The sequence below is a fragment of the Streptomyces luteolifulvus genome, from assembly GCF_008806595.1.
GTDB lineage: Bacteria > Actinomycetota > Actinomycetes > Streptomycetales > Streptomycetaceae > Streptomyces > Streptomyces luteolifulvus.
This window is the reverse complement of record NZ_VZRB01000005.1, coordinates 33584-147342: the sequence shown is the minus strand read 5'-3', so window position 1 is coordinate 147342 and position 113759 is coordinate 33584. Positions and strand designations below refer to the sequence as shown.

The window sequence follows — 113759 nt, the reverse complement described above, 5'->3', positions numbered from 1 at the left end:
GGCCTGGAGGAGGCCGAGCGCGGCTTCGAGCGGATGGCGGAGTTCTACGCCGCCCGGGCGCGCGGGGGAGTGGGCCTGATCGTCACCGGCGGCATCGCACCCAACGACGCCGGACGGCCGTACGAGGGCGGGGCGAAGCTCACCACCGACGCGGAGGCCGAACAGCACCGGGCCGTCACCGACGCCGTGCATCGCGAGGGCGGCCGGATCGCGATGCAGATCCTGCACTTCGGCCGGTACGCCTACCACCCGGACCTGGTCGCCCCGAGCCCCCTCCAGGCGCCGATCAGCCCGTTCCCGCCCCGCGAGCTCACCGACGCCGAGGTCGAGCAGACCATCGACGACTACGCCCGCGCCGCCCGCCTCGCCCGGCAGGCCGGCTACGACGGCGTCGAGATCATGGGCTCCGAGGGCTACCTGATCAACGAGTTCATCGCCGCGCAGACCAACCACCGCACCGACCGCTGGGGCGGCTCGTACGAGAACCGCATGCGCTTCCCGGTCGAGATCGTCCGCCGGGTGCGCGAGGCCGTCGGCGACGACTTCATCATCGTCTACCGCCTGTCCATGCTGGACCTCGTCCCGGGCGGCTCGACGCTGGACGAGGTGATCACGCTCGCCAAGGCCGTCGAGGCCGCCGGCGCGACGATCATCAACACCGGCATCGGCTGGCACGAGGCCCGCATTCCCACCATCGCCACCTCGGTGCCGCGCGGTGCCTACACCTGGGTCACCAAGCGGCTCATGGGCGAGGTGTCGGTCCCGCTCGTGACCACCAACCGCATCAACACCCCCGAACTCGCCGAGGAACTGCTCGCCGGGGGATACGCGGACATGGTGTCGATGGCCCGCCCGATGCTCGCCGACCCCGAGTTCGTCGCCAAGGCGGCGGCCGGCCGTCCCGAGGCCATCAATACCTGCATCGGCTGCAACCAGGCCTGCCTCGACCACACCTTCAGCGGGCAGATCACCTCCTGCCTGGTCAATCCGCGCGCCTGCCACGAGACCGAGCTCGTGCTGTCCCCGACCAGGCTGCGCAGGCGCGTCGCCGTCGTCGGCGCCGGACCCGCCGGGCTCGCCTGCGCCGTCTCGGTGGCCGGCCGCGGCCACGAGGTGACCCTGTTCGACGCCGCGAGCGAGATCGGCGGCCAGCTCAACGTCGCCCGCAAGGTCCCCGGCAAGCAGGAGTTCGACGAGACGCTGCGCTACTTCCGTCACCAGCTCGACGAGCACGGCGTGGACGTACGGCTGAACACCTGGGTGAGCGCCGAGGACCTCTCCGCCTACGACGAGGTCGTCGTCGCCACCGGCGTCACCCCGCGGACCCCCGAGATTCCGGGCGTCGACCACCCGAGCGTCGTGGGGTACCTCGACGTCCTGCGCGACCGTGCCCCCGTCGGCGACCGGGTCGCGATCCTCGGCGCGGGCGGCATCGGCTTCGACGTCGCCGAGTTCCTCACCGACGGCGGCGACAAGGCGAGCGAGGACCCGGCGACGTACTTCCGCAACTGGGGCGTCGACACCGACTACGCGGCAGCCGGCGGCCTCGCCGCCCCCGAGCGGCCCGCACCGCCGCGCACCGTCCACCTGCTCCAGCGCAAGACCACCAAGGTCGGCGCGGGCCTCGGCAAGACGACCGGCTGGATCCACCGCACCGAGCTCAAGCACCGCGGCGTCACCATGGTCCCGGGCGTGCGCTACGACCGGATCGACGACGCCGGGCTGCACGTCACCGTCGGTGAGGAGAGCACGGTCCTGGAAGTCGACACCATCGTGCTGTGCACCGGTCAGGAGCCGCGCCGCGATCTGTACGAGGCGCTGCTCGCCGCCGGTCGCAGCGTGCACCTCATCGGCGGCGCCGATGTCGCCGCCGAGCTGGACGCCAAGCGCGCCATCAAGCAGGGCACGGAGCTGGCGGCGGCACTGTGAGGCCGCTCCGAGGGCCGTCCCCGCGTCCCTAGGATGGCCCCCATGTCACTCCCGCACGCGATCCTCACCGCCCTGCTCGAAAAGCCGTCGTCGGGGCTGGAGCTGACCCGCCGGTTCGACAAGTCGATCGGCTACTTCTGGTCGGCGACGCATCAGCAGATCTATCGCGAGCTGGGAAAGCTGGAGGCCGAGGGCTACATCCGCACCCTCCCGGCCGAGCAGCCGGCCCGCGGGCAGAAGAAGAGCTACGAGGTCCTGCCCGCGGGCCGCGCCGAACTGGCCCGCTGGACCGGCGCGTCCCAGGACCCCAAGCCGCTGCGGGACGTGATGCTGCTGCGGCTGCGCGCGGCGGCCGTCGTGGGAACCGCGGGGATCGAGGCCGATCTGCGCCGCCATCTGGAGCTGCACCGGCGGCAGTTGGCCGAGTACCAGGAGATCGAGAGGCGCGACTTCCCGCCGGGCAAGGACACTCCCCAGGGCCGCCTGCATCACCTGGTGCTGCAGGCGGGCATCGACCTGGAGACGTTCTGGACGCAGTGGCTGACGCGCGCGGTGGACGAGCTCGCCGTCCTGCCGGAAGGTGACACCGCCTGACGGCGGCCGCGTTCAGAGCCGGTACGGCTTCGAGCGGCGCCGGAGGAACCACGCCGCGGCCAGGACACCGATTCCGGCCAGTGCCCCGCCCCCGACCAGCGTGAGGGTGCCGTAGTCCTTGGCGGCGCCGCCGAGACCGCCCATGACACCGCGGGACGGCGAGGCAGTGGCGGAGATCGTCGGGGTGGAGACGGGCGAGACGATGACCGACTGGGTGCCCGCGGTGCTGCCGTTGGAGCACACCACGACGACCGTGTACGTCCCGGGGCTCACGTTCGACCAGCCCGCGGACTGGAGGGAACTCGACCCCGTCAGTGCCGCCTGGCGTCCCTGCGAGAAGTTCACCTGGCTGCTGTTGAGGAGCGAGGCGTTGCCGAAGCTGCCGTTGATCAGGGTGCACGCGCTGGTCGTGACCGAGACCGTGGACCCGTTGGTGCTCACGGAGATGCCCGGGCCCGCGGACGCGTGCCCGGCCATCAGGGTGAGCGGCAGCGCGGCGGCGGCTGCCGCGGTCAGGCCGGTGCGGAGGAGTGGCTGAGATGTGCGCATGTGGACTGCCCTCCGGCGGCACGGTTGGCGGTACATCCCTTGCGCCGCCGAGGATCGGGGAACGCCCGTGCTGCCTCGGGGAAAGCCAATGTGCTCGCGGACCGGCCCGCATGCGGAGGACACCCGGGCAGGTGACGGATTCCTTCCTCCGGAGGAGTCCGGGCCGGATCCGGCCCTGTGACGGGGGTCAGCCGCCCGGCGTGCCCGTCGTCACCGTCCGTTCCGCCGAGAAGCCGCCCCAGGTGCCGTCCGGGAGCCTGGCGCGGATCCGCACCCGGTGGGTGACGCCGCTGTCCCCTCCCAGGTAGAAGCTGTACGCGGCCCGGTCACGCGGCGCGCTCCCGCCGTACACCAGCGAGGTGGCCGGACGGCCGTCGAGGTGGACCTGGTACTCCGTCACCACGCCGTCCGTACGCGGTGGAGCCCAGGCGAGGTCGATGTAGTACGCCCCGTCGGCGCGGTGGGTCGTGGCGCGGAACCGGGTGGGCGCGGTGCCCCGGCCGTCGTCGGAGCCGGGCGCGGTGGTCAGCCGGACGGTGTCACCGGGGGGTGAGACGTTGCCGGCCGCGTCCCTGGCCCGCACGCTGAAGGAGTAGCGGGTGCCCGGCCGCAGCCCCGTGACCACGGCCGCGGTCTGGTTCCCACCCACACTGTGGATCTTCGTGGCGCCCTGATGGATGTCGTACGACACCACGCCCCGGTCGTCCGTCGACGCCGACCAGGACAGCTGCACGGCCCGGCTGCCGATCACCCGGCCCCGCGATGTGCCCGGAGGTGTCGGTGCCGAGTGGTCCGCGGTCGCCGCCGCGGGGGTGGTGGCGCGGACCGCCCGGCTGCCCGGCCCCAGCCGGCCGTCTCCGTCCCGGGCCCGCACGGTGAAAACGTAGGTGGTGGACGGACTCAGCCTGGTGACGTCCACCATGTGCTGCGCAGCCGGTACGTCCTTCACCTTCGTGGTGCCGCGATACACCTCGTAGCCGCTGATGCCAGCGGACGAGGACACCGCGTTCCACATCACATGCACACTCGTCGCGCTCCCCGCCGCGGCGGTGACACCCCCGGGCGCGGCGGGAAGCCTGCCGCCCTCACCGTCGTCCGCGCCCTTCGACGCGCACGACGCGACCAGGGCGAGTGCCCCGCAGAGAAGAACGAAGCGGCGCGGACGGGCGGAACGGACCACGGCGGCGCGGCGCGGCAATGCGGCACGGAGAACGGGAATGCGTCGCACGGCTCAGCCTCCCGGGGGCGGCACGGCGGCAATGGTCCGGACCAATATGACGCGGTCCGGGCGATCGCATCAAGAGGGCGGTCGCGTGCCGGTCACCGGAGAAGTTACGTATGCTGAGGTTCCTGATGGCTGAACTCTCCCTGAGAGCTGGGGAGTTCATGCCGGGGGGCGCGGGCCCGCTGTCGTCGCTGTTCCCGCGCTGGACGTGGGCGGCCGGGCGGCCCGAGCTGACACGGGCTCAGGCCCCCGGCCCCTGCCGGAGGTTGGCGATGTGGGCCGTACGGCCCCCTGACCGTGGCCGGACGCCCGGAACGGGAACAGATGGGGCCGACATGTCCCCGAGGAGAGGGCCACCATCGTGCATCTCCCGTCGCTGACGCTGGCCGTGGCAGGCGCCGCCGCCCTGCTCGTGCCCCCGACGCCGCCCGTCGCAGGACCCCTTGTCCCCCAGGAGCCGGCGGCCCGGAACGAGAGCGACGTACGCGCCGCCGACCTGCTGGCCAGAGTCCGTGAGTGCACCCCCGTGTCCCGCGGCCGCTACCGGAGCGACGCGGGCGCGTCCGCGCGGATCCCGGTGTGCGGCACCCGTGACGCGGTCTTCTGGAAGGCCGACCTGGACATCGACTGCGACGGCCGGCCCGGCCCCCGCTGCAACCGCCGCACCGACCCGTCGTTCTCCGGCTCCACGGCCTACGAGCAGTCGGACGGCCGCCCGCTGAAGGCCGAACGCCTCCCGTATATCGTCGTGCCCGCCCCGAGTGACATCTGGAAGTACCACGACGACTCGGTCCGCGGCGGCTCCGTCGCGGCCGTGGTCCACGAGGACCGGGTGGTGTACGCGGTCGTCGGGGACGTCGGGCCGTACGACGTCATCGGCGAGGCGTCCTACGCCACCGCGAAGGCGCTCGGCATCCGCCCCGGCCCGCGCCGGGGCGGCACGGCCTCCGAGGTCACCTACATCGTCTTCAAGGACTCGCGGGTGACGCCGGTCGAGGACCGTGCGGCCGCCGTGGAGGCGGGGGAGCGGCTGGCGCGGCAGTTCGTGCGCAGCCGGTGAACCGTCCTCGCCCGCAAGGCCGCTGAAAGCGTGTCAGACCACTTGTGTAAGACCACCTGTGTCAGCCCATCTGTGTCCCATGGTGCCGCGACGGGGGCGGGGGCCGAGCGAATGGTCGAGGGGCACCCCTGTGGCGGGCGGCCTCACACCTTCCGGTACGTGTACGCCTCCACGGCCGCCGCCTCCACCGCCGCCAGGTCGGCTCCCGTCGCCGCCGTGACGACCGCCGCCACCGCCCCCTCGACGAAGGGGGCGTCCACCATGCGCGTGCGGTCGGGGAGTTCGCCGCCCTCGGTGAGCAAGGCCTTCACGGTGAGGATGGCGCTGCCGAGGTCGGTGAGGACGGCGACGCCGTTGCCCCGGTCCACGGACGCGGCCGCGGCGGCGACCAGCGCCGCGCTCGTACCGAAGCCGCCGCCCTCGGTGCCGCCCGCCGGAGCGACAGGCACCTGCGCACCGCCTCCCGCCAGTTTCTTCGCCAGCCTGGCGACGGACGCGGCGACCTCCGCGCTGTGCGACACCAGCACGATCCCGACCAGGTTCCGGTCACTCACCGTCGGCCTCCGCGGTGTCGGCGAGTGCCGCGACCAGCAGCGCCGAAGAGGTGGCGCCCGGGTCCTGGTGCCCGATGCTGCGCTCCCCGAGATAGCTGGCCCGGCCCTTGCGGGCCTGCAACGGCGTGGTCGCCACAGCTCCTTCCTCGGCGGCGGCCCGGGCCGCGGCGAAGCCGTCGCCGAGCGCGTCCACGGCCGGCACCAGCGCGTCGATCATCGTCTTGTCGCCCGGCGCCGCGCCCCCGAGCGCCATCACCGCGTCCACGCCTTCCCGCAGCGCCGCGGCAAGCTGCTCCTCGCTGACCTCGCCGGCGTCCCCGAGGGCCTTGCCGGTGCGGCGCAACAAGGTCCCGTACAGCGGACCCGAGGCACCTCCGACCTTCGAGATGAGCTGCCGCCCGGCGAGCACGAGGACGGCGCCCGGCGTCTGCGGCGCCTCCGTCTCCAGGGCGGAGGCCACGGCGGTGAAGCCGCGGTGGAGATTGGTGCCGTGGTCGGCGTCCCCGATGGGGGAGTCGAGGGCGGTGAGCCGTTCCGCCTCACGGTCGACGGACGCGGCGGCCGTCGTCATCCAACGGCGGAAGAAATCGGCGTCGAGCACTGGATCTCCTTGCCTGGTAGATACGTGGTGATCGCCTTCTCGCGCCGGATCACACACCCCATCGCAGCCCGGGAGTCTTCACCGGTGCGTCGTACAGCCGCAGCAGCTCCTCGTCGATCTGGCACAGCGTGACCGAGGCGCCGGCCATGTCGAGCGAGGTGACGTAGTTGCCGACGAGGGTGCGGGCGACGGCGACACCGCGCTCGGTGAGCACCCGCTGCACCTCGGCGTTGAAGCCGTACAGCTCCAGCAGCGGGGTCGCGCCCATGCCGTTGACCAGGGCGACCACCGGATTGCGCGGGGGCATGTCCTCCAGGATCGCATTGACCGCGAAGTCGGCGATCTCGCGCGAGGTCATCATCGCCCGGCGCTCGCGCCCCGGCTCGCCGTGGATGCCGATGCCCAGCTCCAGCTCGCCGGGCGGCAGGTCGAACGTGGGGCTGCCCTTGGCCGGGGTGGTGCAGGCGCTGAGCGCGACACCGAAGCTGCGGGAGTTCTCGTTGACCTGCCGGGCGACCGCCTGCACCCGCTCCAGCGGCTGTCCCTCGTCGGCCGCCGCCCCCGCGATCTTCTCCACGAACAGCGTCGCGCCCACCCCGCGCCGCCCCGCCGTGTAGAGACTGTCGGTGACCGCGACGTCGTCGTTGACGAGTACCTTCGCGACCTGGATGCCCTCGTCCTCGGCGAGTTCGGCCGCCATGTCGAAGTTGAGCACGTCTCCTGTGTAGTTCTTCACGATGAACAGCACGCCGGCCCCGCTGTCCACCGCGGCCGCCGCCCGCGCCATCTGGTCGGGCACCGGCGAGGTGAACACCTCACCCGGGCAGGCCGCCGAGAGCATCCCGGGGCCCACGAAGCCGCCGTGCAGCGGCTCGTGCCCGGAGCCGCCGCCGGAGACCAGGCCGACCTTCCCGGCAACAGGGGCGTCACGTCGTACGACCACCCGGTTCTCGACGTCGACGGTCAGCTCGGGATGAGCGGCCGCCAGGCCACGCAGTGCGTCCGTGACCACGGTCTCCGGGACGTTGATGAGCATCCTCATGGTTACCTCCGGTGAGCCTGGTGTTTCGCAACCCTGCTGTCAGCAGTATCGGTGCTGAGGCGAGCGCAGGTCACCTGTGACCATTGTCGTACCGGAGTCCGGACCGGGCGGCCCGGGAGAGCAGGCCGCTCCGTGAGAAAGGAAGCTTCGATGGCCGAGCAGGACGAGCGTTTCGATGTCGTCGTACTGGGCGCCGGCCCGGGCGGGTACGTGGCCGCGATCCGCGCCGCCCAGCTGGGCAAACGGGTCGCCGTCGTGGAGGAGAAGTACTGGGGCGGCGTGTGCCTGAACGTGGGCTGCATCCCGAGCAAGGCGCTGCTGCGCAACGCCGAGCTGGCGCACCTCATCACCCGAGAGGCGAAGACCTTCGGCATCAGGTTCGACGGGCAGGTCTCCTTCGACTACGGCGAGGCCTTCCGCCGCAGCCGCAAGGTCGCCGACGGGCGGGTCAAGGGCGTCCACTACCTGATGAAGAAGAACAAGATCACGGAGATCGACGGGCGGGGCACCTTCCTCGACCCGCACACCCTCCAGGTGGCCGGCTACGAGGGCGACACCCGCACCATCGGCTTCGACCACTGCATCATCGCCACCGGCGCCACACCGAAGCTGCTGCCCGGCACCCGCCGTACGTCGCGGGTGGTGACGTTCGAGGAGCAGATCCTCGCCGAGGACCTGCCACGGTCGATCGTGATCGCGGGTGCCGGCGCCATCGGTGTGGAGTTCGCCTATGTGCTGCACAACTACGGTGTGAAGGTCACGATCGTCGAGTTCCTGGACCGGATGACCCCGCTGGAGGACGCCGAGGTCTCCGCCGAGCTGGCCAGGCAGTACCGCAGGCTGGGCATCGACGTGCTCACCTCCACCCGGGTCGACACCGTCGACGAGAGCGGCACCCAGGTCCGCGTCACCGTCACCGGCAAGGACGGCTCCCAGCAGGTCCTGGAGGCCGACAAGGTGCTCCAGGCGATCGGCTTCGCCCCGAACGTCACCGGCTACGGCCTGGAGAACACCGGTGTGAAGGTCACCGAGCGCGGCGCGATCGACGTCGACGGCCGCTGCCGTACCTCCGTCCCGCACCTCTACGCCATCGGCGACGTCACCGCGAAGCTGATGCTCGCGCACGCCGCCGAAGCGATGGGCGTGATCGCCGCCGAGACGATCGCGGACGCGGAGACCATGGAGGTCGACCACGTGATGATCCCGCGCGCCACCTACTGCCAGCCGCAGATCGCCAGCTTCGGCTACACGGAGACGCAGGCCCGCGAGAACGGCTTCGACGTGAAGGTGGCGAAGTTCCCGTTCACCGCGAACGGCAAGTCGCACGGCCTGGGAGACACGACGGGCTTCGTGAAGCTGATCAGCGACGCGAAGTACGGCGAGCTGATCGGCGGGCACCTGATCGGCCCGGACGTCACCGAACTGCTGCCCGAGCTGACGCTGGCCCAGCAGTGGGACCTGACCGTCCACGAGGTGGCACGCAACGTCCACGCCCATCCGACCCTGGGCGAGGCGGTCAAGGAGGCGGTGCACGGCCTGGCCGGACACATGATCAATATGTGAGTGCACGAGCGGATGCGAGCACGGTACGGCCCTCCTAGGCTGAACGTGTGAAACGGGTCGTCGTCGATCACTTCGGCGGCCCCGAGGTCCTGAGGATCGTGGAGGACGACGATCCCCGGCCGGGGCCGGGCGAGGTGTGCGTCAGGGTGCTGGCCGCGGGCGTGTCGTTCACCGATGCCCAGCTGCGCGCCGGCACCTACCTCGGCGTACCGAAGCCGCCGTTCACCCCCGGCTACGAGCTCGTCGGTGTCGTCGAGGAACTCGGCCCGGGGTGCACGCGACTGCGCGTGGGAGACCGCGTCGGTGCGCTGACGGTGTGGGGCGCCGATGCGGAGCGGGTCTGCGTACCGGAGGCGGAGGCGGTCGAGGTGCCCGCGGACATCGACCCGGCGCAGGCGCTGAACCTCGCCTTCACCTACATGACCGCCTACCAGCTGCTGCACCGCGTGGCGAAGGTGAAGCGCGGCGAGGCGCTGCTCGTGCACGGCGCGGCCGGCCGGGTGGGCACCGCGGTCCTCGAACTCGGCGCGCAGGCCGGGCTCGACCTCTACGGCACCGCCTCGGCCCGGGACCGCGCCGCGGTCGAACGGCTCGGCGCGGTCGCGATCGACTACCGCACCGAGGACTTCCTGGCCCGGGTGCGCCAACTCCCCGGGATGGGTGTGGACGTCGTGCTCGACGGACTCGGCGGCGCGGTGTCGCTGCGCTCCTTCCGCGCGCTCAGGCCCGGCGGCCGGCTCGTCGTCTACGGCCACTACGCCACCCTCGAACACGGGCACAAGAACTGGCGGGCCTGGGCCGAGTGGTACGGGGCGACCGGGGCCGTGGGCCTGTGGAGCCTGCTCTCGCCCCGCCGGAAGACGCTCGCCTACCGGATCCAGAAGCTGCGCGACCATCACCACCAGGTCCTTCCCGTGGCCGGCGGCCACCCGGCCCTGTCCGTGGGCGGAGGCCCCCGCGACCCGGAGGGGTTCCGGGAGGACTTCGGGGCCTTGCTGGACCTGCTCCGCGAGGACAAGATCCACCCGGTCGTGGCCGAGCGCCTGCCGCTGTCCGACGCCCGCCGCGCGCACGAGATGCTCGAGCGCTCGGCGTCGAAGGGAAAGCTTGTGCTCGTGCCGTGAGCCGAGGACAGTCGTGTGCGGCGGAGCTGGGCGGTAGCCGACGGCCGCCTCACCGGATTCCGTGAGGCCGGATTCCGTGAGGCCGGTTCGGTCAGGCGGTGCTCTCGTTGCGTCCGGGCCCGACGAGGAGGAGGACAGTGATGCCGCACACCGTGGAATGGAAGGTTCGCCTCCACCTCTTCGAGGAAGAGGGATCGACCAAGGCACGCGTGGTTCTCGACACCGGAACGACGGTGCTGACCGGTCACGGGACCGCGCACCGCAATCCCGTCGACGCGGACGTGCCGGAGATCGGTGACGAACTGGCGGCGGGCCGGGCTCTGCATGACCTCGGCCGGCAGCTGGTGGAAGTGGCCGAGCGCGACATCGAGCACGCCGGCGCCCCCGCGACCGGGCGAAGGGCCCGTCCGGAGACCGGCTGGCCCCTGTGACGCCGTCTGCGCCCGCTCCCCCGATGGCGGCCGTGGCCTGCGGGACGTCGGAGAGGAGGACGGCCCGGACCGGGGTCCGCTCGACGCGCTGCCGGGCGGTGACCTCGTCGACGGCATGGGCCGTGAGCGTGCCGACAAGCATGCCGCCCACGGCGACGAGCGCCCAATGACAACGCCGGGACCCTCGTGACATGGGCCGACCAGGCGGCGGCGCCGGGCCGCACGGTGTCAACCTGCCGCGAACAGCGGCGCGTTGGAGCGGCAGGCGTGCCCCTCCGGACCGCGGGTGAGGACCATCGGCCCCTCACCCCCGCCCCCGCCGCGCGCCCACGCTCGAAGGACACCCGTACCTGTACGACGTCCGTGCGGAGGAAGGGCATCATGCGATCCGCGCCTGTCGACACCACGACTGTGGAAACCTGCATCGCGGCCGCCGTGGCCGCCCCCTCGATCTTCAACACCCAGCCGTGGCGCTACCGGCTGGACCCCGGCGCCATGGCCTTCGAGGTGCGAGCCGCCCAGGAGCGGGGCCTGCGCCACACGGATCCCGTCGGTCGGGCTCTCCATGTCTCGGCGGGCGCGTCCGTCTTCAACCTTCGCGTCGCGGTGGCGCACTTCGGCTGGTCACCCGTCGTGCGGCTGTTGCCGAGCCCCGAAGACCCCGGCCTGCTCGCCACCGTGCGGCTGACAGGAGGTCCCGACCGGCACCTCGCGGGGCATCGTGGCGATCTCTTCCCGGCGATCTGGCGCCGGCACAGCAGCCGCTTCCCCTTCTCGGGCAGACCGATCCGCCCGGACGTGCGCGCGGAGCTCGCGGAAGCGGCCCACATGGAGGGCGCGTCGCTCGCCTGGCCCACGAACCCCGAGACGGCACGCCTGCTGCGGGTGACCGCGGAGGCCGAGCACCGCAGCCGCACCGACCACGCTCGCGGAACGGAAAGCCGCCGCTGGGTGCACCACGACCCGGACGACACCTCCGACGCCGGGCTCCCGCAAGCCGCGCTCGGCCCGCAGGATGCGGGCGAACGCCTCCCCATGCGCGACTTCACGGCACAGCGGCACCCGGGGACGCTGCCCGCCCAGAACTTCGAAACCCATCCCGTCATCGGCCTGCTGACCACCGAGCACGACCGCCGTACCGACTGGCTGCGCGCCGGGCAGGCGCTGGAACACGTGCTGCTCGTGGCCACCGTCCACGGTCTGCGGACGTCCCTGATGCACCAGCCGATGGAGTGGCCCGACCTGCGGCGTTCGCTGAGTCCCTCGCCCGACCACACCGGGCACGCGCAGATGCTGGTCCGTCTCGGCCATGGACCCGAAGGTCCCGCCACCCCGCGGCGCGCCCCGGACACGGTGCTCGACACGGACCCGCCGGACCGGTAGCGGACCGACCCACCAGGTCCATCCGGCCCGCCGCGCGAAGACACCACCGGGACTGTCTCTGGCAGGACCAGGACCCACGGCCCTCTCCGCCGCCGGCCGCCCGGCGGACGATGGGGTGAAAGGCGGCATTACCAGGCGAAAGACGGTTGGCCATGTATCCCGAAGACGGTTTCCGTGAACTCGACCGCCACGAGTGCCTGCGCCTGCTGGCGAAGGCAGCTGTCGGCCGCGTCGTCTACACACGTCACGCACTCCCCGCGGTCCTGCCCGTGAACTTCGGCCTCGACGACGAAGGCGCGGTGCTGCTGCGGACCTCCGCGGCCTCGGAGCTGGCCCGGGCGATCGACGGTTCGGTCGTCGCCTTCGAGGTGGACGAGGTGGACGCCGTCGCCCACTCCGGCTGGAGCGTGGTCGTGACCGGCCGGGCCACCGTGGTGACCGACCCGGCGGCTCACGCGCGGCTGCGTCCCATCGTGCCGCGCTCCTGGGTGCCCTCGCCCGACGAGGTCTTCGTGCGCGTCGCGCCCGAACTGGTTTCCGGCCGTGAGCTCGTGGGCGGTCGCACGATGTACGGCCTGAACCTGTCGGCCTGAGAGCCTGTGTCACGTCCCCGGCCGGGCACCCGCCGCCCGGCCGGGGACGTGACACAGGCTCTGGGAGTCCACCACGCTTCCCGGACCTCCGGCGGCCGCCGGAGGCGGCTCTTGCGTGCCCCGGACCGAACGGCCCTGCGGCAAAGGGGCCTGACGGCGCCGGAACGGGGGCCTGACGGCGCCGAAACGGGTGCCTGGGGGCCCTGGCCCCCACCGAGGTGCGCGAGAAGCATCGTCACCGGAGCCGCCTCGAATCGAAAGCCCGGCGTCCCCACGTAATCCGCCCCGGCATCCCCTGTCCCAGCTGCGTGAGCTCTCGCGCCCGGCCCGGCCCCGACATCCAGCGCGTGCGTGAGCGCCTGCGGAACACGGACTGCGGGCGCGGCGCAAGGACGAGAACGCACAGCACTTCGGAAGCAGAAGGGAACACCGGCATGACCTCCCAGCACGTGGTCGTAGGAGTGGACGGCTCAGTGGCTGCCGTACGAGCGCTGGACCGGGCCGCCGAGGAAGCGGAGCGCCGCGGTGCCGCCCTGCACATCGTGTACGCCGTACCCGACCGCGGCGCTGCCGCACCGATCCTGGCATCGGCGGTCTCGCGCACAGGGACGCGGCACCCCGGTCTGCCGACCGTGACCGCCGCCGCCGAGGGCGGCGCCGTGCAGGCGCTGGCGCGCGCGAGCACGGCCGCGGCCCTCACGGTGGTCGGCAACCGCGGCTTCGGCGTCGTGGCCGGCACCCTGGCCGGTTCCGTGAGCATGCGCCTGGCCGCGCAGACGCATGGCCCGCTGCTGGTCGTGCGGGGCGACCACCGATGCGACAACGGCCATGGCGTGCTGCTCGGCCTCGGGAGCAAGGCCGACCCAGGAGCGGCCGCCTACGCCTTCGCGGAGGCGGAGCGACGCGGCGTGTGTCTGAGCGTCCTGCAATCCCGGGCACAGAAGGCTGTACTGCCCTTCCCCCTTGCCGAGTTGCAGCAGCAATATCCCGAAGTACGCACGGAATCCTGCACAGTTCACAACGACCCGGCACATGCTCTGCTTGAGGCCGGTCGCGAAGCCGCGGTCGTGGTCATCGGTGCGTATCACCGCAGCACCGGGCTCGGCCGGCGGACGGGCAGCGTCGTCCACACTTTGCTGTGCCGCTCCCACTGTCCCGTGGCCGTCGTACCGAACGGGTAGCGACCGAACGGGTAGTGGCACGAGGGCCGTTCGGTCTGCCGCGGGGGACTTGCAGCCCCCTGCGAACTCCCTTGCGAAGCGGGACATTGAAGGCGCAACAAAGAGTCATTCGAGAATCCTCACCGCTCCCCTGGAAGGGATGAGCACCATGGCAGTCCACGACCACCCCCACCGGCACCCGGGATTCCGCCTCCCCTCCCTGCGCAGGACCGGGACGGCTCCCGAATCGGCCGGAACGACCACCGCGGCGGTGGCGACGAACCGCGCATACGCCTTCGCCGTGCTCCGTGTCCTGACCGGGTTCGTCTTCCTGTGGGCCTTCCTGGACAAGACCTTCGGCTTCAGCTACGCGACCCCGTCCGGCAAGGGCTGGATCGACGGCGGCTCGCCCACCAAGGGCTTCCTCAGCGGTGTCGCCGCGGGCCCGATGGAATCCACCTTCCACGACTGGGCCGGACAGGGCTGGGCGGACTGGCTGTTCATGCTCGGCCTGCTGGGCATCGGCCTCGCGCTGATCGCGGGCATCGGTCTGCGGCTCGCGGCGATCGCCGGCACCCTCATGATGGCGCTCATGTGGATCGCGGAGTGGCCGCCCGCCCAGCACCTCTCCGACGGCTCGCCGAGCATGTCGACCAACCCGTTCGCCGACTACCACCTCATCTACGCCGTCGTCCTCATCGCCCTCGCGGCCGCGGGCGCCGGCGCCACCTGGGGACTGGGCAAGGCCTGGGCACGCCTGCCCTTCGTCAGCCGCAACCGCTGGCTGCTCTGAACTCCCCGTCCCGGACCGGGGCGCCGCCGCGGAGACGCGGCGACGCCCCGGCTTCCGTTCTCCGCGAAGGCGTCCGCCTCCTTCCGGCACCGGGCGGCCCCTGCGCGGGCGCGCCGTGTTCCTGTGCTCCGCGAGCTCATGGTGCCGGCTGCCCGTTCCGCTCGGGGCGGGGGTGCCGGACGCTCGGACACGCCCTTGCCTCTTGCGCGGCTGCTCGGTTCGGCGTTCGTTTGATGTGGCGCAGCAGGTACCAGCTGAGCGCGATCGCCGCCGCGGCCAGGGCGGCCCAGCACCAGGGGCCGGACGTCAGGGTGTGGCGCAGGCCGGGGCTGATCTGCCGGGCGAGGACGAAGACGCCCATGACGACCACGAACCAGCCGAAGGACTTGCGCAGCGCCTCGTGGGGGACGCGTCCGGCGAGCCGGCCGCCGACGAGGCTGCCGAAGACCGCCGCCGCCGAGATGAGTGAGGCCAGCCCCCAGTCGATGTGCGTGCCGGCGAGATAACCGGCCAGCCCCGCGAACGACTTCATGGCGATGACCAGCAGCGAGGTGCCGACCGCGACACCCATCGGAAGCCCGCCGAGCAGGACGAGCGCCGGGACGACCAGGAAGCCGCCGCCCGCCCCGACGAGCCCGGTGACCAGGCCCACCACCATGCCGTCCAACAGAACGTGCCCGACGGGGAGTTCGTGGTGGACCTTCTTCGGCTCGCGCCGAGGGCCGCGGATCATGGCGACAGCTGTGGCGATCATCATGAGGGCGAACCCGACGAGCAGGGCGGTGGCGGGCACGAACTGGGCCAGCCGCCCGCCCATGTAGGCGCCGGCCATGCCGGCGAGGCCGAACAGCAGCCCGGTGCGTCGGCGGACCCGTCCGGCGAGGGCGTGCGAGACGGCTCCGGCGGCGCTGGTCACGCCGACGACGAACAGTGAGGTGGCGATGGCCTCTTTCGTCTCCATCCCGGCCAGGTAGACCAGGACGGGCACGGTCAGGATGGACCCGCCGCCGCCGAGGACGCCCAGGCTGACACCGATGAGCAGGGACAGGGCGGTGATCACCGCGATCACGATGTGCTCCGCGGGGTGGCGCGATCGGGGCGTGCGGTGTGGGCACGGACGGTCATGAGCGCTCCTTGGTGCCTTTTGGGCGGGACGCTGCCTTTTGGGCGGGACGTGGGATGCGCCTGGCCCGGGGTGGAGGGGTTGCCTCCCCGGGCGGGGGTTCACGCGTCTGCGGACGCGGTCTCGGCAAGCCAGGCGCCGTAGCCGCCCATCAGGTCGGAGATCTCGGTGCGGCCTTCGTGCCGGAGCAGGCTGGCGGCGATGGAGGAGCGGTGGCCGCCCGCGCAGTGGACGACCAGTGGTCGGTCCGCAGGGATCTCGTCCGTGCGACGGGTGAGTTCGGCCAGCGGGATGTGCAACGAGCCGTCGATGAACCCCGTTTCACGCTCTGCTGGATTGCGTACGTCGAGAACCAGCGGGGGTTCCTCGCCGTCCAGTTCCCGGCGCAGCTCGTCCGCGGTGAGGCGGCGGGCCCGCTCCATGTGGTCGGCCAGGGCGGGGAAGGTGTCCTCGGACCGGCGCAGACATCCGCCCACCCGGTCGAATCCGATCCGGGCCAGCCGGGTGACGATCTCCTCCTCGCGGTCCTGCGGCGCGACGACGACGATCTCCTGCTCCGCGGATACGATCATGCCCGCCTGCTCGGCGAAGCGTCCGTCGGCGGGCACGTTGACCGAGCCACGCAGATGACCGGCGGCGAACTCCTGCGGAGAGCGGGCGTCCACGACGACTGCTCCAGAGGCCCGGCGGTCCATGAACTCCCCGGTGGACAGCGGACGGAGGGCATCGGCCGGGTCGAACAGGCCGTGTTCCTTGCGGTTGAGGATGGCGTCGTGGACGAAGTAGGCGGGTGCGGAGGGCTGTCCGGCCGTCACCAGCGCGACGAACTGCTCCACCTCCATGGGGCGGCAGGCGTAGTTGGTGGCGCGCTGCTCGCCGATGGTGGACTGCCGCTGGGCGGAGAGATTCCTGCCGCAGGCGGAGCCGGCGCCGTGTGCGGGGAACACCCGCACGGCGTCGGGCAAAGCCATCAGCTTGTTCTGGATGCTGTCATGGAGCATCCGGCCGAGTTCGTCGGCCGTTGCGCCGAGCGAGGCGAGCAGGTCCGGCCGGCCTACGTCACCGATGAACAGGGTGTCACCGGTCAGCACCCCGTAGGGGACGCTGTCGGCCGCGTGCTCGTACACCAGGACACTCATCGACTCCGGGGTGTGGCCGGGAGTTTCGAGGATCCGCAGCGTGACCTCGCCGAGGCTGATCCGCTCCCCGTCGGCCAGCCCCCGGATGGGGTATTCGGCCTCGGCGCGTCGCCCGTAGCCGATCCAGGCACCGGTGCGGTCGGCGAGTTCCAGGTGCCCGGCGAGGAAGTCGGCGTGGAAGTGGGTGTTGAGGACGGCCTCGATGATGAAACCGTGGGTCTCGGCGTCGGCGAGGTATTCGGAGACGTCGCGGCGCGGGTCGACGACCACGGCCCGGCCGGTGGTCTCGTCGGCGATCATGTACGACGCCTGGGAGAGGCAGTCGAGGTAGTACTGGGCGAAGAACATCTTCGGACGACCTCCGTGACTGACGGGGTGGAATGCCCGATGCGCTGTGGAGAGGGCCGGTCACAGGCGGCCGGTGAGCATGCCGTGCCAGTACACCGGTGGCAGCAGGTACCGCTTGAACACCCACATGTCGCGCCGCTCCTTGAAGGTGTTGATCAGCGGGAACGAGGGGCTGGGCCGCAGGTCGTAGTCGAACTCGGCGAGCAGCATCCGGTCGCGGGCGGTCACCAGCGGACAGGACGTGTAGCCGTCGTACCGGCGCGCCGGTGCCCTGCCGCTCATCACGTCGAGCAGGTTGGCGGCCACGACCGGCGCCTGCTTGCGGACGGCGGCCCCGGTCTTGGAGGTCGGCAGGTTGGCCACGTCGCCGAGGGCGAAGACGTTGTTGTAGGACGGGTGTTGGAGCGTGTACGGGTCCGCCGCGGCGAACCCCTGAGGGCTCGCCGGGTCGGTGAGCGCGCTGGTCTTCACCCAGTCGGGCGCGCTCTGCGGCGGCACGGCGTGCAGGAGGTCGTAGCCGAGGGTCTCCTCGGTTCCGCTCGCGTGGTCGGTGACGGTGATCTCGCGGCGGTCGCCGTCGACCGCGGTCATCTCCGAGCGCAGCCGTACCTCGATGCCGTACCGGGCCGCCACTCGTTCCAGCACCCGCGACCAGGCGGGCACCTTGAACAGTGCGGGATCGGGGACGACGAGGACGATACGGATCCGGTCCAGAACCTTCTCGCGACGCCAGTAGTCGGCGGCCAGATACGCGATCTTCTGCGGGGCCCCACCGCACTTCAGCGGTGTGGCCGGATGCGTGAAGACGGCGGTGCCGGAGCGCATGGCCCTGATCAGCTCCCAGGTGCGCGGGGCGTACTCGGGTGCGTAGTTGCTGCTCACCCGGTCCTGGCCGATCGCGGCGGCGAGCCCGGGCACGCCGTTCCAGTCGAGCTGGAGGCCGGGCGCCAGTACCAGGTGCTCGTAGGCGAGCTCGTCCCCGTCCGAGAGCGTCACCGTACGGGCGTCGGGGTCCATGGCCTGCGCGTGCCGGCGGATCCAGCGCACGCCGTCGGGGATGAGGGATGCCTCGGGGCGGCGGGAGAGGTTCAGGGGTGCCTGGCCGCCGCCGACCAGGGTCCACAGGGGCTGGTACCAGTGTGTGTCGGACGGTTCGACAAGGGTGATGCCGGTGACGCCGGCCCGGCGGAGGCGGGCCGCGACGCTGATTCCGGCGCTGCCACCACCGATGATCGCGACGCGGTGGCGACCGGCGGCCGGGTGGCCGGAGGGCGGGGGTGTGACGGCCAAGGCGGAGCTCCTTCCCGTACGGCCTTGGGTGCGGGTGCACTTCGTTGCCTGCTCAAATACCCCTGGGGGTATCGGGAGGTGAGCGTACGGCGACCTTCGAAACGTCGTCAAATACCTGCCCGGGCATTTGCCTCCCAGGCAAAGTCCCGCTCCGAGCCGGACGTCCACAGCCGGTCCGCCCGGCCCACGCGGGAGATCGGTACGCCGTTGCGTGTGGGTGCCGAAGCGGTCAGTCGGAAGGCTTCTCCCCGAAACTGGCGAAGTAGGCGGCGGCCATGTCCTCGTCGGCATGTCCCTGGGCGGCGGCACGCTCCAGCCGCTCGGCGCTCGCGGCCGCCACGTCGAGCAGCACACCGCTGCGTTCGCCGGCCTCGACGATGAGACGGGCGTCCTTGATGGCGGTCGTCACCGCGAACTGGGGCGGGGTGAGCCGGTCGTCGAGCACGAGCGCGGCCTTGGCCCGCAGATAGCCCATGTCGAGCGGCCCGCCCGCGACGAGGTCGAAGAAGCTCTGCGGATCCACGCCGAGCGCCTTCGCCAGGGCGAGGACCTCACCGGCCGCGCTGGTGGCGGCGATCACCCAGCTGTTGGCCACCAGCTTCAGCCGGGTGGCGCTGCCCGCCGACGCGTCCTCACCGATCCACATCGTGCGGGCGCCGATGGCGTCGAAGACCGGCGTCACCTTCTCCCGGCCGGAGACCGGACCGGCGGCGAGCACGGTGAGCTGTCCGGCCTCGGCGGGCTCTCGGGTGCCGAGCACGGGGGCGTCGTAGAACACCAGACCGTGCTCACGGGCGAAGGCTGCCATGTCGGAGGTGGACTCGACGCCCGTGGTGGAGGACTGCACCCAGGCGGTGCCGGGGCGCAGGGCGGGCGCCGCCTCACGCAGCACACCGAGAGCGGCGGCACCGTCGTACAGCATCGTCAGGACGACATCGGCGCCCTGGACCGCCTCGGCGGGGCTGTCGGTGACGTGGGCACCGTCGGCGGCGAGGGGTTCGGCCTTGGCGCGGGTGCGGTTCCAGGCGCGGACGGTGTGCCCGGCACGGAGGAGATTGCGGGCCATCGCGGCCCCCATGATCCCGGTGCCCAGGACGCTCACGGTGAGCTTGTCGGTCATGACGTCGACTTCCTTGTGTGCCGGTGCGAGTACGGTGGCGCGGCTGCTACCGACGATGCCATTGCGCGGGTGCGCGGGCAGGAAGGCGGGGCGGGGCGGGGTGTGGTGGCATCGGGTGGGCCTGCTCTTCGGTGCCAGGGAAGAGGACCCGGCCGCCGGGCAGTTCCTCAGGTCCTCCATCAGCCGGGCATGGGCAGTTTGAGCGGCGCCTCGACGCCACCGCGCCCAGTCGCGATCACGATGCCGTGTGCCCGTGTGCCCGTGTGCCCGTGTGCCCGTGTGCCCGCGCCTCGCGGACCCGCGCGCCTCCGCCCCGGGCGCCACACCGCGGGCGCAGCGCGCGGGGCCGCCCCGCCGACCGGCCGACCTGAGCGGGCTCTGCTCGGGTGGGTCGGCTGCGAGTCGTGCCGGGCCGAGCCGCGGGGCCGCGCCACCCCAGCCGTGCCGCGGGCGAGGCCGGGGGCGAGCCGTGCCGTGCCGCGCTGGTCGCCTACCTCAAGCCGGTCGGCGGCGGTCGGCTCGCCAGGCTGCGGTCCCGGCTGCGGTCCGTGTCGGCCGCGCCGCCGGAGGCGCGCCAAGTCGCGCGGCTCCCGAGCGCTCTCGGTATGTCCTCGCGTGTGCAGCAGGACGGCCCGCCCGGACCCTTACGTGCGGTCGCTCTTCGGCCTGCCCCGCTGGTCCGGGGTGCCGTGCGGGGGTGGGCCGAAGGGCAGTGGTGAGGTCGCCGGTGATACCGGGGAACCCCCGCTGCCGCGGCCCTGCTCGGGGCGCAGGGCGCCCGGATCACCGGACGTGGGCTCGGCGCCCGCCTTCAGCTGCCGCACGCGGGCGGTCAGCACCTCGGTCACCGGGAGGCGGTCGGCGTGCGTACGCTCGTATGCCAGCAGCTCTTCCACCTCCTCGGCGGACAGCGACCGTACGCGGCTCTCCAGACTGCCGATCGGCAAGTGGTCGTAGTCGGGCAGCGGCAGCGTGCCGCGGTCGGAGTCGGCCATGGGGTCTCACTTCCTTCTGGGCCTGTGCATGTGCCTGTGCTGGGCCTGTGCCTGTGCGACGACGTTGGTGGCTCGGGCGGTTCAACCGCCGTCCGGACCGCCGCTGCCGAACGAGCCGCCGCCGCCCCCGGTCCAGCGGGTCCGGCCCTGCGACCGGCTGGACCGGGTCCCGGCGTTGCCGGACCGGGGCAGCTGGTGCGGTGTGAGGCGGCGATCGCTTCTGGGCACTTCGTCGGGTTCCCGGTTCTCCAGGACCTCACGGACCGGTCCGTCCGCCGGCAGCCGCGACTGCTCCTCGGGCCGCGGCGGCGGCGGTTCGCGCCGCCTGACGCGTGCGCCCATCACGAAGGCGCCGATCAGCAGCGCCACGACCACCAGACCCGCCACGGCCAGCCCGAGTCCGAGAGTGCCCCGGCCCGCGGCCGTGTCCATCGACGCGATGTCCGTCCATTCCGTCCATTCCGTCCGTGCGGTACTCATGGCGCGGCGGGTACCCGTGGTCCTCTCCATGAACCAACCGGCCCGCCCCTGGTCCCGGACCCCGTGTCCCCCCGGGTTTGACGTGAGCGGACCCGGGCTACCCGCGAAGGGTGGCTTCGACGACATCCCAGCAGGAGCTCTTCCGGTTCCTGGAGGACCGTTTCGCATGCGCACAGGCGTGCACCGAGTGCGCGCGGGCGTGCGCGATGCGCGCGAGCCTCGTGGATCCGGACGCGACCGAGCGGCAGGAACTCGTACGACGCAAGGGCATCATGTGCGCGGAGGTGTGCGACGCGACCTGCCGTGTGCTGTCCGAGGAGGCCGGCCAGGACGAGGCCGGTATCCGCGCCCAGCTGGAGTGGTGCCGGACGGTGTGCCTGGAGTGCGCGCACGCCTTCGACGGGCAGCCGGGCGGTGAGGACGGCGCGAAAGCCTGCCGCGCATGTGCCCAGGCATGCACCGACTTCATCGCCACGCTCGGCCGACCACAGGCTCGGCCGACCACCGGTGACCGGGAGTCCCGGTGAGCCGAGTTCCTCCTCGGCATTCCCAATTTCTGGAACACGTTCTACGGTGTGCGCCGTCAGGACCGGCCTTGGGAGCCTGGAGGCGCCGTGCATGTCGACCACACGCCCGAGCAGCAACGCCTGCGCACCGAACTGCGCGCCTACTTCACCGACCTGGTCCCGGACCACGCCTCGACCCGGTACTCCGCCCGGTACGCGGACCCCGCCGCCCAGAAACGGTTCTACCGCGAGACGATCCGACGGCTCGGCACCGACGGCTGGCTCGGTGTCGGCTGGCCGAAGGAGTACGGCGGCCGCGGCCTGACCGCGATGGAGCAGTTCATCTTCTTCGACGAGGCCGCCCAGGCCGGTGTCCCGCTGCCGCTGATGGCACTCAACACCGTGGGCCCGACGATCATGCAGTTCGGCACGGACGAGCAGAAGGCGTACTTCCTGCCGAAGATCCTCTCCGGTGAGATCGACTTCGCGATCGGCTACAGCGAGCCCGAGGCGGGCACCGACCTGGCCTCCCTGAAGACGCGCGCGGTGCGCGAGGGCGACCAGTACGTCGTCAACGGGCAGAAGATCTGGACGACCAACGGCGATACCGCCGACTGGGTGTGGCTGGCCGTCCGTACCGACCCGGACGCCCCACCGCACAAGGGCATCACCATGCTCCTCGTGCCGACCGCCGACCCCGGCTACTCCTGCACCGTCATCAACACCCTCGCCTCGCACGACACCACGGCCAGTTACTACGAGAACATCCGCGTCCCCGTCTCCCGCCGGGTCGGCGAGGAGAACCAGGGCTGGCGGCTGATCACCAACCAGCTCAACCATGAACGCGTCACCCTCGCCGCCCACGGCACCATGGCGATCCGCGCCCTGCACGACACCCAGCGGTGGGCCATGGAGACCAAACTCGCCGACGGACGCCGGGTCGTCGACCTCCCCTGGGTGCGCCGCCTGCTCGCCCGCACGCACACCCGGCTCGACGCGCTGAAGCTCCTCAACTGGCAGATGGTGAGCGCCGTCCAGGAGGGCACCCTCACCCCGCAGGACGCCTCCGCCGTCAAGGTGTACGGCTCCGAGGCCCGCCGGGACGCGTACGCGTGGCTGATGGAGGTCGTCGGGGCGGCCGGTGCCCTCAAGGAGGGCTCGGCGGGCGCGGTGCTGCACGGTGAGCTGGAACGCGGCTACCGCTCCGCCGTGATCTTCACCTTCGGCGGCGGCAACAACGAGATCCAGCGGGAGATCATCTCCTGGATCGGTCTGGGGATGCCACGGGTCCGGCGTTAGTCACACCGCTGAGCTACTCCCGATATTCCGCTGAACGCTCAGCGGCCTGTGCTGATGCGCGGGTGACCGGACCGGACACTCCCGGGGGATCGCCGGTGATGCTGCGGTTGCGCTGGTACTGGGCGACGCCACGGGTTGTTGTGTCGTCGAAGACTCCGGTGACCGAGACGACCGACCGTCTCTGCCCTGCCAGGCGGCGGCGGTGCCGCCTGCACCTGACCTTCGGCTGCGGGCGCAGCGTCGGCCTTTCCAGAAGTGTCGGACCGGCCGTGCTCTCGGCCTCGGCCTTCTGCTCGTCGAAAAGCCGAGCCTGTGGCAGGTCCTCCACACGGTGCTGAAGCACTGGCCGCACGAATCGTGTATACGGCTTTTTCGGGACAGCGTAAGCAGGCCTTGACTGATTCATTCCAGCGATTGCTTCCCCGTACCGTCCAGGGACTCATCGGGCCATCCCTGTTCCTGCAGAGTTCGCCTGAGTCGCCGTAGCCCGTGGTATATCAGCGATTTCACCGTGTCGTGGGGGAGGTCGAGGGCCGCTGCGGTCTGCTGGGTGGTGCGGCCGGCCACGTAGGACTCGACGATGGCCTCACGGTAGGTGGGGGGAAGGCAGGCCAGAGCGTCCGCGATGACCACTGTTCTTTCCGGACTGCCGTTGCAAGCCGGTGGTTGAAGCCGCCGTGGACTGTGAAATGCGTTGTCACGCATACGGTTTGGGCTCCTTGAAGGGGGACGGCAAGCGCAGTGGTATAGGTGGGATCCGGCCATCAGCACGCTACCCGTGGAGCGCGCTGTAACCCTCGGTAGCATGAGATCGGGCGACCAGGTTTATGGCTTGCTTAAGGTTTGTTTGAGGTTGGCAAGCGGGCCCCATGCGGGGTTCCACCCGCATCAGCTGGAATCTCGAGGCGTTGCCCAGGCGGCGATCTGGGAGCGGGAGGTGAAGCCGAGTTTGGTGAGGATGCGTTCGACATGGCCCTCGGCAGTACGACGTGAGATCACCAGTTTCGCGGCGATCTCCTTGTTGCTCAGCGGGGGCTGGCAGGTCAGCCACCTCCTCGAAGCCCGCGCGCGCGGCTCTCCCTCGCGCACGATCACCTCGAAGACGCCCTGGCGGACCTCCTCGAATGCGGACGCCGTCAGGTGGCGTGGCAGCTGGACAACCCGGCGTGAACGCCTGATGGAGGAGTCCGCAGAGCTGCTGGACGAGGCCGGGGCCACCCTGGAACAGGCACGCTCGTGGTTCTGGCCGCTCGGGGTCTCACCAACCGTGAGATCGGCCAGTAACTGTTCATCACCCGGCGCACGGTGGAGAACCACCTCACCAGTTCGTTCCGCAAACTCAGTATCACTGGACGACGCCACCTGCCCGAAGCGGCCCGGAGCCTCGACGTTCGCCGCCTGGGCAGCCAGTAGCCGGTGGACGAGTACACTTTCGGGTGAAAGATCCACTGTCAACCTGGGCAGGGGCCGGTAGCAGAGCGGTGTTTCGAGGCGCGCGCTGCACCAAGAAGGCTCGGAGGTGACAACCGGTGACCGTGGGGACACCTGCTGCCATGGGGGCCTCCCAGGCAGGCGACCCGGGACTGTTCGGCCCGTCCTCGGTCACCTGGCAGATGCACGGCGATCCGATGATGTGGGTGGCCGGCGTACGCGCGCTCTACCTCCAGGCGCTGCACCCGCGCGTCGTGCGGGGGGTCATGCAGAACTCCGACTTCCGCCGCGACGCCTGGGGCCGGCTGATGCGCACCGCCAACTTCGTCGGCACCATGACCTACGGCACCACCGAGGCCGCCGAGAAGGCGGGCGCGAGGGTACGCAAGCTCCACAGCATGCTCACGGCCACCGACCCGGACACCGGCGAGCGCTACGCCGTCGACGAGCCCGAGCTGCTGCTGTGGGTGCACTGCGCCGAGATCGACTCCTACCTTCGCGTCCTGCGCCGCTCCGGCTTCCGGCTCACCGACGCCCAGGCCGATCGCTACGTCCGCGAACACCACGTCAGCGCCCGCCTGGTGGGCCTCGACCCCGACGCCGTACCGGCCGATCAGGCGGAGCTGGCCGCCTACTTCGAGAAGATGCTGCCCGTACTCGTCGCCGGACCCGAAGCACACGAAGTGGACGACTTCCTCGTACGCCCGCCGACGCACCCGCTGTTCGTCCCGGCGCGCGAGGTGCTGTGGCGGCGCGTGGCACATCTGGCGTACGCCGCCCTGCCGCCGTACGCCCATGAGCTGTACGGCAGACCGGCCCCCGAACCCGCCACCGTCACCCGTCAGTTGCGTGCCACGGGCGCCCTGCTGCGCTGCATTCCCGCACGTGTGCGATGGCAACTCCCGCCCAAACACATCATCCGGGCCATGGCCCGCCTCGGTCCGGACTCGCGTCCGGCACCGTACAAAGTCGGGCGATAACTCGCCATACTGGACGGGCCAGGGGTGGGCGGGGCGAGTCTTCGACGGGGGCGATCGCGAAGATGGGGGACACCAGGCCGATCCAGGGCGGTACCGGCTGCTCGATCTGATCGGGCGCGGCGGCATGGGCGAGGTGTGGCGTGCGCGGGACGAGTCCCTGGGCCGTCAGGTCGCCGTGAAGTGCCTCAAGCCGCCGGGCCCGCATCACGACCAGTCCTTCACCTGGGTCCTGCGTGAGCGGTTCCGCCGCGAGGCCTGCGTGGCCGCCGCGCTCCAGCACCGCGGGGTGACCGTCGTCCATGACTTCGGCGAGTCCGACGGTGTCCTGTACCTGGTGATGGAGCTGCTGGAGGGCCGCAACCTCAGTCAGCTGCTGGAGGACAACGAGCTGCGTCCGCTGCCGGTCCCCGACGTCGTCGAGATCGCCGACCAGGTCGCCGCGGCGCTCGCCTACACACACCGGCAGGGCATCGTGCACCGCGATCTGAAGCCGGCGAACATCGTGCGGCTCACCGACGGGGTGCGGAGGCGGTCGAGCTGTACCGCAGGGTCGCGGTGCTGCGCCAGGAGCGCGCGGCCGGCGGGGGCTGACCGGCCCACGTCTGGCCGACGTGGATCACCCCGTGTTACGAAGGACCATGCCTGCACACGAGGGACATCAGGGACACCGTACGTACGACGCCGTCATCGTCGGCGGAGGCCACAACGGCCTGGTCGCCGCCGCCTACCTGGCCCGCGCCGGCCGGTCCGTGCTGGTCCTGGAGCGGCTGGACCACACCGGGGGAGCGGCCGTCTCCACCCGTCCCTTCGCGGGCGTCGACGCCCGCCTGTCCCGGTACTCGTACCTGGTCAGCCTGCTGCCGCAGAAGATCGTGCGGGATCTCGGGCTGGACTTCCGTGTCCGTGCGCGCACCGTCTCGTCGTACACCCCCGTGGAACGGGACGGCCGGCCCACCGGACTCCTGGTCGGCGGCGGAGAACAACGCACTCGGGAGGCATTCGCCCGGCTCACCGGCGGCGAGCGCGAGTACGAGGCCTGGCAGCGCTTCTACGGCATGACCGGCCGCCTCGCCCAGCGGATCTTCCCCACCCTCACCGAGCCGCTGCCCACCCGCGACGAACTGCGCCGCCGCGTCGACGACGAGGAGGCCTGGCGGACCCTCTTCGAGGAACCGATCGGCGTCGCGATCGAGCGGAACTTCACCGACGACCTGGTCCGGGGTGTGGTCCTCACCGACGCCCTCATCGGGACCTTCGCCGACGCGCACGACCCCGCGCTGCCGCAGAACCGCTGCTTCCTCTACCACGTGATCGGCGGCGGCACGGGCGCCTGGGACGTCCCGGTCGGCGGCATGGGCGCCCTGACCGACGCGCTGGCCGCGGCGGCCCGGGCCGCGGGCGCCGTCATCGCCACCGGACACGAGGCGGTCCGGATCGACACGGACGGCAAGGCCGCCGAGGTCGCCTATCGCACCCCGGACGGGGAAGGCGTGGCCACCGCCCGGCACGTCCTGGTCAATGCCTCACCGCAGGAGCTGTCGGCCCTGACCGGGGAGGCGCCCCCCGTCCCCGCCGAGGGTGCCCAGCTCAAGGTGAACATGCTGCTCAAGCGGTTGCCGAGGCTGCGCTACAGCGGCGTCGAGGCGCGCGAGGCGTTCGCCGGCACCTTCCATATCGCCGAGGGCTACGAGCAGCTGGCCACCGCCCACGCCCAGGCCTCGGCCGGCCGTCTGCCCGCCGCCCCGCCCTCCGAGATCTACTGCCACTCGCTCACGGACCCGACGATCCTCGGCCCCGACCTCGTCGAACAGGGCTACCAGACCCTCACCCTCTTCGGCCTGCACACCCCCGCGCGTCTCTTCGACCGGGACAACGACGCCGTCCGCGACGCACTGCTGAAGCCGACGCTGGCGCAACTGGACGCCCACCTCGCCGAGCCGCTCGCCGACTGCCTGGCGACCGACGCGGACGGCCGCCCGTGCATCGAGGCGAAGACCCCCCTGGACCTGGAACGCGATCTGCGCCTGCCCGGCGGCAACATCTTCCACCGCGAACTGGCCTGGCCCTACGCCCAGCAGGACACCGGCCGCTGGGGCGTGGAGACCGGCCACGCGAACGTGCTGCTGTGCGGGGCGGGCGCGGTGCGCGGCGGAGGGGTGAGCGGGGTGCCGGGCCACAACGCGGCGATGGCCGTGCTGGAGGAGACGGGCTGAGCCGTGGCTCGGCCCCTCATCCGCCCTCCGACGCCGGGAGTGGAACATGACGGGAATCTGACAGAGCATCAGAATAGGCCTTCCGTCATCCGGAGGACTGCGGCATTCTGCGCCCATGCAGACGGAGCTGAGCAACCAACTGGGAGCCGAGCACGCCCTCTTCGGCTTCACGCCGTTCCCCGCCGTCGCCGCGGCCATCAGCCGGGCCGGCGGGTTCGGCGTGCTCGGCGCGGTCCGCTACACCGCCCCCGACGACCTCAAGCGCGACCTCGACTGGATCGAGGCGCACGTCGACGGCAGGCCCTACGGCCTGGACGTCGTCATGCCCGCGAAGAACGCCGAGGCCCCGGAACATCGGACACTGACCGAGGCCGATGCCGAGGCGATGATCCCCGAGGGGCACCGGCAGTTCGTCGCCGACACCCTCGCCAAGTACGGCGTGCCCGAGCTCGCCGAGGGCGAGGCGTCCGGCTGGCGCATCACCGGGTGGATGGAGCAGGTCGCCCGCACCCAGCTGGACGTCGCCTTCGACTACCCGATCAGGCTGCTCGCCAACGCGCTCGGCTCCCCGCCGGCCGATGTCGTCGCCCGCGCCCATGAGCGCGATGTGCTGGTCGCCGCGCTCGCCGGCAGCGCCCGGCACGCCCGCAAACACGCGGAGGCGGGCATCGACATCGTCGTCGCCCAGGGCTACGAGGCCGGCGGCCACACCGGCGAGATCGCCTCCATGGTGCTCACCCCCGAGGTCGTCGAGGCCGTGGATCCGCTGCCGGTGCTGGCCGCGGGCGGCATCGGCAGCGGGCAGCAGATGGCTGCCGCACTCAGTCTGGGCGCGCAGGGAGTGTGGCTCGGCTCCATCTGGCTGACCACCACAGAGGCCGATCTCCACTCGTCCGCCCTGACCCGCAAACTGCTCGCCGCCGGATCCGGCGACACCGTCCGCTCCCGCGCCCTGACCGGCAAGCCGGCGCGCCAGCTGCGCACCGAGTGGACCGACGCCTGGGACGACCCGGACGGACCCGGCCCCCTCCCCATGCCCCTGCAGGGACTGCTTGTCGCCGAGGCCGTCTCGCGCATTCAGAAGTACGAGGTCGAGCCGCTGCTCGGCACACCCGTCGGCCAGATCGTCGGACGCATGACGAGCGAACGCAGCGTCCAGGCCGTCTTCGACGACCTCACCCGGGGCTTCGAGCGGGCCGTCGACCGCATCAACCGCATCGCCGGAAGGAGCGGCCAGTCGTGAGCACTTCGGTGAACACACCCCCCGTCGGCTTCTGGGCCCAGGCCACCCGCGACCCCGACCGCACGGTCCTCGTCGCCCCCGACGGCGAGGAGTGGACCGCCGGCCGGCTGCACGCCGCCGCCAACCGCCTCGTCCACGGCCTGCGCGCCGCCGGACTGGAGCGCGGCGACGCCTTCGCGGTCGTCCTGCCCAACGGGCCCGAGTTCTTCGCCGCGTATCTGGCCGCCTCCCAGGCCGGCTTCTATCTCGTGCCCGTCAACCACCATTTCGTCGGCCCCGAGATCGGCTGGATCGTCGCCGACTCGGGTGCCAAGGTGCTCATCGCCCATGAGCGGTTCGCCGGGCCGGCATGCCACGCCGCCGACGAGGCCGGCCTCCCGGCCACGCACCGGTACGCCGTGGGCCGGGTGGCGGGATTCCGCCCGTACGCCGAACTCCTCGACGGACAGCCGGAGTCGGAGCCCGACGGCCGCACCCTCGGCTGGGTCATGAACTACACCTCGGGCACCACCGGCCGCCCCCGCGGCATCCGGCGCCCGCTGCCCGGCAAGCCTCCCGAGGAGGCCTATCTCGGTGGCTTCCTCGGCATCTTCGGCATCAAGCCGTTCGACGACAATGTGCACCTGGTCTGCTCGCCGCTCTACCACACCGCCGTACTCCAGTTCGCGGGCGCGTCCCTGCACCTAGGGCACCGGCTGGTGCTGATGGACAGGTGGACGCCCGAGGAGATGCTGCGCCTCATCGACACACACCGCTGCACGCACACCCATATGGTCCCGACCCAGTTCCACCGGCTGCTCGCCCTCCCGGAGGACACCCGGCGGTCGTACGACGTCTCGTCCATGCGGCACGCCATCCACGGCGCCGCCCCCTGCCCCGACCACGTCAAACGGGCCATGATCGACTGGTGGGGCCACTGTGTGGAGGAGTACTACGCGGCCAGCGAGGGCGGTGGAGCGTTCGCGACCGCCGAGGACTGGCTGAAGAAACCCGGCACGGTCGGCAAGGCCTGGCCCATCAGCGAACTCGCGATCTTCGACGACGACGGCAACCGGCTGCCGCCCGGTGAACTCGGCACCGTCTACCTCAAGATGAACACCGGCGGCTTCTCGTACCACAAGGACGAGACGAAGACGAGGAAGAACCGGATCGGCGACTTCTTCACCGTCGGCGACCTCGGCTGTCTGGACGACGACGGCTACCTCTTCCTCCGCGACCGCAAGATCGACCTGATCATCTCGGGCGGGGTCAACATCTACCCGGCCGAGATCGAGTCCGTCCTGCTCGCCCACCCCGCCGTCGCCGACGCGGCCGTCTTCGGCATCCCGCACGACGACTGGGGCGAGGAGGTCAAGGCCGTCGTTGAACCCGCGCCCGGCCACGAGCCCGGCCCGGCCCTCGCCGCCGCGATCCTCGACCACTGCTCCGGGCAGCTCGCCGGCTACAAGCGGCCGAGGAGCGTCGACTTCATGGCGGAGATGCCGCGCGATCCCAACGGCAAGCTGTACAAGCGGCGGCTGCGTGAGCCGTACTGGGAGGGCCGCACCCGGCCCGTGTGACCGCGCCCGCGCTCGCCCGGAACGGGATGCCTTGTTATGCCTTCTGGCGCGGCGGGTTCACCGGCGAGTTGACTGGTTCCCGCACCGCACGCCGAACACGCCGGAAGGACAGGCAAGTTGGAGACGGAATCGTTCGAGTCGTACCGCCCTTTACTGCTCGGGCTCGCCTATCGGCTGCTCGGCAGCATGTCGGACGCCGAGGACGTCGTCCAGGAGGCCGGCGCAGGGTGGCCGGCCGCCGATCGCGCCGGGACCCGCGAACCCCGGGCCTTCCTCTTCGCGGCCGTCACGCGCCTCGCCCTGGACCGGCTGGGGTCGGCGCGGGCGGCCCGCGAGGCGTACATCGGGCCCTGGCTCCCCGAACCGGTGGCCACCGACGCGCTGGGCCCGCTCGACACCGCCGGACTGCGTGACACCGTCGCATACCCGACGCTGCATCTGATGGAGCGTCTGTCACCGCCGGAGCGGGTGGTGTTCGTGCTGCGGGAGGCCTTCGACGTGCCGTACGGGGACGTCGCCCGCATTCTGGACACGACCGTGACGAGCTGCCGCCAGATGCATCTGCGCACCGTGCGCCGTGTCGCCGCCGGGCGCGACCGGTTCACCCTCTCCGAGGACGCCCACGCCAAGCTGCTGACCCAGTTCCTGGAGGCCGCGCAGAGCGGAGACCTGGCCGGACTGGCCGGGCTGCTCACGGACGACGCCGTCGCCTGGAGCGACGGCGGCGGCAGAGCGAGGGCGGCGCTGCGGCCGGTCGCGGGCTGGGAGCAGGTCGTCGCGTTCGTCAGGGGCCTGGTCGCCCGCTACCCGCAGGGCACCTCGCGCCTGGTGGACGTCAACGGCCGCCCCGCGCTCGCCGTCACCCTCGACGGCGCCGACCAGCTCGTCATCATCGACGTGTACGACGACTGTGTCGACGGCGTCTACGCGGTACTCAACCGGGACAAGCTGGCCCACATCCCGGCCTGATGGCCGCATATGGCCCCGCCCCAGGTGAGGACGTCACACGGGGCGGGGCCACAGTGCCGTTCATCGCGCTGCCGTCACCGGCGCTCGGCCACCCGGACCACCTTCAACGCGGGCGAGGACAGGATGTCCTTCTCGCAGAACCGGGACGTCACCCACTTCTCCCGGGAGAACAGCCGCGTCTGGTCACTGTGGTGCGGCGAGCCGACGTCGGAGGACTGGGAGTACGTCAGCAGCGTGCGGGCGACCGGGCAGCGGCCGCCGTCCCAGCCGACGGCCTGGATGTAGCTGGAGCCGGACGTCACCTCGGAGTAGCAGCCGCCCGCCGGGTTCCAGACGGGCTCGACCTTGTTCCACACGCCCAGGGACTCCGTACCGCCCGGAACCGGGATGCGCCGGCCGTCGCGTACGACGAACTGGTGCTCACCGAGCCGGGCGTCCAGCGGGATGCCCGCCGCCCGCAACTCCGCCGTCACGTCGGCGAGGGATGTGGCGAACCCCGGCGCGTCCGTGTTGAGGCCGTTCGGGGTGCGGACGGGGTCCGCCGCCGAGAACGGCACCTTCCACAACTGGGCGGCCGGCACGGCCGCCGTCAGCTTCCGCCAGAACCGGTCGAAGAGCAGGGCGCCCCGGCTGCCGGTGTAGCGGATGACGGCGGACAGCCCGCCGTGGGACGGATGGGCCCGGCGTTCCCCGGTCTCCGCGGCCGCCGGCAGAGCGGTGGCCGCGGTGAGCAGGGCGACGGCGGCGACGACGAGCCGTCTCAGGCGGGTGCGAGTGCGAGCGGGAATGCGAGTGTGGGTGCAGGTGCGCAAGGTGCCTCCCAACGTCATTGAGGGAAGGAGCGGTTGAGCGTACCAACGGGTCGGTCTCCCGCGGCCGGGCGTCTTGACCTCCCCCGGCCGCGGATGAAGGATCATGTGTCATGACGCCCGGACACGGCAGCACAGTTGACGGGGTGCTGCGCCGCAGCGCCCGACGCACCCCGGCGCGCGTCGCCGTCGAATACGGCGACCGCTCCTGGACGTACGGCGAACTCGACGAGGCCGTCTCCCGCGCGGCGAGCGTGCTGCTCGACCAGGGCCTCGCCCCCGGCGACCGGGTCGGCGCCTACGGCCACAACTCGGACGCGTACCTCATCGGCTTCCTCGCCTGCGCCCGTGCGGGCCTGGTGCACGTGCCGGTGAACCACCACCTCACCGGCGACGACCTCGCGTACATCGTCGGCCAGTCGGGCAGCTCCCTGGTCCTCACCGACCCGGCCCTGGCCGGGCGGCTCCCCGGCACCGTCCGTACGGTGCCCCTGCGCGACGCCGCCGGCTCGCTGCTGGCGCTGCAGGCCACGGCCCCCGCCCACGACGGTCCCGAACCGCGCACCGACCACCTCGTGCAGCTGCTGTACACCTCCGGTACGACGGCCCTGCCGAAGGGCGCGATGATGACCCACCGCGCCCTGGTGCACGAGTACCTGAGCGCGATCACCGCCCTCGACCTCGGCGCGGGCGACCGGCCCGTGCACGCGCTGCCGCTGTACCACTCCGCGCAGATGCATGTGTTCCTGCTGCCGTACCTGGCGGTCGGGGCCACCAACATCATCGTCGACGCGCCGGACGGCGATCTGCTCCTCGACCTGATCGAGGCCGACCGCGTGGACAGCGTCTTCGCCCCGCCCACCGTCTGGATCGGCCTGTCCCACCGCCCCGACTTCGCGACCCGCCGCCTCGACGGGCTGCGGAAGGCCTACTACGGGGCGTCGATCATGCCGGTGCCCGTTCTGGAGCGGCTGCGGGAGCGGCTGCCCGAGCTGGCCCTCTACAACTGCTTCGGGCAGAGCGAGATCGGCCCCCTGGCCACCGTCCTGGCACCCGAGGAGCACAAGGGCCGGATGGACTCCTGCGGCCGGACCGTCCTGTTCGTGGACGCGCGGGTCGTCGACGAGGACGGCAAGGACGTGCCCGACGGCACACCCGGCGAGATCGTCTACCGTTCTCCGCAGCTGTGCGAGGGCTACTGGGACAAGCCCGAGGAGACGGCCGCGGCCTTCCGCGACGGCTGGTTCCACTCCGGCGACCTCGCGGTCCGCGACGCGCACGGCTACTTCACGATCGTCGACCGGGTGAAGGACGTCATCAACTCCGGTGGTGTGCTGGTTGCTTCCCGTCAGGTCGAGGACGCGTTGTACACCCACGACGCCGTCGCCGAGGTGGCCGTGATCGGTCTGCCCGACGAGCGGTGGATCGAGGCCGTCACCGCGGTCGTCGTGCCGCGCGGCGAGGTCACCGAGGACGAACTCGTCGCGCACGCCCGCGAGAAGCTCGCCCGCTTCAAGGCGCCGAAACGGGTCGTGTTCGTGGACGAACTGCCGCGCAACGCCAGCGGAAAGATCCTCAAGCGGGAGCTGAGGGACCGGTTCGGGAGGAACGCGTGATCGAACTCTCCGAGGTGATCCGTGAGTTGAGGCAGCAGCTGACCGACTCGCTCGCGGACGGAGCCGGCGAGACCGTCCGGTTCGAGCTCGGCCCGGTGGAGATCGAGGCGACCGTCGCCGTCAGCCGTGAGGCAGGGGCCCACTCCAAGGTCCGGCTGTGGGTCGTGGACGCGGGGGCGGACGGTAAGTACGCGCACGCGCAGACGCAGCGCATCACCGTCACCCTGACGCCCAAGCTCGTCCCGCCGGACGGCGGCCCGCCGCGGACCGCGCTGATCACGGGCGACGAGACGTACGGCGAGCGCTGAGCCCCACCCGTCCGGCCGGCTCGCTCACTCCTGCCGCGGGCGAAGGTCCACGATGCGCCGGATCTTGCCCACCGAGCGTTCCAGCGACTCCGGTTCGACGATCTCCACCGTCACCGACACGCCGATGCCGTCCTTCACGGCCGCCGCGATCGCCCGCGCGGCCGCGTCCCGGACGTCGGGAGCGGCGCCGGGCCGGGCCTCCGCGCGTACGGTGAGGGCGTCGAGACGGCCCTCGCGGGTGAGCCGGAGCTGGAAGTGGGGCGCGACACCCGGCGTGCGGAGCACGATCTCCTCGATCTGCGTGGGGAAGAGGTTCACCCCGCGCACGATCACCATGTCGTCGCTGCGGCCCGTGACCTTCTCCATCCTCCGGAACACGCGTGCCGTGCCCGGCAGCAGCCTCGTCAGATCCCGGGTCCGGTACCGGACGACGGGCATCGCCTCCTTGGTGAGCGAGGTGAGGACCAGCTCGCCCTTCTCGCCGTCCGGCAGCACCTCCCCGGTGACCGGGTCGACGACCTCCGGGAAGAAGTGGTCCTCCCAGATGTGCAGACCGTCCTTGGTCTCCACACACTCCTGTGCGACCCCCGGGCCGATCACCTCCGACAGCCCGTATATGTCGACGGCGTCGATCGCGAACCGCTCCTCGATCTCCTCGCGCATCCGCTCGGTCCAGGGCTCCGCGCCGAAGACGCCCACGCGCAGCGAGGTGCCGCGCGGATCGACGCCCTGCCGTTCGAACTCGTCGAGGATCGTCAGCATGTAGGACGGCGTCACCATGATGATCCCGGGCTGGAGATCCTGGATCAGCTGGACCTGGCGGGCCGTCATACCGCCGGACGCGGGGACGACCGTACAGCCGAGGCGTTCGGCACCGTAGTGGGCGCCGAGGCCCCCGGTGAACAACCCATAGCCGTAGGCCACATGTACCGTGTCCCCGGGCCGTCCGCCCGCCGCCCGGATCGAACGGGCCACCATGTCGGACCACAGCGCGAGGTCGCTGTCCGTGTAGCCGACCACCGTGGGGCGTCCGGTGGTGCCGCTGGAGGCGTGGATACGGCGGATGCGGTCACGGGGCACGGCGAACATGCCGTACGGGTAGTTCTCCCGCAGGTCCGCCTTGGTGGTGAAGGGGAAGCGGGCCAGATCGGCGAGCGAGCGGCAGTCGTCGGGTCGTACCCCGGCCTGGTCGAAGGACTCCCGGTAGAAGGGCACATGGGCGTACGCGTGGCGCAGCGAGGCCCGCAGCCGCTCCAGCTGCACCGCCCGCAACGCCTCCGCGTCGAGCCGTTCCCCCGCGTCCAGCAGGTCCGTCGCATCCGCCATGGGGACTGCTCCCTCACCAGTGATGACCATCGGAGCGACCGATCATTCGGTCGCGGTGCCCGTGATCAGTAATCCAGGCGCACCGGACTCAGGCAAGAGACGCGCCCGCAGTTTCTCGGCAGTCGCCCCGGCACGCAACGGCTCATGGTCCCTTCGTCCGCCGCGCCGCGGGAAACTCCGTTGCGGTCCGCGGGGCCCGGCCGCGAGGATCGGCGCCATGCCGACCTTCACCGCGCCCGACGGGACCGTCCTCGCCTACCACGTCCGTGGCGAGGGCGACCCGCTCGTCGTCCTGCCCGGAGGACCCATGTGGGCCTCCGCCTATCTGGGCGACCTGGGCGGGCTCGACGCCCACCGTCGGCTCATCCTGCTCGACCTGCGCGGCACCGGGGACTCCGAGGTGCCGGCGGACCCGTCGTCGTACCGGTGCGACCGGCTCGTCGACGATGTGGAGGCGCTGCGGGTCCACCTGGGGCTGGAGCGGATGGACCTGCTCGCGCACTCCGCGGGCGGCAGTCTCGCCATGCTGTACACCGCCCGGTACCCCGATCGGGTGGCCCGGCTGGCACTGATCACCGCGATCCCGTGGGCGCTGGGCCGGCCGGTGCCGGTGGACGACCGGCTGGCCGCGGCGCGGTTGCGGGAGGGCGAGCCGTGGTTCGCGGAGGCGTTCCCGGTGTTCGAGGCGTGGCTGGTCGGCCAGGCCGACTTCGACCCCGTGATCGTCCCCTTCTTCTGGGGCCGCTGGGACGACGCGGCCCGGGACCTCAACGCCCGCGCCGACGAGCTGTGCAACGACGAGGCGGCCGATGTGTACGGCTCCGAGGGGGCCTACGACCCGCCCGCGACCCGAGCGGCCCTCTCCACGGTCACCGCGCCCGTCCTCGTCCTCGCCGGTGAACTCGACGGCGGCCCGCGCCCCGGACTCGCCCGCCATGCGGCCGACGTGTTCCCGCAGGCCGAGTTCGCCGTCCAGCCCGGTGCCGGCCACTACCCCTGGCTGGACGACCCGGAGTGGTTCGCAGGCCGCACCGCCGCGTTCTTCACCCGAAGCGCGGTGTCGGTGCCGTCGGCGGAGTAGGCGGGCGGTCAGTTTCGCGTACAGGTGGGCGGTCAGTTCGCGTACGCGGTCATGAACCGGTCGCGGAACGTGTCCATCCGCCACTCCGGTGCGTTCCCGGCAGGCTTGAGACCGTCCGTCCAGCCCCAGCCGGAGATCCTGTCCAGGACCTTCTTGTCGTGAGCGACGATCGTGACCGGCACGTCCTTGCTCGTGCTGCCGGCCGTGACGGTCGGGACCGGCTGGTGGTCGCCGAGGAAGACGAGGACCGTGTTCTTGTCGCCGTAGCGCTCGACCCATTCGGTCAGGCTGCGCAGGGAGTACTCGACGGCGTGCCGGTACTCGGTGCGGACGCTCTCGGGGTTCTTCCAGACCTCCTTGGGGTCCGTGCCCTCCTTCTTGATCTGGTGGAAGACCGAGCCGTCGCCGAGATCCTCCCAGTCGATCATGCGGGCGATCGGCGACCAGGGGTTGTGGCTGGAGGCCAGGATGATCTCCGCCATGATCGGCTCGCGGTCCTTCCTGCCGTGCTCCAGCCGCTCGAACGCCTCCAGGCTGAACTGGTCGGGCACGGGCGTCCAGCTGAAGTAGGGGCCCTGGTAGCCGAGGTGCTCGGAGTCGTAGATGTGATCCAGGCCGAAGAACTTGCCCTCCGGCCAGGCGCGCCGCACGCCCGGCACGACGCCGACCGTGCGCCAGGCGCCGGTCTTGCCGAAGTAGCTGGTGAGGGTGGCACGGTCGCTGGTGGTGAGACTGCGGTAGCGCTGCTGGTTCTTGATCCACAGACCGGACAGGAACGTGGAGTGGGCGAGCCAGCTGCCGGCGCCCGTCACCGGTGACCTGAGCCAGGCGCTGCGCGACTCGAACCCGGCCGCCTTGAGGTCGCTGGTGCCCTTGCTGAGGACGGCGTCGACCTGTGTGGCCATCGCCGGGTCGTCGATCGCCGTACGGCCGTAGCTCTCGATGAAGGTGAACAGGACGTCCTTGCCGCGCAGCCCGGTCAGCAGTTGGTCGGGCGGTGTGGCGGCGAACGCGTCCACGGAGGCCTGCTTCTCGAAGATGCGGCCGTCCCTCAGGCCCGCCCGCACCTGTTCCACGCGGTTGCCGAGGAACTCCGCGTTGCCCTTGGTGGCGACCGGGACGCCGCTGGTCAACTGCACGCCCAGTGTGACGCAGGTGATCCATGCGGTGCCGAGGATCAGCGTCGTGCGGGTGGCGGCGGAGCTGTGCCGGGCCATGAGGTTCGTGAGCCGGACCATCGCGAGGGTGGTCAGCACCAGGACGGCGACGAGCAGGACGATCACCCCGGCCACGGCGAGGATCTCACCGGTGCGGCCGAACGACTCCCTGACGAAGTCCGTCGCGTCGTCGAGCAGGATCCAGTCCAGGACCAGATCGAAGGGCCGGGCCAGGACCTGGTAGAAGCCCATGTCGACGAACTTCAGGACGGTGAGCAGCCCGAGGAACACCCCCGAGAACACTGCCGTGATCCGCCGTGCCCTCGACGGCAGCCAGAGCAGCAGGCCCGCGAGCAGGATTCCCTCGGCGGGGATACGCAGGAACGCGTCGGGGTTGAGGCGTTCGAGGCGGTTGGGCAGAAGCAGCGCGCAGTAGACGAGGGCGATGGACAGGACGCTGACGCCGACGGTCACGCCACGGGCGACCCGAGGGTACTTGCGCCGCCACCCGAACCAGCCGGCCCGGGCCGGGGTGGGATCCGGGTCGGTGGCGGGCTCGGGAGTTGCCTTTGGGGTGTCGGGTGACTCGGCGGTGGGTGTTTCCAGTGGTTCAGGTGTGTCGGGTGTGTCAGGTGTGTCGTTGGCGGTCGAGTCGGGTGCGCCAGGTGCGTCGGATGTGTCGCCCGTGGTCGAGTCAGGTTGCACGGGAGCATCATCGGGAGCCGTCTCGCCGTCGGCGTCCGGCAGTTGACGAGAGGGCGTGAGGTGCGGCACCCGATGGTCCTTCCGTGCGTCCCGGTGCTGACACGGCGAACCCGGCCCGGGTCACCAGGGCCGCCACCATCAGTACGGCCGCACGTCACATTCGTTTCAATCGTGCCCACCGCGGGTTCACCCTAGCGTTCCGTGGCGGTCACCGGTCCGCCGCGACCGCCACCTCCCGGGCCCAGCGGTAGTCCGCCTTCCCGCTGGGAGAGCGCCGTATGGACTCCGCCAGCACCAGCTGGCGCGGGATCTTGTAGCCCGCGAGGCGGGAACGGCAATGTGTCTGGATGTCCTCCAGCGAGGGCCGCGCCGCACCCTTCCGCAGCTGCACCACGGCCGCCACATGGTGGCCCCACTTCGCGTCCGGCACCCCGGCGACGAGCGCGTCGTACACATCCGGATGGGACTTGAGCGCCTGCTCGACCTCCTCGGGGTACACCTTCTCGCCACCCGTGTTGATGCACTGGGAACCACGGCCGAGGACGGTGACGACGCCCTCCTCGTCGACGGTGGCCATGTCGCCGAGCAGCACCCAGCGTGCGCCGTCCCGCTCGAAGAAGGTCTCGGCTGTCTTCTTCGGGTCGTTGTAGTAGCCGAGCGGTACGTGACCGCACTGGGCGACCCGCCCCACCTCGCCCACGGCCACCGGTTGATGCGTGGCCGGATCGACCACCTGGGTACGGGAGTTGACACGGATGCGGAAGCCCCGCTCGGGGCCCGAGTCCTCGGTCGCGGTGCCGTTGAAGCCGGACTCGGAGGAGCCGAAGTTGTTCAGCAGCACGGCGTTCGGGACGAGTGCCCGGAACTGGCCGCGCACCGTGTCCGACATGACCGCGCCCGACGACGACACGCTGAACACCGACGAGCAGTCGGTGCCCTTCATCGGCCCGTCGAGGGCGTCGATCAGCGGCCGCAGCATCGCGTCGCCCACCAGGGAGATGCTGGTGACCTTCTCCTTCTCGACGGTCCGCAGCACCTCCTCGGGCACGAACTTGCGGTGCAGCACGATCCGTTGCCCGAAGTTGAAGCCGATGAACGCGGTGAGCGTCGATGTACCGTGCATCAGCGGGGGAGCGGGGAAGAAGGTGATGCCCGCGCCGCCGGCCGCCACCCGCTCGGCGAGCTCCTCGGGCCTCTTGACCGGCTCGCCCGTCGGCGCGCCGCCGCCGAGGCCCGCGAAGAACAGGTCCTCCTGGCGCCACATGACGCCCTTGGGCATTCCGGTGGTGCCGCCGGTGTAGATGATGAACTGGTCGTCGCCCGAGCGCCGCGGGAAGCCGCGTTCCGGTGACGCGGCGGCCTCGGCGTCCGTGAAGGCGGTGGCGGGCACCTCGGGTGCCCCCGGGCCCGCGGTCCCCACACGCAGCAGATGGCGCAGCTTCGGCGTCTGCGGCAGAGCCGCCGCCACCCGGTCCGTGAACTCCGCGTCGAAGACCACGGCGGCGAGATCGGCGTCCCGATAGAGGTAGACCAACTCCTCTTCCACATAGCGGTAGTTGACATTGACCGGCACCACCCGGGCCTTGAGGCAGCCCAGTACGGTCTGGAGGTACTCGACACCGTTGTAGAGGTGGAGCCCGAGGTGCTCGCCGGGGCGCAGGCCGATGCCGGTCAGATGGTGGCCGATGCGGTTGGCCGCCGCGTCCAGCTCCGCGTACGTCAGCCGGCGTTCGGCCCCGGTGCCGGGGTGTTCGATGTACACGAGCGCCTCGCGGTCCGGGACCACGTCGACGACGGACTCGAACAGGTCGGCAAGGTTGTACTCCACCGCTCCTCCTGATCCCGGGCGACCGGCGGGTGTGCCGGTTCGCCCGTCATCAGAGCAAAGGGCCCGGCAACTGTGAAGGGTCTGCGTCCAAGAAATCTGACTGTCTGTCAGAAAACCCTTGAAGTGCCCACGCTGCTCCTGCAACCTGTTCTCGTTCTTCTCAGAGGGGAGATGGGCCATGGGTGGCACGGAACACCTCACCGCGCAGCGCGATGGCGCCACACTGGTGCTCACGCTCAACAGGCCGGAAGCCAAGAACGCGCTCTCGTTGCCGATGCTCGTCGGCCTGTACGACGGCTGGGTCGAGGCCGACGAGGACGATGCCGTCCGCTCGGTCGTGCTGACCGGCACGGGCGGTGTCTTCTGCGCCGGCATGGACCTCAAGGCCCTCGCGGGCAGGGGAATGGAAGGGGAGCACTACCGCGACCGGCTCAAGGCCGACCCGGACCTGCACTGGAAGGCGATGCTGCGCCACCACCGCCCCCGCAAGCCGGTGATCGCCGCCGTCGAGGGGTACTGCGTCGCCGGCGGCACGGAGATCCTCCAGGGCACCGACATCCGGGTCGCCGCCGACTCCGCGACCTTCGGACTGTTCGAGGTGAAACGCGGCCTGTTCCCGATCGGCGGCTCCACGGTCCGCCTGCAACGCCAGATCCCCCGCACCCATGCCCTGGAGATGCTGCTCACCGGCCGCCCCTACAGCGCCCGGGAGGCCGCGGACATCGGACTGGTCGGACATGTCGTCCCGGACGGCACCGCGCTCGCCAAGGCCCTGGAGATAGCCGAGCAGATCAACGCCTGCGGGCCGCTGGCCGTCGAAGCCGTCAAGGCGTCGGTGTACGAGACCGCCGAGATGACCGAGACCGACGGACTGGCGGCCGAACTCGAGCGCGGCTGGCCGGTCTTCGACACTGCCGACGCCAAGGAAGGCGCCCGCGCCTTCGCCGAGAAGCGGCCGCCCCTCTACAAGCGCGCCTGACCCGCGAAGGAGACCGTCCGCGATGCCCGAAGTCCTCAAAGCCCCGCTCGTCGTCGAGTTCCCCTTCACCCGCTCCGTGGGCCCCGTCCAGAGCGCGTTCCTCACGGGCCTGCGCGAACGCGTCGTCCTCGGCGTCAGGACCCGCGACGGCAGGACGCTCGTCCCGCCCGTCGAGTACGACCCCGTCACCGCCGAGGAGATACGCGACCTGGTCGAGGTCGCCCCGACCGGCGCGGTCACGACCTGGGCCTGGAACCACGAACCCCGTCGGGGCCAGCCCCTGGACACCCCGTTCGCCTGGGTACTGGTCCGCCTCGACGGCGCCGACACGGCCCTCCTGCACGCCCTCGACGCGCCCGGCCCCGACGCCGTGCGCACCGGCATGCGGGTGCGTGTCCGCTGGGCCGGCGAACGCCACGGCTCCATCACGGACATCGCCTGCTTCGAGCCGTACGACGATGCGGCCGACCACACGGCCGTGGACGAACCCACCGCCCACGACGGCCAGTTCGAGAACACGATCGACGGGATCGTCGCGCCGGCCCGCCTCGACTACACCTACTCACCCGGCCGTGCCCAGACCGCGTACATCGAAGCCCTCTCCGAACGGCGGACCGTCGGTGAGCGCTGCCCGTCCTGCCGCAAGGTGTACGTGCCGCCGAGGGGTGCGTGCCCCACATGTGGCGTGGCCACCTACGAACAGGTCGAGGTGGGTCCGCGCGGCACTGTCACCACGTACTGCATCGTCAACATCAAGGCGAAGAACCTGGACATCGAGGTGCCCTACGTCTACGCCCATATCGCCCTCGACGGTGCCGACCTCGCGCTGCACGGCCGTATCGCGGGCATCCCCTACGACCAGGTGCGCATGGGCCTGCGCGTCGAGCCGGTGTGGACCAAAGGCGCCCGCCACCCCGACCACTACCGGCCCACCGGCGAACCCGACGCGGAGTACGACACCTACAAGGAGCTGTTGTGACGCGTGAGATTGCCGTGGTCGCCTTCGCCCAGACCGACCACCGGCGTACGAGTGAGGAGCTCTCCGAGGTGGAGATGCTCATGCCGGTCCTGCACGACGTGCTCGACCAGACCGGCCTGAAGACCGCGGACATCGGCTTCACCTGCTCCGGCTCCAGCGACTACCTCGCCGGCCGTGCCTTCTCCTTCACCCTCGCCCTCGACGGGGTGGGCGCCTGGCCGCCGATCTCCGAGTCGCACGTCGAGATGGACGGCGCGTGGGCGCTGTACGAGGCATGGACCAAACTGCTCACCGGTGACGCGGACACCGCGCTCGTGTACTCCTACGGCAAGTCCTCGCCCGGCTCCGTACGCGACGTCCTGACCCGTCAGCTCGACCCGTACTACGTCGCCCCCCTGTGGCCCGACTCCATAGCCCTCGCCGCCCTCCAGGCGCAGGCACTCATCGACGAGGGCGCCACCGACGAACCCGCGCTGGCCGCCGTCGCGACCCGGAACCGGGCGGCTGCGGCCACCAACTCCCACGCCCAGCTGAGGGGTTCGGTACCGCAGGGGGAGTACGCCGTACGGCCCCTGCGCATCGGCGACTGCCCGCCCGTCGGCGACGGCGCCGCCGCGGTGATCCTCGCGGCGGGGGAGCGGGCCAGGGAGCTGTGCGCGCGGCCCGCCTGGATCCGTGGCATCGACCACCGCATCGAGGCCCATGGTCTGGGCGTCCGTGATCTGACCGACTCGCCCTCCGCCCGGCTGGCCGCCGAGAAGGCCGGCGCCTTCGACCGGCCCGTGGACACCGCCGAGCTGCACGCGCCCTTCACCCCGCAGGAGGTCGTTCTGCGCAGAGCGCTCAGGCTCGACGACTCCGTGCGCGTCAACCCGTCCGGCGGGGCGCTCGCCGCGAACCCGATGATGGCCGCCGGGCTGATCCGCATCGGTGAGGCGGCCGCCGGCATCCACCGGAGCGAGTCCGACCGCGCCCTCGCCCACGCGACCTCCGGCCCCTGTCTGCAACAGAACCTGATCGCCGTACTCGAAGGGGATCCGCGATGAGCAAGGAGTCCGTGGCCGTCGTGGGAATCGGCCAGACCAAGCACGTCGCGGCACGCCGGGACGTGTCGATCGCCGGGCTCGTGCGTGAGGCGGCCCGGTGCGCCCTCGACGACGCCGAGCTGACCTGGGCCGACATCGAGGCCGTCGTCATCGGCAAGGCGCCCGACTTCTTCGAGGGCGTCATGATGCCGGAGCTGTACCTCGCCGACGCGCTCGGCGCCGTCGGCAAGCCCCTGCTGCGGGTGCACACCGCGGGCTCCGTCGGCGGGTCCACCGCGCTGGTCGCCGCCAATCTGGTCGCCTCGCGGGTGCACGGCACCGTCCTGACGCTCGCCTTCGAGAAGCAGTCCGAGTCCAACGCCATGTGGGGCCTGTCCCTGCCGATCCCCTTCCAGCAGCCCCTGCTGGCCGGGGCGGGCGGCTTCTTCGCCCCGCACGTGCGCGCCTACATGCGGCGCAGCGGCGCCCCCGACACGGTCGGCTCGCTGGTCGCGTACAAGGACCGGCGCAATGCGCTGAAGAACCCCTGCGCGCACCTCCATGAGCACGACATCACCCTGGAGAAGGTCCAGGCGTCCCCCATGCTCTGGGACCCGATCCGCTACTCGGAGACCTGCCCGTCCTCGGACGGCGCCTGCGCGATGGTGCTCACCGACCGCGCCGGAGCCGCCCGCGCGCCCCGCCCGCCGGCCTGGATGCTCGGTGGCGCGATGCGCAGCGAACCGACCCTGTTCGCCGGCAAGGACTTCGTGTCGCCGCAGGCCGGCAAGGACTGCGCTGCCGATGTGTACCGGCAGGCAGGGATCGCCGACCCGCGCCGGGACATCGACGCCGTCGAGATGTACGTGCCCTTCTCCTGGTACGAGCCCATGTGGCTGGAGAATCTCGGCTTCGCCGACGAGGGCGAGGGCTGGAAGCTCACCGAGGCCGGGGTCACCGAGCTGGACGGTGATCTTCCCGTCAACATGTCGGGCGGCGTCCTGTCCGCCAATCCCATCGGCGCCTCCGGCATGATCCGCTTCGCGGAAGCGGCTCTCCAGGTGCGCGGACAGGCCGGAGAACACCAGGTGGAAGGGGTCAGGCGGGTGCTCGGGCACGCCTACGGCGGCGGTTCCCAGTTCTTCTCCATGTGGCTCGTGGGGGCGCAGCTCCCCGACTCCTGAAAGGTCCCCCTCACGTGCCCTGTTGGCCTCAGGAACCGATCGCTAGGCTGGCCGCGGACGACGCGAATCGGGAGGAGCACGGACGTGGCCGAGAGCACCATCCAGCAGCAGCCGCTCGCGGGCTGGGACAAGCCGGAGCTGGACCTCAGCAACGCCGACTGGCACTCGAGCAGCCGTGGCCTGGGGGATGTCCAGATCGCCTTTGTCGAGGGATTCATCGCGATGCGCAACAGCGGCCGCCCGGAAAGCCCCTCCCTGATCTTCACGCCCGCGGAGTGGGGCGCTTTTGTGTCGGGCGCGCGGGAAGGGGAGTTCGACCTGACATGAACCGGCCCCGGAGGGGGTGATCCGGCCGGCTGAACCACCGGAATCTCCGCCCGTTCCTCCGGATCCACGACTTCGAGGACACCTCCGGGGCCGATGCCTGACCGAGGCAGGCCCCGAGGGGAAGTCGTACTCCGGAGGCGAGTAACCCATGAGCATTCTGCCGGTCATCGCGGCCGTCGACGGTTCGGACGACAGCCTGCGCGCCCTGGACTGGGCGCTCGACGCCGCCCGGCGGCGGAAGGCGCCGCTGCGGGTGGTGCATGTGCGGCAGTACACCGCCTGGACCCGGTTCGAGGCCCTGGCCGCCGGGCCACCGGACCCGGACGACGACCCCGTGCTCGACCAGGTGCGGACCCATCTGCACGGGCGCACCGACCCGCCGGGGCCGGAGTACCTGGCGCTGGAGGGTGTGCCGAGCGCCGTGCTGCCCGAGCTGGGATCCAGCGCCGGGCTGCTCGTGCTCGGCTCCCGGGGCCGCGGCGGGTTCGCCGGTCTCCTCCTCGGCTCCAACGGCATGGCCGCCGCGCGTGACGCCGAGTGCCCCGTCGTCGTGGTGCCGCGCCCCGGACGCGAGGTCCTCGAGGAGGCGCCTGCGGAGCCCGGACCCCGCGTCGTGGTGGGACTGCACGTGGACGGCCCCGACGAGGCCACGCTCGCGTTCGCCTTCACCGAGGCCGAGCTGCGCGGCGCCCGCCTCCAGGTCGTCGCCGCCTACCCATGGCCGCTGCAGACCTGGGCGGCCCCCGGCGATCTCGTGGCACTGATGATCGACCAGGACGCCGTCGAGAGCGAGACCCGGACCCTCGCCGAGGGCTTCCTCGCCCCGCACCGCGCGCGGCACCCCGACGTCCGGGCCGAGCCGTACGTGACACCGGGCGACGCGGCCGGCCGGCTCGTCGCCGCCTCCCAGGACGCCGACCTCGTCGTCGTGGGCCGCCACCGCCGCCGTCTACTGGCGCCCGCCCGCATGATGGGCTCCGTCACCCAGGCGGTCCTGCTGCACGCGGCGAGCCCGGTCGCGGTCGTGCCACCGGCACCGCCCGAGGAGTGAGGCACCCCCACACCGACACTCACCAATTAGTGGGTGTGGCCGGACCCGCCACCTCCGCGAAGCGTACGCTGAGGTACTCATAGGTCACGGAGCGCGTCCGCTCCCCGCGCGGATGCGTCACCGTGGCAGGGGGTGCACCATGGCGCAGCGCAGCGCACTGAGCAGAAAGACGCTCCTCGAACGCGAGAGCGAACTCACCGCCGTCGACGAGGCGTTGGGAGAGCTCGCCTGCCTGCGGGCGGACGGCGCGGAACCGCGCGGCCGCGCGCGTGGCGCGCTGCTCGCCTTCGCCGGACGCGCCGGCATCGGCAAGACGACCCTGCTCGCCGAGGTCCGCCGCCGAGCCGCCGCCCGGGGCTGCACCGTACTGTCCGCCCGCGGCGGCGACCAGGAACAGCGCGTCGCCTTCCACGTCGCCCGCCAGCTCCTCCAGCCCCAGCTCGCCGGCGCCGCGGAGACCGAACTGCGCGACGCGCTGGGCAGTTGGTACGACATCGTCGGCCCCGCCCTCGGTCTGTGCGCCCCGACCGACGGTGCCCCGCCCGACCCGCAGGGCCTGCGCGACGGCCTCGACTGGGTGCTCACCCACCTCGCCGTGCGTCACTCCCCGATGGTCCTCGTCCTCGACGACGCCCACTGGGCCGATCCCGAATCACTGGGCTGGCTGGCCGCGTTCGTCCCCCGCGCCGAGCAACTCCCGCTGCTCGTCGCCGTCGCCTACCGGCCCGACGAACTCCCCGAGCACGCCGAGTCGTTCAGGGGACTTCCCGGCCGTGCGGGCGGACGCCCCCTGGATCTGGAGCCGCTCAGTGCCGTCGCCGTCGCCCGCCTCGTACGGGAATCGCTCGGCGCGCACGCCGACGACGCCTTCTGCCGCGAGTGCTGGGCCGTCACCGCCGGCAATCCGTTCGAGGCCGTCGAACTCACGGCCAAGGTCCGCGACCGCGGCCTCACCCCCACCGGAGCCGGCGCGCACCTGCTGCGCGACCTCGCCGCCGCGGTCAAGGGCAGCGGCCTCGTCGCCCGCCTGGAACGCCTCGGCACCTCCACCGTGCGCTTCGCCTGGGCCTGCGCGATCCTGGGCACCGAGATCCGTCCCACGCTCGCCGCCGCCGTCGCCGGCCTCGGCCGCGAGGAGGCCGCCGACGCGGCCGACGCCCTGCGCGGCGCACGCATCCTCACCGGCACCGAGACCCTGGAATTCGTCCACCCGCTGATCGCCACCGCCGTCTACCGGGCCATCCCGCCCGGATTCCGCGTCGCCCTGCACGGCCAGGCGGCCTGGTGCGTCATCGACGAGGGCCAGGGTCCCTCGGCAGCCGCCCGCCACCTGCTGGAAACCCACCCCGAAGGCGACGCCTGGGTCGTGCAGCAACTGCGCGCCGCCGCCGTCGAGACCCTCAGGGCAGGCGCCCCCGACGCCGCCCGCAGCTATCTCGCCCGCGCCCTGCGCGAACCCCCGCCCTCCGGGGACCGGGCCGCCGTCCTGTACGAACTGGGCTCGGCCTCCCTGCTCACCGAGCCGGCGACCACGGTCAACCATCTGCGGGCCGCCCTCGACGAACCCATCGCCGCACCGGAACTGCGGCACAACATCGTCTACCGGCTCTCCCAGGTGCTCGCCCACAGCGACCGCCTCGCCGAGGCCTCCGACACCCTGGCCCGCGAGATCCGGGTGACCGACGACGCCCGCATCCGACTGCGCATGGTCGCCGAACAGTTCATGTGGGACGCCTTCCGCGCCGACGAACCCGACCACCCCTCGCGCTCCCGCCGCCTCACCAGGCTCGCCGACCGACTGACCGGCCGCGATCTCACCGAGCGGTACATCATCGGGCTGCGCACCTGGGACGCCGTCCTGCGCGGCGAACCCGCCCCCGGCGCCCTCCACCACGCCGAACGCGCCCTCGCCGGCGGACTCGGCTGGGCCGAGTCCGACCGCGGCTTCGAGGTGCCCGTCCTCGTCGCGCTCGCCTTCCTGTACTGCGACCGGCCCGGCCGCACCGAGGAACTCTTCGCCGCCGGCATCGCCGACTTCGAACGGCAGGGCTGGCGCGGCGCCCACCTCTCCTTCGCCTACACCCTCCTGGCCTACGTCCGCTACCGCCGCGGCCGCCTCGCCGAGGCGGAGGACTTCGTCCGCGCCGGACTGCGCCTCGCCGAACGCGTCGGCCCCGGCACGCCCGCCCACTGGTACGCCGTCGGCATCCTCATCGAGGTACTGCTCGCCCGAGGTCGTCTCACCGAGGCCGCGCAGGCCGGCGACGACTTCTCCTTCTGCGCGCCCTACCCGGCCGCCGTCGTCTTCCCCGACGCCCAGACCGTGCACGGCGAACTCCTGATCGCCCGCGGCCGCACCCAGCAGGCGGCCGAGGAGCTCGCCGCCGCCGGCCGCCGTCTGGACCCGCGCGGCATGCGCAACCCCGCGTGGTGCCCCTGGCAGCTCCACCTCGCCCGCGCCCAGGCCCACGAAACCCCCGAACGGGCCCTCGACACCGCTTTCGAAGCGGTCGCCCGCGCCCGCCAGTTCGGCACTCCGTCCGCCGTCGGCCAGGCCCTGCGGATCGCCGCGGAGGTGGCCCCGGGTTCGGCGCGCGTGAAGTTCCTGGAGGAGTCCGTCGCCCAGCTGGAGTGCTCCCCGTCCGCCTACGAGCTGGCCTGCGCCCTGGTCGCCCTCGGCACCGAGCTGCGCCACGCGGCCCGCCCCAAGGAAGCCGCCGAACACCTCTACCGGGGACTCGACACGGCCGTGCAGTGCGGCGCCGACGGCCTGGTGGACACGGCCCGCACCGAACTCGCCGCCGCGGGCCTGCGGCCCCGCCGTCTGCACGGCCCCGAGACCGACACGCTCACCGCCCGTGAACGCACGGCCGCCGTCCGCGCCGCCGGGGGCCGCACCACGGGCGACATCGCGGCGGAACTCGGCACCGACGAGCAGTCCGTCGTCCACTTGCTCTCCGCGGTCTGCCGCAAACTGGGCACGGACCGCACGGGCCTGGCGGCGGCACTGGACCACTGACGGGCGGTGTTTCCCAGGGCAGCGCCGGACCTCTGACAACCGGCGCGAACCCGGCCGGCCCAGGGGTGCGGGGAACTGCGCGACCAGCCACCCGCGACCCGCACCCAGAACCGCGAACGGGGCCCTTACGGCCCCTGACCTCCCGCACATCGCCGAACGGCAACACGTACCATGGCCGCATGTCGTTCCTCCGCCGCCGCAGCGCCACTCCCGCCGGGCCCGACTTCGACGTCCTGGCCATGGACCCGGGCGACTGGCCCGGCAATCTGGGCGCGGGGCTGCTGCCCGCCCCGGACGGCAGCTGCCAGGGCGTGTTCCTGCGCTACGACCTGTTCGGCGGCCGCGGCCCCGCGATGATCATCGGCAATCTGCCGGAGGGTTCCCCGGCCCGCGACACGGCCGAGGAAGAGGTCCCCTTCGAGGTGGCCCAGCTGCTGCTGGCCCTCGAGAACGACGAGGAGGTCACCGTCGTAGGCACCGAGGACGTACCGGTGATGCAGGGCGACAACCTTCTGATCGTGCGCCGTCTCAAGCTCTCCGAGGGCCGGATCTCCTGCGTGCAGTTCGACCGCAGCGACAACGTCCTGGTGACCATCGCCGCCTGGGACCGCCCCATCACCGACGACCTGTACGCCCTGCTGAAGCCGCTCCCGGCGGAGCTGTTCCAGCAGGGCTGAGGCCGCCCGTCAGCCGGCCGACGGCACCACCCGCACATCCGCGGCCCGTACGAACGCCACACGGTGGCCGTACTGGATCTCGTAGTACAGGTCCTGGCCCATCACGACCCTGTGGGAGTCCGTGGTGAAGGTGACCGCGTAGTAGTACTCGCCCGGCACCGTGTCGCCGAGCACATACCGCTGGCCTTCGAGCAGCCGGTACGGCAGCGGGGACACCGACTGCGCGGGCACTCCCGCCGGATAGGCCGAGGCCTCGGGGTAGGCGCGGCCGTAGACCGGGACACTGGTCAGACCGTCCTTGGGTGTCACGACCAGGCCGGTCGCGCTCACCGCCGCCGGTTCCTTCGCCGGGTTGCGGAACCAGGCCTTCTGCCCGAGGTACCAGATCGCCGTCCAGTCGCCCTCGCGGCCGGCGACGGCGTACTGCTGACCGGTGGAGACCCGTGAGGAGAGGTCGTTCACGCCGGTGGTCGGGGTGGTGCCCAGGCCGATGTCCTTGATCAGGGGATACGTTTCACCCGGGCCCGAGTACAGCCGGACCGCGCTCGACCCGTGCGGTACGCACGGCCGGCCCGGCGTGACACAGCCCGTGTACTCCGGCTGATTCGCGGCGTAGTCGGGGCGGATCGTCACCAGCCCGCCTTTCGTGCCCGCGGTGGCCATGATCGGGTGGCCGAGCAGGTCGAAGTAGTGGCGCCAGTCCCAGTACGGGCCCGGGTCGGTGTGCATGCCGGGGACCGTCGAGGTGGTCGGGCCCGGCACGGTGTCGTGCCCGAGGATGTGCTGCCGGTCCAGCGGAACGCGGTACTTCGCGGCGAGGTACTTCACCAGCCGCGCCGACGACCGGTACATCGCCTCCGTGTACCAGGAGTCCGGCTGCGCCAGGAAGCCCTCGTGCTCCAGGCCGATCGACTTGGCGTTGACATACCAGTTCCCCGCGTGCCACGCCACGTCCTTCGCCTTCACATGCTGGGCGATGTGGCCGTCGGTGGAGCGCAGCGTGTAGTTCCACGACACATAGGCGGGGTCCTGCACCAGGTTGATGACCCCGTCCCAGGCGCCCTCGGTGTCATGGATGACGATGTACCGGATGCTCTGGGACGCCGGACGGTCCCCCAGGTCGTGGTTGCCGTAGTCGTTGTCCCCGAACTCCTCGTACGGTGCCGGGATCCACTCGCAGGACACCGACGCGGGGCACTCCGTGCCGCTCGCGTTCCCCTTCCGCAGCCCGGTCCACTTCAGCTGCGCGGTGTCGGCGGCCAGCCCCGGCTGCGCGGCGAGGGCGATCTGCTGGCCCGCGTCCGTGGTGCGCTCCTCGCCGGTGCGGAGCACGTCGTACACGTCGTTCGCGTACGCTGCCGCCGTCGCGGTGTCGTCCGCGCCCGAGAACCGGGCCACGGCGCCGTACCAGTTGGCCGGGTCCTCGCTCGGCGGCTCGCCCAGGTCCTTCTGCGCCGCCGCCAGGAGTGCGGCACCGCCGGCCACGTTGGCGGCGGGGTCGGTGCGCAGCTGTTCGGGGCTCAGCCCGGTCAGCTCGGCCGCTTTCGGCAGGGTGGTGAGACGGGCGGGCAGTTCGGAGGTCTCCGGGACCCGTACGTCCGCACGGCGGGGCGCACGGGCGCTGTCGCCGCGGGCGTCCTCCGTGTCCCCGCTGTGGTGCGGGGTCCGGGCCAGTGCGGTGCGGGCGTCGGTGAGATGCATCGGGCCGTAGCCGCCGGTGACGCTCGGCGCGCCGGCGTGCGCGTCCCAGCGGGACTGGAGATAGGAGACGCCGAGGAGCACGCTCTGCGGGACGTGGTACTCGGCGGCCGCGGCGGCGAAGGCCGACTGCAGTGCGCCGGCCGAGGCCCGGGCGTCGGCCGGGGCCGCGCCGAGCAGCGGCAGCAGCAGCGCCGCCGAAGCGAGGACACCGGCGGTGGTGCGGGTGCGTCTGTGGCCGGGCGTGCGCGTGGGGTCAGGGGCGGATCCTCGCAATGCAGCCTCCTGGGGCGATCGAGCGTGACGGGGCGTGCGGGGCCGGGCGTGGTCAGTGCTATCGGCTTGCCGACGATCCGTCAATCATGCCCAGAGGCAGGCGATTTCCCCGGTCAACCAGGAGGCGGAGGAACTTCGTGGCGGAGGCTTTCCGGCCTGCGAGGCGTCAGTGGCCCACACCAATGGCCCAATGCGCGCCTGACGCGCCACGCGCCAGGCCGGCCGCCACGTCCGGACGCCACGGCGCCCGGACACACGAAGGTCCGCGGTGCACCGCCTTCACGGTTGCACCGCGGACCGTCGCCCCCGTCAGCGAGTGCCGACCGCCGCACGTACGGCCCGGCGGGCCAACTGGCAGTCGTCGTGCAGCCGCCGCAGCAGCAGCCGCTGCTCCTCGCCGGACGGCGCAGCACCGGGATGGGCCACTCCCGGTGCCGCCGGGGTCGTGTCGTGCATCGAACGCTGCACGGCCGTCTCGTAGGTCCGGATCTCACGGGTCAGGACGAGCATCAGGTTCACCAGGAACGCATCACGCGAGGCCGGGCCGGCCGACTGCGCGATCTGGCTGATCTGACGGCGTGCCACCGGGGCGTCCCCGAGGACCGACCAGAGCGTCGCCAGGTCGTAGCCCGGCAGGTACCAGCCCGCGTGCTCCCAGTCCACCAGTACGGGACCGGCCGGCGAGAGCAGGATGTTGGACAGCAGCGCGTCGCCGTGGCAGAACTGGCCCATGCCCTGCCTGCCCGCCGACTGGGCGATGCCGTGCAGCAGCTTCTGCAGGTCACCCATGTCCCGGTCGGTGAGCAGGCCCAGCTCGTGGTAGCGGGAGATGCGGGCCGCGTAGTCCAGCGGGGCGTCGAAGGTGCCCGCCGGGGGCCGCCAGGCGTTCAGCCGGCAGATCGCGCCGAGTGCCGCCCGGATGTCCGCACGCGGCGGGGCCTCCGCCGGGTGCCGGTGCAGTGCCGCTACCCGCCCGGGCATGCGCTCGATCACGAGGGTGCAGTTGTCGGGATCCGCCGCGATCAGCCGGGGCACCCGCACGGGCGGGCGGTGCCGGACGAACGAGCGGTATGCCGCTATCTCGTGGCGGATCCGATCCGACCACACGGAGGACTGGTCCAATAAACACTTGGCGACGGCCGTGCTGCGTCCCGTCGTCCCGACCAGGAGCACGGAACGGCCGCTGCGGCGCAGCACCTGTACCGGAGCGAACTCCGGGCAGATGCGGTGCACCGAGGCGATCGCCGTACGCAGCTGGGCGCCCTGAGGGCCGGACAAGTCGAGTCTCCCGCTGAGCGGTGGGGTGCCGGGCCCCGGCACACGCCGCGTCCGGGGCGCACCGATCAGGGGGGCGGCCGCCGGACGTGCGGGGTCGAGGTAGGGGCCGCTGCCGCCCGGGCGGGCGTGCAGCGGCCGGGGCGGGGCGGACACGGAGGACGAGGCTGCGTACATGGGCGATACAGATCCCTTCCTGTGCCTGCGACGTCATCGCGCTGCCCGTCCCGGCCGCCCGGACACATCCTGGGGAATGTGCCTGTCATATGCGTGGCGACCGGGTCGGGGTGGCGCGTTCCTACCTGACACCCGATGTGCAGTGGCACACCATCTGGCGCACCCTGGCGAACCCTGGCGAATAGTCGCCCGGCAACCTGCACCGGGCTACTGTCAACTCAGCCGAGAACCTGGGGGCTTGACGTGAGCGGACAACCCAACACCCGCCTGTCGGACCTGTTCGGCCTGGCCGGCTGGTCCAAGGGCGAACTCGCGAGGCTGGTCAACAAGCAGGCGGGGGCCATGGGCCACCCCCAGCTGGCGACCGACACCTCCCGGGTGCGGCGTTGGATCGACATGGGAGAGATCCCGCGCGATCCGGTGCCGCGGGTACTGGCGGCCCTGTTCACCGAGCGTCTCGGCCGTGTCGTGACCATCGAGGACCTCGGTCTGGTCCGGCACGGGCGTACGGGGAAACGGCAGGGCGGCGGGAATGCGGAGCATCCCGACGGTGTGCCGTGGGCGCCCGAACGGACTGCCGCGGTCCTCACCGAATTCACGGGAATGGACCTCATGCTCAACCGACGCGGCTTGGTGGGCGCGGGCGTCGCGCTCACCGCAGGATCCGCACTCAGCAGCGCCATGCACGACTGGCTGCTCACCGATCCCACCCTGAAGGCCGACGCTCCCGCCGTCGACGATCCCCTGCACGCCGACCCCGCTGGGTTCGACCGCTATGAGGCAGCCCCCATCGGGTCGCAGGAGATCGAGGAACTGGAGCGCTCGGTCGAGGTGTTCCGAGCCTGGGACGCGGCCCGCGGCGGCGGGCTGCAGCGCAAGGCCGTGGTGGGCCAGCTCAACGAGGTGGGCGGCATGCTCGCCTACCGTCACCCCGACCATCTCCAGCGGCGCCTGTGGGGCGTCGCCGCCAACCTCGCCGTCCTCGCGGGCTGGATGTCGCACGACGTCGGCCTGGAGCCCACGGCCCAGAAGTACTTCGTCATCGCCGCGCACGCGGCCCGTGAGGGCGGCGACCGGCCCCGCGCCGGGGAGGCGCTCTCCCGGGCGGCTCGCCAGATGGTGCACCTGGGCCGGCCCGACGACGCACTCGACCTGATGAAGCTCGCCCAGTCCGGCTCCGGCGCCGAGGTGCTGCCGCGCACCCGGGCGATGCTGTTCACCATCGAGGCCTGGGCGCAGGCCTCCATGGGCAAGGGCCAGGCGATGCGCCGCACCCTCGGTCAGGCGGAGGATCTCTTCGTCTCCGACCGGGGTGACGTGCCGCCGCCGAGCTGGATGCAGACCTTCAAGGAGGAGGATCTGTACGGCATGCAGGCCCTGGCCTACCGCACGCTGGCGGAGCACGAGGCCGGCGCGGCCGCGCATGCCCAGCACTATGCGGAGAAGGCCCTGGCGCTGCGGATCGACGGGCGGCAGCGGTCGAAGATCTTCGACTTCCTGTCGATGGCCTCGGCCTGCTTCATCGCCGACGATCCCGAGCAGGCGGACCGTTACGCCCGGCTGGCCCTCGTGTCGATGGGGTCCAACTCCTCCCACCGCACCTGGGACCGGCTGCGCCAGATGTACCGGCTCACCGCCGAATACGCGAACTACCCGAGGATCAACGAGCTGCGGGAGGAGATCAGGCTGGCGCTGCCGAAGGCGAAGGGCGGCAGCACCGCACAGGCATAGCCGGGGTGTCCTTCCCCTGAGGGATCACCCCTGGCTCGTATCTGTCGCTCACGGGTTGCTTGACGAGTCTCTTTACGAGGCGACCCTGGCGACGAGCACGCACGCGTCGTCCTGACGGTCGGCCTCGCCGCACTCCTCCACGACCGCCCGTACGCAGTCCTGCGCTGTGCGCGCCTCGCCGAGGCGGGGTGCCAGGTCGAGGAGACGGTCCACGGCCTCGGTACCGCTGTGCCCGGACACCAGCCCATCGGTGTGCAGCAGCAGCAGGTCGCCCGGCTGGAGGGTTTCTTCGGCCTGCTCATAGGCGGCACCCGTGGTGGCGCCCAGCAGGACGCCGGCCGGGGCGTGCAGCCTGCGCCCCGTCCCCTTGCGGAACAGCAGCGGGGCGGGGTGTCCGGCCTGCGCCCACACCAGCGTGCGGGTTCCCGGCCGGTAGCGGCAGCAGACGGCGCTGCCGAGGGCCGGCTGCACGGTGGCGTCGAGTAACTGGTTGAGCCAGCCCATCAGTTGTCCGGGCTGGGTGCCCGCCATCGCCATACCCCGCACGGCGCCCAGGAGCGTCGCCATGCCGGAGGCCACGGCGACCCCGTGTCCGGTGAGGTCGCCGACGCTCAACAGGGTCTCGCCGTCGGACAGTTCGAGCGCGTCGTACCAGTCGCCGCCGATCAGCGCGCTCGTGGACGACGGCAGATAGTGGGCCGCCAGGTCCAGCGTCTTCGGACCCCGGTGCGGGAGCCGCAGGGAGCCGCGCCAGGGTGGCAGCACGGCTTCCTGCAGCTCGACCGCGAGCCGGTGCTCGGTCTGCGCGCGCTGCCGGTGGCACTGCAGCGAGTCACGGGTCTCGCTCACCACCCGCTGGCTGCGGCGCAGTTCGCTGACGTCCCGCAGCACGGCCCACATGGAGGCCGTACTGCCGTCGGCGTCGAGCACGGGCTCGCCCATCATGTGCACGGTCCGCACCTGGCCGTCCGGCCGTACCACCCGGAACTCACCGTCGATGGGTCTGGCGTCGACGAGACAGTCCGTGACCATCGCCGTCAGCTTCGGCCGGTCCTCCTCGAACACCACGGTCGGCAGTTCGTCGAGGGTGAGCGGGGGAGTGCCGGGGGCGCGGCCCAGGATCCGGTAGAGCTCGCCGGACCAGCCGGCCTCGTCCGTCAGCAGGTTCCACTCCGCGCTGCCCACCCGGCTGAGCAGCGAGCCGCCGTGGGGTGCGGGCGGTTCGGCCTCGGCGGGGGGCAGGGCCTCGGGGGCCGTGGGCACGGGGGGCGGGCCGTCCCGCAGTTGTGCCAAGTGCTCGTCGAGGTCGTTGAGTTGGTGCAGTGCCAGATCGCACAGCGCGCGCTGCCATCGCTCCTGCGGGTCCGGACCGTCGCTCTGCGCGTCCCGCCGTACGGCGTCCACCTCGCCCTTGAGCCGCCGCGCCTGCGAGATGAGCGCGTCGACCGGGCCACGGCCGGGCGGCTGGGCGGCGGGGCGGTCCGCAGAGAGATGGGGTGGCATGACGCACTCCGATGCGGGGACGGTACGGCCAAGGCCGGCGGAAGGGCCGTTACGACTGTTGCACAGCCCGCGACTCCCTGTAAGGGATTTGGCAACACACGATACGGTGGTGCTTCTGGCATATGCCACAGTCTTCACGGATCGGTCGCGCCGAGCGTTCGGTGTACGTCGTCGGGTGCATCAAGTCGTATACGACGTACAGGACTTGACGGATCGAAGGGTGGCCGACCCGGAGCTCAATCGAGTGTTCGACGCCGCTGTGTGCTAGCGAGCATGGCACAGGCCGGCCGGGCCGTACAGCTCCGGGCGCGGGGCGAGCGTGACGGCCGTGCGGGCACCGCTCTCCAGCGCCGCGACCCCGGCCTCGGCCACCACGGAGGCCGCGTAGCCGTCCCAGGCGCCGGGGCCGGTGACCCGGCCCTGCCGGGTGGCGTCGACCCACGCCTGCACCTCCCGGTCGTAGGCGTCCGCGAACCGTACGAGATAGTCCTGGGGCACCTCCTCGCCGGCCGTGCCCCGTGTGGTGACGAGCATCGTGTGCTGCTCGCCGATCCGGGCGCTGCCCGCCTCGCAGACCGCCTCGCAGCGCACCTCGTAGCCGAAGCCGCAGTTGACGAAGACCTCCACATCGACCAGTGCGGCCTGCTCGGTCTCGAAGAGCACGAACTGCGGGTCCAGGAGACCTTCGGGCGCACCGGCCGAGGCGCGCGGGCGCAGCACGGTGACCGCGGTCAGCTCCTGCCCCAGCAGCCAGCGGGCCGCGTCGATCTCGTGCGAGACCGAACTGTTGATCAGCATCTCGGAGGTGAAGTCCGGCGGGGAGGAGACGTTGCGATGGGTGCAGTGCAGCATCAGCGGGCGTCCCAGCCGGCCACTGTCCAGCAGGGCCTTCAGCTGCCGGTACTCGGCGTCGTAGCGGCGCATGAACCCGATCTGTGCCAGCCGCCGACCGAGCCGCACCTCCGCCTCCATCACCCGCAGCGCTCCCATGGAGTCGGGCGCCATGGGCTTCTCGCACAGCACCGGAAGACCGCGGGCGAAGGCCGCGAGCAGCGCCTCCTCGTGGGCGGGACCGGGCGAGGCGATCAGTACCGCCTCGACACCGGGCGCGTCGAGCGCCGCCTCCATCTCCGTGTGCAGCGAGACCCCGTCCAGCCCGGCCACCGCGTCCTCGGCACGGGCGGCCTCGGGATCGCCCACGGCGGCGACCCTGGCTCCGCTCACCACCTGATCGAGACGACGTACATGGTCGGCCCCCATGTGGCCCGCACCCAGCACGGCCACGCCCAGCAGGTCACCCACGTGTGCACTCCCTCCCCGACGGCTGTCCCGGCGAAGCGTAGACCGACGAGGGAGCGGGGCCAGGGAGCGGGCCGCGTCTCAGTAGCGCAGCACCCCCGCGATCCTGCGCGCGTCGCGCAGCACACCGTCCGGTACGAAGCGGACCTCGGCGCCGGTCTCCAGGCACTGCTCGACGATCTCGTCGACGATGTCCTCGCGGGCGTCGAGGTCGCCGCTCACGGCCGGGACCAGATGGTCGCCGTTGTTGTCGCGGACCGGCACCCGGTAGTTCTCCTCGACGGCCAGGAGCCGGACGCGGCCCTCCTGGGCGCTCTTCCAGACCTCGTCCACACCGGCCGCGAACGACTTGCGTCCGCGGGCCGATTCGAGTTCCCGTGCCACGGCGTCGGTGCGCTTGCGGGCCTCGGCGGCGATCACCGGCCGGACCGCCTGCCACACGGCCTCGGGCGTCCCGTGGGAGAGACCGCCGTGCGGAACCTGCACCGCGTCCCTGGTGACGGTGCCGACCTCGGCGATCGCGGACAGCGCCGCCGCCTCACCGGTCAGGTACACCGGCCTGGGGTCGTTGCGCAGGATCCTGCTCAGTGCGGTGTCGGCGTCGCGCAGGAAGTGACGGGTGTCCTCGTCGCGGTAGGTGCTGGGGAAGTCGCCGATCTGCTCCTGGCGCTCGGCGTCGAAGTTCTCCCGGTCGTTGGTCATCGGGAAGCCGCCCGTGTGGTCCTCGGTGACCCGGTCCGGGCCGCCGTTCCACAGGGTGACGCGGTCGGCGGAGACCGAGAGCACCCAGAACGGGCGCTCGGCGGCGTGAGCGGAGACCAGGTTGCGGGTCAGGAAGGTGTCCGAGAGCACCACGCGTTCGGGCACGGTCCTGGCCAGGGACCACACCTGGTGCTCACCCGGCGCGGCGAAGATGACCAGGCCTTCCTCGGTATGCGCCAGGTCGACCTCGGCCATGGCCTTGTCGAGGTGGCGCGAGACGTCGATGCGCCGCTCTCTGGGAACCGCGGGATCGGCCTCCAGCTGCTTCTTCGCCTCGGCCACCACATTGCGCAGCCGGACCGGATCCTGGGTGTTGTAGGGCTCGCGTCGATGGGTCGGCGTCAGAACGGACACCGCGGGGTAGGGACGCGGGCGGCGCAGCTCGGCGAGGGTCGCGGGACTGAGTGCGTGCTCCATAACAGCACCATAGGACCGTTTCACCGATCAGGCACTTGGGGTAATTCGGTCTGACTTTCCGGCGAATTCATGACCAATCCTGTTCATGCCGCACGATGTCCCGGGCACCGGCTCACGCCGGGTCCTGGCCGCAGCGGTGTCGACTTCGAGGGTGGTCGCGCCGTCACCGAACGCCACCAGCCGGACGCGGAGCGGGCGGGCCGGCCGGCTCTGTCAGGATCGGACCGTTTCCGCCCGACGAGCGTCTGTACACCGGCAGTGATCTCACTCTTCGTCCTCCTCCGGCCCGCAGGAACTGCCGTCGGGCGGCAACGAGCCGTGGAGCAGGAACGCGTTCACGGTCTTGTGGACGCACCTGGAGGACGTGTAACCGGTGTGGCCCTCGCCCTTGTTGTCGAGCACCACGGCCGCGTCACCGAGCCGGTCGGCGGTCTCCTCGGTCCAGCGGTACGGCGTCGCCGGGTCGCCGCGGGTGCCCACGAGCAGCATGTTCGGTCCCGACACGTCCTTGACCTCGTCCCGGATGAAGTCGGTGCCCCTGGGCCGGCCGTAGCACATCAGCACCTCGTTGAGCCGGTACCGGCCGAAGATCGGTGACGCCCGTTCGTACGCGGCGCGCAGCCGGCCCAGATTCCTGGTGATCCGGTCGGCGGTCGGGCGGTCGGGGTCGTCCGCGCAGTTGATCGCCATCATGGCCGCCGGCAGATTGTCCATCGGGACGTCCTCCTCGTCGGTGAGGCCGCCGCCGTCGCCGTCGCGCCCGTCGGCGGCGCGCAGGACCGCGCCGTTGATGGAGAACGCGAGGATGTCCGTCGGGTCGCCGTCCTCGACGAGGGAGGCCAGCGCGCGCTTCAGCGTGGGCCACAACTCGGTGCTGTAGAGCCCCTGGCTCATGGCGGCCACCAGGTCCTGTCCGGTGAAGTTCTGGCCGAGGTCCGTCGGCAGGGGGTTCTCGTCGAGCGATGCGACGAGCTGTGCGACCTGCTCACGTGCCGTGCGCGCGTCCTGCCCGAACGGACAGGCGATGTCCCCCACGCACCAGTCGACGAAGCCGTCCAGCGCCGTCTGCTGTCCGGCGGCACCCGCCACGCCCTGCTCGGTGAGCGGCTCGGTCAGTGTGTCCACCCCGTCGAGCACCAACCGGCCGACCTTCGTGGGGAACTGGGCCGCGTAGACCGCGCCGAGCCGGGTTCCGTAGGAGAATCCGAGGTAGTTGAGCTTCTTGTCGCCGAGCGCGTCGCGCAGGACGTCGAGGTCGCGCGAGGCGTTGACGGTGCCTATGTGGGGCAGGACCGGCCCCGAGTGCTCGGCGCACAGGGCGGCCGCGGTCTTCAACCGCTCCAGTACGGCCCTCGTGCTGGTTTCGAGGTCCGTGCTGTCGTCCGTCGCGTCCGGGGCCGCGTTGACGCCGTCGCCGCAGCTGACCGGCGAGGACCTGCCGACGCCGCGGGGGTCGAAGGTCACCACGTCATAGGCGTTGGTGAGCTCCATGAACTCCTTGCCGCCGAAGGCCAGTTGGGGGACGCCCGGGCCGCCCGGGCCGCCGAAGTTGAGCAGCACCGAACCCTTGGGCTCCGTGGTCGCCCGGTAGCGGGCGAGCGCCAGATCGAGGGTGCCTGCCCGGGGCCGCGCGTAGTCGAGGGGGACGGTGATCTTGCCGCACTGGAGATCCTTGGGCATGTCCGTGCCCTCGCATCGTGACCAGCTGATCTTCTGGCGATAGAACCGGGACAGATCGGGTTCGGCATCGTCCGCGACCGTCGCCGGCAGCCCCGCGCCCAGCAGGGCCAGCCCGATCGCTCCGGCGAGCGCGCAGTGCCGGAGCGCGGGCCGCGGCGACAGCTTGGCCAGCATCCATGCCTCCAGGAGCGCCCGTCGCGGATCGTCATCGGCGCCCCTCGCTCACGATAGGCGGCCCCTGTGGGCCTCGCCTCCGGACGAGCGGGGGCGCGGGAACGCCGCGCCGCCCGTTCGAAACCGGGCCGCTCGATGGGGTGAAAGGCGGAGGAGCCATAACCCGGATGGTTCACCCGCGTTCTACCCGGTGCGGGCGAGCGCCCGCGACCATGTCTGGAAGGCAGGGAACCTATGAGACGGGTTACCCGAATCGGTGTGATCGCCGTCGTCGCCGCCTCGGGCGCGATGGCCGCGACCACGCCGGTGTCCGCCGCCGTTGCGGCCGACGGTGGTGCCGGGGCCGATGGCGCCGCGGCCGGCTCGCCCGGGCTGATCTCCGGCAACACCGTCCAGGTCCCGGTGCACGTCCCGGTGAACGTGTGCGGGAACACCATGAACGTGGTGGGGCTCCTCAACCCCGTCGCGGACAACAGTTGCGTCAACGCAGACGACGGCGGCGCCGGCACGGGCACGGCCTCCGGGGGTACGGCGTCCGGCGGGGCGGTCGCCCAGGGCGGCGGGCAGCAATCCCCGGGTGTGGGCTCCGGCAACGTGGTGCAGCTTCCCCTGCACGTCCCGGTGAACGTCAGCGGCAACACGGTGGATGTGGTGGGCGTCGGCAGCGGCGCCGTCGGCAACGAGTCCGTCAACACCTCCGGGAACCGGCCCGTGCAGCAGACTCCGAGGCCGGTCGCACGGACCCGGACCCATCCGGTACCGCACGCCCCGCACACCCCGGCCCTGAGCACGGACTCCCTCGCCCACACGGGAGCGGACCAGATCGTGCCCGCCCTCATCGGGAGCGCGGCACTGATCCTGGGCGGGGCCACCGTCTACCGGCGCTCCCGGCCGCGGCCGGTGCGCTGACGGCGCGCGCCCGCAGCGGTAAGCCACAGAAACCCGCAGTGGGCAGGCCGCCGAATAGAGGAGAGGGCGGCCTCACCGGGGAGTGACCGGTGAGGCCCATCCCCCGTCCCGTCCCGGAGCCGGCCCGTGACCGCCAACGGCTTGATCGCACCGTGACGCACTCCCGAAGATCCGCAAGGATGCTGCGGAAGCGGCCGACCACCGCTGCCCCGACACCCCACGGAATGGAGCGCGCCGATGACCCCTCCCGCCCTCGAAGACCTCGTCGTCACCCAGGCCGGCCCCGACGACTGGCCGGTGATCAGCGGGTGGGCCGGGGACGAGGGATGGAACCCGGGGCTCTCGGACGGGACGGCGTTCTTCGCGCAGGACCCCGAGGGCTTCTTCCTCGGCCGGATCGACGGCGAGCCGGTGTCGGCGATCTCCGTCGTCAACTACGGCAGCGACTACGCCTTCCTCGGCTGCTACCTCGTACGGCCCGACCTGCGCGGCCGCGGCCACGGCCTCACCACGTGGAAGACCGCGCTGGCCCACGCCGGAAGCCGCACGATCGGCCTCGACGGTGTGGTCGCCCAGCAGGACAACTACCGCCGCTCCGGCTTCGCGTTCGCCCACCGCACCGTCCGCTGCACCGGAACCGCCCCCGTGGCCGAGCCGCCCACGGGCGTCCGCGCCGTGCGGCAGGCCGACCTCGCGGACCTGAACGTGTACGACAGGGCATGCTTCCCCGCCGACCGCCCGCGCTTCCTCGCACGCTGGCTGACCGAAGCCGGGCATCGTGCGGTCGTCCGCCGCACCGGAGACCGTGTGACCGGCTACGGAGTGATCCGGCCCGGCCGCGATTGCCTGCGCATCGGCCCGCTGTTCGCGGACAGCGCCGACGACGCGCGAGCCGTGTTCACCGCGCTGACCGCCGAGGCGGCCGGCACCGAGGTCGCCGTGGACGTCCCCGAGACGAACACGGCGGGCATCGCCCTCGCGGAGGAGGCCGGCTTCACTCCGTCCTTCGAGACGGCGCGTATGTACACGGGCCCGGTACGGCCGTATGCCCGGGAGCGTGTCTTCGGGGTGACGACGCTCGAACTGGGCTAGTGATGCGCATCCACCCGGCAGGGCCCGCAACGGCGGCGCCGGGACGCCCCCGACGAGGGCGTTGTGACCGTGAAAGCCCTTGCCGCGAGCGGAGCGTGATGCTGGAGTGGTCACATGGATCATGTCGCGATACTTGCCCTGTTCGACCGTGACATGCGCGAAGGCGCCCAGCCGGACGGACCCGGCGCCCGCGTCGAGAGGGCCGGGAACGTGGTCCGCCAGGTCTCCGACGAGAACGGCTGGAACGGCGTCGTCTGGTCCGATGTCGACGCGGCGGGCGCGGACGCGGCGATCGCGGAGCAGATCGCGTACTACTCCGGTCTCGGCCGCGAGTTCGAGTGGAAGCTGTACGGGCACGACCTCCCGGTCGACCTCGGACAGCGGCTCAGGGCCGCCGGCTTCACGCCCCGGCCCGAGGAGACGCTCATGATCGGCGAGGTGGCCGACCTGAACCTGGACGCCGAGCCGCCGGAGGGCATCCGCATCGTGGCCGTCGACGACCCCACCGGCATCGATCGCGTGGCGGATGTGCACGAGAAGGCCTTCGGGACGAGCAGCGCGCGACTGCGGCGCCAGCTGCTCGCCCATCTCCAGGCCGACCCGGACACCGTCGTCGCCGCGGTCGCGCTGGCCGGGGACGTGGCGGTGAGCGCGGCCCGGATGGAACTCGTGCCCGGCACACGGTTCGCCGGGCTGTGGGGCGGCGGGACCGTCGAGGAGTGGCGCGGCCGCGGCATCTACCGCGCGCTCGTCGCCCACCGGGCCCAGGTCGCCGTCGCACGCGGCTACCGCTACCTCCAGGTCGACGCCGTGCCCGAGAGCCGCGCCATCCTGGAGCGCCTCGGCTTCCAGCCGCTGACGGTGACGACACCGTACGTGTACGTTCCGTAACGCGACGCGGACCCGGCTCGTCCCTGCCGGGCTGTCATACCCGGCGATGTCACATCCGCGTGCGCTCGATCCGTCGCACGGTCATGACGACGATCCAGAAGAACCAGAGCATCCTCCTCGCGGGCGCGAGCGGTGTCCTCGGCCGACATGTGGCCCGTGCCCTCACCGACGCGGGCCACAAGGTCACCGGGCTCGGCCGCGGCCGGGACAACGGCGTCCGGGCCGATCTCCTGGACCGCGACGCCCTGCTGCGCGCCGTCGACGGGTACCACTTCGACACGGTGATCCACGCCGCGACCGCCCTGCGCAAGCCGCCCATGCGCCACCGCGACATGCACCCGACCAACGCCCTGCGCACCGACGGCACCGCCCACCTCGTGGAGGCCGCGCAGGCCACCGGCGCCCGCCGCTTCGTCAGCGAGTCCATGGTCTTCGGATACGGCTACGGAGACCATGGCGACCACTGGATCACCGAGGACGACCCCTTCGCGCCGCACGGCAGCTCCCCGGAGCTGGAGGCGCACATCGCGGCCATGCGCACCAAGGAGCACCTCACCTTCGCCGCACCGGGGCTGGAGGGCATCGCGCTCCGCTTCGGACTCTTCTACGGCCCGGGCGGCACCGACGCCCTGCTGTCCCTGCTGCGCAGACGGCAGCTGCCCCTGCCCGGCGACCACGGCCGGGTCCTGCCATGGGTGGAACTGACGGATGCGGCGCGCGCGATGGTGGCCGCGGTCGAACGCGGTCGCCCCGGCCAGGCGTACAACGTCGCGGACCGCACGCCGATGGGCTTCCGGGCTCATGTCCTGTGCGTGGCGGAGGAGTTCGGACTGCCGAAGCCGATGACCGTACCGCGGTGGCTGATGAGGCCGATGGGGTACGCCCACACGGTGATGTCCACGACGCTCCGGGTCTCCTCGGCCAAGGCCGAGCGGGAACTGGCCTGGGCCCCGGCGTACCCGGACTGCCGCGCGGGCCTCACGGCGCTGCGGGCTGCCGTCGGCTGAGCGCTCTGGCGACTCCCGTCGCCGCGTCATCCGCGCGCCGGTGGACGCGACAACGGCGCGCGGGGCGTCGGCCGTTGCCGACGTCCCGCGTCCGCCCATCCGTCACCCGCCGCCTGCCGCAACCGTCCGTCGAGTGCGGTCGAGTCCGCCGTGCTGTCCCCTGCCCGTCCGTCAACGGCGAGCCTTGGACCGGTCCAGTGCGGCCACGCCCAGTGCCGCGAGGCCGATCTGGATCAGCCACTCGGCCCAGTCGATGCCCTTGGTGTCGGCCACGTCGAATGCTCCGGCGATCGCCGAACCGATCAGCGCGGCCACGATGCCCACGGCGATCGTCCACAGAATGCCGATGCGCTGACGGCCCGGAACGACGAGCCGGCCCAGCACACCGATGACGATGCCGATCACGATGGCACTGATGATGCCGTCGATCTCCATCTCCGCCCCTTTTCGTCAGAACCCCGCATCATCCGGATTCCCCCTGCGGGCGGGGACAGTCCCCCGGTACGTCAGGGCCGCGCCGGTGTCGACGCGTGCGAGCCGGCCCGGTTGACATGCAGGTAATTGCCTGCATAACGTTGAGTGTGCGATCAGGAAACGACTCCGGGATGGACAAGGTCTTCAAGGCGCTGGCCGACGACACACGCAGACAGCTCCTGGACCGCCTGCACGAGCACAACGGGCAGACGCTGGGCGAGCTGTGCGAGCGCATCGACATGGCGCGTCAGTCCGTGACCCAGCATCTGGCCGTCCTGGAGGCCGCCAACCTCGTCAGCACCGTGCGCCGGGGGAGGGAAAAACTGCACTACCTCAATCCGGTCCCGCTCCACGAGATCCAGGAGCGGTGGATCGACAAGTTCGAGCGCCCGCGCCTGAGCGCGCTCGGCGCCGTGAAGCGACGAGCCGAGGAAGCCATGGCCGACAAGCCCTCATTCGTGTACGTCATCTACATCGAGAGCACCCCCGAGAAGGTCTGGGAGGCGCTGACCGACGCCGACCTGACCGGCGCCTACTGGGGCCACCGCAATGAGTCGGACTGGCGGCCCGGCTCCCGCTGGCAACACGTGCGTACGGACGGCTCCGGCATCGCCGACGTGGTCGGCACCGTCGTCGTGAGCGAGCGCCCCAGCCGACTGGTCACCACCTGGGCCGCGCCCGAGGAGGAGGGGCAGGAGGACATGTACTCGCGGGTCACCTTCGACATCCGGCCGCACGCCGACATCGTCCGCCTCACCGTGACCCATGAGGACCTCGCCGACGAGAGTGAGCGCTCCGACGCGTCCTCCGGCTGGCCGGCGGTGCTGTCCAACCTCAAGTCCCTGCTGGAGACCGGCAGTCCGCTGCCGCAGGAACCGTGGCTGGTGCCCGGCCGCTGAGCGGACATGAGCGGGCCGGCCCGCGCTCGGCGGACCGGCCTTCGTGCCGCGCGACCCTCCTACGGCTTGGGGGTGCTCCTCGCCGCCGTGGCGATGCACATCAGCCCCAGGAGTATGCCCAGGGCGCCGATGATGATGTTGTTCACCGCGACTCCGGCGTCCGGGCTGTCGCCGACGACCCATGGCGCGATGATCATCCACACGCCCAGTGCGCACATGGCCCAGCTCAGGCCGTACATGCGCTCCGGAGTGATGGTGAACCCAAGGGCCAGCAGACCGATCGCGATGCCCACGATGAGGTTGTGGGGCACGAGAGCGGGCTGGCTCGTCGTGTAGTGGAGTATCCAGGGAGATACGGCGCAGTACAGACCGAGCAGGAACACCGGTCCGTCCACGAGCGCCACATCGCGACCGCCGAGCATGCGGGCGTAGCGTTCCCGCATCTCCGAAACATCAGGGTGAGTGGTGATGTCACCGCTGGTGGGCGAGACGTTGGCCATCACTCGTCTCCTTTGACTTTCAGGCCTGACCGCGTCTGTGCGGTGTGCGGTAAACGCCGCGCACGTTTATTTTGCGCTTATTTCGCCTTTATGTGTAGAGGTCGGCGCGGTCGACGGACCTGGTGTGGCCGCGCCGATCCCGGGCAGGCGCAACCTGCGAGAGCTGTCCGAATCGAGTAGTCGTACGTCGATGCTGGAGGTGTCTGCCCTTATGGGCGCGAAGGTGTTGGAGCGGTTTCCTGCGGGAGCTCCGCGCGGATCGTGGCCGGCGGAGGAGTACGCGGCCGGGCGCCGCGCCGAGGGTGAGCCCGCGACGGTCGTGATGGACCTGAAGTCGGACGCGTTCCTCGTGGTGGTCCCGGCGACGGAGGACGACTGACGGCTCAAAGCGCCCTATGCGGTGCCGCCCCTGAGCGCGTCGAGATGGGCTCGCCGTGACTCTGCAGTCTGGCCCTGCACCAGCAGGAACAGCGCCTCGCGCGCCAGGCGTTGGGGCTTGCTGGCCAGTGTCAGCGCGCGGCCGCCGCCGGCCACCACCGCCGCCGTGGTGGCCGTCCGCATCAGCTCGTACGCCTGGGTGCGCAGGGCGAGCCGTTCCTCCAGGTGTTCCAGCGGCGCGGGATGGTCGGCCAGGGCGTAGGCCTGGATACGGACCTTCTCGACACGGGCGCGCAGGGCGCCCGCCGTGTCCTCGTCCAGCAGCGCGAGGGCGGCCCCGGCGATACCGAAGACCGCCGGTGAGGTGTTCACCGTCCTCGGCCGGTCGGCCGCGGCCCACTGGTCGTATGGCTGTCGCAGCGCCACCGCCGAGTCCGGCAGCCACAGCCCGTCCAGCTCCAGCGAGACCGTCCGTGACGCGGTGAGCGCCGCCAGACGCATCGGCTGCGACGCCCGCAGTCCCGGCTGCGGGCGCGCCTCGGTGAACGCGAACAGCGCCTCGTCCGCCTCGGTCACGCCCGCCAGCAGCACGACGTCGTTGAGCCCCCATCCCGTGTACCAGGGCACGGTCCCCTCGAACCGCCACCCGCCCCGCTCCCGCCGCACCCGGACGGGGGTCCGCGGACGGGCGCGCAGATGAGCGTAGGCCACTCCCGAGAGCAACTCGCCACGCGCGAGCGGACCCAGCAGCCGTTCCCGTACCGCGGACGCGTTCTTGGCCAGTGTCAGCACCGGCGTGTGGTGCTGCGTCTGCACGAACCAGGTCGAGCAGCACGCCCCGGCCAGGATCTCCGCCGTCTCCCGGGCCACCGCCGCCGGTGCGGCCGCCCCGCCGTACTCCTGCGGCGCGTTCATGCCGAGCAGCCCCGACCGTTTCACCGCCTCGAGGTGGCTCATGGGCATGCCCTCCTGGTCGACCCGTTCGGCGTGCGGGGCGAGCACGTCGTCGGCGAGCCGCCGGGCGCGGGCGACGAGGGGGTGGGGTGAGGTGGTCATGGGAGAAATTCTTCCGGTGCGGTGGGGCGAGGTGTCGATCCGTGGCTCTGCCGTTCGTGTAGGAGGTGGGACAAGGACAGGACGCCAAGGAGGCCGTCATGAAGTACTACCTGCTCAGCGTGATGCAGCCGATCGGAGACCCGCCCCCGCCGGAGGTCCTCGCCAAGATCGGCAAGCAGCTCGACGTCTTCCACCAGGAGCTGCGGGAAGCCGGCGCCTGGGTGTTCGCCGGGGGACTGCACGGCCCGGAGTCCTCGACCGTGCTGCGCCCGCGTGACGGGGACGTCCTGGTCACCGACGGGCCGTACGCCGAGGGCAAGGAGATGCTCGGCGGCATCTGCCTGGTCAGGGCGCCCGACCTGGACGCGGCCCTGGAGTGGGGCCGCAAGGCCGCGCTGGCGACCACCCTGCCGATCGAGGTGCGGCCCTTCATGCACCAGGCCGAGGAATGATGCCTGCCGGCTCCGCGGACGTGGAGGCCGTCTTCCGCAGGGAGTACGGCCGTGCGGTCGCCGTGCTCGTCCGCTTCCTCGGCGACATCGACCTCGCCGAGGAAGCGGTCCAGGACGCTTTCACCAAGGCCCTGGAGCGCTGGCCCGGGACCGGTGTACCGCCGAGCCCGGCCGGCTGGATCATCACCACCGCCCGCAACCGGTCCATCGACCGGCTCCGCCGGGAGGCCGGACGCGACGCACGCCATGCCGAGGCCGCGCTGCTGAACACCCCCGACGCGCCGCCCGAGGAGGGCCCCGTGCGCGACGACCGGCTCCGTCTGATCTTCACCTGCTGCCACCCCGCCCTCGCCACCCGGGCGCAGGTGGCCCTCACCCTGCGCCTCCTCGGCGGGCTCACGACGTCACAGATCGCCCGCGCCTTTCTGGTGCCCGAGGCGACCATGGCCCAACGGCTGGTCCGGGCCAAGGCGAAGATCCGCGATGCGCGGATCCCCTACCGGGTGCCCCGCGACGCCGACCTCCCGGACCGGCTCCAGGGTGTGCTGGCCGTGGTCTACCTGATCTTCAACGAGGGGTACACCGGCTCCCCGGACCTGTGCGCCGAAGCCGTACGGCTCGGCCGACTGCTGGCCGAGCTCATGCCGGACGAACCCGAGGTCTCCGGCCTGCTCGCGCTGATGCTCCTCGCCGAGTCGCGCCGGCCCGCACGCCAGGACGACAGCGGCGCGCTCGTGCCGCTGTCCGGGCAGGACCGTGCCCGATGGGACCGCGACCTGATCGCCGAGGGACAGGCACTGGTCCGTGGCTGCCTGCGACGCAACCAGCCGGGTCCGTACCAGGTCCAGGCCGCGATCCAGGCCGTCCACAGCGACGCGCCGACCGCGGACGCCACGGACTGGGCGCAGATCCTCCGGCTCTACGACCAGTTGACGGTCCTCGCCCCGAATCCGGTCGTGGCGCTGAACAGGGCGGTCGCCGTGGCCGAGACCGAAGGCCCGCGCCGGGCCCTCGACCTCGTCGACGCGCTGGACCTCGACGGCTACCACGTCTTCCACGCCGTCCGCGCGGATCTGCTGCGCCGTCTGGGCCGGGACACCGAGGCGGTACGGGCGTACGAGGCGGCCCTCGCGCTCACCGAGAGCCCGGCGGAACGTGCCTACCTGGAACGGCGCCGCCGGGAACTGGTCCGCACGTGACCGGCGTGCGCGCAGCCGGGACCCGCCTCACGGTCACTTCGGTCTGTGACCCCGTATCGCCCATGCGCGTGCCGTGAGGAGGATCGTGCCGTCGGGACGCTCGGACACGGCCTCGCGCAGCGTCTCCCGAAGCCGGGTCCGGGCCGTCGGCGCCAGGGCGGCGACATAGCCGGCTGCCGGTCCCTGACCGGCCAGGAACGGCTCCCACAGATCGGCGAAGCCGGCGAAGCGCGTCGGTACCTCGACCGGAGCGACGGCCACGTGGACCAGCCCCGCCCCCGTCCACAGCGCCCGCAGCGGTTCGGGCCGGCAGAGCGGGAACCGGCGTCCCTCGTCGAGCGCGGCCGCCGACGGATCCAGCGCGATCGCGGCATCCCAGAACCGGCGCAGGAACCCCATGCCCTCGCCGTAGTCCCACACATACGCGGCGACCAGTCCGCCCGGCCGCACCACGCGTACCGCCTCGGCCACCGCGGTATCCGGCGCGGGCAGGAAGTTCAGCACCAGCCCGCTGACGGCCACGTCGAGGACGGCGTCGCGCACCGGCAGCAGCTGCGCGTCCGCCACGGCGAAGTGCACGGCCGCGGAAGCGGAAGCGCGAGCCGTGGCCACGAACCCCGGGGACCGCTCCACCCCGAGCAGCGTCGCCGGCCGGCACCGGTCGGCGACAACGCTCGTCAATGCCCCCGAACCGCAGCCGGCGTCCAGCCACCGCAGTCCGCTCCCGCAGCCGAGCCATGTCACGAAACCGTCCGCGACCAGGCGGCTCCACCGGCCCATGTACCGCTCATAGGCATCGCCGGCCGCCCAGACGTCGAAGCGCCGCTCGGTCACGCCACCACCTTCCCCGAACGCGCCGTCGCCGGCCACCGGGGCGGTGCATTCCGCCGGGCGGACGGGAGTTGACTGGTCTACACCCTTGACTGGTACAGACCAAAGCGGTTGAGTGTGGCACCACACCCCCCACCACGGCCGCGCCCACGCCGTGCCCGGTCCGCCGGACACGAGCGCACGAGGCCCGGCTCCGCCCTGCCCTCCTCCGGGTGCGGCCGTGCTCCGCAAAGGAGTTGATCCTGTGTCGAGACGCCGCATCTCCGCCGTGGTGACCGCACTCGTCCTCGCCGGTGCGGTGCCGGTCCTGCTGCCGGCCTCCGAGGCGTCCGCCGCCGCGTGTTCGAGCTACCCGGCCTGGGTGGCCGGACGGTCGTACACCACCGGCGACATCGTGCGCTACACCGACGGAAAGGCCTATATCGCCGAGCACGACAATCCGGGCTACGACCCGACCATCAGCACCTGGTACTGGGAGCCGTACGCCTGCGACAACGGCCCCGGGACCCCGGCCGGCAGCTTCGTGGTGACCGAGGCCCAGTTCAACCAGATGTTCCCGAACCGGAATTCCTTCTACACCTACCGCGGCCTCACCGCCGCCCTCGCCGCGTACCCCGGCTTCGCGAACACCGGCAGCGACACCGTCAGGAAGCAGGAGGCCGCGGCCTTCCTCGCCAACGTCAGCCACGAGACCGGCGGTCTGGTGCACGTGGTCGAGCAGAACACCGCCAACTACCCGCACTACTGCGACTGGAGCAGGCCCTACGGCTGCCCGGCAGGCCAGGCGGCCTACTACGGGCGCGGCCCCATCCAGCTCAGCTGGAACTTCAACTACAAGGCCGCGGGCGACGCGCTCGGCATCGACCTGCTGGGCAACCCCTGGCTGGTGCAGAACGACGCCGCCGTGGCCTGGAAGACCGCCCTGTGGTACTGGAACACCCAGACCGGGCCGGGCAGCATGACCCCGCACAACGCCATGGTGAGCGGGGCCGGCTTCGGCCAGACCATCCGCAGCATCAACGGCTCCCTGGAGTGCGACGGCAAGAACCCGGCCCAGGTCCAGAGCCGCGTCGACGCCTACCGGAGGTTCACACAGATCCTCGGGACGGCGCCGGGCGGCAACCTCTACTGCTGACGGTTCCTCAGCCCGCGTACCCCGTCACCGGATAGTGGTCCGAGAGGTTCGTGTACGTGTAGTCGGTGCCCCAGCTCGTCACGGTCCAGGGCGCCGACTGCTCCTTGAAGACCTCGTTCTTCCAGACCGTCGGGCGGGCGTGACCCGCGCGGTGCAGGACGTGGTCCAGGTCCTCGCGCGGGTCGTCGGGGTAGCGGTAGCGGGCGATGGAGTTGTCCCGGGTGTCGAACGAGTACGGGTGCCCGGTGCGGGCGTCGGACCCGGCCAGACCCGCGTCGGTCAGCATCGAGGCGTACTCGGGGCTGCGCGAGTCGACGTTCAGGTCGCCGGCGACCAGCACCTCCTCGTTCGCTGGGATGTTCTTGCCGTCCAGGAACGCGTCGACCGCCCGGAACTGCCGGCTGCGCATCGCGGCCGCCTCACCCGCGTCGCAGCCGGGGTCCGTCGACTGGGCATGGGTGCCGACCACATGGACCCTGGCGCCGTTGACGTTCAACACCACATAGGCGAAGCCCTTGTTGGACCACCAGTCCGCCCCGCACGCGTCCTTGTACACATACTGCTCCTTGCGCAGGACCGGCCACCTGCTCAGCACCGTGACCCCGCCGTCCTCCGGAGTGGTCGCCGAGTAGGCGCCGCCCGTCGCGTCCCAGCCGTCCCTGCTCCGCCCCACCACCGGCGTCTGGTACGGGTACAGGGACGCGGCCGCACTCTTCAGCGCGTTCGACGACCCGTTGTCGAACGCCTCCTGCAGCACGACCACGTCGTTGCCCTGGAAGAAGGACGCCTTCGTGATCTCCGACGCCCGGTGGTCCTGGCCCCAGTTCGGATAGAGGGTCTTGCTCATCAGAAAGACGTTGTACGTCAGCACGCGCAGCGCCGGTGCCCGGCCGTCGGCTTGCGGGGCAGGAGCGGCCGCGGCAGGGGAGGCCGTGGCGAGCGTAAGGGCGAGCACGGCTGCGCCAAGGGTCCGGCGCGGTGCGAGAAGCGTCACTGGATCTCCCTGTGGGTGAAGGGGGCTGAGTGGCGTCGCACATCAAACCACCGGCAGTTACTTCCTGGTAACTCCCGTGCGGCCACGTATTGAAGAGCAGCCGTCCCGCGAAGCCTTCGGCCCGTGCACACGTGGCGGGCCCTGCGATGCGAGGACGGGCCGTCGCAGATGTCGATGTGCGCCGCCCACATCCGCCGCGTCGCCGTCACCGCCCCGCCCGGCGGGCCGGGACCGCTGACTGGCGTCGGCGTAGTTTTACGTATAACCTCTCCCGTCAATCCCACCCCCGGAGAGGCCCCGATGAGTCGTATCGCCCTGGTCACCCTCGTCGTCGACGACTACGACGAGGCGATCCGCTTCTACACCGAGGCGCTCGGGTTCCGGCTCGCCGAGGATGCCCCGCGTCCCGACGGGTCCCGCTGGGTCGTCGTACGGCCGGAGGGGGACGGCACCGCCCTGCTGCTGGCCCGGGCCAAGGGCGACGAGCAGCGCGCCCGCGTCGGTGACCAGACCGGCGGACGCGTCGGCTTCTTCCTGCACACCGACGACTTCGCCCGCGACCACGCCCGGATGCTCGCCGCGGGCGTGACCTTCCTGGAGGAACCCCGGCACGAGCCGTACGGCTCCGTCGCCGTCTTCCAGGACCTGTACGGAAACCGCTGGGACCTGCTCCAGCCCGCCACCGCCTGAGGAAAGAGCACGACACGCATGACCGCGCCCCGCATCGACACCGAGACCCTCCGCCGCCTGCCCAAGGCCGTGCTGCACGACCACCTCGACGGCGGCCTGCGCCCCGCCACCGTCGTGGAACTCGCGGAGGCGGTCGGCCACACCCTGCCCACCACCGACCCGGACGCCCTCGCCGACTGGTACGTCGAGGCCGCGAACTCCGGAGACCTGGTCCGCTACATAGCCACCTTCGAGCACACCCTCGCCGTGATGCAGACCCGCGAGGGCCTGCTGCGCACCGCCGAGGAGTACGTCCTCGACCTCGCCGCGGACGGCGTCGTCTACGGCGAGGTGCGCTACGCCCCCGAGCTGATGCTCAAGGGCGGGCTGACCCTCCCCGAGGTCGTCGAGACCGTCCAGCAGGGCCTGGCGGCCGGCATGGCCAAGGCGGCCGCCGCCGGCACCCCGGTCCGCGTGGGGACCCTGCTGTGCGGCATGCGGATGTTCGACCGGACCCGTCGGACCGCGGACCTCGCGGTGGCCTTCCGGGACGCCGGCGTCGTCGGCTTCGACATCGCCGGCGCCGAGGACGGCTTCCCGCCCGCCGACCACCTCGACGCCTTCGAGCACCTGCGCCGCGAGAGCGTCCCGTTCACCATCCACGCGGGCGAGGCGCACGGTCTGCCCAGCATCCACCAGGCCCTCCAGGTGTGCGGCGCCCAGCGCATCGGCCACGGCGTCCGCATCACCGAGGACATCGTCGACGGCAAGCTCGGCCGTCTGGCCGGCTGGGTCCGTGACCGCCGTATCGCCCTGGAGATGTGCCCGACCTCCAACCTCCAGACCGGCGCCGCCACCTCGATCGCCGAGCACCCGATCACCGCGCTGAAGGATCTCGGCTTCCGCGTCACCCTCAACACGGACAACCGTCTGGTGTCCGGCACCACGATGACCCGCGAGATGTCGCTGCTGGTCGAGGAGGCGGGTTGGACCGTCGAGGACCTGCGCACCGTCACCGTGAACGCCCTCAAGAGCGCCTTCGTCCCGTTCGACGAGCGGCGCTCCCTCATCGAGGACGTCGTTCTGCCGGCCTACGCGGCCGCGCTCTGAACCAGCCCGCGCACATAGGCGGCCTGTCCGACGTGCTGCAGATCGTCGGACAGGACGCTCACCAGCCGGACGCCCAGACTGACCGGCGGGTCCCAGCGCTCGTCCACGATGCGCTCGAAGTCCTTGGCGGTCAGCCCGCGCAGGAACTGAAGGCTCTGCTCGTGGACGGCGTCGTAGTAGCCGGTCAGCAGGTCACCGGAGCCCACCCGCACCTTGGCGACCTGCGCCGCGCTGTGGCCGTAACCCGTCGCCGTGCGGGGCAGATCGAGGCCGAAACGCTTCTCCCAGCCTTGCGTCAGCCAGACCTGGTCGAGCCCGGAGGCGTCGGCCATGTGGTCGTCCTGGACGCGCGTGAGATGCCAGATGAGCCAGGAGACGGAGTTGGCGTCGGCGGCGGGCCGGGCGTTCAGCACGTCCGGTGTCACGCCCTCCACTGCGGCATGGACTTCTTCCAGGATGCGGTTGAACCCGTCGATGAGGATGTCCTTCGCATGCATACGTCCACCATCGCGCATCGCGGTCCGTCACGCGCCCGGGCCTCGGACGCCGGGAGATGCGAGGGTGTCGAGCAGCGTCATCAGCGCCCGTGCCGCAGGACTGGTGGCCTCGGGCGGCGGCAGCAGGGCGACCGTCTCGTACCTGGCGTCACCGGTGCCCTTGAGCGGGACGGCGGTGAGCGAGGCGCGCTTGTGCCGGAAGTGCCGCGGTACGACGGCGATGCCGAGGTTCTCGTCCACCAGGTCGAGCAGACCGTGCACGTCGTTCACCTCCAGCGCCACGGTGCGTCCGACGCGCGCCGTGGCGAACACGGCGTCCGTGGTGCGGCGCGGGCCCCAGTCCGGGTGGAAGTCGACGAAGACCTCGCCGCCCAGCTCGTCCGGCGTGACGGCGGCGCCCGCCCGCGCGAGCCGGTGGCCGGGATGGCACAGCACGGTCATCGGCTCCTTCGTCAGCGACACGGAACGCAACTGATCGGTGTCCGCCCGCGTCCGCACCGCGAAGGCCAGATCGAGGCGGCCGGCCGTCACCTCCTCCGCGAGCGCGCCCGAGCCGGCCTGCCGCAGCCGGATCTCGACGTCCGGGTGCTCCCGGCGGAACGCGGCGAGCAGCCTCGCCACATGGACCCCGGCGATGCACTGCTCGGTGCCCAGCGCGAGCGTGCCGCGCAGCACGCCCTGCACGGCGGCGACGGCCTCGTGGGCCGCCCGGACCTGCGCCAGGATCCGCTCGGCCTCGCCCAGCAGCGCGCGCCCGGCCTCGGTGAGCGTGACCCGGCGGGTCGTCCGCACGAACAGCGGGGTCCCCAGCTCCCGCTCCAGTGCCCGGATGGAGGCGGACAGGCCGGACTGGGACACCATGAGCCGTTCGGCCGCCCGGGTGAAGTGCTGGTCCTCCGCGACCGCGACGAAGTGCTGGAGATGGCGCAGTTCCATGATTGAGAAGCGTATCCGCTGAATTCCATCGGATTCTTCTGTTGGACCGCTGCCCGCGGGCAGCGACAGAGTGGGTCAGGGTTCCCGGGCCTCCCGGAACCGCAGCTCGTGTGCCAACCCCTCTGGAGTCGCGTTGTACACCGCACACCCCGACCGCTACGCGGACATGCCCTACCGGCGCACCGGACGCAGCGGTCTGAAGCTCCCCGCGCTCTCGCTCGGCCTGTGGCACAACTTCGGCCCGGACCGCCCGGTCGAGACCCAGCGCGCCATCCTGCGCCGCGCCTTCGACCTCGGCGTCACCCACTTCGACCTGGCCAACAACTACGGCCCGCCGCCCGGCGCCGCCGAGTCCGCGCTGGGCGAGGCCCTGAAGGCGGACTTCGCGGCGTACCGCGACGAGCTCGTCATCTCCACCAAGGCCGGCTATCTGATGTGGCCCGGCCCGTACGGCGAGTGGGGCTCGCGCAAGTATCTGCTGTCCTCGCTCGACCAGAGCCTCTCGCGCATGGGCCTGGACCATGTCGACATCTTCTACTCGCACCGCCCCGACCCCGAGACTCCCCTGGAGGAGACGATGGGCGCCCTGCACTCGGCGGTCCAGCAGGGCAAGGCGCTGTACGCCGGCGTCTCCAACTACTCCCCGGAGCAGACCCGCGAAGCCGCGCGCATCCTCGGCGAGCTGGGCACCCCGCTGCTGATCCACCAGCCGCGCTACTCGCTGCTCGACCGACGCCCCGAGGACGGTCTCCTGGACGCGCTGGACGAGCTGCAGGTCGGCTCCATCGCCTACTCCCCTCTGGAGCAGGGCCTGCTGACGGCCCGATACCTGGACGGCATTCCGGAGGACTCGCGAGCCGCGAGCGACAGCCCCTTCCTCCACACGGACGCGGTGACCGAGGACCTCGTCGGGCGGCTGCGTGCCCTCGACGACCTCGCCAAGTCGCGGGGCCAGTCGCTGGCGCAGATGGCCCTGGCCTGGGTGCTGCGCGGCGGCCGGGTCACCTCCGCCCTGGTCGGCGCGAGCAGCCCGCAGCAGCTGGCGGACAGCGTCGAGGCCGTCCGCAACCTCGATTTCGACGCGGACGAGCTGGCCCGGATCGACGCGGTCGTCAGGCCGTAGAGACGCTGCCGACAGGGGCCCGGTCGAGCGCGACCGCACCGAGGTCCCGGAGGCGGGCGGCCGCCTCCGGGACGACCCCGCTCAGGCGCTGAGCCGTTCCTCCAGCCGTACGGTCACCGTGTCGCCCTCCTCCTTGCCGATCGCCTTGCGCAGCTCGGCCTTCACGGGCAGCTTGTGGGTGCCGTCGCCGAGGGCCATGAAGGAGCTGCGGAAGGGGTGCCCGTCGATCGTGCCGCGGACCTTGACCAGCCCGCGGGTGCCGAAGAACTCGGCGGACCCGGGCCACACCAGGTAGGTCCAGCCGCCTTCGCTCGGGCTCTTGACCAGCACCGCGGTGAACTCCTCGTCCAATTTTCCGGTCGTCACCATGGCGTCCTCCGCTCCGGGTTTTCTCTGTACTCAAGGAGACCGCCGGGAGCGCCAGAACTCATCTCTGAAGCAATTTTCGGCCATGGGGCCCGGTGAATATGCCAGGAGACTGGCCGGAAAGTCATGGTGACAGTGTTTCAGCAGTGAACATACTCAACAGTTGAAGGACCTCACGTCGAGCGAAGTAACGAGCACGTACAGCACACGAACCGCACCGAAACACCACGAGCCGCGCCGGAAGGAAGGCCCAGCCGGCAGGCGAGCGGAGCACCGGGGGAGTGGAGCGTGCACGACGAATTCCTGTGCCATGTCACGGCATACGGCACCTGCGGCGGCCGGCGCATCGGCGTCCCCCTGGGAACCTACCGGGCGCCCACCCTGGCCCTCGCCCTGTGGTGGCTGCGCGACCGTGCCTCCTGGATGGCGGACCGTCTCGACCCCCGGCCCGAGGTTCCGCACTTCCCGCCGAGCGCGCTCGTCCCGGTCGGCGGCGCCGTGCCCGACGTACCGGCCCTGCTGCGCGCCTGGTGCGGCGACGTGGACCGGCAGGAGCGGGTCGCCGACGAGCTGGCGGCCGGCCGGCTGGTGCGGATCGCCGTCGTCGACGACACCACCGAGTACGAGCTGCTCGCGGAGTCCATCGACGCCCTGCGTATGCAGCGGACCGTCCCGGCGCTCGTCGTACCCGTCGCCTGAGCCCGCAGCTGGATGCCGCACAAGGCGCACACGTGAACGAATCGGTAGAATCCTGGCATGGCGGAGCGGCCCTTCGCGCCGACGGCGCCCGAACTCGTGCTGGAGACCGAGTCGGGCTCCACGGTGATGAGTCCGGGCCACGCCTATCACGTCGGCCGCGACCCCTCCAGCGACATCGTCATCGACGACGCCCGGGTCTCGTGGCACCACGCGGTGCTGCGTCCCGAGAGCGGACGCTGGACGCTCGTGGACGAGCACAGCACGAACGGCACCTACGCCGACGGCCGCCGCATCGACGAGTGCGGCGTGGGCCCCGGAAGCGTCATCCACCTCGGCAACCCCTTCGACGGCCCGCGTGTGGCGCTGCTCGGCCGCCCCGAACGGGCCCCGGAGCGCCCCTCCGCCGTCGGCGTCTCGATGCCCTCCCTCACCGGCACGTTCCGGCGCCCCACCGCCGTACGGCCGCTGCCGGCCCGCACCGTCCGCATCGGCCGCGCCCCCGACAACGACCTCGTCGTCGACGACCTGATCGTCTCCCGGCACCACGCCGAACTGCGGGCCCTGCCCGACGGCACGTACGAGATCGCCGACGTCGGCAGCCACAACGGCACGTTCCTCAACGGCCGGCCCGTCACCGCCGAGCCGATCGGGCCCGGTGACATCGTCGGTATCGGCCACTCGGCGTTCTGCCTGGTCGACGCCCAGCTTGAGGAGTACGTCGACACCGGCGAGATCTCCCTCGACGTACAGGACCTCAGGGTCGCCGTCGACCGCGGCCGCAAGATGCTGCTCGACCATGTGTCGTTCCCGGTGGGGGAGAAGTGCCTGCTCGCGGTCGTCGGCCCGAGCGGCGCCGGGAAGTCCACCCTGCTCAACGCCCTCACCGGGCAGCGGCCCGCCGACCACGGCACCGTGCTGTACGACGGCCGCGACCTCTACCACGACTACGCCGAGCTGCGCCAGCGCATCGGTCTCGTCCCGCAGGACGACATCCTGCACACCCAGCTGACCGTGCGCAGCGCCCTGTCCTACGCCGCCGAACTGCGCTTCCCGCAGGACACCGCCAAGGCCGAGCGCCGGGCCAGGGTCGACGAGGTCGTCGTCGAACTCGGCCTGCAGCAGCGCGCCGGCCAGCACGTGCACAGCCTGTCGGGCGGACAGCGCAAGCGCGTGAGCGTGGCCCTCGAACTGCTGACCAAACCCTCGCTGCTCTTCCTAGACGAACCGACCTCCGGACTCGACCCCGGCATGGACCGCTCGGTGATGCACATGCTGCGCGGCCTCGCCGACGACGGCCGCACCGTCATCGTGGTCACCCACAGCGTCCTCAGCCTCGACGTCTGCGACCGGCTGCTCGTCCTCGCACCCGGCGGGAAGACGGCCTACTACGGTCCGCCCGAGGACGCCCTCGCCTTCTTCGGCTTCGAGCACTGGCCGGAGGCCTTCGAGGCCTTCGAACGGGACAGCGAGCGGGACTGGGCGGGAGACTTCCGCGCATCGCCCTTCCACCGGCAGTACGTCGCCGACGCCTCCGCCCAGCCCCGTCTGCCCCGGTCGGAGCCGGTCATCATCACCCGCCCGCCCAGGCCGCGCAGCCGCACCGCACAGCTCGGCACACTCGTCCGCCGCTACGCGGCCGCGCTCAGCGCCGACCGCACCTTCCTCGCCGTCATGATCGCCCTGCCGTTCGTGATGGGCGCCCTGGCCCGTGCGCTGGCCGGCAGCAGGCTCACCCAGGAGACGGCGATGAACGCGCTGCTGATCCTGTGCGTCGGCGGGGTCCTCACCGGCGCCGCCAACGCGGTGCGGGAACTCGTCAAGGAACGCGTGATCTACCAGCGGGAACGGGCCGTGGGCCTGTCCAGATCGGCGTATCTGATGTCGAAGGTGGTGGTCCTCGGGACGGTCACGGTGCTCCAGGCGGTGGTGCTGACCCTGGTCGCGCTGCTCGGCGTCGACCTCAACGCGCCCGGCGGTGAAGGCGTGCTGATGCCGCCTCTGGTGGAGATCACCGTCGCCGTCGCCCTGCTGGCCTTCACGGCGATGATGCTCGGCCTGCTCGTCTCCGCGCTGGTGAGCAAGGAGGAGGTGACGATGCCGCTGCTCGTGCTGCTCGCCATCGTCCAGGTGGTCTTCTGCGGCGCCCTGCTGAAGCTCCACGGCGTACCCGGGCTGGAGCAGCTGTCGTGGCTGGTGCCCTCGCGCTGGGCGCTCGGGGCGATGGCCGGCACCGTCGGGCTCGCCCGGATCGTGCCCGGGGACCTGACCGGCGACCCGCTGTTCCGGCACTCGACGGGCGTCTGGCTGCTCAATGTGGCGATGCTGGTCGTGCTGTCGGCGGTCTTCGGCTGGGTGGTGTCGCGGCTGCTGCGCCGGCACGAACCGGCCGTGATGCGGAAGTAGGCGCTGTGATGACGACCTCCGGATTCCGGCCCACGCACGTCGTGCCCCAGAACGGGATGCCCGCCTGGGAGGCACCCGAGCCCGGCCGGCCCACCGTCCCCCTCGACGCGCTGCTGCCGGTCCAGCTGGTCGAACGGCGCGGCGACTGGGGCCATGTCCTGTGCGCCAACGGCTGGTCGGCCTGGGTCGACGGCCGACTGCTGATCGCCGTACCGCAGGACCCGCCCGCCGCGGACGGGCCGATCGCCCGCACCGCCGACCCACGCCCCCTGCTCTCCCGCACCGAACAGGCCCTCGCCCGCTACCGGACCGCGGTCGAGGAACTGGCGGAGGCGGCCCTCGACGGCGAGGCCTTCCGCAGCCGTACGGCGGGGCTGCGGGTCGGGGTCGTGATCGACGGGGAGGCCGTGTGGCTGTACGACAGCCATCAGGGCTGCTGGGTGTACGGGGACGGGACACGGCTGAGCCCCTACGGGGCCGACGACGCGCCGCGTGACACCGAGGATCCCGGCCATGCGCCCACCCAGGTCGTGTCACCCGACGGCGGCATGTGATGGCACACGAGACCAGCATCTTCTCCGGCCGGCCCTCCGACCTGATCGGCAGACAGATCGCGGGCTACCGCGTCGAGGCCGAGATCGGCCGCGGCGGCATGGCCGTCGTGTACCGCGCCCGCGACCTGCGCCTGGAGCGGACCGTCGCCCTCAAACTGCTCGCCCCCGAACTCGCCCGCAACGACACCTTCCGGCAGCGGTTCAGCCACGAGTCCCGGGTGGCCGCCGCCCTCGACCACCCCAACATCGTGCCCGTCTTCGAGGCGGGGGAGACGGACGGTGTCCTGTACATCGCCATGCGGTACGTCTCCGGCAGCGACCTGCGCCATCTCCTGGACCGCCAGGGGCCATTGCCGCACGCGACCGCCCTGCGGATCGCCGTGCAGGTGGCCTCCGCGCTGGACGCGGCCCATGAGCACGGGCTGGTCCACCGGGATGTGAAACCCGGCAACATCCTGGTCGGCCGCGGCACCGACAGCGACCACCCCGAGCACGTCTACCTCACCGACTTCGGCCTCACGAAGAAGTCGCTGTCCCTGACCGGCCTCACCACGGTCGGCCAGTTCGTCGGCACCCTCGACTACGTCGCCCCCGAACAGATCTCCGGCCGCCCTGTCGACGGCCGCTGCGACGTCTACGGCCTGGCCTGCGTCGTCTACGAGACCCTGGCGGGCCGGCCGCCCTTCCTCCGCGACGACGACATGGCCCTGCTGTGGGCCCACCAGTACGACGCGGCGCCCCCGCTCAGCGAAGCCCGCCCCGACCTGGCCCCACAGGTCGACACCGTCTTCGCCAAGGCCCTGGCCAAGAGCCCCGACGACCGCTACGCGACCTGCCTCGACTTCGTGGCCGCGTTGCGTACGGCCGGGCACGCCACCCCGCGGCCCACGCAGGCGGACCTGCGGGCCGTGGACCAGCGGGAGGATCCACCGTCGCCACCGCCCCACTGGGCCGAGCCGGTCTTCCGGCAGCGCACGTAGACGGACCACGGACCTGCCGACTCTCCGCTTGCCGACCCTCGTGATCAATACACCTGGCCGCAACCCCTGTGCCGCGCGCGGTCTGCAGCGTCGTGTCCGGCCTCATCGCCGTCCGTCGACGTCGACGACTCCCCGGCGGCGTACTCGGCGGGCCAGCAGGCCGCCCAGGAAACCGGTGGCCAGGCCCCACAGGGCGGCCAGGCCCAGGGCGGGCCACACCTCCGGGGTCAGGAGCAGCTTTCCGGACAGGCCGCCGCCCAGATCGCCGAAGACCAGGATCGACAGGCCGTAGTGCGCGGAGACACGGCAGACCAGGCAGATCATGAGGACCGTGAGGGTGAGCGCCACCGCCATGCGCACGGCGTGCTGCCAGGCCCGCATCCGGGCCGGCGAGCGCGCCGCCATCACGAACGCGGCGGCCAGCAGCAGCACCGCGTCGACGACCAACAGCCACCACACCCTTCCGTCGTGCTGGGAGAGCGTGCTCAGATTCAGCGCGGAGACGTCCTCCGTGCGCAGCACCTCGTCGAGCACATGCGGCATCGGCAGCCCGAACGGGCCCGCGACCTGGCCGTTCCAGGTCGCGCCGAGACCGATCGTGAGCGCCAGCCAGACCAGGTTGGGCATGCCGAGCAGGATCACGGCCATCGTCTCCGCCGCATGACCACGGGTCGCCGCCACGACGAGGGCGATCACGACACCCACGGCGACGTACGTGAGCAGCAGCACGACCATGGCGTACGCGGCCGGCCGTACCGACTCCTGGAAGCGCAGCAGCCGCGCCGGCAGCGGGGCCCCGCGCGAGACCAGCAGCGCCAGCACCAGCACACCGGCCAGCCACAGCAGACCGAAGAACACCGTCAGCGGCACGTCAGTGGTGAAGCCGAGCTTCGGCGCGACGCCGAACAGGTCGCCCAGGTCCTCGATCGCCCCCTCCCCGAGGTCGATCGAGAACGTCTGGCGGGCCGCGAAGGCCAGCGCCAGCAGCGCGGCCAGCCACACGACGGCGACCCTGCCCGCCCAGCCGGCGAGCTCCGCCGCGCCCATGACCGCCCGGCGCCGCAGCGGCCGCAGAAAGCCCGCGGCGATCACCACCACCCCGACCAGCGTGACCGACAGCGGGATCACGGTCAGCCCCGCCTGGGTCTGTGCCAGCTCGCCGGCGTTCCCGGACAGCTTGATCGTGCCGCCGACCGCCGTGACCAGGGTGGCCGCGACGACCCGGGGGAAGGCGTTGTCCGGCAGGTCCGTCGCCCCGGCCGCCCACAGTCCCAGCGCGGCGACCACCCCCATGGCGACCAGCGCGCCCAGCACCGTGGCCAGCGCCTGCGGCCAGCCGTGGCGGGCGACCTGGTCGGAGGTGGTACGCGGGCTCACCCTGCCACGCTAAGCAGCGCCCGCGCGGCGCGCCCGCCGGGAGAGCCGTCCGCGTGGGCTTGCGGAGTGAACCGGACCGGAGCACACAATAGGAGTGTTATGCACGAAAAGGACTGAAAGGGCAGCAGAGCCGCAGCAATTCCCCTTGGGAAGAAGAGCTCGTGAGCGTGGAACCGCCGTCCTCCGACCGCCCCACAGGACCGCCTTCCGGCCCCCTGTCAGGCCCCTCGCAGCCGCCTTCGGGCCCGCCCTCCCAGCCGCCGTCGGGTCCGCCCTCGCACCCGACGGGCGGTGGAGCGGTCCCCGAACCCGAACCCGGCCCCGGTCACCCCTGGTGGAAGTCCGCACCCCGCGTCGCCGTGCTCGCCACCGCGGTCGTGGCCGCCGTGATCCTGGCGGTGGTCCTCAGCCGCCCCGACGGCGGCTCGGGCAGCGGGAGCGAGGTCTTTCTCCAGGCCGCCGGCAAGACGGGCCCCGATCCGTTCACCGAGCAGGCGGCCACCGACAGCTCCGCCCCGCCGGTCTCCGTCTCCCCGGCCGCCGAGTCGGCCCCCGCCAAAGCGGTCACCGGCGTGGACGGCGGGGCGCCCGGCCTCTACGGCGGCACCCGCAATGTCTCCAGCTGCGACGTGGAGAAGCAGGTCAAGTCCCTGCAGGCGTCCCCGTCGAAGAACAGGGCGTTCGCCTCGGTCGCCGGCGTCGAACCGGCCAGGACGCCCACCTACCTGCGCTCGCTGACGCCCGTCCAGCTGCGCATGGACACGCGCGTCACCAACCACGGCTACCGTGACGGCGCCGCCACCAGTTACCAGTCCGTCCTGCAGACCGGCACGGCCGTCCTGGTGGACGACCGCGGTGTCCCGCGGGTGCGCTGCGCCTGCGGCAACCCGCTGACCCCGCCGGTCGCGCAGCAGAGCACACCCCGGCGCGCGGGCGACTCCTGGCCGTCGTACAACCCCTCGAAGGTCGTCGTGGTCACGCCGGCGCCGAAGGTGATCAACAACTTCGTGATCTACGACTTCCACGACAACGGCTGGTTCGTCCGCCACCACGGGGACACCGGCCAGTACGACAAGAAGACCAAGCCGCCGAAGCGCAAGCCGTCCCCGAGCGCGACCACTCCGACCTCTCCCTCGACGTCCCCCTCTGCGTCGCCGTGCGTCTCGGGCAAGCCCGACCCCTCGCAGACTCCCTGCCCGAAGCCCAAGCCGAAGCCGCAGCCGAAGCCGAAGACGACGGAGCCTTCGGCCCCGAGCTCGGTGCCGCCCTCCTCGGTCCCGCCGTCCTCCGTACCGCCCGCCTCCGTCACGCCTTCCTCGGCCCCGGCCCCGGTGACGCCTTCCTCCGCGCCCCTTTCCTCCGGGCCGCCCTCGTCCGGATCGCCGGCTTCGCTGTCCTCCGTGGCCCCGCCCCCGGTGTGACCCACCCGGACCTCGGGACGACGTGCGTAAGAGGCGTCACGGCGTGTCCAGGACTGCGCGGCGCCCCTCGGGGTACGAGCACTGGTGCAGCAGCGTCCGGCCAGTCCGGCTTCCCCGAGAGAGAACCGCATGATCGACCACCTGGACGGAGCAGTGATACCGACTGGTTTCGACGTGCCCGTGGAACCGCTGCGGCGGGCGGCACACTACACAGGCGAACCGGGATGCATCGCCGAGGCCCGGCACTTCGCCGCGCTCTTCCTCCACAAGCTCAGGACCCAGTGGTGCGCCGCCATCGACGCCCGCGCCGAGGACGAGGTGCTTCTGGTGGTGAGCGAGCTGGTCACCAACGCCGACCGGCACAGCAACGGGCCGTACATCCTGGAGCTGGAGGGCACCGACATCTCGCTCACCGTGGCGGTCTGCGACAGCAGTGTCGCGCTGCCCCGCCGCTTCCCCCGCGACCCCGAACGCATCGGCCGGCACGGCCTGGAGATAGTCCACGCGCTCGCGGCGCGGGTCGTCGTCGAACGGGTGCCGGTCGGCAAGCGCGTCAGCGCCGCGGTGAGACTCGGCAGGGAGTGACGCGTGACGCTCAGGCGCAGCCGAGCTCGCCCAGCATGCCCTCGCGCAGCCGTACGATGATCCGCTTGATCAGCCGGGACACATGCATCTGCGAGCAGCCGAGCCACTCGCCGATCTCCGCCTGGGTGGCCTCCTCCACGAACCGGAGATGGATGATCTGCCGGTCGCGTTCGCTCAGTTCCGCCATGAGCGGGGCGAGCGACTGGAAGTCCTCGACGAGGCGCAGCCCCTCCTCCTCCACGCCGATGAAGTCGGCCAGCACCGCCTCGCCGCCCTCGGGCCCGTCACCGCCGAGCGCTGCGTCCAGGGAGGAGGAGTTGTATCCGTTGGAGGCGATCTGGGCCTCGACCACCTCGTCCTCGGAGAGGTTCATCAGGGTGGCGAGTTCGGCGACCGTCGGATCGCGGTCCAGCCTGCTGGCGAGTTCCTCACGTGCCTTGGCCAGTTCGACGCGCAGCTCCTGAAGCCGCCTCGGCACGTGCACCGCCCAGGTGGTGTCGCGGAAGAACCGCTTGATCTCGCCGACGATGTACGGCAGTGCGAACGACGTGAACTCCACCTCGCGGGCCAGCTCGAAGCGGTCGATGGCCTTGATCAGGCCGATCATTCCCGTCTGGACGATGTCCTCCATGTCGTCGCCGCGACCGCGGAACCGGCCGGCCGCGAACCGCACGAGCGACATGTTCATCTCGATGAGCGTGTTGCGCGCGTACTGGTATGAGTGTGTACCTTCCTCAAGCTCCGTCAGACGCTGGAAGAACTGGCGGGACAGCTCCCGCGCGTCGCGCGGGGCTATGGTTTTCGGGTCCTCGACCCCCGGCAGCGATCCGTCACCAATCGTCCTGGTCACGGCGGTGTCCATTGCCTCTCCCACGAAAGTCACGGCTCGACGTCTGCCTCTTCGGCCTCGGTTGTCGGTGGTCCTGTCCGGGTGGCGCGGTCTGCCGGGTACCCGTACGGCGACGAGCTATGCACGCGCCGTCCTCAGGTGCCCTGCGTTGCGCGTACCCATGGGGTGACGGGCCATGCCCGAAGCGTGTCCGCGCGACGGAAATCGGCGACCGGCCGGCGGGGCCGGGGCGGGTGGGGCCGGGGCCGGCCCCGCGGACCAACTCCCCCACCAGGGCCTGGAGATACCGCGACGGGCTTCACCGAGGGCGCAATGCCGCTCCCTTCCCCCGGAGCCCGGGAAACCTAGTCTGAAGGGGTGAGCAGCCACGTGCCGAACCAAGCCCGCGTCATCCCCATGCGCCCGGCGGCCGAGCGCCCGGGAACCGCCCGCCCCGCCAGCTCGCCCCCGTCCCGAGGGCAGTCAGCCCACGCGCCCAGGGAACCCCTGTGGCGCGACCTGGTCGGCGACGTCCTGCGGCGCGAACGACTCGCCCAGGAGCGCACCCTCAAGGACGTGCCCGACGCGGCCCGGATCTCCGTGCCGTATCTCTCGGAGGTGGAGCGCGGCCGCAAGGAGGCCTCCTCGGAGGTCCTCGCGGCCGCCGCCCAGGCGCTCGGCCTCGGACTCGGCGACCTGCTGGCGCCGGCCCGGACGGAGCTCGTCCGGCTCACCACGGCGCAGCAGGGCAGGAGCCGGGGCGCGTCCACGTCGCCGTACGGCGGAATGTGCCTGGCCGCCCCATCTCCTTGGCCTGCAGGGCCAGATCGGACACTGTGCCCTGGCGGCCGCCGCCGCCCTTCCGGCAGATGTCGTCGTACGGGCCACTTGGATCAGCCGACCCCCCGAGCGATGAGTTTCCTTGCGAGGATCGGTCAGTAGAGGTGACCGCGTTGAACGCTCCAGGAGGTACTCATGGCCACCCAAGGATTCACCACCTGTCTCTGGTTCGACGACCAGGCGGAGGAAGCCGCTCACCACTACGTCTCGATCTTCAAGAACTCCAGCGTCGGCAAGCTCTCCCGCTACCCCGAGGGCTCCATGCGGCCCGCCGGCACCGTGATGACCGTGGAGTTCACGGCCAACGGCCACAAGTTCGTGGCGCTGAACGGCGGCCCGGAGTTCCATTTCAACGAGGCGATCTCCTTCCAGATCTTCTGCGAGAACCAGGAGGAGATCGACTACTACTGGACCAAGCTCACCGAGGGCGGTGGCGAGCCCGGCCCCTGCGGGTGGCTCAAGGACAAGTTCGGCGTGTCCTGGCAGGTCATCCCGGACACCCTCGACGACATGGTCAGCGACCCGGACCCGGCGAAGGCCACCCGCGCGACCCAGGCGATGCTGTCGATGCACAAGCTGGACATCGCCGCCCTGGAGAAGGCGTACGCGGGCGAGTGACCCACCCGTAGGGCGGGGCGGGCCGGCCGGACGATGCGGCCGGCCCCGCCCTACGCGGTCTCGGCGAGGATCTCCCCGATCACATGCCGCGAGTTCTCCGCCACCGGCGGATTGGTCACCCGGTAGTACGGCAGTGCGATCAGCGCGATCGACAGGGCCCAGCCCCGGCCGCGTGCCCACTCGGCGTCGTCCGCGCCCACCGCATCCCGGAACGTGCCGCGGACCCCGGCGGGCAGCAGGTTCCAGGCCACGATCAGATCGGCGGCGGGATCACCCACGCCCGCCGTACCGAAGTCGATCACCGCGCTCAGCCGCCCGTCCCTGACCAGCACGTTTCCCGGCATCAGGTCGCCGTGGGCCCAGACGGGCGCAGCGGAGTGCCGCGGGAGCCGCAGCGCTTCGTCCCACAGCCGCGTCACGGCACCGGTGTCGATCCTCCCGTCCGACTGCGCGATGGCCGCCCGGGTGAGCTCGTCCCGGCTCGCGAGCGGGACACCCCGGTATCCCGGCGGCCCGTCCCGCGGATCGATCCGGCGCAGCGCACGCACGAACGCCGCCAGGTCCTCGGCGAGCAGCTCGGGCTCCTCCACGGCCCCGACGACCGGGTTACGGCCATCCAGCCAGCGGTACACGGACCAGGGCCACGGAAACCCCTCGCCGGGCTCGCCCCGCCCCAGCGGCTCCGGCACCGGAACCGGCAGCCCGGGCGCCAGCCGGGGCAGCCAGCGCAGCTCGTGGGCCACGTCGTCGACGGCGCCGGGATGGCGTGGCAGTCGTACGACCAGGTCCGCGCCGAGCCGGAACATGGCGTTCTCGGTCCCGGACGAGTCCAGGCGCTCCACGGGCAGACCGGCCCACCGGGGGAACCGACCGGCGATCAGACGACCGACCGTGGTCGCGTCGATGTCCACCTCGCCGGGGCGCATCATCCGGGCACGCATCATGCGGCTCATTCCAAGCGATCAACACCTGTGCTGTCGACCGAATTCGACCCTGCTCACCGCGAACGGACCGACTCGCCCACGACCCGGGTGATCTCGCGCGCGATCCGCAGGATGCCGGGCGAGCGGACCGGGCACGGCTTCGGCGAGGAGGTGGTGGGCGCCAGACAGAAGTGCAGATAGTCGTCGTCGAGGTGGAGGGCGGTGCGGTCGCGGTCCGGCTGGGTGCAGTAGGCGGCATGGTCGTGCTCGTAGGCGGTGCACGGCAGGTACCTGACCCAGGTGTAGCGGGCTCCGGCGGGCGCCACCGTCCCTCCGGCGTCCGCGACGAGGTCGCCCGAGGCGGCGGCCCGCTCCTTGTAGAACTCGTTGACGCGCCGCACCCGTTCCGGGGCGATCGGGTCCGGGCCCTGCAGCACCCAGACGATCCTCGGCCGGTGCGCTCCACCGGCCGACGCGATCTGCCCGGTCAGCCGCTCGAGGTCGGCCTCGTACCGTTCGAAGTACGTCCGCCTGGAGCCGTCGTGGGTGATCCCGTCCATGCACCAGGTGAAACCCCAGGCGTTGCCCCAGAACTGCAGCACCACATAGTCCGGGTGCAGCGAGCGCACCAGGGCGGCCGCCTTGTCCCGGTCCGGCACGAGGGACTTGGCTCCGGTGCCCTCCAGGTAGTCGCACAGCGTGGTCCCCGAATACGGCGCGCTCGTGTACCGGGCGCGCAGATCCCGGCGGAGCTCCTGGCCGAGGACGTTCTGGTTCTCCATCGCGAGCGAGTCACCGAGGTACAGCACCGTGGGCCCCCGTTCGGGGGCGCGCGCGGAGGCGGGCGCCCGCTGGTGCGTGGTGGGGGCCGCGGAGCCCCCCGCGGGGGAGGGCGGCGCCGCCTGTGGACCGGACGCCGGGTCCCCGCACGCGGCGAGCAGAACTCCGGCCAGCAACATCCCCAATAACCACGGCTTGCGCATACAGCAACTCCCGCCCCGGCCACCGAAACGGCTCCCCAGGCAAGCACAGCCGTGTGCCGGGGGGAAGACGTACGGCGGCCGAAGCCGGGATTCGCTGACAGAGGCTCAGATCCGGTCGGCCGCGATCAGCAGATACTGGAAGCTGCCGTTCTTGTACGCGGTCAGGAAGGTGTCCTCGATGCCCGTGACGAGGTGGTCGGCCTGCTGGCGCAGCTCCCAGTAGGGGATGGCCGCCTCGGTGAGGTCCTCCACATGGACGGGGACGAGCCGGTTGCGGGCCATGGCCCGGAAGTAGGCCGAGCGCGGGTGGATGTCGCAGATGTAGTGGGCGTTGATGAGGGACACCTCGCGGGAGGCCCGCCCGTAGGTGTCGTTGTAGCAGCCGGTGATCACCACATAGCGTCCGCCGCGGCGCAGCAGCCGGGCGTGCTCGGCGAACAGCAGGTCCAGTTCGACGTACATGGTGGACTCGTTGTTCCAGGAGGCCGCGTAGGCGCCGGAGGCGAACCCCGTGTCGAGCATGTTGCGGTGGTGGTAGCGCACCTTGGCGTCGATGCACCGCTTGTGCGCCTGCCCGTTGGCGAACTCGGCCTGTTTCGCGGAGATCGTGACGCCGTCCGCGTGGCAGCCGTAGCGCAGATGCGCCACGACGCTGCCGCCGCCGCGCCCGCAGCCGGCGTCGAAGACGCGGTCGGCGGGGGAGAGCGGGCCGAGGTGGCCGGCGAGGAGTTCGGCCTGGGCGTGCTCCAGCCGGTGCAGTTCGGCCGTGATGCGCTCCCGGCGCAGGCCGGGGTCGGGCTCGTCGAGCACCGTCCAGTCGGCGGCGCCGATGCCGTAGTGGTGGTGATACAGGTCGTCGATCTGTCCGAGTTCGAGGTTGACCGGGTTCTCCTCGGCGTTCCAGTAGTCCGCGACGCGGGTCTGGTACGTGGACTGGGCGGGCACCGGTGCCGCCGTGACGGCGGCGTGGGGGGCGGTGGTCAACAGTGACTCCTTGTGATGGTGCGTGTGACGGCATGTCAATGCGGCGCGGGTTACCAGTAGTTGGGCAGGTGGTAGCGATGGGTGTTGGTGGCGTGCCACTCGTGGTTGCCGGCCACCCAGTCGGACAGCCCTCGCGCATAGCGTTCGACGAGGGGTGAGGTCGCGGACAGGAGCGCGGACTCCTCCTCGAACGCCTCCATGATCTGGTTGTGGATCCCGACGGCCTTGAGATAGGCGGCCTTCAGCCCGCACCGCTCGTTCCCGGCGATGACCTGCGGCAGATTGAGGTGGGTCGGGTCGCTGGCCAGTTCCTTGGTGAAGGAGTACAGGTCGTTGACGATCGTGGTGGCGTTGGCGGCGAGCACGGTGATGCGCTGGATCTCGGGGCGGGCGTACACCGCCTCGGGCAGCTCGTAGCCGTCCACCGCGTCGACGATCGACAGACAGGGACGGAAGTTGTTGAACTGCCGCATCACCAGGTACTCCCACACCCGGGGCAGGTACCGGGTCTCCCCCCAGGCCGCCTCGCCGAGGTAGCCCAGGTGCAGCCGGGCGATGTCCTGCACGAACCGGTCGGTCTGGCTGGGCGTGGCGAGCGCGGCGTAGTCCTTCAGCGCCCAGTGGTACGACCGCAGCGGCCCGTCGGCTTGCATGCCGTGCTGCCACTGCTCCTGGAGTTCGGGGGTGCCGTGATACGGGTCGAGCGCCGCCTGGGCCAGGATCAGCCGTCCGCCCAGTCCGCTGCGCGATCCGCCCTTGTCCTCGTCCTCCTCGCAGTAGCAGTTGTCGACGATGTTCTCGGCCAGCAGCAGCTTGCCGGCGACCGTCAGCCGCTCCAGGTCGGCCGCCTCCGGGTGCTGGAGCACGACCGCCCGGCCGAACTGGAACCCCGAGAAGTCGCCCGACCACGCCTTGGGGAACAGGTCGAGGCGGCGGGCCCAGGCCTCCAGCCTGCGATCGACCTCCGCGGTCTTCTCGGGGTCGGCGGGGGCGACCTTCCGGTACCGCAGGCCGGGGATCGCCCCGCCGCGCCGGGCCCGCACGGCGCGGGCGAGGTCCGGCGGACCGGGCAGTGGCAGCGCGGAGTCGGTGGCGGTCGGGGAGGTGCTCATGGCGTGCTCCACGCGGTCACTCGGCCGTCCGGCCGATCTGGGCGTTCTCCAGGATCCCGACGGCGTCGGGCACGAGGATGGCCATCGAGTAGTAGGCGGTGACCAGGTAGCGGATGATCGAGTTGGCGTCGATCCCCATGAACCGCACATTGAGGCCCGGCTGGTACTCCTCGGGGATGCCCGTCTGGTACAGGCCGACGGCCCCCTGGTCGCCCTCCCCGGTGCGCAGCGCGATGATGCTGCTGGTGTGCTGCGGGCTGACCGGGATCTTGTTGCAGGGGAAGATCGGTACCCCGCGCCAGGCGGGGATCTCGTGCCCCTCGACGTTCGCCGTCCCGGGTACCAGGCCGCGCCGGTTGCACTGCCGGAAGAAGGCCGCGATCGCCTTCGGATGGGCGAGGAACAGCTTGGTCCTGCGCCGCATCGCGAGCAGCTCGTCCATGTCGTCGGGCGTCGGCGGCCCGGTGAAGGTGCTGACGCGCTGGCCGTAGTCGGCGCTGTGCAGCAGCCCGAACTCCCGGTTGTTCACCAGCTCCCACTCCTGGCGTTCCCGGATCTCCTCGATGGTCAGGCGCAGCTGCTGCTCGGTCTGGTTCATCGGGTCGTTGTAGAGGTCGGCGACCCGGGTGTGGACGCGCAGCACGGTCTGGGTGAGGGACAGCTCGTGCTCGCGCGGGGCGAGTTCGTAGTCCACGTAGCCGCCGGTGATCGTCGGTTCGCCGACGTGGCCCGCCTGCACCGGGACATCGGCCTCGCCCTTGCGGTTCATCGGCAGACTCTGCCGCTCGGCGTACGCGTGGAGATGCGCCGCGAGGGACGGCACCCGGTCGGTGAACTCCCGGACCACGTCCCAGGGGAGCACCAGCAGCACACCGGCGGTCTCCGCCCGCACCGAGCTCAGCCACAGCGGGTCGGGCTGGCCGATCGCCTCGTCGCCCATCTGGTCGCCGTCGGTGAGGACCCCGACGATCTCCTCCTCCCCGTACTTGCCTGAGGTGAAGCGGGTGAACCGGCCGTGCGCGACGAGATACGTCTCCGTGACCGGCTGCCCGGCCTCGAACAGGATCTGGCCGGCGCGGACTTCCCGGACCCGGAAGCGGCTGGCGATCTCCTTGAGGACGTCGGTGTCGGAGTAGCCGCGCAGGACCGGGAGTTCCGTCAGGGTCTGGGGGATGACCTTGATGTCGTCGGCGCCGTTCTGCTCGAACTGCACCCGGCCCCGGCCGACGCGCAGCTGGAGGCGGCGGTTGACCCGGTAGGTGCCGCCCTTGACGTCCACCCACGGCAGCATCCGCAGGAGCCATCGCGAGCTGATGGCCTGCATCTGCGGTTCGGACTTGGTGGTCGTGGCGAGCTGACGCGCTGCCCGGGTGCCGAGACTGGTGAGCGGACCGTCGGCAGGGGGTCCGGCTTCGTCGACGACGGGACCGGTGGCGCTGTCCGGTGTGGACACATTCTCTCCTGGGAGGTGAGCGGGCTGGATCATGCGCGTGATCAAGCGAATCAGCCCGGGCGGCGGCCGGTCAGGGCGTGAAAGGGGCGGTTGATGGCTAGGGAGGTGCAAACCTGCCGTATGGGGCAGTTGGTGCACCGTGAGTGCTCCTGCTCCCCTCCCGTGCTTCCGCACGCTCGGGTGGGAGTGCTCAGGACAGGTCGTTCACCAGGACCGCTGCCCCGTCGAAGCGGCCGTCCTTGAGGTCCCGCAGCGCCTGCGCGGCCCGCGAGAGCGGATAGCCGTGCGTGGTGGCGCGCACCCCGTGACGGGCGGCCAGGGCGAGGAACTCCCTGCCGTCCTCCCGTGTGTTGGAGGTGACGCTGCGCACCTCCTTCTCGTAGAACAGGTCGCTCTCGTAGTGCAGCGGCGGTACGTCGCTCAGATGGATGCCGGCGATCGACAGCACTCCGCCGCGGTCCAGGGCCCGCAGCGCGACCGGTACCAGGTCGCCGACGGGCGCGAACAGGATCGCGCTGTCCAGGGGCTCCGGCGGCATCGCGTACGCGTCGCGCGCGGAGGCGGCCCCCAGGTCGAGCGCGAGGCGACGTGCGGCCGCGCCCCGGGTCAGGACGTGCACGGTGGCGCCCTCGGCGAGAGCGACCTGCGCACACAGGTGGGCGCTGCCCCCGAAGCCGTACAGCCCGAGCCGGCCGCCCGGCGGCAGCGCGGCGCGCTTGAGCGCCCGGTGGCCGATGATGCCCGCGCACAGCAGCGGCGCGAGCGCCACGTCGGCCAGGTCGCCTGGCGGCCGGTACGCGAACGCCGCCGGCACCGTCGTGTACTCGGCGTACCCGCCGTCGGCGTCCCAGCCGGTGTACCGCGACCGGGGGCACAGGTTCTCGGCGCCGCGTGTGCAGTAGGCGCAGGTGCCGCAGGTGCCCCGCAGCCAGGCCACGCCCACCCGGTCGCCGACGGTGAAGCCGCGCACCGCCGAGCCGAGGCCCGCCACCACACCGACCACCTCGTGTCCGGGCGTCACCGTCTCCCGGCGCACGGGCAGGTCGCCCTCGGCGACGTGCAGGTCGGTGCGGCACACCCCGCACGCGCGCACCCGCACCAGGAGTTCGTCGTCCCCCGGCACCGGAACCGGCTTCTCGACCAACCGGAGAGGTCCCGGCTCTTCCTCGACGGGCCCCGGTGCCGCCACGGCCCACGCGCGCATTGTCTGGTCCGCCATCGCGCTCCCCTGCCGCCGAACGCCGTCCACTCCTCCAGTCTGACTCCAGTCCGAAGGGGATCCAGCGGTTCGGCGCGCGTCCGGGCGAACCGCTCGCTAGCGTGAGGAACCGGACCATCCATCGATCGGAGAGGCCGCAGTCATGGCCGTACAACCTGAGGGAACCCCCATCTGGGCCGATGCGATGTTCAGCGATGTGGAGGGTGCCAAGAGCTTCTACGCCGACGTCCTCGGCTGGACCTTCGGCGAGGCGTCGTCGGAGTACGGCAACTACACCCAGGCCTACGCGGACGGCAAGGCGGTGGCCGCCGTGGTGCCGCCGATGCCGGGCCAGGAGGGCCAGTCGCAGTGGTGTCTGTACCTCGCCTCCCCGGACGCCGCCGCCACCGCCGGCAAGATCCGTGACCATGGCGGAGAGGTGCTGATGGAGCCGATGCAGGTCGGCGAGTTCGGCACGATGTGCCTGGGGCGCGACCCGAGCGGCGTGGTGTTCGGTGTGTGGCAGGCGGGCACCCACGAGGGCTTCGAGGCGCCGCCCGAGCAGCCGGGCGCGTTCTGCTGGGCCGAGATCTTCACCCGGGAGCCCGAGAAGTCGGACGCGTTCTTCCCGGCCGTCTTCCCGTACACGGCCAAGCAGTTGCAGGACGAGGCGATGGACTTCCGGATGTTCGACGTGGGCGACGACACGGTCCTCGGCCGCATGAAGATGACGGACGAGTTCCCGCCCGAGGTGCCGGCGTACATCAACGTCTACTTCACGGTCGCCGACTGCGACGAGGCCGTGGCGAAGGCCACCAAGCTGAGTGGCATCCTGCGGTTCGGGCCGATGGACAGCCCGTTCGGGCGCTTCGCGGCGCTCAGCGATCCGCAGGGCGCCAGCTTCTCGGTGATCGACGTCACGACGACGCAGGGAGAAATGCCGCAGGTCACGGACGTCTCCTGAGCCGCGGCGGAGCCTGCCGTCGGTGCGTGGCATGATCGGGCACATGCGTGAACGTGTGGTGGCCGCGTGCGACGGGGCTTCGAAGGGAAATCCCGGCCCGGCGGGCTGGGCGTGGGTCGTCGCCGACGACACCGAGACCCCGGCCCGCTGGGAGGCCGGCCCGCTCGGCCGGGCCACCAACAATGTCGCCGAACTCACCGCCCTGGAACGCCTGCTGGCGGCGACCGACCCGGACGTACCGCTGGAGATCCGGATGGACTCGCAGTACGCCATGAAGGCCGTCACCACCTGGCTGCCCGGCTGGAAGCGCAACGGCTGGAAGACGGCGGCCGGCAAGCCGGTCGCCAACCAGGACCTGGTCGTGCGCATCGACGAGCTGCTCGACGGCCGCTCGGTCGAGTTCCGTTACGTACCCGCCCATCAGGTCGACGGCGACCCGCTCAACGACTTCGCCGACCGTGCCGCCAGCCAGGCGGCGAGCGTCCAGGAGCCCGCGGGCAGCGGTCTCGGCTCGCCGGAGCCGCCGCCCGCACCGGACGCGCCGCCGGCCCGTGCCCCGCGCAAGCGGTCCGGCGGGGCCAAGGCGTCCGGCGGGCGCACCGGGTCCGCACGGACGATCAAGGCGAAGTTCCCCGGCCGCTGCGTGTGCGGACGCTCCTACGCCGCGGGGGAGTCCATCGCCAAGAACGACCAGGGCTGGGGTCATCCGGAGTGCCGTACGGCGGCTGCCGGATAGTCCGCCGCGGTCGCACCGCAGCGGCCGGCGTGCGCACCGGCCGTGTCCCTCGCCGTCAGGCGGTGTCAGTCGGTCGGTGTCAGTCGGTGTCGAAGGTGTAGTGGGGGGTGTGGTCGAGCAGATCGGCCGGGCGCACATCGTTCCACGGCTTCATCGTCTCGTTGAGGTCCACCACGTTGGGCGTACCGGCGGCCGGTACGTAGCCCGCGTCGGGGTGGCGGCGCTGCCACTCGGCCCACAGCTTGTCGATGTACGCGTGATGCAGCCAGAACACCGGATCGTTGGGGGAGACGCCGGTGGCCATCTGCCCGCCGACCCAGACATGGACGCGGTTGTGCAGATTGACGCCGCGCCAGCCTTCCAGATGGTTGCGGAAGCCGTCCGAGGAGCTGTTCCAGGGCGCCATGTCGTACGTCGGCATGGACAGGACCGACTCCACCTCGGACCGGGTCGGCAGCTCCCGGGTACCGGTCCCGAGCGAGCGCCGCAGAAAGGTACGGCCGTCCACGCGCACGCTGACCGGCCAGTTGCCGCCGGACGCGGAGAACGGCCCGTCCTCCACCCTGCCGTCCCGGCTGCGCCCGGTGCCGCCGAGGAAGTCGGGAGCCCACAGCGAGGAGCGCGGCGAGCGGTCGGTGGTCCAGTCCCAGTACGGCAGCGCCACCGACGCGTCCACCGACTGCAGCGCCCGCTCGAAGTCGAGGAGGAATCTGCGGTGCCAGGGGAGGAAGGAGGGTGAACGGTGGCCGGTGCGCTCGCCGTTGTCGGTGTCACCGATGATGAAGGCGTTGTGCGTCGTGACGAAGGTGTCGTAACGGCCGCTGCGCTTGAGCTCCAGGACGGCGGCGACGAAGCGCCGCTTCTCTTCGCCGGTCAGGCTCGCCTGGTTCTTGCGGACGGTCATGTGCGGAATGCTCCCAACGTGCGGGCGGAACGGGTCAGTTGGCGGGGAAGGGGACGAGCGGGGCGCCCTGCAGCTCGTCCACCGCGGCGCGGGCGGCGGCACGCGGCGTGGGGACCGGGTCGTAGTGGCTGACGACGCTGATCCAGCTGCCGTCGGCGTTGCGCATCACATGCAGCTCCACCCCGTCCACGGACACGGAGTAGCCGCCGCCGTGGTGCTGGTGGTGACCGCCCCCGGTGACGGGGCGGCCCTGTATCCGGCGGCCCTTGTAGATCTCGTCGAAGGCGGCGGGGGAGCCGTGCTGGTGCTGGTCCCCGGCGGCCGACGCGGCGGGTGCGGCTGCGGACTGGACTCCGGCCGCGGCGGCGAGGGCGGCCGCTGCGGCGAGCGCGCGGCGTCGGCTGAGTTCCGGCATACGGGACCTCCAGGGTTCGTTGGGTTGACGACCCCGCATGCCTATCGGCCCGGCCGAGAGCGGGAGAAATCGCCGGGAGGTGGTTGGCTGTGATCCGGACAATTAGCCACATGTCATGCAGGATTGAACCAAGATGATCTTGCTCCGGGCGGGCCCCGTGCATCGCGGAAGGGGGAATTCCTTCTCGTGGGAGCGGCGTTTCCGGTGGTCTTTCGCGGACGGAGGGGTCGCCAGTGGTCTGCCTCACGCGGAGAAAGTGGCGCAAACGGGAAGCCCGGCGGAGGTGGATTCCCTCGGGGCGGGAGCCCCTCGGATGGCCCGTCCGGCGGGCCGCCGATTGTGGTGAATGGTAATTCACCTCTATAGTGAATCCATGGTGAATTTCCATTCACCGGATTGTTCGCCGTGCTGCCGCCGGAGTGCCGATGTACCGACCTGCACCGATGCCCCGTCCCCGGGACCGGCTCACCGTGCCGGTGCTGGCGTTCGGCGGCATCCTCATGGCCGTCATGCAGACCGTCGTCGTGCCACTGCTGCCGGATCTGCCGAGGCTCACCGGAGCCTCCGCCGCCACCTGCTCCTGGATGGTCACAGCGACGCTGCTGTCCGGGGCCGTCCTCACCCCGGTCCTCGGCCGGGCCGGCGACATGTACGGCAAGCGGAGGGTGCTGATCGCGGCGCTCTGCCCGATGACCCTCGGGTCGGTCCTGTGCGCCCTGTCCTCCGACATCGGCGTGCTGATCGCCGCCCGTGCCCTCTCGGGCGCCGCCGCAGCCGTCGTACCCCTGTCCATCAGCATCCTGCGGGACGAACTCCCGCCGGAGCGCCGGGGCGGCGCCGTGGCGCTGATGAGCTCCACCGTCGGCATCGGCGCCGCGCTCGGCCTGCCGCTCGCGGCGGTGATCGTGCAGTACGCGAACTGGCACGCCATGTTCTGGGTGACCGCCGGGCTCGGCGCCGTGGGGGTGGCATCGGTGGCGTGGGCGGTGCCGGAGTCGCCCGTACGCGAACCCGGCCGCTTCGACGTGCCGGGCTCGCTGGGGCTGGCCGCCGGACTGGTGTGCCTGCTGCTCGGGGTGTCCCAGGGCGGGCAGTGGGGGTGGGGGAGCCCGCGGATCGCGGGCCTGTTCCTCGGCTCCGCCGTCATCCTGGGCCTGTGGTGGTGGCAGCAGCTGCGCGCCGAGCGCCCGCTGGTCGATCTGCGGCTGGTCTCGCGCCCCACCGTGGGCCTGGCCCATGTGGCCGCCCTGCTGGCGGGATTCGCGTTCTACGCCAACTCCCTGGTCACGGCCCAGCTGGTCCAGGCGCCCGAGGCCACCGGATACGGGCTCGGACTGTCCATCGTCGCCACCGGTCTGGTGCTGCTGCCCGGCGGGTTCATCATGCTGCTGTTGTCGCCCCTCTCGGCCCGGATCTCGGCCTCCCGCGGACCGCGCGTCACTCTGGCCCTCGGGGCGCTGGTCATCGCGGCCGGGTACGGGGTGCGCGTCGCTGACAGCCGCGACCTGTGGATGATCATGCTGGGCGCGGCGGTCGTGGGAACCGGCACCACCCTGGCCTACTCGGCGCTGCCCACCCTCATCCTGCATGCCGTCCCGGCCGGCCAGACCGCATCCGCGAACGGCGTCAACGTCCTGATGCGCACCATCGGCCAGGCCACCTCCAGCGCCGCCGTCGCCGCGGTGCTGGTCCACCACACCAGCCCGGTCGACGGCGCACCCGTGCCGACCCTGCACGGCTATCTGCTGGCCTTCGCCATCGCCGGCACGGTCGCCCTGCTGGCGTGTGCGACGGCGCTGGCCATCCCCGGCGATCCGGCGTCCGGGGGCACCCGGCGGGCGCGCGGCCGCGTCCGGAGCGCCCGGGAGGACGCGTTGGAGGGAACATGAGTCCTGTGAGCACCTCACCCACCGCGCCCGCACCCGCACGCCGGGACGCCGAGGCGACGAAGGCCGCCATCCTGAAGGCGGCCCGCCATCTGCTGGCCCGGCACGCGCATACCGACATCACCCTCAAGGACATCGCCGAACGCGCCGGTGTGAGCCCGCCGTTGATCCTCAAGTACTTCGGCAACAAGGACACCCTCTTCGCCCGCGTCATGAACTTCGAGACCGACGCCGACGCCCTGCTGGACGCGCCCCTTCGCGGGCTCGGCCGCCATATGGTCCGGCATGTGCTCACGAGCCAGCGCGAGCGGGGCGCCGATCCGCTGCTGAGGATCGCCTTCGCGCCCCTGCACGGCGAGCACGGCGACATCCTGCGGGACAACTTCCGCACCCAGGTGACCGAACGCCTCACCGCACGCCTCACCGGCCCCGACGCGGGCCTGCGCGCCGAACTCGCCGTCGCCACCCTCCTCGGCCTCGGCGTGATGTACGGCATCGCCCGCGGCACCCACCTGCGCGCGAGCACGCTCGACGACATCGTGAACAGATACGCGCCCGCGGTGCAGGGGTATCTGACGCCTGCCGGAACCACCGGCCCCGGATGACAGACTGACGCCATGGACGAGCGCACTTTCAGCAGGTCACAGCAGCACGCATCCGTTGTCGGGCTCGGTACCTGGCAGCTCGGGGCCGACTGGGGAGACGTCGACGACAAGGAAGCCCTCGCGGTGCTGGAGACGGCGGCCGAGGCGGGGGTGACCTTCTTCGACACGGCCGACGTGTACGGCGACGGGCGCAGTGAGCAGACCATCGCCGCGTTCCTGAGCGGCCGGCCCGATCTGCATGTGCTGGTCGCGACGAAGATGGGCCGCCGGGCCGAGCAGATCCCGGAGAACTACGTACTGGACAACTTCCGCGCCTGGAACGACCGTTCCCGGCGCAATCTCGGCGTCGACCGCATCGACCTGGTGCAGCTGCACTGCCCGCCGACGGCCGTGTACGCGGCCGACGAGGTGTTCGACGCCCTCGACACGATGGTCGACGAGGAGCGCATCGCCGCGTACGGCGTCAGCGTGGAGACCTGTGAGGAGGCGCTGACCGCGATCGCCCGGCCGAATGTGGCGAGCGTGCAGATCATCCTCAACCCGTTCCGTATGAAGCCGCTGCGCGAGGTGCTGCCCGCCGCCCGGGAGGCGGGCGTCGGGATCATCGCCCGGGTGCCGCTGGCCTCGGGCCTGCTGTCGGGCAAGTACACCAGGGACACGGTGTTCCCCGCCGACGACCACCGCACCTACAACCGGCACGGCGAGGCCTTCGACCAGGGAGAGACCTTCTCCGGCGTCGACTTCACGACAGGCGTGGAGGCGGCCGCCGAGTTCTCCGCTCTCGCTCCCGAGGGGTACACCCCGGCCCAGCTGGCGCTGCGCTGGATCGTCCGGCAGCCGGGAGTGACGACCGTAATCCCGGGCGCGCGGTCGCCCGAGCAGGCACGCGCGAACGCGGCCGCCGCCAAACTGCCCGAGCTGTCGCAGCAGACGCTCGACGCGATCCGCGACCTCTACGACCGGCGGATCAAGGACCAGGTCGAGGCCCGCTGGTAGCCGCCGCGCGCCGCTCTCCCAGGGGCCAACAGAGGTCGAACGCGCGGAATCGGGGAACCCGGGTCGCAGAAACCATCGGGTGACCGCCCGGGAGGAACCGTGCCGATCATGGAAAGCCCTGCCGACGAACAGAGGAAGGGCCGCAACGAGTCCGAGGATGAGCGGGCCGACCGGATGTGGGGAGACCTGATCCAGGAGGTCAGGGTCGCCCAGACCGGCGTGCAGATCCTGTTCGGCTTTCTGCTGACCGTTGTGTTCATGCCGAAGTTCGGGCAACTGGAACAGACGAACCAGACCATCTACATCGTGACCGTCCTGCTGGGCGCCGCCGCCACGGGTGCGCTGATCGGGCCGGTGTCCCTGCACCGCATGGTGTCGGGGCGGCGGGTCAAACCGCAGGCGGTCCGGTGGGCTTCCCGGTTGACGTTCGTGGGTCTGGTGCTGCTGCTCGCCACGATGACCGCAGCACTGCTGCTGATCCTCCGGGTCGCCACCGACGACGACGGCTATGTGCCCTGGTTGGTCACCGCAGTGGTCGCGTGGTACTTGGTGTGCTGGTTCGGAGTGCCGATGCTGACCCGGCGGCGTCATAGGGCGCAGTGACGCGCAGCGCGTCCAGCTGACGGTCGTGCAGCCGGCTGAGCAGCAGCATCGCGACGGTGGCGCCGATCAGCGCACAGAACATGTCCCACTGTGTGTCCCACACATCGCCCTGGGTGGCCAGGAAGGCGTCCGCCGCCTGGCCGCCGATCACCGCCGCCGCCCACTCGAACATCTCGAAGACGGCGCTGAAGGCGAGACACGCGCACACCGTCAGCGGCGCCAGCCACCGGCTGCCGCGCAGCGGAGAGGTCCGGCTGAGCAGTTCGCGCACCAGAACGGCGGGCACGAAGCCCTGCATGAGGTGCCCGAACCGGTCGTACGGATTGCGGTCCAGCCCGAAGGTGTCCCGCACCCAGTCGCCCAACGGTACCTGCGCGTACGTGTAATGGCCGCCCAGGGCCAGGACCAGGGCGTGCGCGGCCAGCAGCCAGCACAGCAGGTCGGTGAGCGGAAAGCGGCGCCAGGCCAGGACGACGACCGGCAGTCCGGCCAGCACCCACACGGTCTCCAGGAACCAGGTGGTCCGGTCGTGCGGTGCCCAGGCGGACACGGCCAGTCCCGCGATCACCAGCAGGGCGAGCGCCAGGGGCACAGGGCGGCGGACTTCGGTCATCGACGGTCTCCTTCTCGGGAAGACCCCATCGTCGCGACGGGCGCCCGCGACGGCATGAGTACAGCTACTCAGCTCGCGTCCGGGTCAGCCGCTCGTGAGGACCGTCGCCAGGAAGTCGTCCACCCGGACCTCCTCCCGCCCCGGCGGGACGATCTCGCGGGTCTCCCGCAGGAAGGCGGCCACCGCCGGAGCCCACGCGAACACCACGGCCCGTTGGCGGCCTCCGTCGGCGCGAACGTCGCCGCAGAACTCCAGGCGCAGCTCCTCCCACAGGTCCGTCGACACCGGACGCATGCGCACATCGCCCACACCGACCTGCTGCCGCAGTCCGTCGCTGAGCATGTCCCGGTCCAGCCGCCACTGCGCCAGCACACGGCCGTCGTGACTGAACACGACGGTCACGGCGAACGGGTCCCCGGCTTCGTAGCTCAGATGGGCGAGCACGGGGAAGCGGTCCGTGTCGCCCGACTGGAGTTGCATGACGAGGGTCTTGTGCACGAAGGAGTTCACGAGAGAGGCCTCCGAGGGGAACGGACGAGGGAACGGACGTGGAACCCGTTCGGACGTAGGGACCTCTAGTACCCCTCCCGTGCACAAGATGCTCAGCCCCGCGGGACATTTTCCGCGGCACCGCGCGGCGGACGTCACCGAGAAGTCGTAGCCCGCCTCCTCGGTCGGGGCGGCCGAAAACGGGTCCCCCGTGTCCCGCCGGCCACTCGATCACCGCCCGGTCACCGGGAGACGATGGCCCTATGAGTCTCCGCCCGCTGCCCATGAGCACCCCCGCCGCCCAGGGCGTCGCCGCGTCTGGTGTCCACGCCTTCCTCGACGCCCTCGAAGCCGCCCCGGACATCGAACCGCACAGCCTGATGATCCTTCGGCACGGTCACCTCGTGGCCGCCGGCTGGTGGGCGCCGTACACCGCTGAGCGCCCACATCTGCTGTACTCGCTCAGCAAGAGCTTCACGTCGACCGCCGCGGGACTCGCCGCCGCCGAGGGACTGATCCGGTTCGACGACCCGGTGATCTCGTACTTCCCGGAGTTCGAGGCCGACATCACCGACCCGCGCAGCCGTGCGATGCTCGTGCGGCATGTGGCGTCCATGGCGAGCGGCCATGTCGACGAGACCCTCGACCGGGCGCGGGAGACGGACCGCGAGGAACTGGCCCGAGGGTTCCTGCTGCTGCCGCCGGACCGCGATCCGGGGACCGTCTTCGCCTACAACCAGCCCGCGACGTACACGCTCGCCGCAATCGTCCAGCGCGTCACCGGGCAGTCGCTGACCGACTATCTGCGGCCGCGGCTGCTGGACCCGCTCGGCATCGGGGAAACGGCCTGGGCGCGGGACCGGCGCGGGCGTGAACTGGGCTTCACCGGGCTGTACACCGCCACCGACGCCATCGCCCGGCTCGGCCTGCTGTATCTGCAGGACGGGGTCTGGGAGGGCGGGCGGCTGCTGCCCGAGGGGTGGGTGGCCGAGGCCACCCGGGTGCACGTCGGCAATGCCGACGGCACGGCGGAGGGCGCGCTGTCCGACTGGCAGCAGGGCTACGGATTCCAGTTCTGGACGTCCCGGCACGGGTACCGGGGCGACGGCGCGTACGGCCAGTACTGCCTCGTACTGCCCGAGCACGACGCGGTGATCGCGACGACCGCCGCGACGGAGCAGATGCAGGAGATGCTGAACCTCGTCTGGGAGCATCTGCTGCCCGCGTTCGGTCCCGTCGCCGCGGCAGGCAGCCCGGAGGAGGACGCGGCCCTCGGGGAGCGGCTGGCGCGCCTCGCGCTGCCGCCGGCTCCGGGCAGCCCCGCGCCGCCGGAGCGGGCCGAGGCATGGACCGGCGCCGCCTTCACCCCGTACGGCGGTGTCTGCGCGGACCAGCCGGGCCTCACCGAGGCCGCTGTCACGGCGGAGGCGGACGGCCTGCGGCTGACGCTCACCGAGGACGGCCACCAGCTGGTCCTGCGGCTCGGCGGTGCCGGCTGGACCCTCGACGAGGGACCAGTGCCCACCGCGGTGAGCGGCGGCTGGACCGACGCCGACACCCTCGTCGTGGACGTGGCCTTCCTGGAGACGCCGCACCACCTCGTGGTGACGTGCTCGCTCCCGGACCGGTCCTTCACGGCGCGGTGGCGGACGGTCCCGCTGCAGGGCCTCCCGCTGCGCTCGACGGGCGCGCCCCGCGGCTCACACTGACGGCTCCCGGAAGGTCCGCAGGAAGGTGTCCAGCGCCTCGCGGTTGGCGCTGTCGTCCCAGTCGGCGGCCGGGGTCGTCCAGCGCAGCGAGAAGCCGCGGGTGCCGCCCAGGAGGAAGCCGCGGCCGAAGGTGCGCACCCGGGCGCCGTCGGCGTCGGCGGTCCACTCCATGTCGGCGGCCCTGTAGTCGCGGTAGGTCGTCGCGCGGATCTCGCCGATCCGGCGGTAGTCGCCGTCCTGCGTCAGGTTGGGCTCCACGTCGTCGCGCCAGACGGCGACCGGATCGGGGCCCACCCGCTCGCTGTAGGTGACGGCGAGCGTGCGGTCGTCGCCGTCGGCGCCGAAGACGACGCGGTACGCCACGTCCCGCACGCGCGCAGTGTCCAGCCGCTTCCAGCCGTCGGGGAGGGCGACGGAGAAGCCCTCCGGCGCGTGGTAGCGGTCGTAGCCGGGCGGCAGGGCCGTGGCGGTGGCCGGGGGAGCCGACGGCGACGCGGACGCCGTGGGAGCGGAGGGGGCCGGCGGTGCGGACGGGGCGGCGGTCTGCCTCTCCGCGCGGTCACCGGACCCGGTGGCGGACGGACGGGCCGCCGTGTCCGAGGCGGAGTTGCCGGTGCCGGGCAACTGCTGCGTGACGGCGAGGACCGCCACCGCGATGGTGACCACGGCGAGCGCGGTCCCGGCGGCCAGAGCGCGCCTGCTCCACCCCGGACCGAGCGCGTGCGCGCCGCGCAGCCAGGGGCTCGGCATCGCTGTCCGTGCGGTGGTGCCGGGGTCCTCGTCGAGGACCCGGACGAGCGCCTCGCGGACCACCGGTCGCGACAGCCGCTCCCGGGAGTCCTTGCGCAGCAGCCCCTGCACGACCTGGGTGAGCGCACCGGCGCGCAGGGGCGTCCGCAGCGGAAGCCGGTCCACGCTCTTCAGCGTGGCCTCGGGCCGGTCCCGGTCCCGGAAGGGCGGTCGGCCCTCGGCCATCGTGTAGAGGATCGCGCCCAGTGCCCACAGGTCGGCGGCGGGCCCGATGCGTTCGTCGCGGGCCTGTTCGGGGGAGGCGTACGACGGTGCGGTGACCCGCGGGACGAGAGTCGATCCGGCGAGGCCGAATCCGGTGACCACGACGGGTCCGCGTTCGCGCACGAACACCTGGTTCGGGCTGAGTTCGCCGTGGGTGATGCCCTCGCTGTGCGCGGCCTCCAGCACCTCCAGCAGCTCCAGTCCGATGCGCGCGGCCCGCACATAGCTGAACGTGCCCTGCTGCGCGAGGAGTTCCCCGAGGGGGACCCCGTCGATGCACTCGGTGACGGTCCACAGGCTGCCGTACTCCACTGCGGCGTCCATGACCGCGGCGACCCGGCCCGGGCACAGCAGCGTCATGGTCTCCGACGTACGGATCGCGCGTGCGGTGGCGCGGCGGGAGCTCTCCGCGTCGAGGTCGTGGGGGAGTCCGATCTGGGTGAGCAGACGGGGCCGGTCGGCGTCGACGTCCTCGCCGTACCAGCACGTGCGGTTCGTCTCGCGGTGCAGCACCTCCAGCAGCCGGTACCTTCCGGCGACCAATTCGTTTCTGGAGACGTGCGCCTTGACCATGGTCATCCCTCGCTGAACCCCGGCTCTCACCTTTCCCCTAGGTACGACGCGCATGACGGGGTCCGTTCAATGAATCCCCAACTGCAGGGCGTCTCTTTTGAATTGCCGGCCTGTCGCGAGCTCACGTGCGATGAAAAGCAGCCAGGGAGCCGACGCGGCGCAGTCACACCTCTCACCTCGGCGTACAGCCTCGCCGCAATTCCACCGGGTCGGCGCGCAGAACGCAATTTCCTGCCCCACCTGGTGGTAACCATCGGTAAACAGGAAGCGGCACCGAAGAAAACCCACCGGGCGAACTCGCCGTCCCTGGCGGAAATTCGGTGCCGCACCCGAGTGCCGGCCGCCCGGCGGCCCGTCAGCGCAGCCCGAACCGCTCCGACCATGCCATGACATCGCCGGTCGTGGCGTTGCCCCCGCACACGACGAGACCGAGCCGTACGCCCTCGCCGACCCGCTCCACCACCCGCCGGGCCGCCGGCAGCAGACACCCGGCGGCCGGCTCGGCCCACACCTTGGCGTGGTCGGCGAGATCGAGGGTGCCCTGCACGGCGTCCCGGTCCGGGACCACCAGCACGTCGGTGACCAGGGCCGCCACATGGTCGTACGTCAGCTGCGAGACGGACGGGGCGCTGAGCGTGGACACGATCGACGACAGCGCGACCGGCACCGGGCCGCCCGCGGCCAGCGCCCGGGACATGGCGTCGGCGCCCTCGGTCTCCACGCCCCAGATCCGCACATCGGGCCGGCGGGCCCGCAGTGCCGTCGCGACACCGGAGATCAGGGCGCCGCCCCCGATGCTGACGAGCACGTCCGTGAGGTCCCCGGCGTCCTCGGCGAACTCCAGGCCGACGGTGCCCTGCCCGGCGAGCACCACGGGGTCGTCGAACGGGTGGACCAGGGTCAGTCCCTCGTCCCGCAGCCGGGTCATGAGCGAGAACGCGCCCGCCATGTCGTCGGTCAGCCGCACCGACGCTCCGGCGCTCTGCGCGATCTCGACGGCCCGCTCGGGCGCCGACCGCGGCATGACGACCGTGGCCTTCACATGGAGGGCGGCGGCCATGACCGCGAGGGCGATCCCATGATTGCCGCCGCTGACCGCCACCACCCCGGCGGCCCGCTCCGCCTCGCTCAGCGACAGCAGCTTGGCCGTGGCCCCGCGCGCCTTGAACGAGCCGGTGCGCTGCAGCAGTTCGAGCTTGGCGGTCACCGGGACGCCGAGCAGAGCGGACAGGCCGGGGCTCGGCACCGTCGGAGTGCGTACGACATGCCCGGCGATCCGCTCCGCAGCGGCTTCGACGTCCGTGATCCCGATCAAGACACTCACCTTCCCGGCGCGGGCGTGGACCCTCGCCGCTTCCGACCCTGACGCGGGAAGCGGCGAAGGTCAACAAGCATTCCTAGAGATCACGCCGTACCAGGAATGCGAGGAGCGACCGCAGCTCGCCGGCGGCGCGCCCCTCCAGCGGCACCCCGGCGAGTGCCGCCTCGGCGGAATCGACGCAGCGGCGCGCCCTGGACAGCGCCACCGACCGGCCCCCCGCCTTCTCGATCAGCGCGGCCGCCTCGGCGGGCTCCCCGGCCGACTCCAGGAGCGTCGCCAGCCGCCCGGCCGCGGGGAGGGGCGAGCCGAGAGCCGCCAGGACCGGGTACGTCTTCTTCCGCTCGCGCAGATCGGCGTGCACGGGCTTGCCGGTGACTTCGGGATCACCCCAGATGCCGAGCACGTCGTCGACGATCTGGAAGGCGGTCCCGAGCTGCCGGCCTGCGCGGTCGAGAGCGGCGACCGTGGCAGGGGGCGCGCCGCCGAGCAGGGCTCCCAGCGCGGCGGCGCAGCCGAGCAGCGCGCCCGTCTTGTGCTCGGCCATCGCCCGGTACTCCTCCGGCCGCACCCGCCGGGGACCCGTCCAGGGGCGGGAGGCGAACAGCAGGTCGTCCGCCTGCCCGCGCACCAGATCGCCGAGCGCGGTGGAGAGCAGACGTAAGGCCTCGGGGCCCGCGGCCGTCTCGGCGAGTGTCTGGACGGCGAGCGCGAACAGACCGTCGCCCGCGAGCACCGCGGGTCCCGTGCCGTACGCCTTCCAGACCGTGGGGCGGCCGCGCCGGGCCGGGTCGCCGTCCATGATGTCGTCGTGCACCAGGGAGAACACATGCACCAGCTCCACCGCGACCGCCGCCGTCACCCCGGCCCGCCCCGGAGCGCCGGCCGCCTCGGCTCCGAGCACGGAGAAAAGCGGCCCCGGCCAGAGGCCGGGGCCGTCATCTGCTGTTGATCAAGACGCCGGCGGAGCCGACCGGGTTGCCCGTGAGGCGTATGTCACGCCGAGGGGTCTCAGTGCTGCTGGGCCTTCTGCGGCGTCGCCTCGCTCGGCCGGACGACCACGTACCCCTCGCCCTGCAGCATCAGCTGCACGGCCTCACCGGAACCGCCGCGCAGCATCGACCCGATGGACTGCGAGCGGTGCAGCGAGGTCGCGAGGTTCGCGGTCCAGCCCACGATCGCGTCCGTGTCGACGTACACCGGGTACTGCGGCGAGACCGGGATGACCAGCGGACTGCCCTCGCACACCAGGCCCAGCCTGCCGTGCCCCGTGAACACGCTGTTGAACAGACCGCCGCCCGCTATGCCGGAGCCCTTCACCGTCGCGATCCGGTACGACAACGAGGCGTCGAAACACAGGACGTTGCGGCCGTTGACCGTGAACTCGTCGCCGGCGTCGACCTCGACGACGAAGCAGTTCTGCGCCTCGTGCGCGAACCAGGCCTCGCCCTGGCCGCGCACCGTCATCAGCGGCAGCCCCTCACCGGTCACGGCGCGCTTGAGCATGCCGCCCACGCCCTGCCCCTTGCGCTCGAACTGGAGGTTGCCCCGGTAGGCGATCATCGCCCCCTGGCGGGCCAGCATCTCGCCGTGCACGGCGTACCGGATGCATTTGGCGTTCTCGACGGTCATGCCGGGCTGTGTGGCCGGCTGCACCATGTGCTCGCTGGAAAACAGGTCACCCTTCATGCGGGCATCCTGTCCCGGAGGAATGCGTTCCGCCCAGATCGCGCAGCGGGTCGATACGGGTGCCTCCGGCGCAGCGTGTCATCCCGGTGCGAGATGCATCACAGTCTGGCCGTGCAACCTGTCCCCATCGGTGCGCATCTTCACAGTTGACACACAGTTGGCCGCCAGTCGATCACTGGGTGCTCGGGGGTTTGCAAAGTATTGCCATGGAAGGCGCGGAAAGCCATTATTCCTGCTTTACATGTACATGACTTATTTGAAAGGGTTTCGTGTCGGGGCCCGACCAGCCCCCATGGCGCTCAACAGCGCCATGCCTCGGGGCGGTTGGTCATCCCAGCCTCCTCCGAACGAAGGAACCCTTATCAGTGCGTAGAGCCCATATACGCGGCCTGGCGGTCGCCGTCGCCGTGACGACGGCCGCAACGGGTCTTGCGGGCACGGCTTTCGCGGACTCGGCCACGGGGGCGGACCAGGTCTCGGTCTCCTCCAGCACGGCCGAGTCCGTCGTCGAGGCGGCCCGAACCGCCGCCTTCGCCCACGCCTCTGCCACCGGTGTCAGCCAGGGCGACGAACTGCACGCCCAGGACGTGCTGGTCGACCCGGAGGGCGCCCGGCACGTTCGCTTCGTGCGGACCCATCAGGGCATGGCGGTCCTCGGCGGCGACCTCGTCGTCCACCTCACCAAGAAGCTGTCGTACGACGGAGTCACCCGGGCCGCCGACCACAAGGTCAGGGCCACAGCCCGCGCGGCCAAGCTGACGGCGGGCCAGGCGGAGGCCAAGGCTGCCTCGGTCGCCAAGGGCGACGCCGGCAGCGCCCACCTCGTCGTCGACGCCCGTGACGGCGCCTCCGCCCTCGCCTACGAGGTGCGGGTGACCGACAGCTCCACCACCGAGGCCGGTTCCCGGACGGTCGTCATCGACGCCCTCACCGGCAAGGTGCGCAGCAACACGCCCGACACGGACGAGTTCCTGTCGCCCCAGCTGATCGACACCCTGCGCGAGCGCGGCGAGACCCTCGACCCCGAGACCGGTATCGGTTCGGAGTCCGCCGGCACCGGTACGCCGGCGACCGGTCTCACCCCGAACTCCGCGGCCGTCCGCTACCCGGTCAGGGCCACCGGCACGGGCCGCTCCCTGTTCGCGGGGAAGGTCACGCTGACCACCACCAAGACGGGCCCCGGCAAGTACCTCCTCAAGGACCCCAGCCGCTACGGCACCGAGACCCGCGACGCCAGGGGCCAGGAGGCGGACAGCTTCAGCGACGGCAAGAAGTTCACCAGCACCACCAACAAGTGGGGCAACGGGGCCACCTCCAGCCGGGCCAGCGCGGCGGTCGATGCCCAGTACGGTGTCGCCGAGACCCTGGACTTCTACAAGCAGACCTTCGGACGCAAGGGCATCAAGAACAACGGCAAGGCCGCCCGCGCCATGGTCCACTGGGGCAACAAGGTGGGCAACGCCTTCTGGGACTCCCGATGCGGCTGCATGCTGTACGGCGACGGCGACGGCGAGTGGTTCAACAAGCCGCTGGTCGTCCTCGACGTCACCGGCCATGAGCTCACCCACGGTGTCGTGGACGCCACCGCCAAGCTGGAGCCCACCCGTGTCGACGCGCGAGGCAACCAGTACGGCGAGCCCGGCTCCCTGAACGAGTCCCTGGCGGACATCTTCGGCTCCAACGTCGAGTTCACCGCCAAGAACGCCAAGAACCCGCCGAACTACCTGCTCGGTGAGAAGCTCGGCCTGGACCAGGGCTTCCTGCGCCGCCTCGACAAGCCCTCGCTCGACGTGCTCGAGGGCGCGATCGACTACTGGGCCCCGTCGACGTACGACGCCGAGGTGCACGCCGGCTCCGGTGTCTCCTCGCACGCCTACTACCTCCTCGCCGAGGGCAGCGGCCGCAAGACGATCGGCTCCGTCACCTACAACTCGCCGACCTACGACGGCCGTTCGGTGACGGGCATCGGGCGCTCCAAGGCCACGAAGATCTACTACCGTGCGCTGACCCGCTACATGGTCTCCACGACCGACTTCCACGACGCGCGCGTCGCGACGCTGAAGGCGGCGAAGGCCCTGTACGGGCTGAACAGCACGGAGTACAAGGCGGTGAACCGGTCCTGGGCCGCCGTCAACGTGACCGCAGCGAACACGCCGGCCGCCCGTCACTGACGGCAGACCGGCAAGGGTGACCCGGGTGCCCCGCCCCAGGCGGGGCACCCGGCCTTTCCGGCGCGGACCGTCGTCCGCGGCGCCGCCGGGCCGGGCCGCGCCGTGTCAGGCCGACGTCGACTCCGGCGTGATCAGTCCCTCCCGGTACGCGATCGCCACCGCCTCCGTGCGGCTCGCGGCGCCCAGCTTCGCGAGGATGTTGGAGACATGGACGCTCGCCGTCTTGCCGCTGATGAACAGCTCCTCGCCGATCTGCCGGTTGCTGCGGCCCCGGGCAAGGAGCCGCAGTACGTCCTGCTCGCGGGCGGTGAGCGCCGGGCCGCGGGCCTCGGCGCGCCGGGTGCCCGACAGACGGCCCCGGCGGATCAGCGCGTCCGCCCGCTCCAGCAGCGGCGCGGCGCCCAGCCGGGCGGCCGTCTCGCGCGCCGCGCCGGCCTCGACGGCCGCCTCCTCGCGGCGCTCGGCCGCCAACAGGGCCTCGGCGAACCGCAGTCGGCAGCGCGCCCGCTCATAGGCGTCGCCGTAGTCGAAGGCGGCGACCGCCTTCTCCCAGGCCGCGGCATCCGGCCCGGACGCCGCGCGGGTCCACTCCGCCTCGGCGCGGGCCAGCCACGCCTGTCCCTCCGGTCCCTGCGGCGTGCCGTCCTCGCCGTGCGTGGCCGCATCCCGTGCCAGCAGCACCAGATCGTTCGCCGTCCCGGCCCAGCGGCGGGCCCCGCTCTCGTCGCCGGTGAGGCGCAGTTCGGCGGCCCGGTCGGCGACCGCGGACAGCGCGAGCGCGGCCAGCCGGACCGTGACGTCCGGAGGGGTGCCCGAGTCGTCGGTGAGACTCTCGACCGTGGACCGCACCCGCTCCACCGCCGCCTCCGGCTCACCGCGCAGCGCGGCGGCGTCGGTCAGCACGATGCCGGCGACCAGCGTGCCCATCCAGTCGAACGGCCCCTCCAGCAGGGCGAGTGAGCGGTCCGCCGCCGTGAGGTCGCCGCGCGCGAGTCCCACGTACAGCGCGGGCCCGGCCCTGTACCCGGCGGCCGCGGGCAGCACCTCGGCATCGGCCGCCGCCGTGCGCAGGCACTCGTCCCACCGGCCCAGGGTGTAGAGCACCAGCAGCCGGAGATAGCGCATCTCCGTCGGATACGGCGACGACAGCAGCCCGGCGCGGCGGGCGCGGTCGAGCCCTTCGCTCAGCCAGGGCAGGCACTCCTCGAGATCGCCGGACTCGAAGCCGCCGATGGCCAGGTTGAACAGGGCGCGCATCTCGACCGGCGCGTTGCCCGAACGCCGCGCCAGGTCCCGGGCCCGGCAGAGGCGCTCGCGGCCCTCCGACGTGCGGCGGCCGCCCCCTTCGAGGCCGGCCAACGAGATCAGGAGGTCGGCCTGTGCGTCGGTGACCCGCAACTGTTCCGCGGCGCTCAGGGCCCGGCGGGCCACCTGGCGCGCGATCTCGTTCTCCCCGACCTGACGCGCGGCCATGACATGGGTCGCCGCCGCCCACACCCAGGTCCGCGACGGGGGCTCGGCCGGGATCATGGCCAGCGCCTCGCTGCTGTAGGCGAACGCCGCCGACAGATGGTCGACGCCGATGAGGTTGCCGGCCAGCGTGTAGCGGACCCGGGCGGCGAGCTCGGAGTCGGCGTCCTGGCCGACGCCGGCGAGCGCGGCCCGGGTGAGGGAGACCGCACGGTGCGGCTCACCCGCGTGCGCGGCCGCGGCGGAGGCGCGCAGCGTGAGCGTCACGTTGTCCGGCCCCTTGGGCCGTGCGGGCGGCTCCACCGCCGGCCACAGGTCGAGCGCGGCCTCCAGATGGCGCAGTTCCTCGGCGGGCGCTCCCACCCGCTGGGCGTGGTCGGCGGCCTCCAGGGAGGCGGCGAGCGCCTCGGCCAGGTCGTGGCTCTCGCGGTAGTGGTGGGCGCGCTCGGCCGCGGTCTCGGCGGGGTGGCCGCGCCCGGCGAGCAGTCGGGCGAACGCGCCGTGCAGGCGGCCCCGTTCACCGGGGAGCAGATCGGCGTACACCGCCTCGCGGGCCAGGGCGTGGCGGAAGGAGTACGTGTCGCCGTCACCGGCGACGAGGAGCTGCCGGCCGACGGCCTCGCGCAGGGCCGCCTCCAACTCGTCCTCGGGCAGACCGACAGCGTCCCGCAGCAGGTCGTGCTCGACGCGGCGCCCGGCGACGGCGGCGGTCCGCAGCACCTGCTGGGCGGTGTCCGACAGCTGCTCGAAGCGGATGAGGAGGACGTCGGCGAGACCGCTGGGCACGGGGCCGGCCTCCGTGTCGGTGGCCGCGAGCAGTTCCTCGGCGTAGAAGGCGTTGCCCTCGGCGCGCTCGACGATCCGCCGGACCGTGGCGTCAGGCAGCGGACGGTCCTTCAGGGCCCGCACCAGCCTGGTCACCTCGGCGTCGGCCAGGGGACGCAGCTCCAGCCGCTCCACGGCGGGCAGCCGCACCAGCTCGGCCAGCAGCGGACGCAGCGGGTGACGGCGGTGCAGGTCGTCCGCGCGGTACGAGGCGAGCACCGCGAGCCGGTGCGTGGGCGCCCCGCCCGCCGGCCGCTGCAGGATGCCCCGGCTGAGCAGGAACCGCAGCAGATCCCGGGAGGACTGGTCGGCCCAGTGCAGGTCCTCCAGGACCAGCAGCAGCGGGGCGATGTCCGCCAGGTCGGCGAGCAGCCCGGCCATGGCCTCGAACAGTGGCAGCCGCCCGCCCCCGTCCGGCATCGCGTCCGTGCCCGCGCCCAGCAGGCGGTCCACGACGGGGTGGGCGGCGAACGTGTCCGCGAAGCGCCCGTCGGCGGCGAGCACCCCGAGGACCTCGGTGAACGGCAGATACGGCAGGCCGACATCACCGAGGTCGACGCAGTGCCCGGTGAGCACCGTCATGCCCGCCCCGGCCGCCCGGACGGCGACCTCGTCCAGCATCCGGGTCTTGCCGACACCGGCGTCCCCGGCGACCAGCACGGCGCGTGCCTCACCGCCCCGGGCTCGCTCCAGTACGGCGGCGAGCCGGGCCAGTTCGTCCGCCCGGCCGATCAGCGGTGTGGTGAACACGGTCTCCGGCACCCATCCATCCTGGCACGAGGCACTGACAACACACCGACGATCAGCCGCGCCCCCGGCGGCTCAGCGCAGCGTCCTCGCCCAGTCCTTCGGCACCCGCCCCGCAGGCCCGGGCGACGGCTGGTCCGCGGGGTGGCTCGTCGGGGGCGTGAGGTCGGGTCCGGCCTCGTACATCTCGGAGGTC

Annotated in this window: 101 protein-coding genes and 5 pseudogenes (1 of these 106 cut by a window edge); 58 read left to right on the top strand and 48 right to left on the bottom strand. The window is 71.7% G+C overall.

Annotated features, from left to right (window positions below):
- Together F7R91_RS09530 and F7R91_RS09525 are read left to right on the top strand one after the other, a co-directional pair.
- Positions 1-1929, top strand: partial view of an NADPH-dependent 2,4-dienoyl-CoA reductase gene (locus tag F7R91_RS09530; RefSeq protein ID WP_150946543.1) — the 3' portion only. It extends 87 nt beyond the left edge of the window; 1929 of the gene's 2016 nt are visible here — the last part of the coding sequence; the start codon falls outside the window, past its left edge; its stop codon occupies positions 1927-1929.
- A 42-nt stretch (positions 1930-1971) separates the two neighbouring features.
- Complete coding sequence (locus F7R91_RS09525; RefSeq protein ID WP_150946541.1) at positions 1972-2523, top strand: PadR family transcriptional regulator; 552 nt, start codon at positions 1972-1974, stop codon at positions 2521-2523.
- 12 nt (positions 2524-2535) lie between these two features.
- Here the strand turns inward: F7R91_RS09525 and F7R91_RS09520 are convergent, their stop codons facing one another.
- Together F7R91_RS09520 and F7R91_RS09515 are read right to left on the bottom strand one after the other, a co-directional pair.
- Positions 2536-3072, bottom strand: coding sequence for a hypothetical protein (locus F7R91_RS09520; RefSeq protein ID WP_150946539.1), 537 nt, complete (start codon positions 3070-3072; stop codon positions 2536-2538).
- Between the two features lie 187 nt (positions 3073-3259).
- Positions 3260-4270 (bottom strand): fibronectin type III domain-containing protein, encoded by a 1011-nt coding sequence (locus F7R91_RS09515; RefSeq protein ID WP_408056023.1) that lies wholly within the window; start codon positions 4268-4270, stop codon positions 3260-3262.
- A 388-nt stretch (positions 4271-4658) separates the two neighbouring features.
- Here F7R91_RS09515 and F7R91_RS09510 point away from each other — a divergent pair, with 388 nt between their 5' ends.
- Positions 4659-5357 carry a glycoside hydrolase family 75 protein gene (locus F7R91_RS09510; RefSeq protein WP_150946538.1) on the top strand — a complete coding sequence of 233 codons (699 nt, stop codon included), beginning with the start codon at positions 4659-4661 and terminating at the stop codon, positions 5355-5357.
- A gap of 143 nt (positions 5358-5500) precedes the next feature.
- Here the strand turns inward: F7R91_RS09510 and F7R91_RS09505 are convergent, their stop codons facing one another.
- From F7R91_RS09505 to dhaK, 3 genes are read right to left on the bottom strand one after another with little or no spacing between them, the layout of a single operon-like run.
- Positions 5501-5911: a PTS-dependent dihydroxyacetone kinase phosphotransferase subunit DhaM gene (locus F7R91_RS09505; RefSeq protein ID WP_150946536.1), complete on the bottom strand. Its 411-nt coding sequence runs from the start codon at positions 5909-5911 to the stop codon at positions 5501-5503.
- Positions 5904-6512 (bottom strand): dihydroxyacetone kinase subunit DhaL, encoded by a 609-nt coding sequence (dhaL, locus tag F7R91_RS09500; RefSeq protein WP_150946534.1) that lies wholly within the window; start codon positions 6510-6512, stop codon positions 5904-5906. The genes F7R91_RS09505 and dhaL overlap by 8 nt, the downstream gene beginning before the upstream one ends.
- 49 nt (positions 6513-6561) lie before the next feature.
- The gene (gene dhaK / locus F7R91_RS09495) at positions 6562-7554 is read right to left on the bottom strand and encodes a dihydroxyacetone kinase subunit DhaK (RefSeq protein ID WP_150946524.1); all 993 of its coding nucleotides are present in this window, start codon (positions 7552-7554) and stop codon (positions 6562-6564) included.
- A 150-nt stretch (positions 7555-7704) separates the two neighbouring features.
- Here dhaK and lpdA point away from each other — a divergent pair, with 150 nt between their 5' ends.
- The 7 genes from lpdA to F7R91_RS09460 all read left to right on the top strand — a co-directional run bounded on the left by lpdA (position 7705) and on the right by F7R91_RS09460 (position 14601).
- A complete protein-coding gene (lpdA, locus tag F7R91_RS09490) occupies positions 7705-9117 on the top strand; it encodes a dihydrolipoyl dehydrogenase (protein ID WP_150946522.1) in 1413 nt (470 codons plus the stop codon).
- 47 nt (positions 9118-9164) lie between these two features.
- Positions 9165-10241, top strand: coding sequence for a medium chain dehydrogenase/reductase family protein (locus F7R91_RS09485; protein ID WP_150946520.1), 1077 nt, complete (start codon positions 9165-9167; stop codon positions 10239-10241).
- Between the two features lie 140 nt (positions 10242-10381).
- Positions 10382-10672 (top strand): DUF1876 domain-containing protein, encoded by a 291-nt coding sequence (locus tag F7R91_RS09480; RefSeq protein WP_150946518.1) that lies wholly within the window; start codon positions 10382-10384, stop codon positions 10670-10672.
- A gap of 381 nt (positions 10673-11053) precedes the next feature.
- The gene (locus F7R91_RS09475) at positions 11054-12055 is read left to right on the top strand and encodes an Acg family FMN-binding oxidoreductase (protein WP_150946516.1); all 1002 of its coding nucleotides are present in this window, start codon (positions 11054-11056) and stop codon (positions 12053-12055) included.
- Between the two features lie 152 nt (positions 12056-12207).
- Positions 12208-12648 (top strand): pyridoxamine 5'-phosphate oxidase family protein, encoded by a 441-nt coding sequence (locus tag F7R91_RS09470; protein WP_150946514.1) that lies wholly within the window; start codon positions 12208-12210, stop codon positions 12646-12648.
- A gap of 434 nt (positions 12649-13082) precedes the next feature.
- The gene (locus F7R91_RS09465) at positions 13083-13829 is read left to right on the top strand and encodes a universal stress protein (RefSeq protein ID WP_191971416.1); all 747 of its coding nucleotides are present in this window, start codon (positions 13083-13085) and stop codon (positions 13827-13829) included.
- A 148-nt stretch (positions 13830-13977) separates the two neighbouring features.
- On the top strand, positions 13978-14601 hold the full coding sequence (locus tag F7R91_RS09460) for a DoxX family membrane protein (RefSeq protein ID WP_150946865.1): 624 nt from the start codon (positions 13978-13980) through the stop codon (positions 14599-14601).
- Positions 14602-14737: 136 nt separating this feature from the next.
- Here F7R91_RS09460 and F7R91_RS09455 read toward each other — a convergent pair whose 3' ends face one another.
- The 6 genes from F7R91_RS09455 to F7R91_RS09430 all read right to left on the bottom strand — a co-directional run bounded on the left by F7R91_RS09455 (position 14738) and on the right by F7R91_RS09430 (position 21096).
- A complete protein-coding gene (locus F7R91_RS09455; protein ID WP_150946512.1) occupies positions 14738-15670 on the bottom strand; it encodes a sulfite exporter TauE/SafE family protein in 933 nt (310 codons plus the stop codon).
- A gap of 155 nt (positions 15671-15825) precedes the next feature.
- Positions 15826-17211, bottom strand: a complete 1386-nt coding sequence (locus F7R91_RS09450) for an MBL fold metallo-hydrolase (protein ID WP_150946510.1) — start codon at positions 17209-17211, stop codon at positions 15826-15828.
- Between the two features lie 60 nt (positions 17212-17271).
- The gene (locus F7R91_RS09445; RefSeq protein ID WP_150946508.1) at positions 17272-18501 is read right to left on the bottom strand and encodes an NAD(P)/FAD-dependent oxidoreductase; all 1230 of its coding nucleotides are present in this window, start codon (positions 18499-18501) and stop codon (positions 17272-17274) included.
- Positions 18502-18730: 229 nt separating this feature from the next.
- Complete coding sequence (locus F7R91_RS09440; RefSeq protein ID WP_150946505.1) at positions 18731-19621, bottom strand: NAD(P)-dependent oxidoreductase; 891 nt, start codon at positions 19619-19621, stop codon at positions 18731-18733.
- 644 nt (positions 19622-20265) lie between these two features.
- Positions 20266-20616 carry a hypothetical protein gene (locus F7R91_RS09435; protein WP_150946503.1) on the bottom strand — a complete coding sequence of 117 codons (351 nt, stop codon included), beginning with the start codon at positions 20614-20616 and terminating at the stop codon, positions 20266-20268.
- A gap of 81 nt (positions 20617-20697) precedes the next feature.
- Positions 20698-21096: a DUF6479 family protein gene (locus tag F7R91_RS09430; protein ID WP_225320583.1), complete on the bottom strand. Its 399-nt coding sequence runs from the start codon at positions 21094-21096 to the stop codon at positions 20698-20700.
- Between the two features lie 110 nt (positions 21097-21206).
- Here F7R91_RS09430 and F7R91_RS09425 point away from each other — a divergent pair, with 110 nt between their 5' ends.
- Together F7R91_RS09425 and F7R91_RS09420 are read left to right on the top strand one after the other, a co-directional pair.
- Positions 21207-21623 (top strand): ferredoxin, encoded by a 417-nt coding sequence (locus F7R91_RS09425; protein WP_150946502.1) that lies wholly within the window; start codon positions 21207-21209, stop codon positions 21621-21623.
- Between the two features lie 87 nt (positions 21624-21710).
- Entirely contained in the window at positions 21711-22901 is a 1191-nt protein-coding gene (locus F7R91_RS09420; protein WP_150946500.1) for an acyl-CoA dehydrogenase family protein, read from the top strand.
- 402 nt (positions 22902-23303) lie between these two features.
- Here the strand turns inward: F7R91_RS09420 and F7R91_RS09415 are convergent, their stop codons facing one another.
- Positions 23304-23606 (bottom strand): sigma factor-like helix-turn-helix DNA-binding protein, encoded by a 303-nt coding sequence (locus F7R91_RS09415; protein WP_191971415.1) that lies wholly within the window; start codon positions 23604-23606, stop codon positions 23304-23306.
- 183 nt (positions 23607-23789) lie between these two features.
- Positions 23790-23930 (bottom strand): annotated as a pseudogene (locus F7R91_RS44225) (response regulator transcription factor); the annotation flags it as partial.
- Between the two features lie 524 nt (positions 23931-24454).
- On the opposite strand from F7R91_RS44225, the gene F7R91_RS09405 reads away from it, so the two are divergent.
- From F7R91_RS09405 to sigJ, 6 genes and pseudogenes are all read left to right on the top strand, one after another.
- Positions 24455-25312 (top strand): oxygenase MpaB family protein, encoded by an 858-nt coding sequence (locus F7R91_RS09405; protein ID WP_150946860.1) that lies wholly within the window; start codon positions 24455-24457, stop codon positions 25310-25312.
- Positions 25313-25374: 62 nt separating this feature from the next.
- A pseudogene (locus tag F7R91_RS44220) lies at positions 25375-25832 on the top strand (serine/threonine-protein kinase); the annotation flags it as partial.
- Between the two features lie 118 nt (positions 25833-25950).
- Positions 25951-27525 carry a phytoene desaturase family protein gene (locus F7R91_RS09395; RefSeq protein ID WP_150946497.1) on the top strand — a complete coding sequence of 525 codons (1575 nt, stop codon included), beginning with the start codon at positions 25951-25953 and terminating at the stop codon, positions 27523-27525.
- Positions 27526-27640: 115 nt separating this feature from the next.
- Complete coding sequence (locus F7R91_RS09390; protein WP_150946495.1) at positions 27641-28768, top strand: NAD(P)H-dependent flavin oxidoreductase; 1128 nt, start codon at positions 27641-27643, stop codon at positions 28766-28768.
- A gap of 8 nt (positions 28769-28776) precedes the next feature.
- Positions 28777-30327 carry an acyl-CoA synthetase gene (locus F7R91_RS09385; protein ID WP_150946858.1) on the top strand — a complete coding sequence of 517 codons (1551 nt, stop codon included), beginning with the start codon at positions 28777-28779 and terminating at the stop codon, positions 30325-30327.
- A 117-nt stretch (positions 30328-30444) separates the two neighbouring features.
- Complete coding sequence (gene sigJ / locus F7R91_RS09380) at positions 30445-31296, top strand: RNA polymerase sigma factor SigJ (RefSeq protein ID WP_150946493.1); 852 nt, start codon at positions 30445-30447, stop codon at positions 31294-31296.
- A 74-nt stretch (positions 31297-31370) separates the two neighbouring features.
- Here the strand turns inward: sigJ and F7R91_RS09375 are convergent.
- Positions 31371-31931, bottom strand: a pseudogene (locus F7R91_RS09375) (penicillin acylase family protein); the annotation flags it as partial.
- Between the two features lie 287 nt (positions 31932-32218).
- On the opposite strand from F7R91_RS09375, the gene F7R91_RS09370 reads away from it, so the two are divergent.
- Together F7R91_RS09370 and F7R91_RS09365 are read left to right on the top strand one after the other, a co-directional pair.
- Positions 32219-33721 (top strand): acyl-CoA synthetase, encoded by a 1503-nt coding sequence (locus F7R91_RS09370; RefSeq protein WP_150946491.1) that lies wholly within the window; start codon positions 32219-32221, stop codon positions 33719-33721.
- Positions 33718-34029, top strand: coding sequence for a trypco2 family protein (locus tag F7R91_RS09365; RefSeq protein WP_150946489.1), 312 nt, complete (start codon positions 33718-33720; stop codon positions 34027-34029). Before F7R91_RS09370 ends, F7R91_RS09365 begins: the two co-directional genes overlap by 4 nt.
- Positions 34030-34053: 24 nt before the next feature.
- On the opposite strand, the gene paaK is transcribed toward F7R91_RS09365, so the two are convergent.
- Complete coding sequence (gene paaK / locus F7R91_RS09360; RefSeq protein WP_150946487.1) at positions 34054-35355, bottom strand: phenylacetate--CoA ligase PaaK; 1302 nt, start codon at positions 35353-35355, stop codon at positions 34054-34056.
- A gap of 217 nt (positions 35356-35572) precedes the next feature.
- On the opposite strand from paaK, the gene F7R91_RS09355 reads away from it, so the two are divergent.
- Complete coding sequence (locus F7R91_RS09355; protein WP_150946485.1) at positions 35573-36436, top strand: alpha/beta fold hydrolase; 864 nt, start codon at positions 35573-35575, stop codon at positions 36434-36436.
- A 32-nt stretch (positions 36437-36468) separates the two neighbouring features.
- Here the strand turns inward: F7R91_RS09355 and F7R91_RS09350 are convergent, their stop codons facing one another.
- Both F7R91_RS09350 and F7R91_RS09345 read right to left on the bottom strand, forming a co-directional pair.
- Entirely contained in the window at positions 36469-38367 is a 1899-nt protein-coding gene (locus tag F7R91_RS09350) for a sulfatase (RefSeq protein WP_150946483.1), read from the bottom strand.
- Between the two features lie 139 nt (positions 38368-38506).
- A complete protein-coding gene (locus F7R91_RS09345) occupies positions 38507-40126 on the bottom strand; it encodes an acyl-CoA synthetase (protein WP_150946482.1) in 1620 nt (539 codons plus the stop codon).
- Positions 40127-40304: 178 nt separating this feature from the next.
- Between F7R91_RS09345 and F7R91_RS09340 the strand changes: the two genes are divergently transcribed.
- The 8 genes from F7R91_RS09340 (at position 40305) to F7R91_RS09305 (ending at position 49367) form a co-directional block, all read left to right on the top strand.
- A complete protein-coding gene (locus F7R91_RS09340; RefSeq protein WP_150946480.1) occupies positions 40305-41105 on the top strand; it encodes a crotonase/enoyl-CoA hydratase family protein in 801 nt (266 codons plus the stop codon).
- 22 nt (positions 41106-41127) lie between these two features.
- Positions 41128-42084: a Zn-ribbon domain-containing OB-fold protein gene (locus F7R91_RS09335; protein ID WP_150946478.1), complete on the top strand. Its 957-nt coding sequence runs from the start codon at positions 41128-41130 to the stop codon at positions 42082-42084.
- Positions 42081-43130, top strand: a complete 1050-nt coding sequence (locus F7R91_RS09330; RefSeq protein ID WP_150946476.1) for a thiolase domain-containing protein — start codon at positions 42081-42083, stop codon at positions 43128-43130. Before F7R91_RS09335 ends, F7R91_RS09330 begins: the two co-directional genes overlap by 4 nt.
- Positions 43127-44293: a thiolase domain-containing protein gene (locus F7R91_RS09325; RefSeq protein WP_150946474.1), complete on the top strand. Its 1167-nt coding sequence runs from the start codon at positions 43127-43129 to the stop codon at positions 44291-44293. Before F7R91_RS09330 ends, F7R91_RS09325 begins: the two co-directional genes overlap by 4 nt.
- A gap of 84 nt (positions 44294-44377) precedes the next feature.
- Complete coding sequence (locus F7R91_RS09320) at positions 44378-44620, top strand: DUF397 domain-containing protein (protein WP_150946472.1); 243 nt, start codon at positions 44378-44380, stop codon at positions 44618-44620.
- Between the two features lie 148 nt (positions 44621-44768).
- The gene (locus F7R91_RS09315) at positions 44769-45671 is read left to right on the top strand and encodes a universal stress protein (RefSeq protein ID WP_150946470.1); all 903 of its coding nucleotides are present in this window, start codon (positions 44769-44771) and stop codon (positions 45669-45671) included.
- Positions 45672-45810: 139 nt separating this feature from the next.
- On the top strand, positions 45811-48690 hold the full coding sequence (locus F7R91_RS09310; RefSeq protein ID WP_150946468.1) for an ATP-binding protein: 2880 nt from the start codon (positions 45811-45813) through the stop codon (positions 48688-48690).
- Positions 48691-48869: 179 nt separating this feature from the next.
- On the top strand, positions 48870-49367 hold the full coding sequence (locus tag F7R91_RS09305) for a hypothetical protein (protein ID WP_150946466.1): 498 nt from the start codon (positions 48870-48872) through the stop codon (positions 49365-49367).
- 9 nt (positions 49368-49376) lie between these two features.
- On the opposite strand, the gene F7R91_RS09300 is transcribed toward F7R91_RS09305, so the two are convergent.
- Both F7R91_RS09300 and F7R91_RS09295 read right to left on the bottom strand, forming a co-directional pair.
- On the bottom strand, positions 49377-51341 hold the full coding sequence (locus F7R91_RS09300; protein ID WP_150946464.1) for an N-acetylmuramoyl-L-alanine amidase: 1965 nt from the start codon (positions 51339-51341) through the stop codon (positions 49377-49379).
- 309 nt (positions 51342-51650) lie between these two features.
- On the bottom strand, positions 51651-52793 hold the full coding sequence (locus F7R91_RS09295; protein WP_150946463.1) for an aminoglycoside phosphotransferase family protein: 1143 nt from the start codon (positions 52791-52793) through the stop codon (positions 51651-51653).
- 243 nt (positions 52794-53036) lie between these two features.
- Here F7R91_RS09295 and F7R91_RS09290 point away from each other — a divergent pair, with 243 nt between their 5' ends.
- Positions 53037-54524: a DNA-binding protein NsdB gene (locus F7R91_RS09290; protein ID WP_150946461.1), complete on the top strand. Its 1488-nt coding sequence runs from the start codon at positions 53037-53039 to the stop codon at positions 54522-54524.
- A 72-nt stretch (positions 54525-54596) separates the two neighbouring features.
- Here F7R91_RS09290 and F7R91_RS09285 read toward each other — a convergent pair whose 3' ends face one another.
- From F7R91_RS09285 to F7R91_RS09270, 4 genes are all read right to left on the bottom strand, one after another.
- Positions 54597-56027: a PP2C family protein-serine/threonine phosphatase gene (locus tag F7R91_RS09285; RefSeq protein ID WP_150946459.1), complete on the bottom strand. Its 1431-nt coding sequence runs from the start codon at positions 56025-56027 to the stop codon at positions 54597-54599.
- A gap of 264 nt (positions 56028-56291) precedes the next feature.
- Positions 56292-57329 carry a Gfo/Idh/MocA family protein gene (locus F7R91_RS09280; protein ID WP_150946457.1) on the bottom strand — a complete coding sequence of 346 codons (1038 nt, stop codon included), beginning with the start codon at positions 57327-57329 and terminating at the stop codon, positions 56292-56294.
- Between the two features lie 78 nt (positions 57330-57407).
- A complete protein-coding gene (locus F7R91_RS09275) occupies positions 57408-58505 on the bottom strand; it encodes a baeRF3 domain-containing protein (protein ID WP_150946456.1) in 1098 nt (365 codons plus the stop codon).
- Between the two features lie 264 nt (positions 58506-58769).
- Positions 58770-60359: an alpha/beta hydrolase gene (locus tag F7R91_RS09270; protein ID WP_150946454.1), complete on the bottom strand. Its 1590-nt coding sequence runs from the start codon at positions 60357-60359 to the stop codon at positions 58770-58772.
- 234 nt (positions 60360-60593) lie between these two features.
- On the opposite strand from F7R91_RS09270, the gene F7R91_RS44020 reads away from it, so the two are divergent.
- From F7R91_RS44020 to F7R91_RS09250, 4 genes are all read left to right on the top strand, one after another.
- On the top strand, positions 60594-61268 hold the full coding sequence (locus F7R91_RS44020) for a chaplin (protein WP_150946452.1): 675 nt from the start codon (positions 60594-60596) through the stop codon (positions 61266-61268).
- 237 nt (positions 61269-61505) lie between these two features.
- Positions 61506-62360 (top strand): GNAT family N-acetyltransferase, encoded by an 855-nt coding sequence (locus F7R91_RS09260; protein WP_150946450.1) that lies wholly within the window; start codon positions 61506-61508, stop codon positions 62358-62360.
- Positions 62361-62474: 114 nt separating this feature from the next.
- On the top strand, positions 62475-63251 hold the full coding sequence (locus tag F7R91_RS09255; RefSeq protein WP_150946448.1) for a GNAT family N-acetyltransferase: 777 nt from the start codon (positions 62475-62477) through the stop codon (positions 63249-63251).
- A gap of 83 nt (positions 63252-63334) precedes the next feature.
- Positions 63335-64258 carry an NAD-dependent epimerase/dehydratase family protein gene (locus F7R91_RS09250; protein WP_150946446.1) on the top strand — a complete coding sequence of 308 codons (924 nt, stop codon included), beginning with the start codon at positions 63335-63337 and terminating at the stop codon, positions 64256-64258.
- A gap of 171 nt (positions 64259-64429) precedes the next feature.
- Here the strand turns inward: F7R91_RS09250 and F7R91_RS09245 are convergent, their stop codons facing one another.
- Complete coding sequence (locus tag F7R91_RS09245; RefSeq protein ID WP_150946445.1) at positions 64430-64693, bottom strand: GlsB/YeaQ/YmgE family stress response membrane protein; 264 nt, start codon at positions 64691-64693, stop codon at positions 64430-64432.
- Positions 64694-64863: 170 nt separating this feature from the next.
- Here F7R91_RS09245 and F7R91_RS09240 point away from each other — a divergent pair, with 170 nt between their 5' ends.
- The gene (locus F7R91_RS09240; RefSeq protein WP_150946443.1) at positions 64864-65631 is read left to right on the top strand and encodes an ArsR/SmtB family transcription factor; all 768 of its coding nucleotides are present in this window, start codon (positions 64864-64866) and stop codon (positions 65629-65631) included.
- A 59-nt stretch (positions 65632-65690) separates the two neighbouring features.
- Here the strand turns inward: F7R91_RS09240 and F7R91_RS09235 are convergent, their stop codons facing one another.
- Positions 65691-66131, bottom strand: a complete 441-nt coding sequence (locus tag F7R91_RS09235) for an SPW repeat protein (RefSeq protein WP_150946441.1) — start codon at positions 66129-66131, stop codon at positions 65691-65693.
- A gap of 190 nt (positions 66132-66321) precedes the next feature.
- On the opposite strand from F7R91_RS09235, the gene F7R91_RS09230 reads away from it, so the two are divergent.
- A complete protein-coding gene (locus F7R91_RS09230; RefSeq protein ID WP_150946856.1) occupies positions 66322-66510 on the top strand; it encodes a hypothetical protein in 189 nt (62 codons plus the stop codon).
- Between the two features lie 14 nt (positions 66511-66524).
- On the opposite strand, the gene F7R91_RS09225 is transcribed toward F7R91_RS09230, so the two are convergent.
- Entirely contained in the window at positions 66525-67565 is a 1041-nt protein-coding gene (locus F7R91_RS09225) for an acyl-CoA dehydrogenase family protein (RefSeq protein ID WP_150946439.1), read from the bottom strand.
- 98 nt (positions 67566-67663) lie between these two features.
- Here F7R91_RS09225 and F7R91_RS09220 point away from each other — a divergent pair, with 98 nt between their 5' ends.
- Together F7R91_RS09220 and F7R91_RS09215 are read left to right on the top strand one after the other, a co-directional pair.
- Positions 67664-68017 (top strand): YciI family protein, encoded by a 354-nt coding sequence (locus F7R91_RS09220; RefSeq protein WP_150946437.1) that lies wholly within the window; start codon positions 67664-67666, stop codon positions 68015-68017.
- On the top strand, positions 68017-69216 hold the full coding sequence (locus F7R91_RS09215; protein ID WP_150946435.1) for an RNA polymerase sigma factor: 1200 nt from the start codon (positions 68017-68019) through the stop codon (positions 69214-69216). The genes F7R91_RS09220 and F7R91_RS09215 overlap by 1 nt, the downstream gene beginning before the upstream one ends.
- Positions 69217-69249: 33 nt before the next feature.
- On the opposite strand, the gene F7R91_RS09210 is transcribed toward F7R91_RS09215, so the two are convergent.
- On the bottom strand, positions 69250-70050 hold the full coding sequence (locus F7R91_RS09210; protein ID WP_150946434.1) for a class I SAM-dependent methyltransferase: 801 nt from the start codon (positions 70048-70050) through the stop codon (positions 69250-69252).
- A gap of 241 nt (positions 70051-70291) precedes the next feature.
- On the opposite strand from F7R91_RS09210, the gene F7R91_RS09205 reads away from it, so the two are divergent.
- Positions 70292-71182, top strand: a complete 891-nt coding sequence (locus tag F7R91_RS09205) for a glycoside hydrolase family 19 protein (RefSeq protein WP_150946432.1) — start codon at positions 70292-70294, stop codon at positions 71180-71182.
- A gap of 7 nt (positions 71183-71189) precedes the next feature.
- Here F7R91_RS09205 and sph read toward each other — a convergent pair whose 3' ends face one another.
- Complete coding sequence (gene sph / locus F7R91_RS09200) at positions 71190-72176, bottom strand: sphingomyelin phosphodiesterase (RefSeq protein ID WP_150946430.1); 987 nt, start codon at positions 72174-72176, stop codon at positions 71190-71192.
- Between the two features lie 300 nt (positions 72177-72476).
- On the opposite strand from sph, the gene F7R91_RS09195 reads away from it, so the two are divergent.
- Both F7R91_RS09195 and F7R91_RS09190 read left to right on the top strand, forming a co-directional pair.
- Positions 72477-72866 (top strand): VOC family protein, encoded by a 390-nt coding sequence (locus tag F7R91_RS09195; RefSeq protein ID WP_150946428.1) that lies wholly within the window; start codon positions 72477-72479, stop codon positions 72864-72866.
- Between the two features lie 18 nt (positions 72867-72884).
- A complete protein-coding gene (locus F7R91_RS09190) occupies positions 72885-73955 on the top strand; it encodes an adenosine deaminase (protein WP_150946426.1) in 1071 nt (356 codons plus the stop codon).
- Here the strand turns inward: F7R91_RS09190 and F7R91_RS09185 are convergent.
- Together F7R91_RS09185 and F7R91_RS09180 are read right to left on the bottom strand one after the other, a co-directional pair.
- The gene (locus F7R91_RS09185) at positions 73937-74452 is read right to left on the bottom strand and encodes a mycothiol transferase (protein WP_150946424.1); all 516 of its coding nucleotides are present in this window, start codon (positions 74450-74452) and stop codon (positions 73937-73939) included. The two genes, F7R91_RS09190 and F7R91_RS09185, sit on opposite strands and share 19 nt — an antisense overlap.
- 27 nt (positions 74453-74479) lie before the next feature.
- On the bottom strand, positions 74480-75388 hold the full coding sequence (locus F7R91_RS09180; RefSeq protein ID WP_150946421.1) for a LysR family transcriptional regulator: 909 nt from the start codon (positions 75386-75388) through the stop codon (positions 74480-74482).
- Positions 75389-75521: 133 nt separating this feature from the next.
- Between F7R91_RS09180 and mgrA the strand changes: the two genes are divergently transcribed.
- A complete protein-coding gene (mgrA, locus tag F7R91_RS09175) occupies positions 75522-76511 on the top strand; it encodes an L-glyceraldehyde 3-phosphate reductase (protein ID WP_150946420.1) in 990 nt (329 codons plus the stop codon).
- Between the two features lie 81 nt (positions 76512-76592).
- Here mgrA and F7R91_RS09170 read toward each other — a convergent pair whose 3' ends face one another.
- The gene (locus F7R91_RS09170; protein WP_150946418.1) at positions 76593-76880 is read right to left on the bottom strand and encodes a DUF1905 domain-containing protein; all 288 of its coding nucleotides are present in this window, start codon (positions 76878-76880) and stop codon (positions 76593-76595) included.
- 285 nt (positions 76881-77165) lie between these two features.
- Between F7R91_RS09170 and F7R91_RS09165 the strand changes: the two genes are divergently transcribed.
- From F7R91_RS09165 to F7R91_RS09150, 4 genes are read left to right on the top strand one after another with little or no spacing between them, the layout of a single operon-like run.
- Positions 77166-77576 (top strand): hypothetical protein, encoded by a 411-nt coding sequence (locus F7R91_RS09165; RefSeq protein WP_150946415.1) that lies wholly within the window; start codon positions 77166-77168, stop codon positions 77574-77576.
- A gap of 57 nt (positions 77577-77633) precedes the next feature.
- Positions 77634-79979 carry an FHA domain-containing protein gene (locus F7R91_RS09160; RefSeq protein ID WP_150946413.1) on the top strand — a complete coding sequence of 782 codons (2346 nt, stop codon included), beginning with the start codon at positions 77634-77636 and terminating at the stop codon, positions 79977-79979.
- 8 nt (positions 79980-79987) lie between these two features.
- Positions 79988-80533, top strand: a complete 546-nt coding sequence (locus F7R91_RS09155) for a hypothetical protein (RefSeq protein WP_150946411.1) — start codon at positions 79988-79990, stop codon at positions 80531-80533.
- Positions 80533-81513 carry a serine/threonine-protein kinase gene (locus tag F7R91_RS09150; protein WP_150946409.1) on the top strand — a complete coding sequence of 327 codons (981 nt, stop codon included), beginning with the start codon at positions 80533-80535 and terminating at the stop codon, positions 81511-81513. The genes F7R91_RS09155 and F7R91_RS09150 overlap by 1 nt, the downstream gene beginning before the upstream one ends.
- 102 nt (positions 81514-81615) lie before the next feature.
- Here the strand turns inward: F7R91_RS09150 and F7R91_RS09145 are convergent, their stop codons facing one another.
- Positions 81616-82890, bottom strand: a complete 1275-nt coding sequence (locus F7R91_RS09145) for a streptophobe family protein (protein WP_150946407.1) — start codon at positions 82888-82890, stop codon at positions 81616-81618.
- A 161-nt stretch (positions 82891-83051) separates the two neighbouring features.
- Here F7R91_RS09145 and F7R91_RS09140 point away from each other — a divergent pair, with 161 nt between their 5' ends.
- Together F7R91_RS09140 and F7R91_RS09135 are read left to right on the top strand one after the other, a co-directional pair.
- The gene (locus F7R91_RS09140) at positions 83052-84311 is read left to right on the top strand and encodes a DUF6777 domain-containing protein (protein WP_150946405.1); all 1260 of its coding nucleotides are present in this window, start codon (positions 83052-83054) and stop codon (positions 84309-84311) included.
- 129 nt (positions 84312-84440) lie between these two features.
- Positions 84441-84896 (top strand): ATP-binding protein, encoded by a 456-nt coding sequence (locus F7R91_RS09135; RefSeq protein ID WP_150946403.1) that lies wholly within the window; start codon positions 84441-84443, stop codon positions 84894-84896.
- A gap of 10 nt (positions 84897-84906) precedes the next feature.
- On the opposite strand, the gene F7R91_RS09130 is transcribed toward F7R91_RS09135, so the two are convergent.
- Positions 84907-85758 (bottom strand): RNA polymerase sigma factor SigF, encoded by an 852-nt coding sequence (locus tag F7R91_RS09130; protein ID WP_150946401.1) that lies wholly within the window; start codon positions 85756-85758, stop codon positions 84907-84909.
- 345 nt (positions 85759-86103) lie between these two features.
- On the opposite strand from F7R91_RS09130, the pseudogene F7R91_RS44015 reads away from it, so the two are divergent.
- Together F7R91_RS44015 and F7R91_RS09120 are read left to right on the top strand one after the other, a co-directional pair.
- Positions 86104-86526 (top strand): annotated as a pseudogene (locus tag F7R91_RS44015) (helix-turn-helix domain-containing protein); the annotation flags it as partial.
- A gap of 174 nt (positions 86527-86700) precedes the next feature.
- Positions 86701-87183 carry a VOC family protein gene (locus F7R91_RS09120; RefSeq protein ID WP_150946397.1) on the top strand — a complete coding sequence of 161 codons (483 nt, stop codon included), beginning with the start codon at positions 86701-86703 and terminating at the stop codon, positions 87181-87183.
- A 50-nt stretch (positions 87184-87233) separates the two neighbouring features.
- On the opposite strand, the gene F7R91_RS09115 is transcribed toward F7R91_RS09120, so the two are convergent.
- The 6 genes from F7R91_RS09115 to F7R91_RS09090 all read right to left on the bottom strand — a co-directional run bounded on the left by F7R91_RS09115 (position 87234) and on the right by F7R91_RS09090 (position 93842).
- A complete protein-coding gene (locus tag F7R91_RS09115) occupies positions 87234-88136 on the bottom strand; it encodes an aminoglycoside phosphotransferase family protein (protein WP_408056019.1) in 903 nt (300 codons plus the stop codon).
- A gap of 44 nt (positions 88137-88180) precedes the next feature.
- Positions 88181-89089 (bottom strand): SGNH/GDSL hydrolase family protein, encoded by a 909-nt coding sequence (locus F7R91_RS09110; RefSeq protein ID WP_150946395.1) that lies wholly within the window; start codon positions 89087-89089, stop codon positions 88181-88183.
- Between the two features lie 105 nt (positions 89090-89194).
- A complete protein-coding gene (locus F7R91_RS09105) occupies positions 89195-90073 on the bottom strand; it encodes a geranyl diphosphate 2-C-methyltransferase (protein WP_150946393.1) in 879 nt (292 codons plus the stop codon).
- Positions 90074-90123: 50 nt separating this feature from the next.
- Positions 90124-91185, bottom strand: coding sequence for a family 2 encapsulin nanocompartment cargo protein terpene cyclase (locus tag F7R91_RS09100; RefSeq protein ID WP_150946391.1), 1062 nt, complete (start codon positions 91183-91185; stop codon positions 90124-90126).
- Positions 91186-91201: 16 nt separating this feature from the next.
- The gene (locus F7R91_RS09095) at positions 91202-92638 is read right to left on the bottom strand and encodes a family 2B encapsulin nanocompartment shell protein (protein WP_150946389.1); all 1437 of its coding nucleotides are present in this window, start codon (positions 92636-92638) and stop codon (positions 91202-91204) included.
- A 190-nt stretch (positions 92639-92828) separates the two neighbouring features.
- Positions 92829-93842, bottom strand: a complete 1014-nt coding sequence (locus F7R91_RS09090) for a zinc-binding alcohol dehydrogenase family protein (RefSeq protein ID WP_191971426.1) — start codon at positions 93840-93842, stop codon at positions 92829-92831.
- A gap of 157 nt (positions 93843-93999) precedes the next feature.
- Between F7R91_RS09090 and F7R91_RS09085 the strand changes: the two genes are divergently transcribed.
- Positions 94000-94800 (top strand): VOC family protein, encoded by an 801-nt coding sequence (locus F7R91_RS09085; RefSeq protein ID WP_150946385.1) that lies wholly within the window; start codon positions 94000-94002, stop codon positions 94798-94800.
- A gap of 31 nt (positions 94801-94831) precedes the next feature.
- A complete protein-coding gene (locus F7R91_RS09080) occupies positions 94832-95536 on the top strand; it encodes a ribonuclease H family protein (protein WP_150946852.1) in 705 nt (234 codons plus the stop codon).
- Positions 95537-95615: 79 nt separating this feature from the next.
- Here the strand turns inward: F7R91_RS09080 and melC2 are convergent, their stop codons facing one another.
- Both melC2 and melC1 read right to left on the bottom strand, forming a co-directional pair.
- The gene (gene melC2 / locus F7R91_RS09075) at positions 95616-96440 is read right to left on the bottom strand and encodes a tyrosinase MelC2 (RefSeq protein WP_150946383.1); all 825 of its coding nucleotides are present in this window, start codon (positions 96438-96440) and stop codon (positions 95616-95618) included.
- A gap of 34 nt (positions 96441-96474) precedes the next feature.
- Complete coding sequence (melC1, locus tag F7R91_RS09070; protein WP_150946381.1) at positions 96475-96855, bottom strand: apotyrosinase chaperone MelC1; 381 nt, start codon at positions 96853-96855, stop codon at positions 96475-96477.
- Between the two features lie 425 nt (positions 96856-97280).
- Here melC1 and F7R91_RS09065 point away from each other — a divergent pair, with 425 nt between their 5' ends.
- The 4 genes from F7R91_RS09065 (at position 97281) to F7R91_RS09050 (ending at position 100945) form a co-directional block, all read left to right on the top strand.
- Entirely contained in the window at positions 97281-98744 is a 1464-nt protein-coding gene (locus F7R91_RS09065; protein ID WP_150946380.1) for an MFS transporter, read from the top strand.
- Positions 98741-99346, top strand: a complete 606-nt coding sequence (locus F7R91_RS09060) for a TetR/AcrR family transcriptional regulator (protein ID WP_150946378.1) — start codon at positions 98741-98743, stop codon at positions 99344-99346. Before F7R91_RS09065 ends, F7R91_RS09060 begins: the two co-directional genes overlap by 4 nt.
- Before the next feature lie 12 nt (positions 99347-99358).
- Positions 99359-100342: an aldo/keto reductase gene (locus F7R91_RS09055; protein WP_150946376.1), complete on the top strand. Its 984-nt coding sequence runs from the start codon at positions 99359-99361 to the stop codon at positions 100340-100342.
- Positions 100343-100450: 108 nt separating this feature from the next.
- Positions 100451-100945 (top strand): DUF6328 family protein, encoded by a 495-nt coding sequence (locus F7R91_RS09050; protein ID WP_150946374.1) that lies wholly within the window; start codon positions 100451-100453, stop codon positions 100943-100945.
- Here the strand turns inward: F7R91_RS09050 and F7R91_RS09045 are convergent.
- Together F7R91_RS09045 and F7R91_RS09040 are read right to left on the bottom strand one after the other, a co-directional pair.
- Positions 100866-101558 carry a DUF2238 domain-containing protein gene (locus F7R91_RS09045; RefSeq protein WP_191971414.1) on the bottom strand — a complete coding sequence of 231 codons (693 nt, stop codon included), beginning with the start codon at positions 101556-101558 and terminating at the stop codon, positions 100866-100868. The two genes, F7R91_RS09050 and F7R91_RS09045, sit on opposite strands and share 80 nt — an antisense overlap.
- 84 nt (positions 101559-101642) lie before the next feature.
- Positions 101643-102068 (bottom strand): SsgA family sporulation/cell division regulator, encoded by a 426-nt coding sequence (locus tag F7R91_RS09040; RefSeq protein WP_150946371.1) that lies wholly within the window; start codon positions 102066-102068, stop codon positions 101643-101645.
- A 242-nt stretch (positions 102069-102310) separates the two neighbouring features.
- On the opposite strand from F7R91_RS09040, the gene F7R91_RS09035 reads away from it, so the two are divergent.
- Positions 102311-103756 (top strand): serine hydrolase domain-containing protein, encoded by a 1446-nt coding sequence (locus F7R91_RS09035; RefSeq protein ID WP_150946369.1) that lies wholly within the window; start codon positions 102311-102313, stop codon positions 103754-103756.
- Here the strand turns inward: F7R91_RS09035 and F7R91_RS09030 are convergent.
- The 4 genes and pseudogenes from F7R91_RS09030 to F7R91_RS09015 all read right to left on the bottom strand — a co-directional run bounded on the left by F7R91_RS09030 (position 103748) and on the right by F7R91_RS09015 (position 108350).
- Positions 103748-105349 carry a serine/threonine protein kinase gene (locus F7R91_RS09030; protein ID WP_150946367.1) on the bottom strand — a complete coding sequence of 534 codons (1602 nt, stop codon included), beginning with the start codon at positions 105347-105349 and terminating at the stop codon, positions 103748-103750. The two genes, F7R91_RS09035 and F7R91_RS09030, sit on opposite strands and share 9 nt — an antisense overlap.
- Before the next feature lie 349 nt (positions 105350-105698).
- Positions 105699-106658, bottom strand: coding sequence for a threonine/serine dehydratase (locus F7R91_RS09025; RefSeq protein WP_150946365.1), 960 nt, complete (start codon positions 106656-106658; stop codon positions 105699-105701).
- Positions 106659-106740: 82 nt separating this feature from the next.
- Positions 106741-107568: pseudogene (locus F7R91_RS09020) on the bottom strand (polyprenyl synthetase family protein); the annotation flags it as partial.
- Positions 107569-107672: 104 nt separating this feature from the next.
- Positions 107673-108350 carry an AIM24 family protein gene (locus F7R91_RS09015; RefSeq protein ID WP_150946361.1) on the bottom strand — a complete coding sequence of 226 codons (678 nt, stop codon included), beginning with the start codon at positions 108348-108350 and terminating at the stop codon, positions 107673-107675.
- 365 nt (positions 108351-108715) lie between these two features.
- Between F7R91_RS09015 and F7R91_RS09010 the strand changes: the two genes are divergently transcribed.
- The gene (locus F7R91_RS09010; protein WP_150946359.1) at positions 108716-110521 is read left to right on the top strand and encodes a M4 family metallopeptidase; all 1806 of its coding nucleotides are present in this window, start codon (positions 108716-108718) and stop codon (positions 110519-110521) included.
- A 105-nt stretch (positions 110522-110626) separates the two neighbouring features.
- On the opposite strand, the gene F7R91_RS09005 is transcribed toward F7R91_RS09010, so the two are convergent.
- The gene (locus F7R91_RS09005) at positions 110627-113578 is read right to left on the bottom strand and encodes a helix-turn-helix transcriptional regulator (RefSeq protein WP_150946357.1); all 2952 of its coding nucleotides are present in this window, start codon (positions 113576-113578) and stop codon (positions 110627-110629) included.
- Between the last annotated feature and the right edge of the window lie 181 nt (positions 113579-113759).

Excerpts from the sequence above, each read along its gene's own strand:
- F7R91_RS09525 (WP_150946541.1), top strand. The coding sequence starts at position 1,972 with ATGTCACTCCCGCACGCGATCCTCACCGCCCTGCTCGAAAAGCCGTCG.
- F7R91_RS09520 (WP_150946539.1), bottom strand. The coding sequence starts at position 3,072 with ATGCGCACATCTCAGCCACTCCTCCGCACCGGCCTGACCGCGGCAGCC.
- dhaK (WP_150946524.1), bottom strand. The coding sequence starts at position 7,554 with ATGAGGATGCTCATCAACGTCCCGGAGACCGTGGTCACGGACGCACTG.
- lpdA (WP_150946522.1), top strand. The coding sequence starts at position 7,705 with ATGGCCGAGCAGGACGAGCGTTTCGATGTCGTCGTACTGGGCGCCGGC.
- F7R91_RS09480 (WP_150946518.1), top strand. The coding sequence starts at position 10,382 with ATGCCGCACACCGTGGAATGGAAGGTTCGCCTCCACCTCTTCGAGGAA.
- F7R91_RS09475 (WP_150946516.1), top strand. The coding sequence starts at position 11,054 with ATGCGATCCGCGCCTGTCGACACCACGACTGTGGAAACCTGCATCGCG.
- F7R91_RS09470 (WP_150946514.1), top strand. The coding sequence starts at position 12,208 with ATGTATCCCGAAGACGGTTTCCGTGAACTCGACCGCCACGAGTGCCTG.
- F7R91_RS09465 (WP_191971416.1), top strand. The coding sequence starts at position 13,083 with ATGACCTCCCAGCACGTGGTCGTAGGAGTGGACGGCTCAGTGGCTGCC.
- F7R91_RS09460 (WP_150946865.1), top strand. The coding sequence starts at position 13,978 with ATGGCAGTCCACGACCACCCCCACCGGCACCCGGGATTCCGCCTCCCC.
- F7R91_RS09450 (WP_150946510.1), bottom strand. The coding sequence starts at position 17,211 with ATGTTCTTCGCCCAGTACTACCTCGACTGCCTCTCCCAGGCGTCGTAC.
- F7R91_RS09440 (WP_150946505.1), bottom strand. The coding sequence starts at position 19,621 with ATGACCGACAAGCTCACCGTGAGCGTCCTGGGCACCGGGATCATGGGG.
- F7R91_RS09435 (WP_150946503.1), bottom strand. The coding sequence starts at position 20,616 with ATGGCCGACTCCGACCGCGGCACGCTGCCGCTGCCCGACTACGACCAC.
- F7R91_RS09430 (WP_225320583.1), bottom strand. The coding sequence starts at position 21,096 with ATGAGTACCGCACGGACGGAATGGACGGAATGGACGGACATCGCGTCG.
- F7R91_RS09415 (WP_191971415.1), bottom strand. The coding sequence starts at position 23,606 with ATGCGTGACAACGCATTTCACAGTCCACGGCGGCTTCAACCACCGGCT.
- F7R91_RS09405 (WP_150946860.1), top strand. The coding sequence starts at position 24,455 with ATGGGGGCCTCCCAGGCAGGCGACCCGGGACTGTTCGGCCCGTCCTCG.
- F7R91_RS09395 (WP_150946497.1), top strand. The coding sequence starts at position 25,951 with ATGCCTGCACACGAGGGACATCAGGGACACCGTACGTACGACGCCGTC.
- F7R91_RS09390 (WP_150946495.1), top strand. The coding sequence starts at position 27,641 with ATGCAGACGGAGCTGAGCAACCAACTGGGAGCCGAGCACGCCCTCTTC.
- F7R91_RS09370 (WP_150946491.1), top strand. The coding sequence starts at position 32,219 with ATGACGCCCGGACACGGCAGCACAGTTGACGGGGTGCTGCGCCGCAGC.
- paaK (WP_150946487.1), bottom strand. The coding sequence starts at position 35,355 with ATGGCGGATGCGACGGACCTGCTGGACGCGGGGGAACGGCTCGACGCG.
- F7R91_RS09355 (WP_150946485.1), top strand. The coding sequence starts at position 35,573 with ATGCCGACCTTCACCGCGCCCGACGGGACCGTCCTCGCCTACCACGTC.
- F7R91_RS09340 (WP_150946480.1), top strand. The coding sequence starts at position 40,305 with ATGGGTGGCACGGAACACCTCACCGCGCAGCGCGATGGCGCCACACTG.
- F7R91_RS09335 (WP_150946478.1), top strand. The coding sequence starts at position 41,128 with ATGCCCGAAGTCCTCAAAGCCCCGCTCGTCGTCGAGTTCCCCTTCACC.
- F7R91_RS09325 (WP_150946474.1), top strand. The coding sequence starts at position 43,127 with ATGAGCAAGGAGTCCGTGGCCGTCGTGGGAATCGGCCAGACCAAGCAC.
- F7R91_RS09315 (WP_150946470.1), top strand. The coding sequence starts at position 44,769 with ATGAGCATTCTGCCGGTCATCGCGGCCGTCGACGGTTCGGACGACAGC.
- F7R91_RS09310 (WP_150946468.1), top strand. The coding sequence starts at position 45,811 with ATGGCGCAGCGCAGCGCACTGAGCAGAAAGACGCTCCTCGAACGCGAG.
- F7R91_RS09305 (WP_150946466.1), top strand. The coding sequence starts at position 48,870 with ATGTCGTTCCTCCGCCGCCGCAGCGCCACTCCCGCCGGGCCCGACTTC.
- F7R91_RS09295 (WP_150946463.1), bottom strand. The coding sequence starts at position 52,793 with ATGTACGCAGCCTCGTCCTCCGTGTCCGCCCCGCCCCGGCCGCTGCAC.
- F7R91_RS09285 (WP_150946459.1), bottom strand. The coding sequence starts at position 56,027 with ATGCCACCCCATCTCTCTGCGGACCGCCCCGCCGCCCAGCCGCCCGGC.
- F7R91_RS09275 (WP_150946456.1), bottom strand. The coding sequence starts at position 58,505 with ATGGAGCACGCACTCAGTCCCGCGACCCTCGCCGAGCTGCGCCGCCCG.
- F7R91_RS09270 (WP_150946454.1), bottom strand. The coding sequence starts at position 60,359 with ATGCTGGCCAAGCTGTCGCCGCGGCCCGCGCTCCGGCACTGCGCGCTC.
- F7R91_RS44020 (WP_150946452.1), top strand. The coding sequence starts at position 60,594 with ATGAGACGGGTTACCCGAATCGGTGTGATCGCCGTCGTCGCCGCCTCG.
- F7R91_RS09260 (WP_150946450.1), top strand. The coding sequence starts at position 61,506 with ATGACCCCTCCCGCCCTCGAAGACCTCGTCGTCACCCAGGCCGGCCCC.
- F7R91_RS09255 (WP_150946448.1), top strand. The coding sequence starts at position 62,475 with ATGGATCATGTCGCGATACTTGCCCTGTTCGACCGTGACATGCGCGAA.
- F7R91_RS09250 (WP_150946446.1), top strand. The coding sequence starts at position 63,335 with ATGACGACGATCCAGAAGAACCAGAGCATCCTCCTCGCGGGCGCGAGC.
- F7R91_RS09245 (WP_150946445.1), bottom strand. The coding sequence starts at position 64,693 with ATGGAGATCGACGGCATCATCAGTGCCATCGTGATCGGCATCGTCATC.
- F7R91_RS09240 (WP_150946443.1), top strand. The coding sequence starts at position 64,864 with ATGGACAAGGTCTTCAAGGCGCTGGCCGACGACACACGCAGACAGCTC.
- F7R91_RS09235 (WP_150946441.1), bottom strand. The coding sequence starts at position 66,131 with ATGGCCAACGTCTCGCCCACCAGCGGTGACATCACCACTCACCCTGAT.
- F7R91_RS09230 (WP_150946856.1), top strand. The coding sequence starts at position 66,322 with ATGCTGGAGGTGTCTGCCCTTATGGGCGCGAAGGTGTTGGAGCGGTTT.
- F7R91_RS09225 (WP_150946439.1), bottom strand. The coding sequence starts at position 67,565 with ATGACCACCTCACCCCACCCCCTCGTCGCCCGCGCCCGGCGGCTCGCC.
- F7R91_RS09220 (WP_150946437.1), top strand. The coding sequence starts at position 67,664 with ATGAAGTACTACCTGCTCAGCGTGATGCAGCCGATCGGAGACCCGCCC.
- F7R91_RS09215 (WP_150946435.1), top strand. The coding sequence starts at position 68,017 with ATGCCTGCCGGCTCCGCGGACGTGGAGGCCGTCTTCCGCAGGGAGTAC.
- F7R91_RS09195 (WP_150946428.1), top strand. The coding sequence starts at position 72,477 with ATGAGTCGTATCGCCCTGGTCACCCTCGTCGTCGACGACTACGACGAG.
- F7R91_RS09190 (WP_150946426.1), top strand. The coding sequence starts at position 72,885 with ATGACCGCGCCCCGCATCGACACCGAGACCCTCCGCCGCCTGCCCAAG.
- F7R91_RS09185 (WP_150946424.1), bottom strand. The coding sequence starts at position 74,452 with ATGCATGCGAAGGACATCCTCATCGACGGGTTCAACCGCATCCTGGAA.
- F7R91_RS09180 (WP_150946421.1), bottom strand. The coding sequence starts at position 75,388 with ATGGAACTGCGCCATCTCCAGCACTTCGTCGCGGTCGCGGAGGACCAG.
- F7R91_RS09170 (WP_150946418.1), bottom strand. The coding sequence starts at position 76,880 with ATGGTGACGACCGGAAAATTGGACGAGGAGTTCACCGCGGTGCTGGTC.
- F7R91_RS09160 (WP_150946413.1), top strand. The coding sequence starts at position 77,634 with ATGGCGGAGCGGCCCTTCGCGCCGACGGCGCCCGAACTCGTGCTGGAG.
- F7R91_RS09155 (WP_150946411.1), top strand. The coding sequence starts at position 79,988 with ATGACGACCTCCGGATTCCGGCCCACGCACGTCGTGCCCCAGAACGGG.
- F7R91_RS09150 (WP_150946409.1), top strand. The coding sequence starts at position 80,533 with ATGGCACACGAGACCAGCATCTTCTCCGGCCGGCCCTCCGACCTGATC.
- F7R91_RS09135 (WP_150946403.1), top strand. The coding sequence starts at position 84,441 with ATGATCGACCACCTGGACGGAGCAGTGATACCGACTGGTTTCGACGTG.
- F7R91_RS09130 (WP_150946401.1), bottom strand. The coding sequence starts at position 85,758 with ATGGACACCGCCGTGACCAGGACGATTGGTGACGGATCGCTGCCGGGG.
- F7R91_RS09120 (WP_150946397.1), top strand. The coding sequence starts at position 86,701 with ATGGCCACCCAAGGATTCACCACCTGTCTCTGGTTCGACGACCAGGCG.
- F7R91_RS09115 (WP_408056019.1), bottom strand. The coding sequence starts at position 88,136 with ATGAGCCGCATGATGCGTGCCCGGATGATGCGCCCCGGCGAGGTGGAC.
- F7R91_RS09110 (WP_150946395.1), bottom strand. The coding sequence starts at position 89,089 with ATGCGCAAGCCGTGGTTATTGGGGATGTTGCTGGCCGGAGTTCTGCTC.
- F7R91_RS09100 (WP_150946391.1), bottom strand. The coding sequence starts at position 91,185 with ATGAGCACCTCCCCGACCGCCACCGACTCCGCGCTGCCACTGCCCGGT.
- F7R91_RS09090 (WP_191971426.1), bottom strand. The coding sequence starts at position 93,842 with ATGCGCGCGTGGGCCGTGGCGGCACCGGGGCCCGTCGAGGAAGAGCCG.
- F7R91_RS09085 (WP_150946385.1), top strand. The coding sequence starts at position 94,000 with ATGGCCGTACAACCTGAGGGAACCCCCATCTGGGCCGATGCGATGTTC.
- F7R91_RS09080 (WP_150946852.1), top strand. The coding sequence starts at position 94,832 with ATGATCGGGCACATGCGTGAACGTGTGGTGGCCGCGTGCGACGGGGCT.
- melC2 (WP_150946383.1), bottom strand. The coding sequence starts at position 96,440 with ATGACCGTCCGCAAGAACCAGGCGAGCCTGACCGGCGAAGAGAAGCGG.
- melC1 (WP_150946381.1), bottom strand. The coding sequence starts at position 96,855 with ATGCCGGAACTCAGCCGACGCCGCGCGCTCGCCGCAGCGGCCGCCCTC.
- F7R91_RS09065 (WP_150946380.1), top strand. The coding sequence starts at position 97,281 with ATGTACCGACCTGCACCGATGCCCCGTCCCCGGGACCGGCTCACCGTG.
- F7R91_RS09060 (WP_150946378.1), top strand. The coding sequence starts at position 98,741 with ATGAGTCCTGTGAGCACCTCACCCACCGCGCCCGCACCCGCACGCCGG.
- F7R91_RS09055 (WP_150946376.1), top strand. The coding sequence starts at position 99,359 with ATGGACGAGCGCACTTTCAGCAGGTCACAGCAGCACGCATCCGTTGTC.
- F7R91_RS09050 (WP_150946374.1), top strand. The coding sequence starts at position 100,451 with ATGGAAAGCCCTGCCGACGAACAGAGGAAGGGCCGCAACGAGTCCGAG.
- F7R91_RS09045 (WP_191971414.1), bottom strand. The coding sequence starts at position 101,558 with ATGACCGAAGTCCGCCGCCCTGTGCCCCTGGCGCTCGCCCTGCTGGTG.
- F7R91_RS09035 (WP_150946369.1), top strand. The coding sequence starts at position 102,311 with ATGAGTCTCCGCCCGCTGCCCATGAGCACCCCCGCCGCCCAGGGCGTC.
- F7R91_RS09030 (WP_150946367.1), bottom strand. The coding sequence starts at position 105,349 with ATGACCATGGTCAAGGCGCACGTCTCCAGAAACGAATTGGTCGCCGGA.
- F7R91_RS09015 (WP_150946361.1), bottom strand. The coding sequence starts at position 108,350 with ATGAAGGGTGACCTGTTTTCCAGCGAGCACATGGTGCAGCCGGCCACA.